Source organism: Amycolatopsis sp. NPDC043885 (assembly GCF_056435685.1).
Map to the genome: position 1 here is coordinate 55,774 of NZ_JBWKEA010000020.1, position 90,637 is coordinate 146,410.

A 90,637-nucleotide genomic window follows, 5' to 3' on the forward strand; every position below is an offset into this window, starting at 1 on the left:
TTCGTCCTGATCGGACTCCGTGGTCGCGCCGAGTGCGCGAAGGCGCTGTTCGAGGACACGCAGGTCGGCGGGAGCGGGCACCCGCACCGCGACCGACGTCCGCGAATTGCCCGCGATGAACTCGTCGACCGGCGCGTCGGCGAGCAACTTCCCCTTGCCGATGACGACCAGCCGGTCCGCGGTCAGCTGCATCTCGCTCATCAGATGGCTAGACACGAAAACCGTGCGGCCCTCCTCCGCGAGCGACCGCATCAGCTGCCGCACCCAGCGGACGCCGTCAGGGTCGAGGCCGTTCACCGGCTCGTCGAACATCAGCACGCCAGGGTCGCCCAGCAGGGCACCGGCGATCCCGAGGCGTTGCCCCATACCGAGGGAAAACGTCCCGGCGCGTTTGCCCGCGACGTCGGTGAGGCCCACCGTGGCGAGCACTTCGTCCACCCGGCTCGCCGGGATCCCGTTGCTGCGCGCCATCGCCAGGAGGTGCTTGCCCGCGCTCCGGCCGGGATGCAGCGCCTTGGCCTCCAGTAGCGCGCCGACCTCGCGCAGCGGGAATCGCAGGTCCTCGTACCTCTTGCCGCCGATGTGGACCTCACCCGCACTGGGCGCGTCGAGGCCGAGCGTCATCCGCATGGTCGTCGACTTGCCCGCGCCGTTGGGACCGAGGAAACCGGTCACCTTGCCCGGTTCGACGGCGAACGTCAGCCCGTCGACCACCGTCTTCTCGCCATAGCGCTTCGTGAGTCCTCGAAGCGTGATCATCCGCGTCCTCCTTCGTGTCCCTGAATCCTCCGATGCGGGGACACCTGCGGACATCGCCCCGAAGTCATCGGCCATCCCTTACTTTCGTCAGGTGCCGCTCGGCACGAGTCACCGCGGAAAGGCAGAATCGGCGCCATGACCACCCGCGAACAACGGCGCGTGAATCCGCTCGACCTGGTGATGCTCGTACTCGCCGTGTTCTCCGTCGGGCTGCTCGCCTACGTGATGTTCTTCCCGCATTCGGAGGAGACGGCGCACCGCGTCTTCGTCATCGACACGACGGTGTGCGGGATCTTCGCGCTGGAATTCCTCTGGCGCTGGCGGCGCACCGGCTGGGAGAAGCGGTTCCCGCTGCGCAACTGGTACGAGATCCTCGGCATGATCCCCATCGCGCATCCGGCGCTGCGCGGGTTCCGGCTGCTGCGGATCGTCGTGGTGCTGGTCCGGCTCGCCCGCACCGCCGACCGCGCGTTCGGGGAGCGGTTCACGCAGCGACTGGTCGAACGGCTTTCCCGGCCGATCGTGCTCGCGATCAAGAAACCGATCACGATCGCGGTGCTCGACGAGGTCGTCAAAGTGCTGGAAACCGGCAACTATCCGCAGAACCTCGCGCGCTCACTCGGCGAGAACCAGTCGTTGCTGCGGGGGATCATCGCGGAGAAGCTCAAGAACGATCCGCAGGCCGGACGGCTTTCGAAGCTGCCGTTCCACGACGAGGTGGTGCGTTCGGTGATCGACACCGCGATGCGCGTGATCCTCGAAGTGCTGACCGATCCGCGGATCGACGAGTTCTTCGCGCATGTGGTGCGGGAGAACCGGGAGCAGATCCGCAGCGCCGTACAGCTGGGGCTGAACGAGCGTGAGGATGACGAGGAGCTGGCGGCGCAGTTGCCGACCAGACCTCAACATCAACTGATGGACTGACCTCGTGAGGTGCGCCGGGTGGGGGCGGCGTTCAGGGGGTCCTCCGGCCAGGGATGCTTCGGGTAGCGCCCGCGGAGATCGGCGCGCACGGCCGCGTAACCGTTGCGCCAGAACGATTCCAGATCCGCGGTGACCGCCGCGGGCCGCCCGGCGGGGGAGAGCAGGTGCAGCACGACGGGGACGCCAGCCAGTTCCGGCGTCGCGAGCCAGCCGAAGGTCTCCTGCAGTTTGACGGCGAGCACGGGCTGTTCGCCCGAGTAATCGACCCTGATCCGCGAACCCGACGGTACCTCCAGCCGGTCCGGCGCCAGTTCGTCCAAACGCGACGCCTCCGGCCAGGGCAACAGTCCGCGTAGGGCCGCGCCGGCGTCCAGCGCGGCCAGATCGGACCGGCGACGGGCCGAGCCGAGATCGAGCCAGCTATCCAAAGTGGACAGAAGCTCCGTGTCGGAGACCGCGGGCCAAGGCGCTCCCCGCACGCGATGCAGAAAGGCCAGCCGCTCGCGCAGTCTCTTCCCGTCTTCCGGCCATCGCAGCAGGCCGAGCCCTTCGGTGCGCAGCCCGTCCAGCAGCGCGGTGCGGATCGCGTCCGGCGAGGGCGAGCGCAACGGTTTCTCCGACAGCGTGATCGCGCCGAGTCGCCGCACCGACCGCGCCACGACGTCACCCGAAGACCACCGCACTTCGTCCACTGTGGACACCAGGTTCGGCGCGGCGCGCACGGCGAGATCTTCGTCCGCGGGCGCGGCCAGCCGGATGATCCCTTGCGCGCGGCCGGGATCGCGGGTCGCTTCGGCCACCGCCAGCCACTCGACGTCGGCCAGTCCGCTACCCCGCGGCAGTTCGGCCGCCGTTCCACCGGCCATCAGATACACCGGCGCCCCCGCGGAACGCCGTCGCGCGAGCCGCTCGGGGTGCGCCAGCGCCACGACCAGCGCCGGATCGGAGGCGTTGCCGCCGTCGGGAACCAGCTGGGAAAGCCGTCGTACGTCACGCTTCCAGCGCTCGTCGCTGCGTACTCGCCGCAGTTCGGCTTCGAGGTCGGTCAGTGTGCCGCCGCTGTCCAGCAGCGCGACGACCTCGGCCGCCGAACGCGCGTTGGTCCGCGCCGCGCCGTCCAGCAACGCCCTCGCCAGCCGTGGATGCAGCCCCAGACCGGCCATTCTCCGGCCGCGTTCGGTCACCGTGCCGTCTTCCGCTGTTGCCCCGAGCGTGGTCAGCAACGCGCGCCCGGCGGCCAGCGCACCCTCACCGGGCGGATCCCACCAGGCGAGGCCGGAACCGTCCGGAGTGGACCAGCACGCGAGTTCCAGTGCGAACCGCGCCAGCTCGGCGGTCCTGATCTCCGGTTCGGGATACGCGGGCAGGGAGCCCTGTTCATGTGCCGCCCAGCACCGGTACGCGCGACCCGGCGCCTCGCGTCCGGCACGGCCGGCGCGTTGCTCGGCGACCGCGGCCGACACGCGGACCGTCGCCAGCCCTGGCAGGCCGCGCCGGTGATCGACGCGGGGCACGCGCGAAAGTCCGCAGTCCACCACCGCGCGCACCCCAGGCACGGTCAAACTGGACTCGGCGACCGACGTCGAGAGCACCACCCGGCGGCGGGCGCGGGGGCGCAGCGCGTCATCCTGGTGCGCCGCCGACAGCCGCCCGTGCAGGGGCAGCACGTCGGCGTCCAAGCCGCTGAGCAAGCCGCTCACCCTGGCGATCTCTCCCGCGCCGGGGAGGAAGGCGAGCACATCACCGTCCCCTTCGGACAGTGCTTTGTGGATCACACGGGCGACGGTCGCCTCGATCCGTTCGCCGCGCGTGGGCGGGGAGTACGAGACGTCGACCGGATAGGTCCTCGCGTGCGCGGTGATCACCGGCGCGTCACCGAGCAGCGCGGCCAGCCGTCCGGAGGCCACGGTGGCGGACGTCGCGAGCAGGCGCAGATCGTCCCGCAGTCCTGCGCGCACGTCCAGGAGTAGCGCGAGCAACAGGTCCGCGTCGAGATGGCGTTCGTGGCATTCGTCGAGCAGGACGGTCGACACCCCGCTCAGTTCGGGATCGCCCTGCACCCGCCGGACCAGCAAACCCGACGTCACCACTTCGATCCGCGTCGAAGAAGACACCTTCCGGTCACCGCGAACCGAATAGCCGACCGTCTCGCCGACCCGTTCGCCCAGCAGAGAAGCCATGCGCGCCGCCGCGGCCCGCGCCGCCAGCCGTCTCGGTTCGGCGACGATCACCCGGCCTTCGCCATTGTCCAGCGCGAGCGGCACCAACGTGGTCTTGCCGGTTCCCGGGGGCGCGACGAGTACGGCGGTGCCATGGGCGTCGAGTGCGGCTTCGAGTTCGGGCAGGACAGCGCGAACCGGCAGATCGGGAAGGGTCACTTCTCGGTGACCTGTGGCGGAGGCGGGATCCGGTAGCCGGACGGGCCGATGTTGCGGTTCAGCGATTCGAGCCATTCGCCGGACGAGATCATCTTCTGGATCGCCTTGGCCACCGCAGCCCGCCCCTCGGTGTCTTCCTTGCGCAGGCCGACACCGTACTTCTCCTTCGAGAACGGCTTGCCGACGACTCGCAGCAGCTCCGGGTTCTGCGCCACGTAACCGGCGAGGATGACGTCGTCGGTGGTCACCGCGTCCACCTGTCCGGCGAGGAGTGCCGTGACGCAGTCCTGGTAGCGCGGGTATTCGACGAGCTGGACGGCCTGCGCGAACTTGTCGCGCACCTGTTCGGCGGAGGTGGTGCCGCCCACGGCGCACAGCTTGCGGCCGTTGAGGTTCTCGGGGCCGGTGATGTCGGTCGACCGGAGGCGGACGAGCAGATCCTGGCCGGCGTCGAAATAGGGCCCGGCGAAGCCGACCACCTGTTTCCGTTTTTCGGTGATGGAGTAGGTCGCCACCATCAGATCCGTGATCCCCGAGGTGATGTCCGTCTCGCGGGACGACGGCCTGCTGTCGTGCCAGGTGATGTGATCCTCGTCGACACCCAGTTCGCTCGCGACGTACTTCGCCACGTCGACGTCGAAACCGACGTACCGGCCGTCCATCGTCCGTCGGGAGAGTCCCGGCTGGTCGAAGCGGATGCCGATGGTGAGCTTGTTGGACGCGACGGCGCGCGCGACGAGAGAATCCGACGGACCGGCCTCTTCGCCGCAAGCCGCCGCTGTGACCAGCATCAAGCAGGCCACCAGCAGGGCAGGTCCCCTCATCGGGTGCCTCCGTCCGCCGCCTCACGTTGTTCTCAGGGTCGGCGGTTAGCCTATGCCCGTGCGTAGACCGCCCCAAGTCGTACTCGACGCCGTGGGCACACTCGCCCGGCTCGGACTGGCCGCCGTCTGGTTGGTCTCCGGAGCGCTGAAGATCAGCGATCCGGGGCAGACCTACATCGCGGTCCAGGCCTTCGACGTCCTGCCGGACGGGCTCGTCCGCCCGGTCGCGATCGGGATGCCGCTCGTCGAACTGGCGCTCGGCCTGTTCCTGCTCGCCGGGTTCGTGACCCGGTGGGTGTCGGTGCTGTCTGTGCTGATGCTGGCGGTGCTCATCGCCGCGATCGCCCAATCCTGGGCGCGCGGACTGAGCATCGACTGTGGCTGCTTCGGTGGTGGCGGTCAGATCGCCGCGGATCAGACGAGGTATCCGCAGGAGATCGCCAGGGACCTCGGGTTCGCGCTACTGGGTGTCTGGCTGATCGTGCGGCCGCGGACGTGGCTGTCCGTGGACGGCTGGCTCGGGAACTCTCAAGCCCCCGCGGACGACGACTATGTGGGTATCGCTGAAGGGAACGAATAATCGTGGGTGGAGCTGAGCGCAACGCTCGGAAACGCAAGCAGCAGCAGACGGCGTCGCGCTCGGTGGCACAGGCCAGGGGCGTCGCGGGCGGCGACAAGAAGAAGGTCGTCGCGATCACCGTCGCGGTGGTCGTGCTCGCCGCGCTGGTGATCGGTGGCGTGATCTGGACGACGTCCAGCAAGGACAGCACCGCGGGCAAGGTGATCGGGGCGCAGCCGACCACGTCGGCGCCCGGTGTCGTCGAGAAGCGCGAGGGGGCGGCCGTGGTCGTCGGCAAGCCCGAGGCGAAGAAGACCATCGACATCTACGCCGACTTCCTCTGCCCGGTCTGCAAGCAGTTCGAAGAGTCGTTCAAGGGGCAGATCGAGGAGCAGGTGAACAACGGGACCCTGCAGGTCCGGTACCACATGCTGCCGATGCTCAACCAGCGCTCCGACCCGCCGGGCTACTCGCTGGACTCCGCCAACGCCTCGCTCGCCGCGGCAGACGCCGGCAAGTTCGTCGCCTTCCACGACGCGCTGTTCAAGGACCAGCCGGAGGAAGGCGGGCGCGGGTTCGACAAGGCGCAGCTGATCAAGCTCGGCCAGGACGTCGGCATCACCGACCCGAGCTTCATGCTCAAGGTCAACAGCGGCGCTTACGACCAGGAGATCCAGGACGCGTACAAGAAGATCTCCACGGATCCGTCGCTGCAGCAGGACTTCGGCAACGGCCCCGGTTTCGGCACGCCGACCGTCACGGCGAACGGGCAGGTCGTGAAGCTGGAGCAGGACTGGGTGCAGAAGGTCGTCAGCTAGCTTTCCCCGTGAAGGCCCCTTCCCCCGGCTGAGCCGAGGGAAGGGGCCTTCACGCTGTTCGGGGCCGGTGGGGGCGGCCGGGTGGTAGCAAAGGTCCCTTGCTCTCTTTCCGCAGGTGACCGTGTGGATTTCGGGACATCTGACGTCCCGAAATCCACACGGTCGGTCAGCATCGCTACGCCGAGTGCTGGGTGTGTGGAAACAGGGACACTCAACGTCTCTATTTCCACACACCCCCCTGGCGGTAGCAAAGGTCCCTTGCTCCCTTTTCCCTGGTCAGGGGCGCGAAGCGGACGCGACAGTCGCGAAGGCGTGTACGCGGGCCGTCTCCGCTGAGCACGGCCAGACGAGGCCCCACTCGACGTCGGGAGAGCCTGCGAAGGGAACGAAGCGGATTCGCGGGTGGCTGAAGTACTCCCGAGCGTGTGCGGCGAGCGGGCAGATGCCGGCGCCGGTGGCGATCGCGGCGAGTAGTTCCTGAAAGGTCGCGAGGGGCTTGCCCCGCGTCACAGGGTGTCCGGCCGGCGTCAGCCACTGGCGTGGTTCCTCGACCCAGTACGGCTCTGGCGGATGCGCCGCGCGAAGGACGGTGTCGCGGGCGAGGTCGTCCAGCGTCACGGACTTCCGTCGCGCGAAAGGGTGTTTCGACGACACCGCGAGCACCATCGGTTCGGTGTACACGACCGGTCCGGTCGTGAGATCGGGTTCGTCGGCCGGAAGCAAGGTCACCAGCACGTCGATCTCACCCGAGCGCAGCATCGCCATCGGATCGGCGAAATCGGCTTCGCGGATGAGGAGTTCCGTGTCCGGGTAGCGCTGCCGGAAACGGTCCAGGTGATCTTCGATCAGGTCGGCGACGCCGGGCGCTTCGAAACCCAGCCGTAGCACGCCGCCGATCCCGCGTCCGGCCGCGATCGCGCGGTCGATGCCTTCGTGCAGCGCGCGGTAGGCGGGGCCGAGGTCGTCCCGCAGCCGTTCGCCGATCGGCGTGAGCCGGACCCGCCTGCTGGTGCGGGCGAAGAGCGACGCGCCGATCCGGCGCTCCACCTGCTTGATCGTCTGGCTCACCCGTGCCTGCGAGACGTGCAGGCGTTCCGCGGTGCGGCCGAAATGCAGTTCGTCGGCCAGCGCCAGGAAGATCTCGATGTCCCGCAGTTCCATAATCCCCAGGTTATCGGTCTGGGCCGGTGTCGGTCAGCGGGAACCGGCTTTTCCGCAGGTCTAGCGCTTTGTCATGAATTAATTCAAGATGTGAACTTACACGCTCTCGGCATGGGTGGTGAGGTATGAGGAAATTCGCGGTCCAACTAGCTCTGCTGTTCGTTTCGTGTCTCGCACTGGCGTTGGCGCCGGTGAAGGCGCAGGCGGCACCCGCGTTCAACGTGCTGGCCTTCTACAACGGCACCTACGACGCGGCGCATATCAGCTTCGTCAAGGAAGCCAACCAGTGGCTCCCGAAAACCGCTTCACAGCACAACTTCGGCTACACCGCGACCAACGACTGGAACCGGCTGAACTCGCTACAACCTTCGCAGTACCAGGTCGTGCTGTTCCTCGACGATCTGCCGCAGACCTCGGCGCAGCGTGCGGGCTTCGAGCGTTACATGAACGCGGGTGGGGCGTTCTTCGGCTTCCACGTGGCGGCGTTCACCACGAATCCGTCCACTTGGGACTGGTACCACAACGGGTTCCTCGGCACGGGCGCGTTCAAGTCCAACACCTGGGGGCCGACGACGGCGACGCTGAAGGTGGAGAACCGGCCGCATCCGTCGACCGCACGGCTGCCCGCGACCTTCACCTCGTCGGTGAGCGAGTGGTACGCCTGGAACAGGGACTTGCGCAAGAATCCGGACATCCGGATCCTCGCGTCGGTGGATCCGGTGAGCTTTCCGCTCGGGACCGACCCGAACCAGTCCTGGTACAGCGGGTACTACCCGATCCTCTGGACCAACGCCAAGTACAAGATGCTGTACGCCAACTTCGGCCACGACAAGATGAACTACGAGACGAACCAGCCGCTTTCGTCGACCTTCGGCAGTGAGGTGCAGAACCGTTTCGTCATCGACGGTCTGCTGTGGCTGGGCGGCTCGAAGACGTCGTAAGCCAGGGGCCTGGCCGGCGTGTTTTCCCTGGTCAGGCCCTCCGGTGGTAGCAAAGGTCCCTTGCTCTCCCGCGGGTGTCGTGAAGGCCTCCTTGCCTACCCTGAAGGTAGTGAAGGGGCCCTTCACGGACGGCCTTCGCGGCGCGCCCGGAGTCAGGCGGTAGCAAAGGTCCCTTGCTACTCCTCGATGGCGCCGCCGACCGCCCGCAGGTGCTGCCGGAACGTCAGCGAAGGCGACTTCGCGCGCTCCGCGAGGAAGTCGGCGAAGCGCACTTGCTCGCGAAGGGACTCTCCGGCGCGGATCCGGTCGGCCTGGAGCCGCTCGGTGTCGCGGATTCCCTCGGCGCGGTCCAGGACCTCGTCCGCCCGGTCTGCCGGGACGAACAGGACGCCGTCTTCGTCGCCGAACACGAGATCGTCCCGTGTCACCGTCCACTCGCCGACGACGGCCGATTCGAGCGCGCCGTCCGGGCGGACGGCGACCGAGAGCGGACCGGTCGGGATCGAGCCGAGGCTGAACACCGGCAGCCCGATCTTCTTGATGTCGGCGGTGTCGCGATGCAGTCCCCAGATGACCACACCGCTCAGCCCGGCCGCCTCGGCTTCGAGCACCGCGAGATCCCCGACGCAGCTCTCGTCGAGCCTGCCGCCGTTGTCGACGACGAGGACGTCGCCGGGGTTCGCGATTTCGTACGCCTCCAGGAAGACGTCGACACTGCCGACGTGCCGGGCGGGGGTGACCCGCCCGGCCACGCGGCCGCCGGGCACGACCGCGTGCGTACCGGCGGGCGCGCACCGGACCGGGACGCCGGCGCGGACGCAGCCGTCGGTCAGATGCGCGGTGGTCAGCAGGGAGAACCGCTGCCGAAGCTCCTCGAGATCCATATCCCGACTTTAGCCACGGCGCCACACCACGGGCTTGACCTGATTCCAGTCGTCCCGCACGCCTCCCATGACCTCACCGTTCTCGCCCATGATGGCGCCGCAACCGTCTCCGAAGGGCGTCGGAAGCGTCTCGACCGGGCCGCCCGCGACCACACCGCGGGAATCGTGGCGGTACCCATGGTCCGCAAACAGCCCGTGAGGACGCCCGACCCGTTGAGCGCGGTCACCGTCACGGTCTCCGGCACCGGGTTGGAGGTGTCGTAGGCCGTCCAAAGCCGTTGGCCCCCTTGGACGTCGGCCAGCACCTTGCCGTCCCGGATCGCGATGGCCAGGTGCCGCCGTACTGCTTCTGCATCAGGATCGTGCCGTCGTGGTCGATGTCCACCGGACCGAGCAGTGGCGGGGAGTCCAGGAGCACCGGGTGCGCGCGGTCGCCGCCCACGTGCCGTACCGCGGATCGTTGTACACCTTGCCGACGATGTCACCGCGGTTGTTCATACCGGTGACGGCCGTCTGGGCGTATCCCGGAACCTTCTCCAAGAGCTGGAACCCGCCGTTCTCGAAGACGGAACGAGCGACCGGTCCTTGCCGAGATCGCGTAGCCGTTCGTGAGAACCGCCCCCGACGTGTTCTCGTCCACTGCTTCGATCGTGTCGTAGCCCGCCGGGAGGCCGTGGTTCTGACGGTCCCGCCGGCCCAGGTGAGCAAGCCGCCTTCGAAGTGCCCCGCGTAGTTTCCGGCCCCGTCGGTGGCCACCACCTGAACGGTGCCGAACGGCTGTGGCAGGTAGGTCGTCGTCCACCCGTCCGGGTCCGCGGAAGCCGGCCGGCAGCAGACCGGCGGCGACAGTGGCCGCCAGGACCGTACTCGTTCGTTTCATCGTTACCGCCTGTGTCGTGTTCTCCCTGGTTAGCGCGGGTGTGGCTCGTCCGTCTGCGTCACCTGACACGGAACGTGCCGTAAGTAACATCCGTGCAGACCTGTATGTAAGGGGTTGATAAATACAGTCCTGTCTGTATCTTCAGATCCAGCAGCGACCCGGCAACGACAAGGAGCGTCGTGGTGGCCAACAAGGTGTACGTCGTCGGCGTGGGCATGACGAAGTTCGAGAAGCCCGGACGTCGCGAAGACTGGGATTACCCGCAGATGGCCAAGGAGTCCGGGACCAAGGCGCTCGAAGACGCCGGGATCTCCTTCGACGAGGTGCGGCAGGCCTACGTCGGCTACGTCTACGGCGAGTCGACCTCGGGGCAGCGGGCGGTCTACGAACTGGGCATGACCGGGATCCCGGTCGTCAACGTCAACAACAACTGCTCGACCGGGTCGACCGCGCTGTACCTGGCCGCGGAGGCGATCCGGGGCGGCCGCGCGGACTGCGCGCTCGCACTGGGTTTCGAGAAGATGCAGCCTGGATCACTCGGCTCGACCTACGACGACCGCGAGCAGCCGATGGGCAGGCACATCCAGGCGCTCGCGGAGATCTCCGAGGTGCTCTTCCCGCCCGCACCGTGGATGTTCGGCGCGGCGGGCCGCGAGCATATGAAGACCTACGGCACCACCGCCGAGCACTTCGCCAAGATCGGCGAGAAGAACCACCGGCATTCGGTGAACAACCCGTACGCGCAGTTCCAGGAAAGCTATTCGCTGCAGGACATCCTGGACTCGCGGATGATCTATGACCCGCTCACCAAACTCCAGTGCTCGCCGACCTCGGATGGATCCGGCGCGGCGATCCTCGCCAGCGAGTCCTTTGTGGACTCGCACGGGCTGGCGGAGCAGGCCGTGGAGATCGTCGGGCAGGCGATGACCACCGACTTCGCCAGCACCTTCGACGGCACCGCGAAGAACATCATCGGCTACGACATGAACGTCCAGGCCGCGCGCCAGGTGTACGACCAGGCCGGGCTCGGCGCGGAGGACTTCCAGGTCATCGAACTGCACGACTGCTTCTCCGCCAACGAACTCCTGCTCTACGAGGCGCTCGGACTCTGCGCCGAAGGGGAAGCCGGGAAGCTCGTCGACTCCGGGGACACCACCTACGGCGGCAAGTGGGTCGTCAACCCGTCCGGCGGGCTGATCTCCAAGGGACACCCGCTCGGCGCCACCGGCCTCGCGCAATGCGCCGAACTCACCTGGCAGCTGCGCGGAACCGCGGACAAACGCCAGGTCGACGGCGTCCAGGCCGCGCTGCAGCACAACATCGGACTCGGCGGCGCCGCCGTCGTCACCGCCTACCAGCGCGCCGAGCGCTGATCCACCGAAAGGAACCATCATGGGCAAGATCAGTGCCTCCGTCGAACTCCCCGCCGCTCCCGAAAAGGTGTGGGCGGAGTTCTCCAACCCCAACAACTTCGAAAAGTGGCTGACCATCCACACCAAGTGGAAGGGCGAGGTCCCGGCCGAATTCTCCAAGGGGGCGCAGGCTTCCGAGGTCGTCACGATGCTCGGGATGCCGAACACGATCACCTGGACCGTGGACGAGTTCGAGGCGCCGTCGAAGCTGGCGATCTCCGGGACCGGGATGGCCGGGGTGAGGGTCAAGTTCGAGCTGTCTGTGGAGGCGTCCGGCGAAGGTTCGCTCGCCAGTATCGACGCGGAGTTCGCCGGCCAGATGATCGTCGGCGCGCTCGGCAAGGCCGTCGAGAAGGACGGTAAGAAGAACCTCGACGCCTCCCTCGAGAACTTCAAGGCGCTGGTCGCGTGACCGACGAGCGCTTCGACCCTGGTGGGCTCGGCAAGTGGACCGACGAGTCCCGGTTCGAGGTGACCCGCGAGCGGCTGATCGAGTACGCGAAGGCCACCAACGACCCGATCCCGGCGCATCTCGCGGGGGACGTCGCGAGCCCCGTGTTCGCGATCGTGCCGGTGTTCGAGTCGCTGATGGAGCCGGCGCTCGAGGTCGTCCCGGTCGGGTTGTTCGGTCGGATCGTGCACGGAGAACAGGAATTCCGGTTCCACCGGCCGATCCGCCCCGGCGACAAGCTCGTGTCACGAGCTCGGATGACCGGCTACGAAGGGCTGCCGAACGGCACGCGCGGCACCATTCATCTCGAATGCCGGACCGAGGGCGGCGACCTGGTCAACGAGCAGTACGTGACCTTGTTCGTGCGGGGGTTCGACACCGGCGAGACACGGGGCGAACTCGGGCCGGAGCACAAGTTCGACGAAGGCCTGCGTTCGCGGGCGCCGGTGGCGAAGGTCAGCCAGCACGTCGACGACGACCAGACGTACCGATACGCGCCCGCCGCCGGCGATCCCATGCCCATCCACCTCGACGAAGAGGTCGCGAAGGATTCGGGACTGCCGGGGATCATCGCGCACGGCCTGTGCACCATGGCGTTCACCTCGTGGGCGCTGCTGACCGAGGTCGCCGGGTCCGATGTGGACAGACTGAAGCGGTTCGCCGTGCGGTTCGCCAAGCCGGTGCTGCCCGGGCAGGACCTGACGACGTCCATCTGGAGCGCGGGTGCCGGGACCTACGCGTTCGAAACCACCGTTGGCGAAACCGTCGTGATCAAGGACGGCCTCGCGGAATTCGCGGAGTAGGAGCAAAAGCCATGGGAGCACTCGACGGGCGGGTCGCCGTCATCACCGGTGCCGGACGCGGGATCGGCCGCGAGCACGCACTGCTGTTCGCGCGGGAGGGCGCGAGCGTCGTCGTCAACGACCTCGGCGGCGCGAACGACGGCAGCGGCAGCGACACCGGGCCCGCACAGGAAGTCGTCGACGAGATCCGCGCGGCGGGCGGGAAGGCCGTGGCGAACACGGCCAACGTCGCCGACTGGGCGGGCGCCGAGGAACTGGTCGCGCAGGCGGTGAGCGAGTTCGGCAGGCTGGACGTCGTCGTGAACAACGCGGGCATTCTGCGCGACGCGTTCATCGCGGGACTGGAAGAGTCCCAATGGGATTCCGTGATCGCGGTGCATCTGAAGGGACACGCAGCGGTGCTGAAGCACGCTGCCGCGTACTGGAAGAGCGCGAGCAAGGCCGGCGAACCGGTGGCGGGTTCGGTGATCAACACCGCCTCGGCGTCCGGGACCACGTTGCCGAACGCGGGGCAGGCGAACTACGGCGCGGCGAAGGCGGGGATCGCCGCGCTGACGCTGGTCGCCGCCGAGGAACTGGAACGCTACGGCGTGCGGGTCAACGCGATCGCGCCGATCGCGCGCACGCGGCTCACCCTGGCGACGCCGGGCATGGGCGCGATCTTCGCCCAGGAGGTCGAGGAAGGCGAGTTCGACGCGTTCTCCCCGGCCAACATCTCGCCGCTGGTGGCCTACCTCGCGACCGAGAAATGCCCGATCACCGGCAAGGTGTTCGCGGTGCAGGGCGGCGCGATCTCCGAACTCGCGGGCTGGCACGACGTCAAGGTGATCGAAACCGAGGCCGCCTGGGAGATCGACGACATCGCCGCGAGGCTGCCGTGATCGAGTGGTCCGAGACCGAACTGCTGATCAGGGACGCCATCCGGGAGTTCGTCGACAAGGAGATCCGGCCGCACCTCGACGCGCTGGAAAGCGGGGAGCTGCCGCCGTACGACATCATCCGGAAGATGTTCGTGTCCTTCGGCATCGACGCGCTCGCGCGGGAATCGGTGTCGAAACTGCTGTCGAAGTCGCCTGGGTCCGGTTCGGGTGGCGGCGGGCTCGCGTTCGGCGGGCAGGAGGCGATGGCGCTCATCGCGGTGAGCGAACTGGCCGGGGTCAGCCTCGGCATCGTCGCCTCGCTCGGCGTGAGCATCGGGCTGACCGCGCAGACGATCCTCACCAAGGGCACGCAAGCGCAGAAGGAGCGCTGGCTGCCCGGACTGGCGACGTTCGAGAAGGTCGGCGCGTGGGCGATCACCGAACCCGACTCCGGTTCGGACGCTTTCGGCGGGATGAAGACGTCGGTGCGGCGCGACGGCGACGAGTATGTCCTCAATGGACAGAAGACGTTCATCACCAACGGTCCGTACGCCGACACGATCATCGTGTACGCGAAGCTCGACGACGGCTCGGACGTCCGCGACCGCAAGGTGCTGACGTTCGTGCTGGACAAGGGCATGCCCGGGCTCACGCAGGGCAAACCGTTCAAGAAGATGGGCATGATGTCCTCGCCGACCGGTGAGCTGTTCTTCAGCGACGTCCGGCTCGGGCGGGACAGGCTGCTCGGCGAATCCGAGACCGGTCGCGACGGCGACAGCAAGGCCGAGGTGAAGTCCGGATTCGCCGTCGAGCGGATCGGCGTCGCGGCGCTGGCGCTCGGGATCATCAACGAATGCCACCGGCTCTGCGTGGACTACGCGAAGAACCGGAAGCTGTGGGGGCAGGAGATCGGGCGGTTCCAGTTGATCCAGCTCAAGCTGGCGAAGATGGAGGTCGCGCGGATCAACGTGCAGAACATGGTGTTCCAGCTGATCGAGACCCTGCGCGCGGGCAAGATGCCGACGCTGGCCGAGGCTTCGGCGATGAAGCTGTACTCGTCTGAGGCGGCCACCGAGGTGGCGATGGAGGCCGTGCAGTTGTTCGGCGGGAACGGGTACATGGCGGAGTACCGGGTGGAGCAGCTCGCGCGGGACGCGAAGTCGCTGATGATCTACGCGGGCAGTAACGAAATCCAGGTGACACACATCGCGAAGGGCCTGCTGGGCCGCTGAGAGACCGCCCGCGAGGGAGCAAGGGACCTTTGCTACCACGCGGGAGGCGGTTGCCCCGCGGACGACACACGTGACCGACCGGACGGCACGCGTGCTTGGAGCCGGATCACGTGTGCGTGGGGCCGGAACTCGCGTGACTGAAGGCGGAACTCGCGTGCGTGGGGCCGGAACTCGCGGCGGTTACGGCCGCGGGTGTGTTCCGGCTCCACGCACGCGAGTCTCGTGTTCCAGCACGCGTGATCCGGGTTGGAGCACGTATCGAGCGGGTCAGTCGCGTTCGATCAGGTGGCCGACGACCTCGGGGCCAGGGTGTGCGTGGCCGGAGCCATCGCGCCGGACGTCGACCTCCGGCAACTCCACCGGGTCACCGGTGCGCGAGGCGCCGGCGGGACGCGAGCCGATCCAGCCGACGACCAGCCGCGTCTCGCCCTTGAGGAACCGCTGCGCCCGAACACCGCCGGTCGCCCGGCCCTTGGCCGGGTACTCGCTGAACGGGGTCACCTTCACGCTCGCGCCGGTCGCGGTGACGACCATCGGCTCGCCGTGTTCGGCGTCGTCGGTGCGGATCGCGCCGAAGAAGACCACTTCCGCTTCACCGCGCACGGTGATCCCGGCCATACCGCCGCCCTTGAGACCCTGCGGCCGCACCAGCGAAGCCGGGTAGCGGAGCAGTGACGCTTCGGACGACAGGAACGCCAGCGTCTCGTTGCCGTCGGTGAGCCAGGTGGCGCCGACGACCTCGTCGCCGTCCTTCAGGCTGATCACGTCGAACTCGTCAGAGCGGACCGGCCACTCCGGCGCGCACACCTTCACGACACCGTGCTTCGTGCCGAGCGCGAGCCCTGGGGAGCCGGCCGCCTGCTCGCCGAGCGGGGCCAGCCCGATGACGCGCTCGCCCTTCTCCAGCGGCACCAGTTCCTTCGCGGCCATCCCGCCGCGCAGGGAGACGGTGCCCGCCTGCTCGGGCAGCACCGGCAGCGGCAGCACGTCGGTCTTGAACGCGCGGCCGCGGTTGGTCACCAGCAGTACCTGACCGCGTGCGGTCGAATGGACCACCGCGGACACCGAGTCGTGTTTGACGCGGCCGTTGCGGCGCCGCACTTCCGACGCCTCCTCCGATTCCGCGGCCGTCCGCGCGACCAGTCCGGTGGCCGACAGGATCACCTGGCACGGATCGTCGGCGACCTCCAGCGGCCCCGACGGCTTCGACGCGGCGAGGACCTCCTTGAGGTCGCCGTCGATCAGCGCGGTGCGGCGTTCGGCGGGGTGGTCCTTGGCGATCTTGGCCAGCTCGGCCGAGACGACCTTCTTCAGCACCGACTCGTCGTCGAGGATCTTCGACAGCTCGGCGATCTCCTCGCGCAGTTTGTCCTGCTCGGCTTCGAGCTCGATCCGGTCGTACTTCGTGAGCCGCCGCAGCGGGGTGTCCAGGATGTAGGTCGCCTGGATCTCCGAGAGCTTGAACCGCTTCATCAGGCCGTCCTTCGCGGCCGCGGCGTTCTCGCTCTCGCGGATCAGCTTGATCACCTTGTCGATGTTGAGCAGGGCGATCAGCAGACCGTCGACCAGGTGCAGCCGCTCTTCGCGCTTGCGGCGCCGGTACCGCGTGCGGCGGGTGACGACCTCGTAGCGGTGGCTGAGGAAGACCTCCAGCAGCGCCTTGAGCCCCAGCGTCTGCGGCTGCCCGTCCACCAGCACGAGGTTGTTGATACCGAACGACTGCTCCAGCGGCGTGAGCCGGTACAGGTCCGCGAGCAACGCCTGCGGGTTCACGCCGACCTTGCATTCGATGACCAGCCGCGTGCCGTTCTCGCGGTCGGTGAGGTCCTTGACGTCGGCGATGCCGGTGAGCCGCTTGGACTTGTTGACCTCGTCGGTGATCTTCTCGATCACCTTCTCCGGGCCGACGCCGTACGGCAGCTCGGTGACGGTGATCGCCTGGCGGCCGCGGCTGCCCTCCAGCGGCCCGGTCTCGGCGCTGGCGCGCATCCGCACGACGCCTCGGCCGGTCTCGTACGCGCGGCGCACCTCGTCGAGGCCCAGCAGCGAACCGCCGGTCGGCAGGTCGGGGCCCGGGACGAACTCCATGAGCTTGTCGAGGGTGGCGTTCGGGTGGTTGATCAGCCATCGCGCCGCGCCGATGACCTCGGTCAGGTTGTGCGGGATCATGTTGGTCGCCATCCCGACCGCGATCCCGGACGTGCCGTTGACCAGCAGGTTCGGGAACGCCGCGGGCAGCACGGACGGCTCTTCGAGCGAGCCGTCGTAGTTCGGCCGGAAGTCGACGGTGTCCTCGCCGAGTTCGCCGACCAGCAGCATGGCCTCCGGGGAGAGCCGCGCTTCGGTGTACCGCGAGGCGGCCGGGCCGTCGTCGGGGGAGCCGAAGTTGCCGTGCCCGTCGACCAGCGGGACGTTGAGCGAGAAGTCCTGTGCGAGCCGGACCATGGCGTCGTAGATCGCGCTGTCGCCGTGCGGGTGGTACCGGCCCATCACGTCACCGATCACGCGAGCCGACTTCACGTACGCGTGTGTCGGCCGGTAACCGTTCTCGTTCATCGAGTACATGATCCGGCGGTGCACCGGCTTCAGCCCGTCCCGCGCGTCCGGGAGCGCTCGCGAGTGGATGACCGAGTAGGCGTACTCCAGGTACGAATCCTCGATCTCCGTCTTCAGCGAGTTGTCGAAGACGTTCGCGCCGGGGCGGTCGAACGCGGTGGGGTCGACCTTGGTGGTGGGGCCCTTACGGCGTGCCATTGCTCAAAGCTCCTTGAATAGCAGCGAAATCAGGCGTCGATGGCTTCGCGGTCGACCCGGTCGGAGGAGGCGACGAGCCAGTTGCGGCGCGGTTCGACCTTCTCGCCCATCAACAATTCGAGCGCGTCTTCCGCGGCTTCGGCGTCGTCGATGGTGATGCGGCGGACCGCGCGGGTGGCCGGGTTCATCGTGGTCTCCCACAGTTCCTCGGCGTCCATCTCGCCGAGACCCTTGAACCGCTGCACCGGAGTGACGATCTGCTTGCCGGCCCGCTCCAGCGCCGCGTACTTGGTCTCCATCTCCTTCTGGGTGAAGGTGAAGTGGGACTCCGGGTTGCGGCCCTTGGTGACCAGTTTGTGCAGCGGCGGCATCGCGGCGTAAAGCCTGCCGTCCTCGATGACCGGCCGCATGTACTTGGCGAACAGCGTGATCAGCAGCGTCCGGATATGCGAACCGTCGACGTCCGCGTCGGCCATCAGGATCACCCGGCCGTAGCGCATGGTCGACAGGTCGAACGTGCGCCCGCTGCCCGCGCCGAGCACCTGCACGATCGAGGCGATCTCGGCGTTCTTCAAGGTGTCGCCGAGCGACGCCTTCTGGACGTTGAGGATCTTGCCGCGCAGGGGAAGCAGAGCCTGGTACTCCGATACGCGCGCCATCCGCGCCGAACCGAGCGCGCTGTCACCCTCGACGAGGAACAGCTCGCTGCGGGAGACGCCGGTGGTGCGGCAGTCGACCAGCTTCGGCGGCATGGCCGCGCCTTCGAGCGCGGTCTTGCGCCGGGCGGCGTCCTTCTGCTGCTTCTGGGTGAGCCGGACGCGTGCCGCGTCGACCACCTTCTGCAGCACGATCTTCGCCTCGGACTTGGTCTTGCGCTCCTCGGTCCAGGACCGGATGTGCTTGTCGACGATGCCCTGGATGACGCGGGTGATGCCGGCGGTGGACAGCTCGTCCTTGGTCTGCGAGGTGAACTGCGGCTCGGGCAGCCGGACGTGGACGACCGCCGTCATCCCTTCGAGCACGTCTTCGACGGTCGGCATGTCCTCCTTGGGCTTGAGCAGCCCGCGGGTTTTGGAAATGGCGTCCTGCAAGGCTTTCAGTACCGCGCGGTCGAAACCACGGCGGTGCGTGCCGCCGTGCACATTGCGGATGGTGTTGGTGAAGCACTCCACCGTGCGCTCGTAGCCGGTGCCCCAGCGCAGCGCGACCTCGACCTCCGCGTGACGCACCACATTGGACTGCATGACACCGCTGGCGTCGGCCGCGTTCTCCTTGTACGTGCCCTCGCCGTTGATGATCAGCGTGCCGCAGACGGGTTTTTCGTCGGACGGGGCGAGGAAGTCGACCATGTCGGCGAGGCCGTTGGGGTAGTGGAAGGTCTCTTCGCTGATCGAGTCGTCGACGGCGGTGCGCAGCACATACGTGACGCCGGGGACGAGGAACGCGGTGTTGCGCATCTTCGCGCGGACACCCTCGACGTCGAGCGCGGCGCCACTCTCGAAGTAACGCGAGTCGTACCAGTACCGGATCGACGTGCCGGAACGTTCGCCGCGCTTCATCTTGCCGGTGATGTTCAGCCCGGACTTGCGGGTGAACTTCGCCTTCGGGCCGGGCCCGTCGAACACGCCGGGGACGCCGTGCGCGAACGACATCTGGTGGACCTTGCCGCTCTGTTTCACCGTGACGTCGAAGCGGTGCGACAGCGCGTTCACCGCCGAGGCGCCGACACCGTGGAGGCCACCGGAGGTCTTGTAGCCGGAGCCGCCGAACTTGCCGCCCGCGTGCAGCCTCGTCAGCACCAGCTCGACGCCCGACAAACCGGATTTGGCGTGCGTGCCGGTGGGGATGCCGCGGCCGTCGTCGTCGACCTGGACGCTGCCGTCGGCGTGCAGGGTGACCACGATCTTCGTGGCGTGACCCGCCACGCCCTCGTCGGTCGAGTTGTCCACGACCTCGGAGAACAGGTGGTTGATGCCGCGGCTGTCGGTGGAGCCGATGTACATGCCGGGGCGCTTGCGGACCGCTTCCAGACCCTCGAGATGCGTCAGGTCGTCGGCCCCGTACAGGGTCTCAGCAGTCACTGGGTACTTCTCCTGGAGTCATGGCTCGCGAACTAGCTCGTGGAGGTGGTGTTCAACGCGACACCGTACTGGAGGATATCCGTCCCCTCCGACAGCTTCGTCTTCCCGAGCCCCGGGTGTGGCGGATCACGCCGTCCCGATGGCCGGGTCCCGGCTGGGAAAGTGGCTTCCTCCGGGCTTGGATGAGGCGTTATCGTTCCCGGTGTCACAGGGTGACGGGGGGGAAGAAGGTGGCCGTCGGGTCGTTCGGCATGCTCGCGCTGTTACCGGTCGCGCACGCCGCGATCCGCCTGCGGCGGAAGGCGAGTCGGAGGCGATGCTCTCGTTCGCCTGGCTCTTCGGCACGATCCTCTTGGCCACCGTGGCCTGTGTCCACCTCGCGCTGTTGCGGAAGAAGATCCTTCACCCGCCGCCGACGGCGTGGGTCGAGTCCGGCACGCACTGCGGGCTGTTCTCGATCGACATCGCCGGATTCGGCCAGGTCGGGCGCAGCAGCGAGATCTTCGTCCAGGTCCGGCGGATGCTCTTCGGCCTGCTCGCCGACGCCTTCGAGGCCAGCGGGATCGCCTGGGACGCCTGCCTGAAACGCGACACCGGCGACGGCATGATCGTCGTGGTCCCGCCGCATTTCCCGAAGTTCCGCCTGGTGTATCCGCTGGTTTCCCGGCTGACCGCGGAACTCGCCAGGTACAACGTCGTCACCGAGCCCGGCCTGCGGATCCGCGTGCGGGTGGCGATCCACGCTGGCGAGATCGCGCTCGCCGAAGCGCCGGACGAGTCGCCCGTGGTGGTGCTCGTCTCCGACCGGTTCCACCAGGACCAGGGCGGCCCCGGTCTCGACACGATGAGCTACCGGCAGGTGCTCGTGCACGAGAAGGAGACCGAGGTCCGCGCCTGGCTGCACGTCCCGGATCCGGTGCTCAAAGAGCTGCCGTGAGGACCTCCAGCGCGCTGTGCTGACGGGCGGCGTCGATCTTGTCGACCGGCCCGGCCCAGCGCAGGCCGTGCTGATCGAGCGAGGTGCGGTTGTTCGCGATGGTCGAGTTCGCCTGTCGCGTCAGGTAAGCACGGTACGGCCTGCCGGCCAGCGCCCGGTCCAGCTCGCCGAGCCCTCTGGCGTACGCGCCCTTGAACGAGGGCCCGTCAGCGCCGCAGTCACCGGACTCGCACGGGTCTCGCAGGATCCCGTTCGAGTGAAGCAGCGCCGTCGTGGTGGAGGCGTCCGCGAGTCGCCGGGCCGTGGTGAGCAGGGCGGCGTCACCGGTCGCGCGGTTCAGTTCGACGAGTGCGCCGAGGACGATGCCCTGGTTGTAACTCCAGACGGCCTGCCCGTTGTTGGCGCAGGAGGAGTTCAGGCCGTCGTTGACCAGACCGCTCCCGTTGATCATGCCGCTCGCGCGGAACCAGTCCCAGACCTCGCGTGCCCGCGCGAGCTGGAGCGTGTCGCCGGGGAGCCGGTTGTGCAGTGACGCGGCCACCTTGACGTACAGCTCGTTGGTGACGGCGTTCTTGTACGTCTTCGCCGTCGACCACCAGAGTCCGCCGCCGCAGGTCCCGTCGCGGTAGGAGTACATGTAGTCCGCCGCGATGACGGCGGTGTCGAGGTAGCGGCGGTCCTTGGTCAGGTCGTAGGCGCGGATCCAGGCGAGCGCCCACCAGCCGGTGTCGTCGATGTATTCGTTCGTGAAGTTGTCGCCGCGGTTGCGGTCGAAGGTGTTGGCGATGGCGTAGCGGTAGTTCTGCGAACCGCTTCTGATGCTGTAGTCGAGGATCGCAGTGAGCGCGTTCGCCGAGTTCCACCAGCCCGTGGTCTGCCAGAGCCCGGTGCCGTTGTCGTAGAACTGCATGAGGGCGGTGGCGGCGGCTTCGGTGCGGTCGTTCGCGGCGACCGTGGTGCGGAACCACGGCGTGCAGGCGATTTCCGGCCGGTTGCTCGCCTTCCCGCAGGCGCGCAGGGCGCCGAAACGGTGGGTGGCGGGGTCGTCGACGTTGAACATCAGGGTCCGCCAGCCGCGTTGACCGGACGGGATCTTCGTGCCGCCGATCCGGCTGTCGCCCGCCCAGGTGCGGCCGCCGTCGAAGGAACGGTCGAGCCAGACCTCGTCGCCGGGGTCGCCGTTGGCGATGCTGCCCCAGCCCATGTCGTCGCCGTCGGAGAGATGCAACGTGATGCCGCGGCCCCAGACGGTCGCCATGCCGGGTCTTCTTTCGCCGGCGGCCAGCGCGGGGTCGCGGCTGTCGCAGTACTTGGCGCAGATCTCCGCCGCGACGGTGGGTTCGGGAGTGGTGGTGGCCGGCGCGAGGGTGAATGTCAACGTTGTCACAAGCAGGGAGGTGAGCCACATGGTTTCGAGTGTGGGGGCGGTCACTTTTCCGGCCGATCAAGTCACCCTTTCGGCTCGCGCCGATGGTCTGGAATACTTCTTGCGCGCGTGAGGTTGAACGCTCAAGCAACGTAACCCCGGCCCAGGGAGCAGGTCATGCAGTTCGGAATCTTCACGGTGGGCGATGTGACGACCGACCCGACCACCGGGGAGGCGCCCAGCGAGTACGAGCGGATCAAGGCGATGGTGCGGATCGCGCTCAAGGCCGAAGAAGTCGGCCTCGACGTCTTCGCGACCGGCGAGCACCACAACCCGCCCTTCGTGCCTTCTTCGCCTACGACGATGCTCGGCTACATCGCCGCGCAGACGTCGAAGATCATCCTCTCCACCTCGACCACGCTGATCACCACGAACGACCCGGTGAAGATCGCCGAGGACTTCGCGATGCTGCAGCATCTCGCCGACGGCCGCGTCGACCTGATGATGGGGCGCGGCAACACCGGCCCGGTGTACCCGTGGTTCGGACAGGACATCCGCCAGGGCATTCCGCTGGCCATCGAGAACTACCATCTGCTGCACCGGTTGTGGCGCGAGGACGTGGTCAGCTGGTCCGGCAAGTTCCGGACGCCGCTGCAGGAGTTCACCTCGACGCCGCGCCCGCTCGACGGTATCCCGCCGTTCGTGTGGCACGGTTCGATCCGCAGCCCGGAGATCGCGGAACAGGCCGCTTACTACGGCGACGGGTTCTTCGCGAACCACATCTTCTGGCCGAAGGAGCACTTCCAGGCGCTGATCAACCTGTACCGCGAGCGGTACGAGCACTACGGGCACGGCAAGGCGGACCAGGCCATCGTCGGACTCGGCGGCCAGGTGTTCCTGCGGCCGAAGTCGCAGGACGCGGTGCGGGAGTTCCGGCCGTACTTCGACAACGCGCCGGTGTACGGGCACGGCCCGTCGCTGGAGGAGTTCACCGAGCAGACGCCGCTGACCGTCGGGAGCCCGCAAGAGGTGATCGACAAGACGCTGACCTTCCGCGAGCACTTCGGCGACTACCAGCGTCAGCTGTTCCTGATGGACCACGCCGGACTGCCGCTGAAGACCGTGCTGGAACAGCTCGACCTGCTGGGCGAGCACGTGATTCCGGTGCTGCGCAAGGAACTCGACTCGCTTCGTCCGGCGCACGTGCCCGAGGCTCCTACTCACGCTTCGCTTCGTTCGGAGGTGACGGTATGACGACGATCGCTGTCGTGACCGCGGGTTTGAGCCAGCCGTCCTCGACGCGGCTGCTCGCGGACAAGCTCGCTTTGTCGACTCGGTCGGTGCTGCCGGACGTGAAGATCGAGGTGATCGAACTCCGCGACCTGGCTGTCGACGTCACGAAGAACATGCTGACCGGATTCCCTTCCCCGGCCCTGCGCGCGGCCATCGACAAGGTGACCGCCGCAGACGGTTTGATCGCCGTGACGCCCGTGTTCACCGCGTCGTACAGCGGGCTGTTCAAGTCGTTCTTCGATGTGCTGGACCAGAAGGCGCTCGACGGGAAACCGGTGCTGATCGGGGCCACCGGCGGAACCGAACGGCACTCGCTGGTGCTCGACTTCGCGCTGCGTCCGCTCTTCGCCTACCTTCGCGCCGAGCCTGTCGCGACGGCGGTGTACGCGGCTTCGTCGGACTGGGCGTCTCCGGGTGACCTCGACACGCGGGCTTCGCGGGCGGGGCGGGAGTTCGCCGCGCGGCTGTCGTCGGAGGGGACGGCCGCGGCTCCGGACAGCGGGTTCGTGCCGTTCGAGCAGCTGCTGCGCGCGGGGGAGTGAGCAAGGGACCTTTGCTACCACCTTGTGGCGAGGTCCGTGAACGTGAGAATCGCGGGCAGGTGGGGTGTCCATGAAGGATTTGGGACACTCGACGTCCCAAATCCTTCATCGACACGCCACTTACAGGCGCGTTCAGGGGGTCGGCCAGAGCGGCCGGATCTCGATGGTCGCGAACTTCGCGACCGGATGCTTCGACACGATTTCGATCGCCTCGTCGAGATCGGCGCACTCGATCAGGTCATAGCCGAGGATCTGTTCCTTCGTCTCCGCGAACGGTCCGTCCGAGACGAGCAGTTCGCCGTCGCGGTGGCGCACGGTGGTCGAGGTGGCCGCCGACCGGAGCCTGCTGCCAGACAGCCGGACCCCGCGAGCGGTCATCTCGTCGACCCACGCCTGCGTCTTTTCGTCCAGTGGGTCTTCACTGTCGTCCGCGCCGGGGTACGGGCTTCCGCAGATCAGCAACATGTAGCGCATCGGTCCTCCTGTCTGAGCCTGTTCACCATCCCCGACGAACGGGCTCGTCCGATACAGACAGGTCGCGGACGATTCGGACCAGCGCGTTCGCGGCGCGACCGGCACAATCGACGAAAGGGACGACGGCGAGGAGAAGACGGTGGGCATCGGAAAACCCGTGAAGCAGGTCTTGATCCTGATCGCGGGCGGCGTTCTCCTGCTGGTCGGCATCGCGCTCCTCGTGCTGCCCGGGCCGGGCCTGCTGCTCGTGCTCGCGGGTCTGCTCGTGCTGGCCTCGGAGTTCCCCGTGGTGGAGAAGTACGTCGATCCGATCCGCGACAGGGCGATGAAGGCGGCCGAGGACAGTGTTTCGTCGCCGCTGCGCATCGCGGGTTCGGTCCTGGCCGGGCTGGGCCTGCTGGCCGCGGGGATCGTGTGGGGGCTCGTGCCGGGGCTGCCGCTCGGGGGCTGGAGCACCGGGTCGAGCCTGATCCTGTCCGGGCTCATCCTGTTCGCGTTGCTGATCTGGAGTTACAAGCGGGTGCAGGCCAGGAGGGCCGCGAACGCCGAATAACAGCCGGGTGGTCTGGTACCGTGCGGCGCGTGGCCCCCGACTTCCAGCGCGCACGGCGGCCGGAACAGGTCGAGGCCCGGCGCGCGGCTATCCTCGGTGCGGCGCGCGACCTCCTGTCCGAGCGGCCCGTCTCCCGGATCAGCCTGCGAGAACTGAGCGACCGGGTGGGCTTGGCGAAATCGAACGTGCTGCGCTACTTCGACAGCCGCGAGGCGGTCTTCCTGGAAGTCCTCGACTCGGTCTGGGTCGCGTGGCTCGACGAACTCGAAGGCGAGCTAAGCGTCCCTGACGGCGCGAAGCCGGGGTACGAGCGTGTCGCGGCCGTCATCGCGACGTCGATCTCGCGGCAGCGCCTGCTGTGCGAGCTGATCAGCACGATGGCCGCCGTGCTCGAACGCAACATCTCCGTGGAGACCGCCCGGACGTTCAAGACCCGGGCGGGTGAACGGACCGAGCGGCTCGCCGGCCTCGTCCGCGCCCATGCCCCGCTGGACGCCGAAGCCGCCGGGCACTTCGCGAAGGCCGTCTTCATCCTCGTCGCGGGGCTGTGGCCCTACGCGAACCCAGGGGAGGCCGTGGCGACGGTCCTGGCCGAACGCGGAGAGCCCGCCGGCCACGCGATGTTCGTCGACGGGCTGACCGAAGGGCTGGCGAACCAGCTGGTGGGTCTGCTCGTTCGTGCAGGTCAGAGCCCCGAGTGGTAGCAAAGGTCCCTTGCTCCCTTCCCGCACGCGCCAGGACGGGCGGGCCTGCATAAGGTGAGCCGAACCCACTTGCACAAGGAGCGATCATGAGCCCAGGCGGCACCCTCACCCTCGGCGATCTCACCGTGAGCCGGATGGGCTACGGCGCCATGCGGCTGTCCGGCCCCGGCATCTGGGGGCCGCCGAGCGACCGCGAAACCGCGATCGCCGTCCTCCGCGAGGCTGTCGAGCTGGGGGTGACCCACATCGATACCAGCGACTTCTACGGTCCGCACACGGTCAACGAACTGATCCGCGAGGCGCTGCACCCGTACCCGGACAGCCTGCACATCGTCACGAAGGTCGGCGCGAAGCGGACTCCGGACAAGGGCTGGCCTTCGGCGCTCTCGCGCGAGGAGCTGACCTCCGCGGTCCACGACAACCTGCGCAACCTCGGCGTCGACGTGCTCGACGTCGTCAACCTGCGGCTCGCGGGGGAGCACGGCGTCTTCCCGATCCCGGTCTCGATCACGGAGCCGTTCGAGGTTCTCGCCGAACTTCAGCAGCAGGGTCTCATCCGGCACCTCGGACTGAGCCACGTCTCGGCGGAACAGGTCAAGGAAGCGCGTGCCATCGCGCCAGTCGTCTGCGTGCAGAACGAGTACAACGTCGCGAACCGCGCCAACGACGGGCTCCTCGACGCCCTCGCGGCCATCAACATCCCGTTCGTGCCGTACTTCCCGCTCGGCGGGTTCACGCCGCTCCAGTCCGGTGTCCTCGACGACTGCGCCCGCCGGGTCGACGCGACGCCGATGCAGGTCGCGCTCGCGTGGCTGCTCCAGCGGTCGCCGAACATCCTGCTGATCCCGGGCACGTCGTCGCTGCTGCACCTGCACGAGAACATCGCCGCCGCGAAACTCGAGCTGCCCGCGGACGTCGTCGCGGATCTCGACGCCCTGGCCCAGTGATCCGTGAAGGCCTCCTTCCCTACGCTCAAGGTAGGGAAGGAGGCCTTCACGGACCTTCAGAGGACATCCCGGCGCCGCAGCAGCCAGCCACCCAGACCGGCGAAGACCACCAGATAGCCTGCCACGATCAGCGTCGCCTGGGAGACATCGACGAGTTCCCCGATCCCCGGCGTCGCGCCCGAAGCTCCCAGCGACGCGGCCAGCGAACCGGCGTTGGCTCCCGGCAGCGCCAGCTGGAGCGTGCCGACCCAGTCCACCAGCGGGGCCGCGACCCCGAACAGCAAATTCTGGACCACCAGCAGCCACACCAGGCCGAGCCCGATCGGCAGCGCCACCCCGCGCATCGCGATGGCGAGAGCCGCGCCGAGTGCCGCCCAGGTCATCGCGATCAGCCAGCCGGCACCGATCCCCGTCAGCAGCGAGCCGAACGACGGCCAGTTCATCGGCTCGCCCTCCGAAGACGCGATGAGCGCGCTCGTGACCGCGCCGGTCGCGAAGCTCGTCAGCACGACGGTCAGTGACGCGACGGCCAGCGCGAACAACTTTCCACTGTAGACGGTCAGTCGCGAAGGTCCTTGTGTCAGCACGGTCTTCCACGTGCTCCAGCCGTACTCGGTGCCGACTGCCAGCACGCCGAGCACGAGCAGGATCGCCCCGAGGAACACCGGCAGCCCGCCGATCGAGTTGCCGACCAGATTCGCCGGAAGAGTCGCGACCAGCCCGCGATCCGTCCCGGGCGCCCCGCTCGACGAACCCGCCGCGCCCGCGAGCGGCAGCAGGTAGGTGAAGGTCAGGCCGAGCGCGACCGCGATCCCCAGCATGAACCAGTTCGCCGGACGCCGGACGAGTTTCGCCAGCTCGGCGGTACAGCTACCCCACATGATCCGCCACCTCTCCGGTGAGCTCGAAGAAGACCTGTTCCAGATCCTGTTCTCGGACGTGCAGTTCGCGGACCGGGATCCCTTCCGTGACGAGTTCGCGGTTCAGCCACGACGCGCGTTCCGGGGCGACCGTCAGGTCGAGACCGGTCCCGCTCGCGCGCACGTTCTCCGCACCGATCCAGTGCCGCACCAGGTCCGCGGCGCGCACGATGTCATCGGCCTCGATGTGCAGGACCGTGCCGCCGCGCAGCTCGGCCACCGTGTTCTCCGCGACCAGCCGCCCGTGCGAGACGACGCCGACCCGGTCGCAGATCTGCTGGACCTCGCCCAGCAGGTGGCTCGACAGCAGCACGGTGCAGCCCTCCGCGCCGAGCCTGCGGATCAGCACCCGCATGTCGGCCATGCCGGCCGGGTCGAGCCCGTTGGTCGGCTCGTCGAGGATCAGCAACCGCGGATCCTTCAGCAGCGCCGCGGCGACACCGAGCCGCTGCTTCATGCCGAGGGAGTAGGTCGAGTACCGGTCCTTGCCGCGATCGGCGAGGCCGACCATCGCGAGCACCTCGCCGACGCGGAGCGGATCCGTTCCGCTGTACCGGGCCAGCACCTTGAGATTGTCCGAACCGGACAGATACGGGTAGAACCCCGGTGATTCGATCAGCGCGCCGACGCCGTCGAGATCGCCGGGCGGCCTGCCGAACAGCCGGACGCTGCCGGAAGTCGGCCGGACGAGCCCCAGCAGCATCCGCAAAGTCGTCGTCTTGCCCGCGCCGTTCGGGCCGAGGAAGCCGTAGATCTCGCCGGGCAGCACGGTCAGCTTCATCCGGTCGACGGCGAGTTGCTCGCCGTACCGTTTCGTGAGTTCGTCTGTGTCCACGGGAAGGTTCATGATGACGAATGGTGTCCGGGTGAGGCCGTCGCCACATCCGTTCACAGGCGGCACTCCGCGTACGTCGCCGGACGTAGCCCGATGGCCGGAATCCTGCGACATCTGTCGAAAACACCGGTACCGGAGGCCCGGGTGACGATCATAGGCTGGGTGGCGTGTCGAAAGTCCTTTTGATTCTCCATGTGCTCGCCGCCGTCATCGCGGTCGGTCCGGTCACCGTCGCGGCGAGCATGTTCCCCGCCGCGGCGCGCAAGGCCTTCGCCGAGCCGGGTTCCGGACTGTCCGTGCTTCGCGCGCTCAACCGGATCTGCCGCGTCTACGCGATCTTCGGTATCGCGGTGCCGTTCTTCGGACTGGCGACGGCGGGCAGCATGCGGGTCTTCGGTGACCTGTGGGTGATCGTGTCGATCGTGCTCACCGCGGCCGCCGCCGGTGTGCTGGCGTTGCTGGTCCTGCCGGGGCAGAACGCGATCCTCGCCGCGCTGGGTGCGGAGCCGCCGTCGGAACCGGTCACGGCCGGGCGGGTGGCGATGTACACGGGGATGTTCAATCTGCTCTGGGCCGTGGTGACGGTGCTGATGATCGTGCGGCCCGGATCGACCACCGGTGCCTGATCCGCCTCGTGAGTGGTAAGGACGGTTCTAACCGTCCTTACCACTCACGAGGCTTTGCCTACGCGCTCAGCAACTGGTTGAAGAACGACCGGTAGCGGCGCAGCGCGATCCGGAGGTCTTCGGTCGCCGGTTCCCCCTGGCTCCACGCGGATTCCAGTTCCTTCTTGTGGTCCGCGAACGTCGTGGCCAGGTTCTGGATCACGACCGCGACGAGTTCGTCGGCCTCCTTGACCGCCCGCCGCGGATCGTCCACAAAGGCCGATTGGATGCCTTGCCAGCTTTCGCGGAACCTGTCGACATCGGCGTCGGCGAACAATGCCTGCGCTTCGTCTTCTTCGGTGCGCTCGGAATCGGCGGCCACCAAGTCCTCGGTGCTCAAGGCCTGTCCGTCAGCGGTCGGTTCCTCGCCGGGCCGATCCGTCGTCCCCACGACGCGTTCCGTTCCCTCGGTTTCCGGGGGCCTGCTTTCCATGGGCTTCCGCTCCTTCGCCGGCATCGGTCAACAGATCTTCGAACACTTCGCGGTAGTGCTTCATCGCTTCGCGCATGTCCTCTGTGGACATTTCGGATTCCCGATGGCGCAACAGTGTGTCGTGTCCGGCGCGGTAGTGCCGCAACGCGTTCGCGTGCCGGACGGACAGATCCGCGAGCTGCTGGTCGTATCCCTCGGTCGGGTAGCCGCGCTCGGCCATCAAGGAGACCAGCACCCGCTCCGCCTCGACGACGGCGCCGGACGGACGGTCGACGAACTGTTCCTGGATCAGCGCCCATTCCTGGGCGTACCGGTCCTTTGTGGTCTCCGGCAGCGGCCGGATGTCGAGATCCGAATGTCGTTTCACCCGCGACGAAAGCTCACGTTCGGCTTCCCTCGGGTTTTCGTGTTCCTCGACCGCCCGGTCGTATTCGGGACCGAATGTCTCTCGCAATCGCCGCCTGCGCTGCTCCACGACGATGAACCAAGCGGCCGCGCCCACCACCAGGATCGCGGCGATGACGATGATGATGACCAACCACGTGGGCATCGTTATCTCCTCCGGATATTTCGCCGGGTCAACCCCCGACAGGTCGTGAGTTCCCCGGCATCCCGGCCGGAAACCCTTGTGTCGCAAGAAGTTTTGGATATTAGGCCGGATGGCGCAGTGGAATGATCTCGATTCCCGTCTTCGCGTGGGGTGGCGCGGCCATTCGGCGGAGATCGTGAGGCTTGCTAACCAGGCGTCCCCCTTTTGGGTGCCGACGATGACTCAGTGTAGGTAATCGCTCCCGATCATTGCTCCGTTGTGGCACTATTGCCCCGTTCGCAGGAAGAGGGCCTGCGAACAGAGGGGGCCGTCGTAATCGAGGCTGCCTGGTACGACAAAGAAAGATCATCAGGGGAGGAGATCGTCAAATGTCGACGCCTGCGGACGTCAAGGACCTCATCGGCGAGGAGGAGCCGGTCGACCCGGCTCAGCCCAAGCCCGGCCTGCCGCAACACGAGCACAGTCCGGACTGTGAGCATTACCGCGACAAGCTGCTGGAATGCTCGGGCGGCTGCATCCAGACCCCGCCTCCGACGCCTTGACCGGATGAGCCGGAAGACTTCGGCCGCTCGTTGGGGTATTCCCTGACGGGCGGCGGTCTTTCGGCTACCGGCTGTGCTGTCATAGATCAGTGGTCGTAACAGAACTCGGGGTGGCCGAGGCCATCGACAAGGCACGTGCCCTGCAGCGGGCGGGGGTCGACGCGGTCTGCTCGGGGCGGCCGCGTGAGGGCTTGAAGCTCCTCCACCGGGGCATGTCGGTGCTCGACTCGGTCGATCCGGACGATGAACCCGCCCGGTGGGAATGGTCGTCCGCTCGTATCCGGCTCACGAATTCGCTCGTCGCGCTCGGCACGGAGACCGGGGGCGAGGTCGCCGCCGGTCTCGTCGAACTCGACGAGGTGCGGGCACTGCTCGACGGGATCGGCGACCCGAAACTGCGTGCGGAACTGAGCGGCGCCATCGATCACAATTACGGGCTCATGCTCATGGCGGTGGGCAGAGACGAAGAAGGTATCGCCTACTTCGACGCCTCGATCGAGCACAAGGAATTCGTGCTCGCTTCGACGCCCGACCCGGTCCCCCTGCTCGGCCCGTTCCTGGGCACGATGATCACCCGCGGGCTCGCGTATACGCGGTTGGGTGATGTGGGCCGGGCTCGCGAGGACCTTGCTCGGGCGATGGACATCGCGGAGACGTACGAACTGCGGCAGCAGGCGGCGGATGCGCGGCGACCTCTCGGTTCGCTCGAGCTGAGGATCGGGAACGTCCCCGTCGCACTTCGGCTCTACGAAGAAAGTGAAAGGATCTACCGGGCGCTCGACGTCGAGATCCATCCGCTCCTGCGTCTCGAGCAAGGAAAGGCGCTGCTCGCCGCGGGACTGGCCGAAGAGGCCGCGGGGCACCTCGACGACGTGCTGTTGGTGATGCACGAGCAGACCAGTATCACCCGTGATCTCGCCGACGTGGAGCTGTATCGCGCGTCGGCGGCGCTGATGAGCGATGATCTCGAACTCGCCCGTTCGTACGCCGCGTCCGCACGCCGCAGGATGCTGCGGTGGGGCTGCCAGACCTGCGTCGCCAACGCGACCATCGTCGGCCTCCGCGCCGACGTGCAGGAAGCCTTGCGCACCAACGTGATCCCGCCGTCCTTGACATCTCGCGCGCTGCGCGCGGCGAACGCGATGCCGATGCCGCGGCTCGCCGATCAGGCGGCGCTGGCACGGATGCTGGCCGTCCGGGTCGAGCTGCGCAAGGGAAAACGCAAGCGTGCGGCCGAGTTGCTCGAACGGATTCCGCGGCCGGGGCGGCTGACTTCCGTCGATTATCGGATGTTGCGCAGGCTTTGCCGTGCGGAACTCGCGGTGGCCGAGGGCGACAAGAGCAGGGCGCTGGCCGAGATCCGGGCCGGGCTCACCGAACTCGACCGCGTCCGTGATCGGATGGGCGGCATCGAGCTGGTGTCCGGGACGGCGCTGCACGGCAGGGAGCTGGCGGATCTGGCCGTCAAGATCGTGCTGGAGCGCGCCGACGCGGCCCGGTTGTTCGGCTGGACGGAGCGGACCCGCGCGCAAAGTTACCGGTACGAACCTGTTGTCGCGGCCGATCCGGAGCTCGCCGAGCGGGTCGGTGAGGTCCGGGGGCTCGATCAGGCGATCCACCAGGCACAGCACGACGGGCATCCGACGGCGGCGTTGCGTTCCAAGCACGCCGAGCGGTTGCGCGAGGCGCATCGGCTCGGGTGGCATACGGGCCGCTGGGGCAGGCCGCGGCCGGTCGCGCGGCTCGCCGAGGTGGCCGGCGAGCTGGGCGAACGCGCGCTGGTGAGTTTCGCGTCGTCGGGGGACGACCTGGTGGCGATGGTGGTCGTCGGCGGACGGTGCGAACTGGTGCGGCTCGGTTCGGCCGAGCGGGCGGCGGAGTCCGCGCGGATGCTGAACGTCGATCTCGACGCCCTCGCGCCGGATCGGTTGCCGGCGCCGCTGGTCCGGTCGGTGCTCGCTTCGGCGCGCAAACAGGCCGAACGGCTGGACAGCCAGCTGATCCGGCCGCTCGAAGCGCTGCTCGGGGACCGCGGTCTGGTCGTCGTGCCGACCGGCCCGTTGTTCGCCGTTCCTTGGGGAGTGCTGCCGGCGCTGCGGTCACGGCCGATCGTCGTGGCTCCCTCGGCGACGGCGTGGCTGGGCGCGGGGCGCTCGGCGATGCCCCGCGCGCGGAAGGTCGTCCTCGTCCGCGGGCCCGGCCTCGTCGGGACCAGGGGTGAGCTGGACAAACTCGCCACGCACTACCGGTCCGCGCATACGCTGGCCGGGGCCGACGCGACCGTGTCCTCCGTCTTGCGTGCGCTGGACGGCGCGAAGCTCGCGCACATCGCCGCGCACGGCGCGCACGAACCCGAGAACGCCTTGTTCTCCCGGCTGGAACTGGCCGACGGCGCGCTCTTCGCGCACGAGATGGCCGGGCTCGCGCAGCCTCCGGCGCAAGTCGTCTTCGCGGCCTGCGAACTGGCGCTGAACCGGATCCGGCCCGGCGACGAGGTTCTCGGTTTCGCCAGCGCGTTGCTCGCGAGTGGTTCGCGGACGGTGATCGCGCCGTTGAGCCGAGTCGGTGACGAGGCCGCGGCGGCCGCGATGGACGATTACCACCGCGGACTCGCCGAAGGGGCCGGACCGGCGACGGCCTTGGCGGACACCATCGCCGTTGATCCGTTCCGGCGACCGTTCGTCTGTTTGGGTGCGGGCTGAAGGTCCGGCTTGACACCCCCTGTTCGATCTTCACGACTCCAAGTGCCCGGTTGGTTACTCTTGACCGAGTCGTCTGAACCAATTATGGTCTAGACCACATTCGCCTGTTCGGCGCTTCGGCGGATGTGTCCCGACCTTCATTGGTATTTCGCTCGCTGTGACCCAGGAATCTCGAGTCCGCGGTGGGTGTAGAGATGGGAAAGGGGTAGGCATGAGCTTCAAACGACGGCTTTTGACCCTGGCGGCAGGTGCGGCGATGGTGCCGGCGGCTCTGGTCGCGATCCCGGCGGGCACCGCCAACGCGCACGGTTACGTTTCCTCGCCTGCGAGCAGGCAGGCGCAGTGCGCGCAGAACACCGTTTCCTGTGGCTCCATCAAATGGGAGCCGCAAAGTGTCGAGGGCCCCAAGGGTCTCATGAGCTGTAACGGCGGTGTCGGCCGTTTCGCGGACCTCAACGACGACAGCAAGGGCTGGAAGGTGCATTCCCTCGGCCGTACCACCACGTTCCGGTGGACGCTGACGGCTCGCCACCGCACCAGCACTTGGGAGTACTTCGTCGACGGCGCCAAGGTCGCCAGCTTCAACGACGGTGGCGCGCAGCCGGGTGCCACGGTCACCCACAGCGTGAACCTGCAGCAGAGCGGGCGGCACAAGATCCTCGCCCGCTGGAACGTCTACGACACGGCGAACGCCTTCTACGCCTGCATCGACGCCAACATCGGCTAGGTGCCGACTCTCGTGAGTGGTAGTGACGCCGTCACTACCACTCACGAGATTTTTTGTGCCACGCTCACCTCATGAGCGATGAGGAGCGTGACGGCGTCAAGCTGACCAACCTCGACCAGCCGTTGTTCGAGGGTGCGACCAAACGCGACCTGGTGGATTATCTGGACGCCGTCGCGGGCCGCATTCTCCCGGTTCTGGAGAACAGGCCGCTTTCGGTCATCCGCATCCTTCGCGGCCAGGACCCGTTCATGCAGAAGAACCTGCCCAAATACACGCCCGGCTGGGTCAAACGGCACGGAATGTGGGCCGAGAGGTCGAAACGGCAGGTGTCGTACGCGCTCTGCGACGACCGCCGGACGCTGCTGTGGTTCGCGAACCAGCGCGCCGTCGAATACCACCCGACCCTGATGACCGTGGACGCCGACGCGGGTCCGACCCATCTGGTGCTGGACCTCGACCCGCCCGCCGGAGACGATTTCGCCCACGTCGTGAAGGCCGCGATGCTGGTGCGGCAGGCCCTCGCCGACTCCGGGCTCGCCGGAGCGGTGAAGACCAGTGGTTCCAAGGGTGTGCACATCTTCGTCCCGCTGACGCCGGGACAAGGGTTCGAAGACGTCGCGGCCGCGACCCGCGCCCTCGCCGCCCGCGCGGAGCAGGTCGACCCGGCGGTCGCGACGACCGCGTACATCGTGGAAGACCGCGAAGGGAAGGTGTTCCTCGATTCGACCCGGGCGGGCGGGAACACGGTCGCGGCGGCGTACAGCCCCCGGTTGCGGCCGGGGCTGACGGTGTCGTTCCCGGTGGCCTGGGACGAGCTCGAAAACGTGGTCCCCGCCGATTTCACCGTCCACACGGCGCCGGGTCTCCTGGGGGACGAAGATCCGTGGGCCGAGGCGATGCCGGAGCCGCAGACACTGCCCGCCGACCTCGTCGAGCAAGGGCACACGATCCCGATCGCCCGCGTCGTGGCGATGCACGAAGGGAAACGCAGGGCGAGGGCGCGCGCCCAGGAGGACTGAACGCCCACGACGCCACGGCGTTTTGTGTACCTTGGACCGCACTGGGGGCGGGCGAAGGTACTGGGGGCTTTCGTGGGAAAGATCGATGCCGACGTGGTGATCGTGGGGGCCGGTCCGGCGGGGCTCGTGCTGGGAAACCTGTTACGCGCCGCCGGAATCGACTGCATGATCCTCGAGCGCCGTAGCCGTGACCATGTCGAAAACCGGGCCAGGGCGGGGTTTCTCGCCGCGAACAGCGTCCGTGTGCTCACCGAGAACGGGCTCGCCGAGGGGCTGCTCGAGAAAGGCCTGAGTCACGACACCTGCGCCTTTCGTCATGATCAGGCCGAATTCGAGCTCAAGTACGGCGAACTCGGGAACGGCGAGGTGCACACCGTCTATCCGCAGCAGTTCCTGGTCACCGATCTGATCGCGGAGTTCCTCGCCCGCGGCGGGGAGATCAGGTTCGACACCGAGGTCGCCTCGGTGTCGGGGATGGACGCGACGGTGATCGCCGACGATCTTCTCTTGCGTGCCAAGTACATCGCCGGTTGCGACGGCAGGCGCGGGATCTCGCTGAGATCAGTGCCCGCCCGGGTCTTCCGGCGTGACCACGACATCTCGTGGCTCGCGATCCTCGCCGAGGCGCCGCCGAGTATGTCCGCGATCGGCTACGCGATCCACGAACGCGGATTCGCCGGGCATATGGCCAGGACGTCGACGGTGACGCGCTATTACCTCGAAGTATCGCGTGGCGAGGATCCGGAGAACTGGGGAGACGACCGGATCTGGGACGAACTGCACCTGCGGATGCGGGCCGACCGCTACGGCGAGCTCAAACGCGGCGCCATCATCGAGCGCCGGATCGTGGACATGGCGTCGCGGGTGATGGACACGATCCAGCGGGGGAACCTGTTCCTCGCGGGGGACGCGGCGAGCCTGATCAGCCCCGCCGCGGCCAAGGGCGCGAATCTGGCCTTGATGGAGGCCGAGATCCTCGCGCACGCGTTGATCAAGGCCCACGCCGAGAGCGACATGGCGGCACTCGAGCGCTATTCCGCCGATTGCCTGCCGCGGATCTGGCGCGCGCAGGAGTTCTCCCTCTGGATGATCAACCTTCTGCACGGCCCAGCCGGATACGACGACGAGGCCGTCTTCCAGCGAGCTTTGCGGGACGCGCGGCTGGAAAGCCTGCGGGTTTCCCGCGCGCACCAAGACTTCTTCGCCGAGAACTACGTGGGGATCTGAACCGATCGCTCGTCGCGTCCGTATCCCGGTGCAGAGGGCTTCGCGGAGTGGAAAGGACGAACGACGATGCCGGTACGCATCCGCTGGACGCCGATGAACCCGCACCCGAACCGTCCCGTGCCCGCGGACGAACCCCGAGCCGGAACCGCTAGCCAGCGCGGACGGCGGGTGCCGCGGGCCGCTCGACGCGAAGGAGCCGGATGTCGCCTGAGTGGTCTCTCCCCGGCTCCTCCTCGGTGACGAAGCGCAGCGCCCCGGTGACCTCGCGGGTCACCATCCGCGCGCCGTGCCAGCCTGACGGCACCCAGCCGTCGCGTAGGGCACGGCGCACCTTCTCGGCCCTCTTGACGTGGCGGGCGAACGAGTGCCGCCGGATGACGCGCCCGCGCGCGACTTGGCCCGCGCGGGCGTCCTCCGGGGTGACGTCGAGCCACAGCAACCGGACCGGGCGGCGGCTCACCAGGCCGAGCAGGGCCAGCAGCCCGCGGGTCGTCGCGCGGGTCGACGGCTCGTGCACGATGAGCGGTCCCCCGTCGGCCAGTGCGAACCGGACGACCCGCGCGCGATGCCACAGGTGGACCACCGGCCGGTAGAACCGGTACGGCAGCGCGGGCGGCAGCCGTTCGCGCAGCCGCGCGCGGACCTGATCGGAGTCGAGCACCGGTAGGGCGCCGGTCGCCGCCCGGGACAGCAGGGTGGTCTTGCCGGCCCCGGGAATCCCCGCGACCACCAGCAGGTCGCGGCGGCCGAGGCGGAGTGCGATGCGATCGGTCATAAGGCCTCAACGACCCGGCCGATGGCAAAGGTTCCTTTACCTTCACCGGCGCAGGTCAGGCGGTCACCCGGGTCCCCGCTGCCACCGGCTTGTCCGGCAGCAGCGTCCCGCCCTTGGTGAGCCACGCGACACCGAACGCGAGGATCGCGACCGACTCCAGCCACAGCGCCGGGTAGAGATCCTTCGTCAGGTCGTCGAAGACCAGCCCGCTCAGCACGATCAACGCCAGGCACACCAGCATGATCACGCCGGACGCGACGTACAGCTGGTTCCGTGCGGGTTTGCGGGCACCCGGGATCTCCTTGTCCGACTTGGTGAACAGCACGATGCAGAAGAACGCCAAGGTGAGGAAGAAGACCGCGGCGAAGCCGAGGTGCAGCAAACCGACGATCTCGTCCGTACGGTCGCCGTTCGCCGGTGTCGTGGGGAAGAGCGCCACCCCGACGGCGGCCACGGCCGCGATGTTGCCGGCGATGTCGTCGACCCGGCCGTAACCCCGATAGGACAACAGGAAGACGCCGATGGCGCACATGACACCGACCCAGACGTCCCGCATTCCCGAGTAGTAGTACCCGCTGATCGAGTTGAGCAGGCCGCCGCCGTCGACGACCATTGTCCCGAAGACCAGCACGAAGGGCAGCCCGATCCCGAGGAAACCTATGGCACGCCGCAAGAACAGGTAGTTGTGGACGAGGTTGTCGGTCGCCGTTCGCGGGCTCATGGTCGCCTCCGTGCTCGGTGCGTTGTCGCTACTGGGAAGTATTGACCATCCGAGCACCGGAAATGACGGTTCGTGACGACGTTGAGACCGTGTGTTATCGAATTGCTCGCTAGGCGGTCTCCAGTACGACAGCCGCGACGTACCCGCCCATCCCGATCGACGTCTTGACGGTGAGACCGCTTTCCGGGCGGGACGGCCCGTCCATCAGCTGCGAATGCCCTGCCGCCACCGGTTTCGGCGCCGGGACCAGGTCCCGCTCCGCCGCGAGGCAGATCGCCGCGATCTCGGTCAGCGCGCTGCCCGACTGGCTGTGCCCGGTCAGCGGTTTGATCGAGTAGATCTCGGTCTCCTTGGGGAAGACCGCTTCGAGGATCTGGGATTCCGTGCGGTGGCAGAGTTTCGTGCCCGTCCCGTGCGCGTTCAGGTAACGGACGTCGGACGGCGCGGCGTTCGCGTTCTCCAGCGCCCCGGTCACCGCCGCGACCGCGTTCGTCGGATCGGGGTCGAGAGCCATCGCGTTGTGCGCCTCGTGGGTCATGGCGCCGCCTCGCAGCGTCGCGTACGACTCGGTCTTCCGCTGGGTCAGCACCACCGCGACCGCGGCCTCGGAGAAGGTGAAACCCCTTGTGCCCTCTTGGAAAGGACGGCACGCCTCGAGCGGGGGCACGTCGGTGATCGCCACCCCGCAGTGCACGAAGTTGCGCACCATCGGCCTGGTCGCGGACAGATCCGTGGTGACCACGACCACGTCGTCGGCCATGCCGGCGTCCAGCCACATCTTCGCGGTGAGCACCGCGGCGCTGCCGGTCGCGCACATCGCGGACGTGGCCATGGAAGGGCCGTGGAAACCGAACTCCGCCATGAGGGTGGCGATCGGGGTCGAGGGCATCATGCCGATGAATTCACGCCGGTACATGAGCTGCTCGCCCATCTCGGTGAGCCGGTCCCAGGTGCGCAGGTCCTCGCGGACGCCGCCGGAGATGACGCCGACCCGGCGCCCTGGCGTCCAGCCTCGCGCCCCGGCGTCTTCGATCGCTTCCCGCGCCGCGGCGAGCAGGGCCCGCGCGTGCAGGCTGCCGTCCCTGTCCCGTCCGCCCTGGGGGACGTGGGCGACCCAACCCGGCTGATCCGGGGTTTCCCCGAAGCCGTCGGCGAATTGGGCACAGGGGACGCCGCTCGCCAGGCCCTCCCACAGCGATTCGCGCCCCCAGCCGTAGGCGGTTACGGCGCCGATGCCGCAGATGTCTGTTTTGCTCCGCACGTGTTTCCCTTCAACTACATTCAGTCAACGCTGGGGTGGAATAGCCGCGCCGATCAGCTGTCCGGGGAGGACGGCTACGTCGATTTAGTGATCTAATCGGAAGCTACATCAGTCGAGTAGGGGGTTTGGATCAGATGGATCCTGACGATCTCGACGGTGGGACTCCCGACACCCACCGGCCCTCGGATCAGGATTCCTCGCCAGCGAACGGCACCGCGACCCGCACGGTGGGGAAACCCGACCGGCACGCGTCGCTCGTCCGTCTGCTGACCGAGTTGTCCGCCGAGAGGGATCAGCGTGGCGAACCCGCGCTCGCCTTTCTCGGTCAGGGGTACCGCCTTTTGGAGCAAAATTCCGATGGTGGCGCATTGGGAACGCAATATCTCACGATGGTGGAGGCGAGCCCTTACGGGATCTGTGTCCATCAGCGGGGCAAAGTCGTCTTCGTGAACTCGGCCACGATGCGGTTCGTGGGCGCGAAGGTGTCGACCGAGATCATCGGGATGCACATCACCGATCTGGTCGACGTCGGCTCGCAGGACGCGCTGCTGGCGCGGATCGGCTCGCTGGTCTCGCCCGGCTCGTTCAGCGAGCCGACGGAGATGACCCTGCGGACCCTGCAGGGCAGGCGTGTCACCGTCGAATCGCAGGCGGTGCTCACGACATGGGAGGGCAAGCCCGCGTACCAGGTGATCATGCGCGACCTGACCACGCAGAAGGCGGCCGAGGCCGGTCTGCGGTTTCAGGCCGCGCTGGTCGGCCACGCGAGCGATGCGATCATCGCGACCTCTCCCGACGGGCTGGTGACGAGCTGGAATCCGGCGGCCGAGGCCGTCTACGGCCATGATCTCGACCAGGTCATCGGGGTTCCGGTGGCCGAGGTCGTCGGCGCGCCGATGAGCCCGCGGCAGGTCGTCGCGTCGGGCGGTGTCGTGCAGGCCACGCATTACAGCGCCGACGGCACGGCGCTGGCGGTGCGGGTCTCCGCGGCCGAGATGTTCGACGGTTACGTGCTGCTGTGCGCCGACGAGACCGCGCAGCGCCGGGCCGAGGCCGAATTCGCCACCGTCGTCGAGACCCTCGACGAGGGAGTGCTGCTGGTCGGCCCCGGCGGCCGGATCGAACTGGCGAACTCCGCGGCGCACCGCATCGCCGGGGTGCCGCCGGGTTCCCTGGTCGGCCTGGAGAGCCGGACGTTGCGGCTGTACGACGAGCACGGCATCCCGGTACCCGTCGACGATCTGCCGTCCGCGCGGGTGCGGCGTTCCGGGAAGGTCGACACCGGGCGGGTCGTGCAGGTGCGGCGGCGGGACGGCGCGCACCGATGGCTTTCGCTGACCTCCGGTCCGCTGATGGCGCCGGGGCAGAGCGTGCCCTCCGTGCTGACGTCCTTCGCCGACATCACCGAGCGGCGGGCGATCAGCGAACGGCTGGCCTACGAGGCCACCCATGATCCGCTGACCAGGCTCGCGAACCGCACGCTCGCGCTGAACCACCTGCGCCGCACGAACGCCGATCCGGCGCATACGACCACCGTGATGTTCATCGACCTCGACAAGTTCAAGATCATCAACGATTCGCTCGGTCATACCGTCGGCGACCAGGTGCTGCGCATCATCGGCGACCGGCTGCGCGCCGCCGCCGGACCTTCGGACCTGGTCGGACGGCTCGGCGGGGACGAGTTCCTGGTCATCACCACCGGTTATACCGAAGCCGCCGAGGTGCGGGCACTGGCCGACCACCTCCAGCGGCGGCTCGCCGAATCGCTCACCGTGCACGGCCGCGAACTGCATATAAATACGAGTATTGGAATAGTGATCGCCAAACCTGGTGATCGGCGCAGTGCCGACGAATTGCTGGAAGACGCCGATTTGGCGATGTATCAGGCCAAGACATTCGGGCCGGGGCGATATGCGTTCTATGCGCCGATCATGCGGAAACGAGTCCAAGACCGTTTCGCGCTGGAACAGGATCTGCGCAACGCCGTCGCCGAAGGCCTGGTCGAGACCGTTTATCAGCCCGTCGTCGATTTGCGGACCGGTGACATGGTCGCGGTGAAGGCGAAGTCCTGTTGGGCTCACCCGGAGCGTGGACCGATCGATCCGGCGGAATTGGCCGAGATCGCCGACGACGGCGATCTTTTGACGGTCATCGGGGCGGAGGTCCTCGCCAAGGCCGCCCGCGAGATCTCTCGATGGCGTGCCGATCATGGTGTGCACTGTAATGTGAATGTGAGTCTTTCGGTCCGCCAACTGGGCGATCCCGCCTTGCTGCAAGTGGTCCAGACAACCCTGGAAGCAGCGGGGCTGGGGCCGCGGGACCTGAGTCTCGACGTCGACGAGACGGCGCTGAAGGACGCGGCCGACGCGGTCGACGCGCTGCGGAAGACCGGGGTGCGGGTGACCGCGGAACGGTTCGGCGCCGGGTATTCCTCGCTCGCCCAGCTGTGCCGGCTCGATCTGAACGTGATCGAGATCGACCGGTCGTTCGTGGCCGATCTCGGCAGGTCGAGCGACGCCGAGCCGATCGTCGCCGGGATCATGGCGATGGCGCACGCCGTCGACCTCGTGGTGGTCGCCGAAGGGGTCGAAACCGCGCGACAGTTGCAGGTCTTGCACGAACTCGGCTGCGATTGGGCGAAAGGGCCGCTGGTCGCGCCGCCGGGCCGGGTCGAGGACTTGAAGCGCGCGTACGAACACGTCGTGCGATGAACCGGGCGGCCGCCGCGTACGTGGTCCTGGGTGAGAGCCGCTGACGGGACCAAAGCCTCCTGGTGCTCCGGTTCTTTCCGGCGCAGTCTTGTCGGTGGGGACCGGTGAAGGAGGCCGTCGTGTGGCTCGTGTTCCTGTGGCGCCGGATCCATCTCGGCCGGAACCCGCTGGCGCGGATCCCCGACCGGATCGAGGCGGCGATCCTCGTCGGCGGCCTCGTGGCGGCGCTGCTCGGTGTACCGCTGGCCGCGGCGGCCGGTTCGGAGACCTACGCGACCATGACGGCGCGCTCGGCTCTTGAGACGGCTTCGCGTCACTCGACGACCGCTTTCCTGCTCGAGGACGCGCCGCCGGCGCGTATCGGCGTCGACGGGACGCCTTCCGCGGAGACGGCTTCGGTGGCGGCGCGGTGGGCGTTGCCGGATGGGGGCTTCCAGGAGGCGCCGGTCGCCGCCGACCTCGGCGCTTCGGCGGGGGACGCGGTGACGGTGTGGCTCGACGAGGCCGGCGCCGTGGTCGAGCCGCCGGTGCTGCCGATGGACGCGACCAGTACGGGGATCGGCGTCGGGGTGGGGGTGTGGCTGGCCGTGGTGGCGCTGCTTGCCGCGGGGTATCTGGTCGCGCGGCATCTGCTGAACCGGGCGCGGTGGGCGGCCTGGGACCGGGAGTGGGAACGGTTCGGGCAGGACTCGCGGTCCTGAGGGTGTGGCGCGTTCAGTCGACTGGTTGCGGCTTGGACTTGGGTGTAAAGGTCGAGTTTCCTCGGCTCAGCCGAGGGAAGGGGCCTTCGCGCGCTTTGGGTGTGAGGCTTGGGGTCACTGGGGTGCATGTGGTGATCTGGCGGTCCGTGAAGGCCTCCTTCCCTACTTTGAGGGTAGGGAAGGAGGCCTTCACGGACCGGCGGGTCTCTCGTGGGGCGCAGTTAGTCTGCTGACTGCGGAATGTGGGTGCTGACCTGCGGATAAGTGCGAAAGTGGTAGCAAAGGTCCCTTGCTCTCCCGCCTCCGGCTTGCTCACTGTACCTACTAGTATGTACGGTCTGGTCGTGGACAAGAGGGAAAGGCTCATCGAGAGCACTCGTGAGCTCCTGTGGGAGCGCGGCTACGTCGGCACCAGCCCGAAGGCGATCCAGGAACGCTCCGGCGCCGGCCAGGGCAGCATGTACCACCACTTCCAGGGCAAGTCCGAACTCGCGCTCGCCGCGATCGTCCGCAGCGCCGACGATCTGCGTGCCAGGGCGGAGGCCGAGTTCTCCGCGCCCGGCTCGGTCGTCGAGCGTGTCACCGTCTACCTGCGCCGCGAACGCGCCGTGCTCAAGGGTTGCCCGGTCGGCAGGCTCGCCCAGGATCCCGACGTGATGGCCGACGCGGATCTGCGCAAGCCGGTCGAAGAGTTCTTCGGCTGGCTCACCGGTCGCCTCGCCGAGTTGCTCGACGAGGGCCGCACGGCCGGTGAACTCGACGCCGGACTCGATCCGCTCGCCACGGCGACCGCGCTGGTCGCGGTGCTGCAGGGCGGCTACATCCTCGCCCGCGCCGCCGGCTCCCCGGAAGTGTTCGCGAAAGCCGTCGACGGCGCCCTCGGCCTGCTCGCCACCAAGGAGAACTGACATGCCCTTCGTCCGCATCGACGCCATCGGGACCGACAAGCTCGAAGCCCTCGGCAACGCCGTCCACGACGCGATGGTCGAGACGCTCGGCATCCCGGCCGACGACCGCTTCCAGGTCCTGAACGGCCAGAGCACCCTGAAATACGACGACTACCTGGGGATCCACCGCGACGAGGGGGTCGTGTTCATCACGATCACCATGCGGCAGGGGCGCACCGACGAGCAGAAGAAGTCGCTGTACCGGCGGATCGCGGAGCTCGCCGAGGAGTATTCGGGGACCGAGCCGCGGAACGTGCTCGTGATGATCACCGAGACCGATCCGGTCAACTGGTCGATCGGGAACGGCGAAGCACAGTACGCGTGATCAGGCCGGCGCGGCGGTGAAGGCGTGCTGCTCCAGCAGCCACCACGTGTCGCGCCCGAACGACCACGTCAGCAGCGCCAGCGCGCCCAGGGTGATCACGAAGCCCACCCAGAGCGGCAGGATCGCCGAGGCCACCACGACCAGCGCAATGCCCTGAACCGCCGCGACCGTCTTACGCGCCATGCTCGGCGGAAGCGGCGCGTTCAGCCACGGCCAAAGCCTGCTCGCGGCGACGAACACGTAGCGCATCGCGCCGATCGTGAGCACCCACGGGCCGACCGATTGCGCGACGACCACGCTCAGGATCAGGATCAGATAGGCGTCGACCTCCATGTCGAACCGCGCGCCGAGCGGGGACGCCGTCCCGGTGCGGCGCGCGACCTGGCCGTCGACGGCGTCCAGGACGAGCGCGACCGACGCGAGGACGACCATCGCGACGATCTCCCGGCCCGCGGTGTCGACGACGAGCGCGGTCACGCAGCCGACCAACCCGGACCGGCCGAGCGTGACGGCGTCGGCGGGGCCTAGGGAGCGCGCGGTGCTCCGGTTCAGGCCGTAGGTCAGGAATCCGCCCACGGCGAGGCCGTAGGCCGCGCCGGCGAGCCAGCCCAGCGGGCCCAGCCCGGCGACGGCGTCCAGCGTCCCCAGCAGCGCCAGCTGGACGAGGACCCCCAGGAAAACTCCGGGGTTGATCACGAGGCCTCCTCGTTATGGTGGCGGTGACCCCGGCTTCCAGGGTCCGACATGAGAGGACACGATGGAACGCGCCTTCTGGTTCAGTGGTTCCGGCGACGGTGAGATCAGGCCGGTCTCGCTCCCTCCGGTCGGCGACGGGGAAGTACTCGTCCGCACCCTGTACTCGGGCGTGAGCCGGGGCACCGAGACGCTCGTCTTCCGCGGCGAGGTCCCGCCGAGTCAACGTGAGGCAATGCGCGCACCGTTCCAGGAGGGCGACTTCCCGGGGCCCGTGAAGTACGGATACCTCAATGTCGGCGTGGTCGAACGTGGTCCGGAAGACCTGGTCGGGCAAGTCGTTTTCTGCCTCTACCCGCACCAGACGCGCTACGTCGTCCCGGCGTCGGCCGTGACCCCGGTGCCGCGCGGGGTCCCGCCGGAGCGCGCGATCCTCGCGGGGACGATCGAGACCGCGGTCAACGCCGTCTGGGACGCGTCGCCGAAACTCGGCGACCGGATCGCCGTGGTCGGCGCCGGGATGGTGGGAAGCAGTGTCGCGAAACTGCTGGCCGGTTTCCCGGCGACGAGGGTCCAGCTGATCGACGTCGACCCGGAGCGCGCGAAGGTCGCGAAGGCGCTCGGTGTCGACTTCTCGACACCGGAGGACGCGCTGGATGACTGCGACCTCGTCGTGCACGCCAGCGCGAGCGAGGCGGGGCTCGCGCGATCACTGGAGCTGCTCGCGCCGGAGGGCGAGGTCATCGAGCTGAGCTGGTACGGCGACCGCCGCGTCAGTGTCCCGCTCGGCGAGAACTTCCATTCCCGGCGGCTGACGATCCGCTCCAGCCAGGTCGGCATGGTCTCGCCGTCCCGCCGCCTGAACCGGGGCTACGCCGACCGCTTGGCGCTCGCCTTGCGCCTTCTGGCCGATCCAGGATTCGAAGTGCTGGTCAGCGGGCACTGTCTGTTCCATGAACTACCGGACGTCTTGCCGCGTCTGGCCGCGAATGAACCAGGAACGCTCTGCCTCCGTGTGACCTATCAGATGGAGGACACGCGTTAAGGGATCGATCCGGGAGGTCCGTTGTTCAGTATCACCGTCCGCGACCACGTCATGGTCGCCCACAGCTTCCGAGGCGAGGTCTTCGGCCCCGCGCAGCGGCTGCACGGGGCGACCTTCCTGGTGGACGCGACGTTCCGCCGGTCCGAACTGGACGCCGACAACATCGTCGTCGACATCGGCAAGGCGACCGAAGAGCTCAAAGCGGTGCTCGCCGACCTGAACTACCGCAACCTCGACGACGTGCCCGAGTTCGCCGGGATCAACACCTCGACCGAGTTCCTCGCCAAAGTCATCGCGGACAGGCTCGCCGACCGCGTCCAGACCGGAGCGCTCGGCGAGGGGGCACACGGACTCGAGGGGCTCACCGTCTCGCTGCACGAATCCCACGTCGCCTGGGCGAGTTACGAGCGTGCGCTGTGACCGGCCTCCACGTCGTCCTGCCCAACGACATCGACGACGTAGGCGCGCCCAGCGGCGGCAACGTCTACGACCGGCGGCTGTGCGACGGCCTCGCCGCGATGGGGGTGGAGGTCCACGAGATCGCCGTGCGCGGGAACTGGCCGCGGCCCGGCACCGAGGCGCGCACGGTGCTGGCGCGCGAACTCGCCGCACTGCCCGACGGTTCGGCCGTCCTGCTCGACGGGCTGGTCGCTTGCGGGGTGCCGGAGGTGATCGGGCCGTCCGCGCGGCGGCTGTCGATCGCGGTGCTGGTGCATCTCCCGCTGGCCGACGAGACGGGACTGTCGCCTTCGCTCGCCGCCGAGCTGGACCGGCTGGAGCGGGAGACGCTCACCGCGGTCGAGGCCGTGGTCGTGACCAGCGCTTGGGCCGCGCGACGGCTGATCGAGCACCACGACCTCGCCCCGCATCGCGTGCACGTGGTGCCGCCCGGGGTGGACAAGGCCGAAGTCGCTTCTGGGAGTCTTGACGGGACGCGGCTGGTCTGCGTCGCCAACGTGACCCCGCGCAAGGGGCAGGGCACGCTCGCGGAAGCGTTGAAGTCGCTCAAAGATCTACCGTGGACCTGTGAATGCGTCGGTGCCATTCCCCGCGAGACCCGCTACGTCGAACGCCTGCGGCGACACACACTCGGCGATCGGTTCACCCTCGCCGGCCCGCGATCCGGCGAAGCACTCGAAGCGACGTACGCGGCCGCAGACCTTCTCGTGCTGCCGTCGCGCTCGGAGACCTACGGGATGGTCGTCACCGAAGCGCTCGCACACGGCGTTCCCGTGCTGACGACCGCCGTCGACGCGCTGCCGGGCACCCTCGGCCAGGCATCCGACGGCAGCGTGCCCGGCATGCTCGTCCCCGGTGAGGACGTCAACGCGCTGGCCACGGCCCTTCGCCGCTGGCTCACCGAACCTGAACTGCGTGATCGTCTTCGCGCCTCCGCCCGCCTTCGCCGCGAGACGCTGACGGAGTGGGACGAGACGGCCCGCGGTGTCGCCGCCGTTCTGCTGAGCGAAAGGACGGCGGCATGACCAAGTACGCCCCCAGCTGGCTCCAGTTGCGTGAGGACGCCGACGCCGCCGCCCGCGCGACCGAGCTGATCGAACCGGTGCGCGCGTTTCTGCGCGGGCGGGACGAGGTCGTCATCCGGGATCTGGGGTGTGGCACCGGTTCGCTCGGCCGCTGGCTGGCGGTGCGGCTGCCCGGCCGCCAGCGCTGGATCCTGCACGACCGCGACGCCGACCTGCTCACCCACGCGCTGTCGCGTACCAGCCGTCCGGAACACGCTTTGGACGGAAGCGAGGTCACTGTCGTCACCGAACAGCGTGACATCACCGAGTTACGTGCGGAGGACCTCGCCGGGACCTCGCTCGTGGCGGCGTCGGCGCTGCTCGACCTGCTCACCGCCGATGAGATGTCCCGGCTGGCGGAGGCCTGCGTCGAAGCGGGCTGCGCGGTCCTGTTCACGTTGAGCGTTTCGGGCCGGGTGGTGCTGTCGCCCAAGGACAAGTTCGACATCGAGATCTCCGACGCCTTCAACGCGCACCAACGCCGGGTGACCGACGGCCGGTGGCTGCTCGGACCGGACGCGGTGGACGTCGCGTTCGGCGTCTTCGAACGGCTTGGCGCCACCGTGCGGCGCGCTCCCAGCCCGTGGCGGCTCGGGGCCGACCAGGCCGCGCTGACCGCGGAATGGCTCACCGGCTGGGTCGGCGCCGCCTGCGAGCAGCGGCCGGAGCTGGCGCCGGACGGGGACGCCTACCTGCGGTGGCGGCTCGAGCAGTGCGCGGCGGGCGAGCTGGACGCGGTGATCCAGCACGAAGACCTCCTGGTGGTGCCTGCGTGAACCGGTGCTGGCCGTGGCTTCGGATGCTCGGCGCGCTCGGCATCCTCGGGACGCTCGTCTGGCAACTGGGCACGGGTGCGTTCCTGGCCGGGCTGCGCGAGGTCGACGCCGTCGGGATCGCCGCCGCGCTCGGGATCGGTTTCGCCACCACGGTTTTCAGTGCCTGGCGCTGGTGCCTGGTCGCGCGGCGGCTCAGTCTGCGGTTGTCGCTGCCGAGCGCGGTCGGCGAGTACTACCGCGCGTTGTTCCTCAACGGTGTCCTGCCCGCGGGCGTCCTCGGTGACGTCAACCGGGCCGTGCACCACGGCCGCGAAGCCGGTGACGTCCCGCGCGGCGTCCGCGCGGTGGTGCTGGAGCGCACCGCCGGGCAGATCGCGGTCATCGGAGCTTCGGTCGCCGTCGTGCTGAGCGCGCCTTCCATGGTGCCTTCGCCCATCGGCGGAGTAGTCACGGGCGCCGGGATCGTGGTCGTCGCCCTCGCCCTCGCGCTGATCGTCACCGGGATGACGGCCGGAAAGCGGTGGATCCACAGTGGATCGAAATGGCGCCGCGGGTTCGCCGTCACCCTCGCCGACGTCCGGCTCGGTCTGCTGACCAAGGAGACCTGGCCCGGCGTGAGCCTGCTTTCGGCCGCCACCCTGGCCGGGCATCTCGCGCTGTTCGTCGTCGCCGCGCGCGTGGCCGGGATCACCGCGCCGGTCGGCGACCTGCTGCCGTTGATGATCCTCGCCCTGCTCGCGATGGGCCTGCCGCTGAACATCGGCGGCTGGGGCCCGCGCGAAGGGGTTTGCGCGCTGCTGTTCGGCGCGGCGGGGCTCGGTTCGGCGCAGGGCGTCACCGTGGCCGTCGTCTACGGCGTGCTCGCGCTCTTCTCCAGCCTTCCCGGTGCGGGCGTCCTGCTCGTGCGTTCCGTCAGGAGTCACCGAACAGACAGGAGAAACCCGATGACCGTCGAGAGGGTCGTGGAGACCAGACTGCCCACCCGATACGGCGTCTTCCGCGCGTATGGGTACCTGGACGCAGACGGCACCGAACAGATGGCGCTGGTGCACGGCGACGTCGCGACCTTCGGCACGCTGGCGCGGGTCCATTCGGAATGTCTCACCGGAGACGTCTTCAGCTCGATGCACTGCGAGTGCGGCGACCAGCTGGCCGCCGCGCTGCAAGCGATCGTCGACGAGGGGGCCGGAATCCTCGTGTACGCCCAAGGCCACGAAGGACGCGGAATCGGCCTGCTCGCGAAGCTGAAGGCGATGCGGCTGCAGGACGAAGGTCTCGACACCGTCGAGGCGAACATCGCGCTGGGGCTGCCGGTGGACGCGCGCGACTACCGTGCCGCGGCGGAGATCCTGAACGACCTCGGGGTGCGGTCGGTGCGGCTGCTGTCCAACAACCCGGAGAAGGTCGACCAGCTGAAACAGCACGGGGTGCGGATCAGCGAGCGGGTGCCGCTGCTGGTCACGCCGAACGACGAGAACCTGCGGTACCTGCGGACGAAACAGGAGCGGATGCACCACTTCCTGCCGCATCTGGACATGATCGAGTCAGCCGAGCGCGGCCAGAGTGTCCCCGAAGTTCTCCACCAGTGACTCCAGCACCAGCCGTCCCTTCTCCGCCGTCGCCAGCGAAGGCCGCCCGACCACCCCGGAATCCGAATACGGGCGCAGGCCCACCGTCAGCAGGTGCCGCCTGTCGTCGGCGAGGTGATCCGCCTCGGTGAAACCGGGCCGGACCAGCGATGGGTGCGCGTGCAGCAGAAGGGAGGTCTCCAGCTCCCCGGCGTGCATGTCGCTGTCCAGCGACGTCTCCAGCCCGGCCGCGTCGTGCGCAGCCTGCCAGCCCTCGACGCCGGGGAAGAGCGCCATCGGCGACGTCGACTCCTGGACCACGTTGGACAGGACGTAGTTGCCGCCGTGCGCGTTCACCAGCACCAGTTTCGGTACACCGGAACGGCGCAGGGAGGCCGCGACGTCGTTCACCACGGCGTACAGGGTCGCGGCCGAAATACTGACCGTGCCCGTCCAGTCCGCGTGTTCGTGTGAGCAACCGATCGTGATCGGCGGGAGCCGCAGCACCGGGTACGCCGCGGCGAGGGCGCCGGCGATCGTCGTCGCGATCAGGGCGTCGGTGGCGAGCGGGAGGTGCGCTCCGTGCTGTTCGAAACTGCCGACGGGCAGCACCGCGACCTCGGCGCCGCGGATGCGCTCGTCGGCCGTCGTGGTCGTCGGGAACAGGTCCATTCCGGCTACGGTACCCATATGACCGACCACGCCGCATTGTTGTCCGTGGCCCGCGAGGCCGTCGCCAAGGCGACCGGGATCATCCGCTCGATGACGTCGTTCTCCGTTGCCGCCAAAGGTGATCGCGATATGGTGACCGACGTCGACCTCGCCGTCGAGGACGCCGTCCGCGAATTCCTCGCCCGCGAGACGCCGGAGATCGGCATCCTCGGCGAGGAACGCGGGCATCAGGGCGACAAGGACCTCTGGTGGGCGCTCGACCCGGTCGACGGCACGGCGAACTTCGCGCGCGGCATCCCGCTGTGCGGCGTTTCGCTCGGGCTCGTCGACGGTCTCAAGAGCACGGTCGCGGCGATCTCCCTGCCGTTCCTCGACGTCACCTACACCGCTGTCGAGGGACAAGGCGCGTACGCGGACGAAGAGCGTCTTGAGGCGTCGAAAGCGACGGAGCTGTCCGACGCGATCGTGAGTATCGGCGACTTCGCGGTCGGCGAGGGGGCGGAGGCCAAGAACCGCGTCCGGATGGCGCTGCTCGCCGAACTCGGCGGCCGCGTGCAGCGGGTCCGCTTCCTCGGCTCCGCGGCGATCGACCTGGCCTGGGTCGCGGACGGCAAACTCGACGCGAGCGTCATCCTCTCCAACCAGCCGTGGGACACGATGGCAGGTGTCCTGCTGGTACGGGAGGCCGGGGGAGTGGTCGTCGACACCGACGGCGGCGACCACACGGTGCGTTCGGCGGCCACCATCGCGGTCGGTGCCGGGCTGCGTGACGAGATCGTCGCCGCGATCGCCCGAGTGCACGGGTGAAACTTTCTTCCTCCGGAGGTGAACCGGCCGGGCTCCGTATCCGTGTCTCCAGATAAGGCGCCCGCATCTGGAGGTAACCGTGTTCACCTCGAATGACCGCGTGACCGAACCGGTCGTCTTCGTCCTGCCGGGGGACACCGAGGACATCAGCGGTGAATACGACCGCCGGATGTGCCAGAACCTCCCGGCCACCGGCCTCCCGCTGCTGGAACTGCCGATCGCCGGCGAATGGCCGATGCCGGGGCCGCTGTCCCGGTCGAGGCTGGCCCGTTCGCTCGCCGCGCTGCCCGACGACACCGTCGTCCTGATCGACGGCACGGTCGCCTGCGGGGTGCCGGAGATCGTGGTCCCGCACGCGCGGCGGCTGCGGCTGGCCGTCCTGGTCCACCGGCCGCTCGCCGACGATCCCGCGCTCGATCCGGCGCAGGCCGCCGAACTCGACGCGAGCGAACGGGAGACCCTGCGGCTGACGGGGATGATCGTTGCCACCGGGCCGTGGCTCGCGCGCCAACTGATCGACCGGCATGACCTCGACCCGACGCGGGTCTACGTCGCGACACCCGGCACGGACGCGGCCCCGCTCGCCGCCGGGGCAGACGGCGTCTCCCGGCTGCTGTGTCTCGCGCCCATGACCGCGCGGCACGGCCAGGACGTGCTCATCCGCGCGCTTTCGACGATCGACGAACTGGCGTTCAAATGCGTGTTCGCCGGCGCGACCCATCACGATCCCGCCTACGTCGACGAACTGCGCTGGACGGTCGAACGGCTCGGGCTCGGTTCCCGGATCAGCCTCATCCAGCCGCCGGACGACCTCGACCTGGTCTACGACGGCGCGGATCTGCTCGTCCTGCCCGCTCGCGGCGGCACGTCCGGGCTGGTCGTCGCCGAGGCGCTCGCGCGCGGAATCCCTGTGGTGGCCACCGAAACCACCGGCGCGCGCGACGCGCTCGGCACGGCGCCCGGCGGCGGCGTCCCCGGCCTGCTGGTGCCGCCGAACAACCCTTCGGCGCTCGCGGCGGCCTTGCTGCGCTGGTCGCTCGACGCCGAACTCCGCCATTCCCTGCGAACGTCGGCGCTCGAGCGGAGCAGCGTCCTCGAGGAGTGGGACGTCGCCGCGGGCAGGCTCACCGACGTCCTTTCCCGGTTGTAGGCCGCGCCGCGTCAGCCGGTTTGATCATCGCCCGGAAGCAGCTATCGGGCCGATCACCGGCTCGGTTGACTGGGCGGCATGCGAATCGTCGATCTTGCGTCCCGTCCCGATCTCCTCGATCCCGCGCTGAATCTCGGCGATGTCGGCGGTGAGTTCATCTACGCCGGGTTCAGCGGCAAGATGATCACCCCGGAGCGGTTCCTGCGCCACTGGTCCCGGTACTTCCTGATCGCGCTGGACGACGACGGCGAACCGATCGCGCGGGCGCTGTCGGTCCCGCTGACCTATCCGGCCGCGGACCGCCGCGAACTACCGGCGCACGGCTGGGACGAGGCGATCCAGTGGGCCGCGCAGGATCTCATGGACGGCCGCGCGCCGGACACCCTATGCGCCCTCGAAGTCGTCGTGGCGCCACGGATGCGCGGGACGGGCCTGTCCACGCCGATGCTGAAGGCACTGAAGGCGCGCGCGGCCGAGACGGGGCTGAAGCGGCTGATCGTCTCCGTACGCCCGATCGGCAAGGAGGACGAACCCGATGTGCCCATGGAGGAGTACGCCGTCCGGCGGCGCGAGGACGGGCTGTTCGCCGATCGCTGGCTGCGCACCCACGAACGGCTCGGCGCGCGGATGATCAAGGTGTGCCCGTTCGCGGTGACGATCTCGGGCTCGATCGCGGACTGGCACGAGTGGAGCGGGGTCAAACTCGCCGACGGCGACAACGTGATCCCGGGCGGGATCGCGCCGGTGCACGCGAACGTCGAGCGGGACTGCGGGGTCTACGTGGAGGCGAACGTGTGGATGGAGCACCCGTTCTGAGCCGCGGTGCCGGGCGGGGCGGGCCGCGAGGACGTTGCGAAAGAGGCTTTCGCGACCTGTCCGTGGGGTGCCTGGGCGCGGTGGGTGGCTCGTTCACGACTGTGCGGCGACGGTGTCACGACGCCATGTTCCTCGCGACTTCCGGCAGGATCGTCTCAGCGGCCGCGCCGGGACAAGGCCGTGCCGCAAAGTGGGCTCATGGGTATCTCGCGAGTCGGTTTCGCCGGGCTGGGCAGTATGGGCGAGCCGATGGCACTGAACCTGGCGCGCGCCGGAATCCCGTTGCTCGTGTGGAATCGCACCCCGGGCAAAGCGGGCCGGGTGGCCGAGGCGGTCGAGGACGTGGCAGAGCTCTTCGCGCGGTGTGACGTCGTGATCCTGATGCTCAAGGACGCGGACGCCGTCGACGCCGTGCTCGACCGCGGCGGGCCCGCGTTCGGCGGCCGGGTGGCCGGCCGCACGATCGTCCACATGGGAACGACGGCGCCGGGCCACTCCCGCGAACTCGAGGCCGAGCTCCTCGCGGCCGGGGCGAAGTACGTGGAAGCGCCGGTCTCCGGCTCGCGGATCCCGGCGGAGGCGGGTGAGCTGGTCGCCATGCTCGCGGGGGACCCCGGCACGATCGAGGAGGTCCGGGAGCTGTTCGCGCCGATGTGCCGGGAAACGGTGCGCTGCGGGCCGGTGCCCAACGGGCTCCTGATGAAACTGGCGGTCAACGTGCATTTGACCGCGGTCGTGACGAGCCTGGCCGAGACCGTGCGCTTCGCCCGGGCCCACGAACTCGATCTCCGTCTGCTCGCCGACGTCCTCGGCGCGGGGCAGCTGGCCAGTCCGATCCTGCGGGTCAAGGCGCCCAAACTCGTCGAGGAGGATTTCGCGCCGCAGGCCTCGATCGCGAACGTCCTGGCCAATGTCGAGCTGATCGCGGCCGCGGCGAGGGAGACGGGACTCGAGTTGCCGCTGATCGAGGCGTCCCGCGCCCTCTACGCCGAAACCGCGCGGCTCGGTTACGGCGCGGAGGACATGGTCGCCGTGATCAGGGCGCTCGACGCCCGGCCGCATTCAGAGGACGAAACGCGGTAGTTGCGTGTGCAATCGTACGGCCGTGAAGGCCTCCTTCCCTGCTCTGAGGGTAGGGACCCGGCGAAGTCGTCTATCCGCTGGTCAAGTGGCTGGTGGAGGGGCTCGTCACAGTGGCCTGGCACGTCTTGACTGTCCACAGGGGACGCTCTCGGGGAGCGGTGCCTGATTCGGGCGTTTTGCGAAGGTGTCGTGAGTGATAAAGACGGTTCTAACCGTCCTTATCACTCACGACCTCGGTAAAAACCGTACCAAGAGCGACACCGGCCGGCGTTTCGCCGCATTGGCTGTGGGGAAAGTCCCTTCACCAGGCGCCGCTGGTTCGCCCCCGTCCGCGTTCAGAGGACGAAACGCGGTGAGGTCAGCCGCGCAGAGCCGACGCGATCCGGCCCGCCGCGGCGAAGGACTCCTCCTCCGGCTCGCCGAGCAAGGGGAGCAGGATGACGGATTCGGTCCCGGCCGCGTACAGCGCGCGGATCTGCTCGACACAGCGGTCGAGCGGCCCGCTGATGCTCAGCCGGTCGATCCACTCGGGCCGCAGCCGCCGCGCCAGCTCCGCCCGGTCGTCCTTCGCGGCGGCGACCTCGGCCAGCAGTTCGGCGCCGAAGTCCAGCGGTTCCAGCGCCGGGCCCGAGTTCGGCCCGATCGCGGAAGCGACGTCGGCCCGTGCGCGCTCGCGGGCCCGTTCGGGATCGGCGTCGAGGGCCAGCCAGTTGTAGGTGGCGATCGTATGGCCTTCGACGCCGATGAGATCGCGTGTCGCGCGGACGTATTCCGGGGTCGCCGGTTCGGCGAGCAGCGTCCCGTCCGCGACCCGGCCCGCCGCCGCGAGCGACTTCGGCCCGCGGACGCCGGCGACGAGCTTCGGCGGCAGCGCGGGCGGGAACTCCAGCTCGACCTCGTCGAGCCGGACGTGCTTGCCCTCGAAGGAAACGCGCTCGCCCGCCAGCAGCCGCCGGATGACCGTCAGCGTCTCCTCGAACGCCGCCAGCGCCGACTTCGGCCACGCGTCGATCTGGCGCATCCAGCTCGGCACCCCGTGCCCGAACCCGACGATCAGCCGTCCCGGGTACAGCTCCGCCAGCGCCGCGATCTCCATGGCCGCGATGGCCGGGTTCCTCGCCACGGCGGGCATGATGCCGATGCCGAGGGTGATCTTCTCGGTCGCCGCCAGCACCGCCGACGCCGTCGCGATCCCGCCCGCGTAGAAGCAGTCCTCGACGATCCAGACCTCGTCCAGGCCCTCCTGTTCCGCGCGCCGGGCGAGGCCGGTCAGCCGGGCGGCGGGCAGCTCGCGCGGGATCCTGACCCCGAGCCGTGAAACCATGACGTTCTCCGATCCTCAGACGCGCCGCAGCACGCGTAGCAGGTATTCCTTGCGGTTCAACGGGTTGTGATCGGTCCTCGACCGTGACGGCGCGGCACCCCGGACAGGCCGGTAGCCGTGGAAGGCGGTCTCCATCGTGCCTTCGCCCCGGGCCGCCGAAGGCAGGAACTGATGCACCTCATGGGTTTTCGCCGCCGGGATCTCGCCTTCCAGCTCCGCTGTCCCGGCTTTCGTGACCGTCGTACGCGGGACGGCACGAGCCTGCGCCAGCAGGGCGGTGACCGGGCCGAGGGTGTCGGCCGGGGTCTGAAGGAAGAACCGGTGCATCGGTTCGTGCACGGTCGTCCCGGCCTCGCGCAGCGCCGCCATCAGCACCAACGGCGTCAGGTCGCGGAAATCGCCCGCGGTGCTGGACATGCTCTTGTCGAAGGTGCCGTGCGCATGGCTTTGCCGGGCGTAATAACCCGAATGCGTCATCGTCACCACGCAATCGAGCACCTCCCAGCCGTGGAGGCCTTCGCGCAGTGTCTTCTTCACCGTTTCCTCCACGGCTTTGACGAAGGAATACGGCATGGAGCCGAGTTCGACCTCAAGCTGGAACGAGATCCCGCTTCCTGTGGACCCCGGTCCGACACGGAGCCCGACCGTCGCCAGAAAGGGATTCGGCGCCTTGCCGATGAGTTCGGCGGCCGACCCGGTGCCGGAGACGTGCTCGACGCAGATCGTGGTCGTCTCACTGAACGTGACGTCGAGGCCGTACTCGTCCGCGAGCGTCGCCTGTATGACCTCTTTCTGCACTTCTCCGTACAGCGAAACGGAAGTCTCCTGGCGTACCTCGTCGTGCCGCAGGCCGATCAGGGGGTCCTGCTCGGTCAGCCGGGTGAGCGCCTGGTGCAGCGGCCCGCGATCGGACGGGCGCACCGGCGAGACGACGGTTTCCAGTGTGGGTGGCGAGAACAGCGCTTCCCGCACTCGCGCCCGGGCCCCGAGCATGTCTCCGATCCGGACATCGAGCCCCGAGAGCTTCGCGATCCGCCCGGCGTCGAACGAGCCCGACGGCACGGCCGAGCCGTTGTCGAAGACGCTGATCGCGGTGACCTTGCCTTCGCCGTCCCCGAGCGGGACCTTGTCGCGCACGGCGACGCTGCCGGAGAACAGCCGCACGTAGGCGATCTTCTCGCCGCCCGGCGCGCGCTCGACTTTGAACACCGTGCCGGACAGCGGCCCGTCGACGTCGCTTTCCTCGGCGGGCAACAGGTTCTCGATACCGTCGCGGAGCGCGTCGATCCCGGCGCCGGTGATCGCGGACCCGAAGTAGACCGGATGAGCGAGACCTTCGGCGACTTTCGCAGTCAGTTCGGCGCGGAGCCGCGACGGCGTGAACGCGTCCGGGGCGGTGAGGTACTCGGTGAGGAAGTCCTCGTCGAGGGTCGCCAGGAGGTCGATCACCCGATCGGGTTCCATCGGGTCCATCGCGATCGCCGACGGCGTGAGTTTCGTGGTGATTTCCTGGAACACCCTGCCGGGATCGGCTCCTCGGCGGTCCAGTTTGTTCACGAACAGCAGCACCGGGATGCCCAGCCGTCGCAGCGTCCGCATCAGGACACGGGTCTGCGCCTGGACGCCTTCGACCGCCGAAAGCACCAGGACGGCGCCGTCGAGCACGCCGAGCGCGCGTTCGACCTCGGCGATGAAATCGGGGTGGCCGGGGGTGTCGATCAGGTTGACGGTGACGTCGCCGAGGGCGAACGAGACCACGGCCGCCTTGATGGTGATGCCGCGGGCGCGTTCGAGCGCCAGTGTGTCGGTCTGCGTGCTGCCGTCGTCGACGCTGCCCAGCTCGCCGATGATCCCGGCGGTGTGCAACAGCCGCTCGGTCAGGCTCGTCTTCCCGGCGTCAACATGCGCCAGAATCCCCAGATTGAGGGTCTTCACGAGTGGTCTTGTCCTCGAGGTAGGCGGGAATTACCTGATGGAAGGACGTGGACACTCGCAAGACGATCATCTCCTAGGCCGGGAACCGATCCCCAGGACTACAACACCCCTGATCCGGTACCGCAACCGAATTACCCTCGAACGCATTTCGTCCTCTGAACGCGGTACTTGCGTGTGCATGTACCGCATCCAGAGGACGAAATGCGAGAGAGGGGGTCAGGCCAAGTACTCGGCCGCGGCCCGGAGGCTGACGTAGGACCCGCTGAACGTGTCGATCCGCGGGCCGTCGGTCTCCGGCCCCGGCACGCCGGTCTCGACCCGGATGTAGTCCACAGTGGACTCACGCAGCCAGCCGAGGAATTCGCGCACCTCGGGGTGCCGGTGCGCCTCGCGCGTCACGATCACGAGGTCACGGGCGCCGTGGACGGCCTCGATCGCGGTCGCGATCCCGTCCGCGCCGACCTTGAGTGTCCGCGTGCCGGGGACGAGTTCGGTCAGATGCGAGCCGAGCCCCCACGGCATCGGGCCCGCCGCGACGATCGGTTCGGTCTCGATGTCGATCACCAGCGGTGGCCCGGCCAGCTTCGGCGACCCCTGGATCCGCAACGCCTTGCGCGCCGCCTCCAGGCCGAGCCGATGATCCACCGGCGAGATCGGCGTCGACACCGGGGGAGTGCCGAGCGCCGCGACCCGCTCCGATGCCTCGGCCAGCCGCTCCAGCGGCAGTTCACCGGACTCGACGGCGGCCGCGATGACCGCCGCGATCCGGTTCAGCTCGTCCTCTTCGAACGACACACCGCCGAGGCAGAGCGCGTCGGCACCGGCGATCAGCGCCCGCACCGACGCCCGGCCGACCCCCTCGGTCTTGCCGAGTTCGCCGGCGACGGCACCCATGTCGAGCGCGTCGGTGACCACCGCGCCGGTGAAGCCGAGTTCGCCGCGCAGGACGTCGGTGAGCGCCTTCGGGTTGAGCGTCGCGGGCAGATCACCCCACGCGGGCACGACGAGGTGCCCGGTCATCACCGCGCGCACCCCCGCCGCGATCGCCGCCTTGAACGGGACGAGTTCGAGTTCGTGCAGTTCCGCCTCGGTCCTGGGCAAGACCGGGAGCGCGTGGTGCGAATCGTCGGTCGCGGCACCGTGCCCGGGGAAGTGCTTGGCCGACGCGGCCACGCCGTACTTCTGCAGGCCGGTGATGTACGCCGCGACATGCGGCGACGCCTTCACCGGATCCGAACCGAACGCGCGGACCCCGATCGAGGGATCCTCCGCCGCGAGCGTCAGATCCGCGCACGGGGCGAAGTTGATCGTGACCCCGCACGCGGCCAGCCGTTCGCCGAGCGCCGCCGCGACCGAGGTCGTCAGCTCGACGTCGTCCGCGGCGCCGAGTGCGAGCGGTCCCGGCACGAACGAGCCGGTGGCGACGTCGAGCCGGGTGACGTCACCGCCCTCCTCGTCGATGCCGACGAGCACGTCGGGCCGTTCCGCCCGCAGCTGCGCGCTCAGCGCGGCCACCTGCTCGTCGTCGACCACGTTGCGGCCGAACAGGATCGCGCCGCCGAGACCGTCGGCCACCTTGCGCCGCAGCCAATCCGGCGCGGTCGTGCCGTCGAAGCCCGGGACGAGAACGGATGCGGCGAGCTTTTCCGGTGAAGACAAGGATTACCCCTTCACTGCGCCAGCGGTCAGGTTGGACACGAGCTTGCGCTGAACGATGATGAAGAACACCAGTGCGGGCACGGCGTAGATGACCGACGCAGCCATGATGCCGCCCCAGTCCACGGAGAACGCCGTGCGGAACGAGGACAGCCACACCGGCAGCGTCTGCTTGTTCTGGTCGCGCATGAACACGAACGCGAACAGGAACTCGTTCCACGCGGTGATGAAACTGAACACCGAGGTGGTCACCAGTCCCGGCGCGAGCAACGGCAGCGTCACCCGGCGGAAGGCGCCCGCCCGGCTGCATCCGTCGATCATCGCGGCCTCTTCGAGGTCGTACGGGATGCCGTTGACGAAGCCGTAGAGCATCCAGCACGTGAAAGGCAGCGTCGCCGCGAAGTACACCAGCAGCAGCGAAGGCAGCTGGTTGAGCAGCCCGGCGTCGCGCATCAGCAGGTACATCGGGATCAGCAGCGCTTCGAACGGCGCCAGCTGAGCGACGAGCACCAGCAGCAGGAAACCCTTGCGCCCGCGGAATCGCATGCGGGACAAAGTGACCGCGGCCAGTACGCCCGCGACGAGCGAGCACAGCACGGCGCCGATCGTGACGATCAGGCTGTTGGTGAGGTAGGTGGTGAAACCGGGCTTCGTCAGCGCCGTGACGAAGTTTTCGAACGTCACCGAGAGCGGGACCAGGTCGTAGTCCGGTGACAGGACCTGGCCCGGCGTCTTCAGCGAGGACGTGACCATCCAGTACGTCGGGAAGACGAACAGGAGGGCCACGATCACCCCGAACGTGCCGAGGCCGATCCGCTGGATCAGGGACTTCTTCATGACAGGTCGGCCTCCTTCGTGCGCACCAGCAGCTGGACGTACCGGGCGGTGAGCAGGATCAGCACGAGCATCATCAGCAGGGCGGCGGTCGCCGCCAGGCCGAAGTGGTTGCCCGCGAGGCCCTTGAGGTACATGTAGACCGGCAGTGTCGTGCTGGCGCCGTCCGGCCCGCCCTGGCGGATCGCCCACACCTGGGCGAACAGCTTGAAGTCCCACAGAACCGACAGGAACGTCACCATGGTGAGGATCGGCCGGATGGCGGGCCAGCTGACCGCCCAGAACGCCTGCCAGGCGTTCGCGCCGTCGATGCCCGCGGCCTCGTACTGCTCCTTCGGGACGCCGAGAAGCCCGGCGTACAGGGTGAACGCCACGAACGGCACGGCCTGCCAGACGACCAGCAGGCCGATGACGGTCAGGGTGCTCGGCCCGGTGGAGAACCAGGAATGCCCGATGAACCCGTCGAAGCCGAGTTTCGCGAGTGTCTTGTTCAGGATCCCGTACTGCTGATCGAAGATCCACTGGAAGACCGTGGTCGTCGCGAGCACCGGGGTCGCCCACGCGAGGATCAGCGCGACCTGCAGGATCACCCGGACGACCGGGTTGAGATGCCGCATCAGCAGCGCCATGAAGAGCGCGAGCAGTAGGGTGGTGAGCACGACCGCGGCGGTGAACACCAGCGTGCGGACGGTGATCTCCCAGAATTCGGGGTCGGACAGGATCTCGGAGAAGTTTTCGAACCCGATCCAGACCATTTCTCCGGAGACCAGCTCACGGAGGTCGAGCTTGCGGAAACTGATCCCGATCAGCTGCAACGTCGGCCAGCCAAGCAGGACCAGGATCGCGACCAGCGCGGGAAGGATCAGCAGATACGGCGCCGTCCGTTCGCCGAGACGGAGGCGCCGATTCGACTTCGGCGGCTTGATGCGCGGCGAAGCCGGCGGGGAAGACCCCGCCGGCGTCGTCACATCTTTTGTCGTGGTCATCCGCCGATGAGCTTGTCGAGCGCGGCGTTGGCGTCGGCGGCCGCCTGGTCGAGCGATTTCGTTCCGGTCAGGTAAGCGGTCATCATGTCCTTGATCGGGTTCTGGCCGGACTCGACGTCACCCCACTTGGGGCTGGTCGGCACGGCGCGGCCGTTCTTGGCCGCCTCGGCCATGACCTTGCCGAACTCGCTGCCGGCGAGGGCGGAGACGTCGGTCGAGGTACCGGGGACGTAGCCGGCCTTGGCGAACTCGGTCTGGTACTTCGGGGTGCTGATCAGCTTGACGTAGTCCTTGGCCGCGGCCGCGTTCTTGCTGTTGGCCGGGATGACCAGGTTGGAGCCACCGAGGAAAACCGGGGCAGGCTTGCCGGCGGTCTTGCCGGGGATCGGGAAGGCGCCCGACTTCCCCTTGATCGACGGGTCGGTCTTGGCGGCGGTCTCGATACCACCCGACACGGCGATCATCATCGCGACCTTGCCCGCGCCGTAGATACCTTCCTGCTGCGGCGTCGCTTCGTCGGCGTCCTTCGGCGCCTTGGTGCCGGAAGCCTCGGTGAGCTGCTTGTAGAACTCGAGCCCGGCCTTCGCCTGCGGGGTATCCAGGGTCGACTTGAAGGACTTCCCGTTGGCCTGCGCGATGTCGCCGCCCTCGTCCCAGATGTAGGACAGCAGCTCGTACCAGTTCTGGCCGGGGTGGTAGAGGGCCTGGAACTCGGGGTCGCTGCCGAACTTGGTCTTGAGCTTGGTGATCGCGTCGAGCCATTCCGTCCGCGACTTCGGCGTCGCGGTGATACCGGCCTGCTCGAACATGTCCTTGCGGTAGATGACCTCACGGTTGGCCGCGTAGAACGGGACGCCGTAGGTCTTGCCGTCGAACTCGCCCGAAGCCTTGAGGCCCTGCAGCCACTGCGCGCCGTTGAAGTCGTTCACGCTCGACGTGAGGTCGGCGAGCACGCCCTGGTTCGCGAACGCGGGGGTCTGGGTGTTGCCCAGCTCGATCACGTCCGGCGGGTTGTCACTGGCCAGCGCGGTGGTCAGCTTCTGCTGGATGCCGTTCCACTGCTGGATCTCGTACTTGACCTTGACGCCGGGGTGCGCGTCTTCGAATTCCTTGTGGAGCGAGTTCGTCAGGGCTTCCGGGGCGGTCCCCGTCATGAGCCAGACCGTGAGCGTGCCGTTCGAGGCCGGAGCGCTCGAATCCGTGCTGTCGCCACTGCCGGAACCGGCGCAGCCCGCCGTCGCGAGGGTGATGGCGGCGGCGCCCGCAGCCATCTTGAGCCAGCGCTTCACTCGTGCCGTCCTTTCGATGCCCGGCCACCATGCCGGGCTCCCACAAAATGGTGTAGACCAATGCGGGCAGCGTGGTACGTACCACTCCGGCTGTCAAGCAGGTGGCCGGTTCGTTGTAAACGAGCCGCAATCTTTCACCTTGAGTGAGCGCATGATCACGCTGATGATCGGATTTCGGCACTGTCGTCAGTGCCTCGCGAGGCGCGCTGACATGCGGTTTTTCTTTGCCTGTTCCGGTGATCGGGGCATTCGGCGGGAGTCCTTTGCGCCGTTCGGTGCAAAGATGGCGCGCGTTCGCCTAACCCGGGCGCGGCACGGTGATCACGGTCGAGGCCGGGGCCGCCGACGCGTTGCGAAAGCCACAGTGCAACGCCTTTCGCGGGCTAGCGCAGGTCCTCGTCGTCGGCGGGCGGCTTGATGCCGAGCAGCGCCCGCGTCTGATCCTGGAGGAACCACGCCAGCGTCGCGCAGGCGATCAACAGGATGAGCGGCAGAACCGGGCCGCCGTTGGGGAGGATGAACAGCTCCGTGATGCTCGCGCCGACCATGACCCCGGCCAGCAGGAGCGCCGACGGGCCGCCGAAACGGGGGATGAGCAGCCCGATCGCGCCGCCGATCTCGAGCACGCCGGTCACGTACCGGAGCCACTGCCCGAGCCCGATCTCGGCGAAGGTCTGTTCGGTGTGGCCGCCCGCGAACAGCAGGTAGCCGCTGTAGAGGAACTCGGCGGCGAGCGCGACGCGCACGACCCACACCACGATCGAGCCGATCGACAGGCTTCGGGTACCGCTGGCTCCGTCGGACATGCCAGGCATCTTTCTCCTGGTGAGCGCGGCTGGGCAAGTGCCGAGTGGGTACAGGTGGTCGTGAGTGGCGATTCGGGTTCTAACCCGAATCGCCACTCACGACCCCGGTGAGCCGAACGCGGGTCAGGACGCACGTCACTGCTCACCGAGGAGTATCTGTTCGAGCAACAGGTCCACGTCCCGGGCGGACTCGGCTTCGCCTATCCGGTGGAACGTTTCGGCGGCACGGAGCGCGCGGCGGGCGGCTTCCCGCACCCGGCCCGCGGCGCTGAGCACGTGGGCGGCGACGTGGTCGAGCTGGGCGGCGAGATGCTCCCTGACGGGCGCGGTTTCGGTTTCCACGGCGTGCACGGCGGTTTCCGCGGCGTCGAGCGCGGTCAGCGCCGCGTCGAGGTCACCGGACCGCAGCCGGGAGAGCGTGGCGGCGTTGCGGCAGGTGGCGGCCACGTAACCGCCGCCGATCGCCGAGGCCGCGTCGGCGGCCCGCGCGTAGAAGTCGGCGGCGTTCGCGCCGTAGCCGAGCAGGTCGAGTTGCTCGGCGGCGGCCATGCTCACCGAGATGTAGGAATGCCCGGTGTCGCCCGAGTCCTGGAGTATTTCGGCGAGGACGGCGTATTCGTCGAAGGCGCGTGAGGATTCGCCGAGGGCGCGGTAGCTGTCGGCGAACATCCACCGGCAGCGGTGCGCCCAGTCCGGTGACGCGGTGAGCAGGGCGATGGTGCGGGGCGCGACGTCGAGCACGTCGTCGTAGCGGCCGGCGCCGTGCAGCGCGGTGACGAGGACGTACCAATGTTCCGCGGTGTCCTTGCCTTTCGACGCGGCGACACCGAGGGACGCGTAGGCGTCGTCGACGGCTTCGGAGAACCGGCCGGTGCCGATCAGCGAGAGCGCCCGGAGGTGGCGGAGATGTCCGCGCAACCGTTCCGGGCCGCCCACGGGCAGCGTCGACAGCAGGTGCTCGACGAAGATGTCCAGTTCGTCGAGCGCACCTGTGCGTTCATACGCGATCCGGACCTGTTCGACGGCCTCGACGGCCTTCTCTCCGACGTTTCCGACGATGAAGGCGTCCGTCGCCGCCCGCGCGAGGTCCAGTGTGGTCACCGGATCCTCGCCGTCGCCGTTGCGCAGCGACGCTTCCAGGCACAGAAGGGTGCCGTGGAGCAAGGGATCGCCCGCTTCGCGAGCCCGCCCCGCTCCCCGTCGCAAGGCCTCGTACGCCTCGGAGGCCCGGCCCTGTCCGGAAAGCACGTGCGCCAGCCAGTATTCGCCCCAGCAGGCGGCGCGATCGTCCGTCCCGGCGCGCAACCGCGCCGCGGCCACCGTCGTCAGCGCGACCCCGGTCTCGGCCTGATCGTCGAAGACGAGCCAGAGGCCGAGCCAGCATTGGTTGAGCAGGAAACGGATTTCGTCGTTCTGACCCCGGAATCCGGCCGCGGCGTCGCGTAGCCGTTCCTCGGTGTCGTCGCCCTGGAAGAAGATCGCGCGCAGTTCGGTCAGCCGAGGGGCGATTTCGTCCGGGACGGTTTCGATCGCCGCGAGACAGGCTCGTGCCTCCTCCGGCTCGCATCGGTGATTGTGGATCTCCGCGCGGATGACGAGTTCCTCCGCGGACAATCCCGGCGGGGGCACGATCGGGGCACGGGGGAGCGCGGCAGGCAGGAGCGGCACGAATTCCGCGACCGGGTTCGCGGCCATCTTCCGTTCGGCGTACGCGGTGAAGTAGCCGGTGTGATCGCGTTCGTCGAGTTCTTCGGCTTCGACGAACGCCGCCGCCCGCATTCGCCGGTGGAGCCTGTTCAGGGGAACACCGTCGTACGGTCCGTTGAGAACGAACGGGATCTCGCCGTATCCGGTTTCCGTCAACCGGCGGGTGAGCAGCGCGGCCGAGGCGAAGAACTCCAGCCTGTCCACGGCGTCCGCGTGGTCGCCCACACCGTCCAAAAGCGACAGAAGATCGACACCGGTGTGCTCGTTGCCGGTGAGGGCGCAGAACTCCAGGCGCAGCGCGTGATCGCCGTAGCGGAGCGGATCCCCGGCGGACGCCCTCGTCACCCATCGGTAGGTCGACGCGGCCTCGGCGTACTTGCCGGCGGCCGCCAGTGGCACCAAGGTCCGGCAGAGCCGGGTGATCTCGGCTCCGCCGGAGCCGTCCGCGCGGCGCGGTTCCGCTTCCATGGTCCTGCCCCCAGAACAATGACGTCGACGCCGGATCTTAACTCCCGGCGCCGCGTCATGGTCCTGCTTTCGGGTGGTTCAGGGGACGCGTACGGCGGCGATTTGCGTCGCTTGCCCGATCAACCTGTTCTTCTCGTCCCAGAGTTCGGCGACCTCGTCCATCCGGTCGCCGCCGAGCTCGCCCGCGCGCATCCGCACCCGCACCGGGCCTGGCGCCGGGATCCCGCGCAGGTACGCGGTGAACTGGACGGTCGGCGCCCAGCCCGCGATGCCGAGGTCGTAGGAGATCGGCGGCACCGGGTCGAGTGCCACGAGCAGGCTCACCGGATCCCAGTCGGTGCCGTCGGCGAGCCGCAGCCAGGACGAGATGACGCCTTTCCGGGACGGCTGTCCCACCGCGAACCCCGCCGAGGCCGGGTCGATCCGCTGCTCTACGACGTCCATCAAGCCGATCCGGAAGCCGCCCCCGCCGTCGGCCGGTATGGGCAGGCAATTCTGCTCCGGCGGGATCTCGACCGGGTCCACTCCGGACCACCATGCGTCACCGTCGGTCAGCACGCCCTGCGTGATCAGGGCTTCGGTGCAGGGCTCGCCGTGCTGGCTCAGCCGCGTGCGCAACTGGGTGAGGCCGCGGCCTTCGCGCAGCACCTCGACCTCGACGACCGCCGGGCCGGGCTCCGGGGCCACGGAGAACGAGCCGCTGATCGCGGTCAGATGCGGATGGGAGGAGATCTCGGCGGCGGCCCTGGCGAGTACGGCGAGCAGATAGCCGCCGTGCAGCTTCGTTCCGATCGTCCACTGTGGATCGAGTTCGGTGTCGAACACCGGGTGCTCGCCCCGGCGGACGAGGGCGGTCGCGGTCTGGAAAGGCGCCATGGCTCAAGCTGACATCGTCAAGTTGACGGTGTCAAGTCAATGCTGGCAGCATCACGGCATGGGCGCGAAGCGGACGAAGGCGCGGCCGGGTGAAGGGGAGAAGCTGCGGGGCGAGATCCTGTGCGCCGCCGAAGCCCTGCTCGGCGAGGCGGGGACCGACGAGGCGCTGACGCTGCGCGCCGTGGCGCGCCGGACCGGCGTCTCCACACCGTCGGTCTACGCGCATTTCCCGAGCCGCGACGCCTTGCTGGAGGCGGTCTGCCTGCGGGTGTGGGACGAACTCGCGCACCGGATGCGCGAACACGCCGTTGAGGTCGCCGATCCGATGCGCGCGCTGAGCCGGTGCGCGCGGGTGTACGCGCGGTTCGCGCTCGACCATCCGGTGCAGTACCGGGTGCTCCTGATGCGTCCCTCCGCCGGCTCGTCTCCCGGTGCGGTCGCCTGTTTCCGGTATCTCGCCGACGCGACGACCACTTGTGTGCGGGCCGGCATCCTGCGCGGCGAACCGGAAGTGCTCGCGATGGGCCTCTGGTCGGCGATGCACGGCTGCGTGAGCCTGCTGATCGCCCAGCCGGGGTTCGGCTGGCCGGAGGAACCCGAGGCGCTGATCGACACCGTCATCCGGATGGCCGGTCTCGGCACGGCACTCGCCTGCCGCGTCCCGCGGGACGCCATTCCGTCGAGTGCCGTACTGACGGAGGACCTCGACGGACTGGCGGCGGGCTGGGCGGTGCGGGCCGGGCGGACTGGATAGGCTCTGCGCATGTCCGAGACCCCGACCGCCGACGAGCGGCTCAAGGTGCTCGAGGCCATCACCGACACGTCCTTGGGGAAACTCGGTCAGGACAAGGTGATGGCCACGATCCTGGCGCGCGTGCGCGAAGTCCTCGGGGTGGACACGGCCACGGTGCTCCGGCTCGACCCCACAGTGCAGCAGCTGCAGGCCATCGCCGCCTCCGGGATCGAGGAGGAGGTCTACCAGGACGTCCGGATCCCGGTGGGAGCCGGTTTCGCGGGACGGGTGGCCGAGCAGCGGCGGCCGGTCATCATCGATCGCGTGGACGAGACCACGGTGGTGAACGCGCTCCTGTGGGAACGGGGGCTGCGCAGGCTGCTCGGGGTGCCGATGCTGGCCGAAGACGAGCTGGTCGGCGTCCTGCACGTCGGGTCGGTGACGGCGCGGGAGTTCTCCGAGACCGACGTCGAGCTGCTGCGGCTGGTGGCCGCGCGGCTCGCGCTGGAGGTGCAGATCGACGTCGCCGCCAGCGATCGCGCGGCCGCGGCGGCGCTCCAGCGGAGCCTGGTGCCCGCGCGGCTGCCCGCCGTCCCCGGGATGAAGTTCGCCGCCCGGTACGTGCCGGGGACCGAGCCCGGCGTCGGCGGTGACTGGTACGACCTGTTCCCGTTGCCGGACGGCGGTCTCGGCATCGTGATGGGTGATGTCGCCGGGCACGGCCTCAACGCCGCGGTGATCATGGGACGGCTGCGGAGCGCCCTTCGCGCCTACGCGCTCGAATCGGACGACCCGGCGGAAGTGCTGTCCAAACTGGACCGGAAGGTCCAGCATTTCGAGCCGGGAGCGCTGGCCACCGTCGTTTACGGGTCGGTGTCGGCTTCGCGGGACCGGTCGGTGATCTCGCTGGCCGGGCACCTGCCTCCGGTGCTCGCCGCGCCCGACAGCCCTTCGGTGTTCGTCGAGGCCCCGGTCGACCCGCCCATCGGTGTCACCGGACCGCGGCGACGAAGAACCGAGATCGAACTGCCGCCCGGCGGCGTGCTCGCCTTCTACACCGACGGTCTCGTGGAGCGCCGGGACCAGCTGATCGACGTCGGTTTGCAACGGCTCGCCGGCGTGGTCACCACCGATCCGCCTTCGGTGGTGTGCGCGCGGGTGATGGCCGCGCTCGTCGGCGCCACGCCGGCGCAGGACGACATCGCCCTCCTCGTGGCCCGCCGCGAACGGAACTGAGTCACCGGACCGGGTGGTTGGCGCGGAGGTTCACGGCCGCGAGCTCGACAGTCCTGGCGATCCGCCGCTCCCGGGTCTCCGGCTTCTTCGCCGTCAGGATCCATTCCAGGATCAGCCTTTTCGACGATGGCGGGAACTTCTCGAAATGGGTGCGGGCGGCCTCGTCGGCGTCGAGCCGGGCGCGCAGGTCCTCGGGGACGCCGTCGCCGTCCGGCACGACCTGCCAGCGGCCCTTCTCCTTGGCGAGATCGATCATCGCCTGCCCGCGTTCGGTCATCAGTCCCTCGGCGATCAGGCGAGTGGCCCGCTCGCGGTTGACCCGGCTCCACGAACTCCTGGGGTTGCGCGGAGTGAACCGCAGCCGGGAGCTCGTGGCGTCGTTCTTGCGGTGCAGCCCGTCGATCCAGCCGAAACACAGGGCCTGCTCCATCGCCTCTTCGATGCGGACGCTGGGAACGCCGCTGTCCTTGTGCCGGATGACCAGCCAGACCTCCTTCGCGGTCCCGGCGTGCTCGGCCAGCCAAGCGCGCCACTCGGCGGGAGAGGCGGCGGTGAAGGTGGTCTCGTCCATGGCCGGGTTCCTTCCGTCGTAACGTCTGTGACCATCATCGGAAGCAAAGTGCTCACCGAGTGAGCGCTTTTCGAAGGGAGGTGGCACCGGATGGAGATCTGGGTGAACCCGGCGTGTTCCAAATGCCGGTCCGCGGTGTCGATGCTGGACGAGGCGGGAGCCGAGTACACCGTGCGGAAGTACCTCGAAGAGCCGCCGACGGCGAAGGAACTGAAGGCCGTCCTCAAGCGGCTCGGCCTCGAGCCGTGGGACATCACCCGCACCGCCGAGCCGATCGCGAAGGAACTTGAGCTGAAGACGTGGGGGCGCACACCCGCCGACCGCGATCGATGGATCGAGGCGCTGGTCACCCATCCGAAGCTGATCCAGCGGCCGATCATCACCGCCGACGACGGCACGACCGTCGTCGCTCGGACCCCGGAGGCCGTGCAGTCGGTGCTGCCAGGCTGACCGCCTCGTGAGTGGTGAGGACGGTTCTAACCGTCCTCACCACTCACGAGGGGTGAGCAGCACCAGCGTCAGGATCACGGCGGCCGCGCCCGCGAACACCGGTCGCAGCCCGAAGGTCTCCGCGAACAGCCCGGCCGCCGCGGCGCCCAGTGGTTTGGTGCCCCACGCGACGAGCCGGTGGCCGCTGGTGGCCCGCCCGAGCAGATGGTCCGGGATGATCCGCTGCCGCAGTGAAACGACGACGACGTTCCACACCATGACCCCGGCCCCGCCGAGGAAGAAGACCGCGCCGATCACGTACGGATTCGCGGTCACCGCCGGGATTCCCGCGAACGCGGCGCCGGTGAGCAGGCTGAGTACCAAGGCGCGGGAACGGCCGAGCGCGAGTTCGATCCGCTCGGCCGCGAACGACCCCGTGAAACTGCCGAGGGCGATGGTGGCCAGCAGGAAACCGTAGGCCTGTTCGGACAGTCCCATCGCCGACGACGGTCCCACCGCGTGGAGCACGAAGAGCGTGATCACCGCGCTCGTGGCGAGGTTGAACCCGCCGACCATGATCGCCAGGATCCGGAGAATCCGGTTTTCCCAAAGGAAACGCAGACCTTCGACGAGATCTTCGTGCACGCTCGTGTCCCGCGTCCGTTCGGCGCGGAACGAGCCCGGGACGACGAAGAGTGCGACGATCGCGACGATCCAGAGCGCCGATGGTGCGGCGAACGCGGCGAAAGCCCCTGCGGCGACAAGGAAACCGCCCAGCGGCGGGCCGGCGAACTCGTTCGCCGTGAGTTCGGCGGCGTAGAGGCGGCTGTTGGCCCGCGTCAGCCGTTCGCGGCCGACGACCTGGGGGAGGATCGCCTGCGCGGCCGTGTCGTGGACCGTCTCGGCGAGCCCGAGACCCAGCGCGACGACGTAAAGCAGCCAGATCGACCCGTGTCCCAGCGCGATCGCCGCCGCGAGCGCGGCGAGCAGGCTCGCGCGGACCACGTTGGCGGCGAGCATCGCGCGGCGGCGGTCGACGCGGTCGGCGAGCACGCCGGCGTGCAGGGCGAACACCAGCCACGGCAAGGACGACACGGTCGCCAGCCCCGCGATGAGCGCCGGCGACCGGGTGAACTGGACGGCCACCAGTCCGAGCGCGATCTTGACGATCCCGTCGGCCAGGTTCGACAGCCCCGACGAACTCCACAGCCGCCAGTAGGGGGTCCCGAGCGAGGTCACCGATGGAGGATCGCACATCGATTGAGAAAACTCCATCGATGTTTCTCTTCTCCATCGGTCGGCTACGCTGCGGTGTCATGGACGATCAGGTCGCCGCGAGGGTCGCGGACCGGCGGCGCGAGGCGACGGCGCGTGAGGCCAAGGCGCTCGGTCATCCCTTGCGGCTGCGCATCCTCCGGCTCTGCGGCGAGCGGGAACTGACCAACAAGGAACTCGCCGTCAGGCTGGACAAGGATCCCGGAACCGTGCTCTACCACGTGCGGCAGCTCACCGAGGCCGGTCTGCTGGAGCAGGCCCCGGTGCGCACCGGGGCGAGCGGCGCGCTGGAGAAGCCCTACCGCAGCGCCGGCAAGTCCTGGTGGCTGGACGGGCCGTTGAACGGCGAGGACGAAGACACCCGGTTCGGGCCGATCGAGGCCTTCCAGGACGAACTCCGCGAGGCCGGGCCGGGTTCGGTGCGGGTGGTCGAGCGGTTCGCGCTGCACCTCTCGCCGGAAGAGGCCACCGAACTCGACAACCGCATCCTCGACATCCTCGACGAGTATGTGGCGACCGACCGGCAGCGGCTCGACAGGCCGCTGCTGAACGGGATCTTCCTGCTGCACCGCATGGCCGAGTGACCTCGTGAGTGGTGAGGACGGTTAGAACCGTCCTCGCCACTCACGAGGGTCACGCCAGCTTGCGGAAGAACTGCCGAATGTCGCCCAGCAGCAGATCCGGCGCGTCCTGCGTCGCCCAGTGGCTGCCGCGGTCGAATTCCTGCCACGAAACGATGTTCGCGTGGTCCCGCTCGGCGAAGCGCCGCAGCGGCCGGAAGTCGTAGGCGAAACTCGCCAGCCCGGTCGGCGCGGTCGTCGGCTCGGCCGGGTGCTCGCTGTGCTTGTCCTCGTAATAGAACCGCGCCGCCGAGGCAGCGGTGTTGGTGAGCCAGTACAGCGTGGCGTTGGTGAGCACGTGGTCGTCACTCGTGGCCGAGAGCAGCTGCGCGCTCCATGCCAGCTGCCCGGTCGGCGAGTCGGCCAGCGCGTGCGCGAGGTTCTGCGGCGCGCTCTCCTGGAGTTTGGCGTAGCCGGACATGTCGTCGTTGAAGGTCTGGAGGAACTGCATGTACTCCAGTTCCTTCTCGGTCATGCCCTCGAACTCCGCCGGGTCGCCGCTGGGGAAGGAGAACAGCTGCGTGACGTGCACGCCGATCACGTGGTCCTTGTCGACGCGGCCGACCTCGGGGGCGACGAACGAACCGGCGTCGTTCCCGTGCGTGCCGTAGCGCTCGTAACCCAGGCGGCGCATCAGCTCGGCCCAAGCCTGAGCGGTGCGGTACCGGTTCCAGCCCTTCTCGCGTGTCGGGCCGGAGAAGCCGAACCCGGGCAGCGACGGGATGACCACATGGAACGCTTCGGCCGCATCGCCCCCGTGGGAACGCGGGTCGGTCAGCTGGTCGATCAGGTCGAGGTATTCGAAGACCGAGTTCGGCCAGCCGTGGGTGAGGATCAGCGGCTTCGCGTCCGGCTCCGGCGAGCGGACGTGCAGGAAGTGGATGTTCTGCCCGTCGATCTCCGTGGTGAACTGCGGGTACTCGTTGAGCTTCGCCTCCCACTTGCGCCAGTCGTAGCCCTCGCGCCAGTACGACACGAGCCGCTGCACGTATTCCAGGGGCACGCCGTACTCCCAGCCCGGCGTGACCGGTCCGCGCTGCACCCCGTCGGTCACCTGGTCGGCGGGCAGTTCGTTCGCCCAGCGGACGCGGGCCAGGCGGTCGGCCAGGTCGTCCAGCTCGGCCTGCGGGATCTCGACGCGGAAGGGCTTGATCTCGGTGTTTTCGTTCATGAGACCAAGGTAGGGTTTCATTAGGAACGTTCCGTTCCTAAAGGAGGAGCATCCTGAAAAAATGTTGGAAACTTCGGCACGACTACTCCGTTTGCTCTCCCTCCTGCAGACTCCCCGTGACTGGACCGGTACTGAACTGGCGGAACGCCTCAAGGTCAGCCCCCGGACGATCCGCAACGACGTCGAGCGGCTGCGCGCGCTCGGCTATCCGGTGGACGCGACCCGCGGTTCGGTCGGCGGATACCGCCTGGGCGCGGGCGCCGATCTGCCACCGTTGCTGCTGGACGACGAGGAGGCCGTCGCCGTCGCGATCGGCCTGCGCACCGCGGCGGGCGGCACCATCGCGGGTGTCGAGGAGACGTCGTTGCGCGCGCTCGCCAAGCTGGAGCGGGTACTCCCGTCCCGGTTGCGCCGCCGGGTGAACGCCTTGCAGGCGTACACGGTCCCGGTGCCGAGGGACGAGCCCGGCCCGCGTGTCGCTGCCGAGACGCTCACCGTGCTGACGGCGTGCTGCCGCGATCGTGAGGTGCTGCGGTTCGGCTACCTGACCCACGACGGTTCGGAAAGCGTCCGCAAGGTCGAGCCGTATCGCCTGGTGAACTGGGGGCGCCGCTGGTACCTCGTCGCCTGGGACCTCGACCGCGGCGACTGGCGCACGTTCCGCGTCGACAGGCTGACGCCGCGCGTCCCCACCGGTCCGCGGTTCACCGCGCGCGAACTGCCCGAGGACGTCACGGACCGGGTGCGGCGCGGCGTCTCGTCCGCCGCATGGCGCTACCGGGCCGAGGTCACCGTGCACGCGTCCGCGGAGGAGGTGACCGCGCGGATCAACCCGGCCGTCGGGACCGTGGAGGCCGTCGACGCGAACACGTGCGTCCTGCGCACCGGCGCGGACAGCATCGAGACAATGGCTGTCCACTTAGGACTGCTCAACTGCCCTTTCCGCGTCACCGAACCCCCGCAATTAGTCGACTACTTGCGCGAGTTGGCCGACCGGTATCGCGACGCCACCCGCATTTAGTCCTCTGAATGCGGGGTTTCAGCGAGCGAAGGTGGTCAGGAACCGGTCCCGGAACGCGTCCATCTTCCACACCGGCGCGTTCCGGTCCGGGTTCAGGCCGTCCTGCCAGTTCCAGCCGGCGATCTTGCCGAGTACCGCCTTGTCCCGCGTGACGACCGTGATCGGGACGTCGTGATCCGCGCCCGGGCCGGCGACGATCGGGTTCGGCTGGTGATCGCCCAGGAACACGAGCACGAGATCGTCGTCCCCGTACGTCTCCACGTACGAGATGAGCGAGTTCAGCGAATAGGCGATCGAGTCGCCGTACGCGCCGCGCACCTTGGCGGGGTCGGTGAACACCTCTTCGGGCGTTTTCCCTTGCGAGGGCATGGGTTTGTAGATCGACCCGTCCCCGACGGCGGCCCAGTCGACCATACGGGGGAGCGGCGTCCACGGCCAGTGACTGGTGACGAGGTCGATCTCCGCCATCAGCGGCGGACGGTCCACCTTCGCGCGTTCGGCGCGCTGGAAAGCCGAAAGCGTGAACTGGTCCGGCATCGTGGCGTAGGAGAACGGCGGGCCGCGATAGCCGATGCCGCGTGAGTCGTAGTAGCGGTCGTAGCCGTAGACCTTGCCTTCGGGCCAGTCCTCGGTATGCGCCGGGACGACGCCGACCGTCTCCCAGCCCGCCCGTTTGAACGCGCCGCCGAGGGTGAACCGGTCGGTCTTCACGAAGTCGTCGTAACGGTGCTGGCTGTCGACCCAGACCCCGGATTGGAACGTCGAGTGCGCCAGCCAGCTCCCCGCGCTCGTCGTCGGCGAGGTCAGGAACGCGCTGCGCGAGCCGTATCCGGCGTTCTTCAGCCGCGCCGTCCCGGCGTCGAGAACCGCGTCGACCTTCGGCGCGATGTCCGAGTCCTGGACGGCCACCCGCCCGTAGCTCTCGACGAAGGTGAACAGCACGTCCTTGCCCCGCAACGCGTTCAGCAGCCCGGAAGCCGGAGTGTCACGGAAAGCGTCGACGGCGATCTCCTCGGCGAAGGCCTCTCTGTCCCGGATACCGGCTCGCACCTGGCGGAGGTCGTCGTAGGCGAAGGCGACCGCGCTGCGTGACGCGAACGGCTGTCCCGGAGCGAGTTGCGCGCCGGTGACCGCGCAGACCATCCAGAGCACGCTGAGCACGGCCGTCACCCGGGTCGACGCGGTGCGCCGTCCGGCCACCACCCGGCTCAACCGCAGGACGGCGAGCGCCATCAGCACGATCACGACCACGGCCAGCAGCGTCAGCCCGGCGAACGACGCGAGCGCGCCCGCCCGGCCGATCGACGTGCCGAGCAGGTCGACACCGTTGCCGAGCACACCCCAGTCGAACACCGGGTTGAACCGCCGGTTCAGCGCGAGCCCGAAACCGATGTCGATGGCCTTGAGCACGGTCAGGAACCCGAGGAGCGCGCCGGCCGACACCGCGACGACGCGTCGCGCGCCGTCGCGCAGCATGAGTACGACCGCCACCCCGAGCAGCGCCTCCACCGGCAGCCGCACGAACGCCTCCGGCGTCAGCCCGTCGAGGTCGTCCGGCGCGAGCAGGGCGAACAGCACGAGCACCGTGGACGCGGTCGTCGCCGCGCTGGACGCGATCTCGCGGGCTGTCGTCCGGTCGCCGGGCAGGCCGGCCAGTGCGGGACGCGGGAAAACCGACAAGGCGGGTTCCTTCCGGGGTGGACTGCCTTCATCGGGTTACACGGACGAGGGGCTCCGGCGGTTCAGCCCGATCGCCACGTGCGCAGCGCCCACCACCAGCTGACGGTGTGCCTCACATGCGCTCCGCCGTCTTCCTCCGGCGGGTCGAGCGACGTTCCGGTGATCTCGCCCAGCCGGGAAAGCCGATATCGGACGGTGTTCGCGTGGACGTGCAGCGCGGCGGCCGTCTGGTCGAGCCGCCGCCCGTGGTCGAGGTAGGCCAGCGCGGTCGAGACGAGTTGCTCATGGAAGGGGTCGCCTGGCGTCAGCGCGTTCAGCAGGGTGCCTTCGAGCAGCGCGGCGAGCCCCGGCTGGGCGGCGAGCGCGGTCTCCACGGCCAGATCCGCCACCGCGTGCAGGCCGCGGGATCGCGCGGCTGTCGGCAGGGCCATCACGCACAGGGCGTACGTGCCGCGGACCTCGGCGAGCGGGACGGCGGGGGAGGCCACCATGAGCACGTCGTCCCCGAGCGCCGACGGGGTGGGGAGCCGCGGCGCCAGCCCGGCCAGCCGCCCTTCGACCAGGCCGAAGACGCCACCCGTCGCGCCGAGCCGTCGCTCGACGACGCGTGCCTGGTACGGATCGCCGACGTCGGAGAGCAGGCAGTGGTGGCGCCCGCCCGGGTTCAGCCCGGCGTTCGCGACCTCCTCGGCCGAAGGCGCCGTCGTGTCGCCGCCCAGCAGCCGCCGCAGCAACCGGGCGCGGCTGTCGTGCACCGTGCGGGAGAGTTCGAGTTCGGCTTCGTGATATCCGGCGATGACCTGGCGTTCGAGCGCGCGGGTGTTCCGGTCGAAATCGACCAGCGCCGCCAGCATGACGTCGTCCGGCACCCCGGCCGCCTTGCCGCGTTCGACGGCGATCTCCACCGCGCGGCTGCGGCCCGCCTGCACCCCGCGCAGCAGCGCGGCGAGCGGCACGCCCTGCGCGGCCCTGTCCGCGCCGAGCACGGCGGCCGCGGCGTAGTCCTGCTCCCCGGCTCCGCCCGGCCGGTCGAACGAGGCGAGCCCGGCGGCGAGCACGATCGCGACATGCCGCCGGTTCTCGTCCACCGGCAATCGTGCCACTTCGGGCGACTCCGTGCGGGCGGCCCGGACCACTTCGTCGACGACGCCGGCGTCGGCCGCCATCTCCCGCAGCACGTCGTGGAGCGACCGGTGCGCCATCGCCACCGCCTTCCCGCGCGGATTGTGCCCGGTGCACAACGAAGCCGGCGGTCCTTGGCGACCGTCCCCTACCGAGGGTGTCCGGCCGGTTGGTTTCCTGTGAGCTACCGAAAGGTAACAGGCCCTCGCCGAAAGGTGCGCCCGATGCGGAAACGCCGGTTGCTGAACACCGTCCTCGTGACCTGCCTCGCCGCGGCAGTGGGCTCGGCGCCCGCCGCCGCGGCGGACGAACTGCGACAGGTCCTGTTCGTGGGCAACAACTGGGAGGGGACCGCGGACGTCATCGCGCCCTCCGGGGACTACGCCAAGATCGCGCGCGTGAACATGGTGCCGGACAAGGACGAACGGCTCACCGAGATCTACCTGAACCCGATCAAACTCGCGTTCTTCCTCGGCATCCGCAACGGCGTCGGCGAGGGACACGACCAGCTCGTCGACGACCTCTACACGACCCCGGACGGCCGCGCGGTCGTCGCGTCCCGCCCGAGCTTCGCCGACGTCGTGTCGATCGACCTCGCCACCGGCAGGGTCAACTGGCGGTTCCCGGTGTCGGGTTTCCGGTCCGACCACATGGCGGTGTCGCCGGACGGCCGCAGCATCGCGGTCTCCGCTTCGACGTCGAACACCGTTCACGTGCTCGACATCGAGACCGGGCGGCAGCTCGGTTCGTTCAAGACCGGCGACAAACCGCACGAGAACACCTACACCGACGGCGGCCGCTACCTCTGGAACAGCTCGATCGGCGAGGTGAACACCGCGCTCGACGCGCCGTGGCAGGACTTCACCAAGGGCGACCGGAAGCTCACCGTGGTCGACGCCAACACCTTTCAGCAGGTCAAGGTGATCGACATGCGCGAACGCCTGGACGCCTTCGGGCGCAAGGACCTCTCCGACGCGGTCCGGCCGGTGGCGTTCACCCCCGACGAGTCGAAGCTGTACTTCCAGGTGTCGTTCTTCAACGGGCTCCTCGAATACGACGTCGCCACCGACCGGATCACGCGGTCGAAGACGCTGCCGAAGAACCCGAACACCAGTGAGGACCGCACGACCTGGGTCAACGATTCGCGCCACCACGGGCTCTCGATGAGTCCCGCGGGCGACAAGCTCTGCGTCGCCGGGACGATGGACGACTACGCGACCATTGTGGACCGTGCGAGCCTGCGAGAAGGACAGCTCGTGACCGCCGCGAAGCCCTACTGGGCGACCGTGAGCGGCGACGGAAAGCATTGCGTCATCTCGGAAAGCGGCTCGGATCAGGTGACCGCGATCGACTTCGCGACCGGCGCGAAGGTCAAGTCCGTGCCAGTCGGCGACCACCCGCAGCGCATTCGGATCGGCCACGTGCGCACCGGTAGTCTGCGCGGGTGAGCGAAGAGATCTGGGCGGCCCTCGGTGCGACATCCCTCGACGAGGTGCGGCGGCGTGCCGCGGTGATCGACGCGGTCACCGAGATCGAGCCGATCGAGGTGGACGGCGCGGTGCGCTACGCCTGGAACGACGGCGGCGGCCAGTCGGCCGTCTGGTATTTCACTCCGGACGGGCGCGCGCTGCTGCTGACCTTCGACCACGAATCGGCGTTGAACCTGTACGCCGAAGGCACCTACTCGGTGCAGGAGGCGCTCTACGGCGGTGTCCCCGAAGACCTCGTCGCGCTGGTGCGGAACCGGCCGGAGAACTACGAATCCCTGAACATCGTCGATGCGGAGACGGGGGCGACGATCCTCTACGCCGGTGGCGTGTTCTGGTTCGACGGAACGAGGTGGGCCCAGGCCGAAGGTTTCCTCGCCCACTGCCGCCGGGAGGGGCTGGACCCGCTGAGCGAGTCGGGGTTCACCTACTGCCTCGGTGACTACCGGTTCGGCGAGGAATTCACCCCCGAGGCGATCGTCGAGGACCGGGCCGCCGACGGCTGGTACGAGGACGACGCCGAACGGGAGAAGTCGCTGGCCGAGATCCGCGAAATCTTCTCGCGGCTCGGCTGAGGCTCCGCTCAGCGCACGATCTTGGCTTCGTTGTGGCACCGTTTCGGGAATGAGTCTGCGCCTGGGGCCGTTGCTGCGGCATGTCGACGAGACGTCGGCGACGGTGTGGGTCGAGACCGGCACGGCCAGTGAGGTCGAAGTACTCGGCACGACCGCGAGGACGTTCGAGATCAAGGGCCACCACTATGCCCTGCTCGTGCTGACCGGTCTCGAACCCGGCACCAGCACCGAATACGAAGTGCGCGTCGACGGCGAAAAGGCCTGGCCTCTGCCTGATTCCGGGTTCCCGCCGAGCCGGATCAGGACCTTGCCCGAGGAAGAGTCGCGGGTCCGGCTCGTGTTCGGCTCGTGCCGCAAACCGCACGACGCTGCCTCCTTCGGCCCGGACGCACTGGTCGCGTATGCCCGCCGGATGGCGGTGGGCGAGGAATCCGAGTGGCCGCAGGCGTTGCTGATGCTGGGCGATCAGGTCTACGCCGACGAGACCACCGACGAGACGCAGGAATGGCTCTCCCGGCGTCGTGACATCTCGAAGCCGCCCGGGACCGAGGTGAAGGATTTCGAGGAGTACACCCACCTCTACCTCGAAGCCTGGGGTGAGCCGTCGATCCGGTGGCTGCTGTCCACCGTGCCGACGTCGATGATCTTCGACGACCACGACGTCCGCGACGACTGGAACACCTCGCACCCTTGGCGGGAGCGGATGCGCGCCCAGCCGTGGTGGCAGGAGCGCCTGCGCGGGGCGATCATGTCGTACTGGGTCTACCAGCATCTCGGGAACCTCGGCCCCGCCGAACTCGCCGAGGACGCGACCTTCCAGAAGGCCCTCACCTCGGGAGGGGACAACGCCGGCCTGCTCACCGCGTTCGCCGACGAGGCAGACGACGACCGCGACGGCACCAAAGGCGCGCGCTGGAGCTATCGCCGCGACTTCGGTGGAGTACGGCTGCTGGTCATCGACAGCCGGGCGGGGCGGATCCTGACGGGCGGTGCCCGGTGCATGGTCGACGACGACGAATTCGACTGGATCGAGAACAACGCCGCCGCGCCGTGCGACCACCTGCTGATCGGCTCCTCGCTGCCGTGGCTGCTGCCTCCGGTCGTCTCCCATCTGCAGGCTCTGAACGAGCGTGCCTGCGACCGTCCCGGGTGGCGCGGACGGCTCGCGGAGCGGATCCGCCAGGCCGCGGACCTCGAGCACTGGGCGTCTTTCCGGGCGTCGTTCGACCGGCTCGCCGCCATGATCGCGCGTGAGGGACGCCGGGACGAACCGCCCGCCACCATCGCGGTGCTCTCCGGCGACGTCCATCACGCCTACATCGCCGAGGCGCGCTATCCCGAGCCGGTGACCTCGACCGTCTTCCAGCTCACCTGCTCCCCGATCCACAACGCCATGCCGCGCCCGCTCCGGCTGGCCTTCGCCGCCACGTGGTCGTCGCCGGTGGCGTCGATCGCGCGGCGCTGGGCCCGCCGGGGCGGCGTCGCACCCGACCCGCTGACCTGGTCCAAGGTGTCCGGCCCGCATTTCGGCAACGTCATCGCCACGGTCGAGACCGAGGGCCGGGCGTGCGTCACGACGATCGAACGGGCCATCGGCGACGGACTGGTCGAAGTGGCCAGGCGGAGGCTGGCCTGAGCCCGTTCCACGCTGGGTAATATCGGCGCGTGACAACCTCTGCCGAAACACTCGAGTTCCAGTCGGAGGCACGTCAGCTGCTCCAGCTGATGATCCACTCGATCTACTCGAACAAGGACACCTTCCTGCGGGAACTGGTGTCCAACGCCTCCGACGCACTGGACAAACTCCGCCTCGAAGCGTTCCGCGACAAGGACCTCCAGGCGGACACCGACGATCTCCACATCGAGATCGCGACCGACCCCGAAAACCGCACCCTGACCGTGCGGGACAACGGAATCGGGATGAGCCGGGACGACGTCGTGGCGCTGATCGGCACGATCGCGAAATCCGGCACCGCCGAATTCCTGAAGAAACTGAAAGAGACCAAGGATTCCGCGGCTTCGCAGGATCTGATCGGCCAATTCGGCATCGGCTTCTACGCCAGCTTCATGGTGGCCGACAAGGTCACGCTGCTGACCCGCCGCGCCGGATCGGACGAGGGCGTCCGCTGGGAGTCCGAGGGTGAGGGCACGTACACCATCGAGACGGTGCCGGACCTGCCGCAGGGCACGTCGGTCGTCCTGCACCTCAAGCCCGAGGACGCCGAAGACCAGCTCTTCGACTACACCTCGGCCACGAAGATCAAGCAGATCGTCAAGAAGTACTCGGACTTCATCACCTGGCCGATCCGCATGACCGAGGGCGACGAGGTCGTCACGGTCAACTCGATGAAGGCGCTGTGGGCTCGCCCCTCCAGCGACGTCACCGAAGACGAGTACAACGAGTTCTACAAGCACGTCGCGCACGACTGGAACAACCCGCTGGAGACGATCCGGCTCCAGGCCGAGGGCACCTTCGAGTACCAGGCGCTGCTGTTCCTGCCGGGCCACGCGCCGCTCGACCTGTTCATGCGGGAGCGCAAACGCGGCGTCCAGCTGTATGTGAAGCGCGTCTTCATCATGGACGACTGCGAAGCACTGATGCCGGAGTACCTGCGTTTCGTGAAGGGCGTCGTCGACGCTCAGGACCTCTCGCTCAACGTCTCGCGCGAGATCCTGCAGCAGGACCGGCAGATCCAGTTGATCCGCCGACGGCTGGTCAAGAAGGTCCTTTCGACGGTCAAGACCCTGATGGCCGACGAGAACCCCTACAAGTACGAGACGTTCTGGAAGGAGTTCGGCCGCGCCGTCAAGGAAGGCCTGCTGGACGACCACGAGAACCGCACCGCGATCCTCGACATCTGCTCGTTCGCCTCGACGAACGATCCGGAGAAGCTCACGTCGTTGCGTGAGTACGTCGAGCGGATGAAGGACGGCCAGGAGCACATCTACTACCTGACCGGCGAGTCGCGGCAGAGCATCGAGAACTCCCCGCATCTGGAAGCCTTCCAGGCCAAGGGGTACGAGGTGCTCGTGCTCACCGATCCGATCGACGAGATGTGGGTCGACGCCGTCCCCGGCTACGAGGAGAAGCAGTTCCAGTCGGTCGCGAAGGGCGAGGTCGAACTCGACTCCGACACCACCGACGAGCAGAAGGAAGAGTTCTCCGGGCTGCTGACCTGGCTCACGAAGACCCTTTCCGACCAGGTCAAGGAGGTGCGGCTCTCGTCGCGGCTGACGACGTCGCCCGCCTGCATCGTCGGCGACACGAACGACGTCACCCCGACGCTGGAGAAGATGTACCGCGCGATGGGCCAGGAACTGCCGCAGATCAAGCGGATCCTGGAACTCAACCCGGGCCACCCGCTGGTGTCCGGGCTGCGGGACGCCTTCGCCTCGCAGGGCGAGAACGACGGACTCGCCGAGACCGCGGAACTGTTGTACGGCATGGCTTTGCTCGCCGAAGGCGGTGAACTGGGCGACCCCGCCCGCTTCACGAAGCTGCTGGCCACCCACCTGCAGAAGGCCCTGTAGTTCCGTGAAGGCCTCCTTCCCTACCTTGAGGGTAGGGAAGGAGGCCTTCACGGACTTCTACGGCCGGGTCTTCCAGAGCACCAGCACGAAATACGGTGTCCCGACCATCGCGATGACCAGGCCCGCCGGGATCTGGGCCGGCGCGATGACCGTCCGCCCGAGGGTGTCCGCGACGCTCACCAGCAGCGCCCCGAGCGCCGCGGCCACCGGGATCACCCGGCCGTGCCGTCCGCCGACGAGCGAACGCGCCAGATGCGGCGCGACCAGCCCGACGAACGCGACCACGCCGATCGCGGACACGGCGGTGGCCGCCAGGATCCCGGAGGCGGCCAGCATGACCAGCCGCGACCGTTCGATGCGCATCCCGAGCACGCGCGGGGTGTCCTCGTCGAGGGCGTGCAGGTCGAGTTCCCGGTGCTTGATCCACAGCAACGGCGTCAGCGCGAGGAGCGCCAGTGCCACGGGTGCGACCTGTTCCAGCGTGCGGCCGTAGGTCGACCCCGAAAGCCAGGTCAGCGCCTTGGCCGAGTTCCACGGGTCGGAGACCACGATCAGCAGCGTGATCAGCGCCATCCCGGCCGACCAGACCGCGATGCCGATGATCACCAGCCGGTCCGAATCCAGCCCCGACCGCCAAGCCAATCCGTAGACCAGCAAGAACACCACGGTCGCGCCGACGCCGGCGGCACCGGCGATCGACCAGGCACCGACCGCGGGGACGATGGTGATCAACGTGATCGCGCCGAGCCCGGCGCCCGCGGTGATGCCGAGCAGACCGGGTTCGGCGAGTGGGTTGCGGCTGACCGACTGGATCCCGCAGCCCGAGACCGCCAGCGCGGCACCGGCGAGCAGCGCGGCCAGCACCCGCGGAAGTCGTTGGTCCAGCACGAAAGTCAGCGCGGTCCCGGTGTTGCCGGTGACCCAGTTCGCGAGGTCGCCGAGCAGCACCATCCGGTCGCCCAGCATCAGGCCTGCCACCGGGACGGCGGCGAGCAGCGCCACCAGCACGACGGAAATGGCCACGAGCCGCCGGGTCGATCCGGCGACCCCGACCCGTCCTGCCGGAGCGGGACGGCGTGAGCCGCTGCCCCGCCCCCGCCGCGCCAGCCACACCATCACGACGGCGCCGACGATCGTGGTCACCACACCGGTCGGCACCCGCACGGCGGCGGCCGAACCCATGATCGCCCGCAGGACGACGTCGGCGCCGAGCACCGTCACCACACCGACCAGCCCGGACACCGGCAGCAGCGCGCGGTGTTTGGCGATCGGCAGCAGCAGCCGCGTGATCACCGGCGCGCTCAGCCCGACGAACCCGACCGGTCCGGCCACGGTCACCGCCGCCGCGGTCAGCGCGACGGTCAGCACGACCGCGCCGATCCGGGTCCGGCGCACCCGCAGGCCGAGCACGGTCGCGTTGTCGTCGCCGAGGGCGAGGACGTCGAGTTTGCGGCCCATCGCGATGAGCGCCGCCACGGCGATCACCACGATCGGTGTCATCTGGGCGGTCGCCCGCAGATCGGAAACGGTAAGCGAACCACTGCCCCAGGCGAACAGCCCGGACGTCTCCTGCTCGAACAGGAGCAGCAGCAGGATGGTCACCGACTGGAGCGCCAGCAACACCGCCGAGCCGACGAGCACCAGCCGCGGACTCGCCGAACCGCCTCCCGCCAGGCCCAGCACGATGACGGCCGCGGCGAGCCCGCCCGCGAACGCCGCCCCGCCCACCGGCACGAGCGGCAGCGAAAGCCCGAACGCGGAAATGGCCACCACGGCGAAATGCGCGCCCGCGTTGACCGCGAGCGTGTCGGGCGAGGCGAGCGGGTTCCGTGCCACGGACTGCATTCCCGCGCCCGCGACGCCGAGCGCGACCCCGAGCAGCAACGCGGCGAGCAGCCGGGGGACGCGCGAACCCTCCAGTACCGCGAGGGTCTGCGCGTCGCCCTGGCCGAAGATCGCCTTCACCACGTCCAGCGGACCGGACGTCGAGGTGCCCTGGGTCAGGTGGACGCCGGCGAGGACGACGATGAGCACCACCAGCGCCGCCGACACCACCGCGGTGCGCACGGCTTGCGGCGCGCGCAGTTCCTTGATCATCAGGCGGTGATGGCCTTCACGATCTGGTCGGCGGTCATGATGACCGACTTCGGCCCGCCGAAGGTCCACGTGCCGGCCTCCAGCTTGTGGATCTTCTTCGAGATCACGAACGGCAGCCGCTGGTAGACGGCGTTCTGCGCGAGCCCGGTGGTGAAGACGTCTTCCTCCGACGCGCTGTAGAACAGCACGGTCTTCGGGTCGGTGATCGCGGTCAGGCCCTCGACGTCGGTCTGGCCGAGACCCCACTGCGGGTCGACCTTGCCGGTCCAGGCGTTCTTCAGGCCGACGGCCTCGGCGGTGTCGGAGACCAGCGAGCCCTTGCCGAACGGGCGGATGCTGACGGTGCTGCCTTCCAGGTAGCCGTCGGCCATCAGGAATGGGGTGCCCGCGGCGCCCTTGGCCTCGACGGCCTTCTTGCCCTCGGCGAGTTTGGCGTCCATTTCGGACAGTTGCTTGTCCGCTTCGGACTCCTTGCCGACCGTCTTCGCGATCAGCTTGAAGTCCTCGCGCAGGCGGTCGAAGTTGCGGCTCGCGTCGCTGGACTTGGTGACCACGACCGGCACGTACTTCTCGATCTGCGGCACCAGCGTCGAGTCGCGCTCGTCGGCGATGATGACGACGTCGGGGTTCAGCCCGACGATGGCGTCGACACTGGGCTCGTTGCGTTTGCCGACGTCCTTGACCTCGGCGGTCAGCGGGGCGGCCTTGTCCCAGACGTTGTAGCCCGCGACGTCCGCGGCGCCGACCGGCATGACCCCGAGCGACGCGACCATCTCGGCCTCGCCCCACTCGAGCGCGACGACGCGCTTGGCCGGGGCCTTGAGGTTGACGGCCTTTCCGCGCGCGTCGGTCACCGTGACCGGTCCGCTCGCGGCGGCGGTGTCGCTCGGCGCGGCCGCGGTGTTCTCGGTGGTGCCGCAGGCGGACAGCAGCAGGGCTGCCGCCGCGACGAGGGCGGCAGGGGTCAGCAAACGCATGGTTCTTCCTGGATTTCTCAGGCAGGCCTGGGCGAATGCCGCCCGAGTGGCCTGCAGTGGATCGCGCCCGTCACCGGGTCGTTCGCGACGTGGACGGTGACGCCGTAGGCCTGGGAGAGGTGCTCGGTGGTGAGCACCTGCCCGATGTCACCCGTGGCCACGATGGTTCCCTCGCTCAGCAGCACGACCTCGTCGGCGATGATCGCCGCGTGGTCGAGGTCGTGCAGCACCACGCCGACCGCGACGCCTTCGTTGGCCAGATCGCGGACGACGTCGAGGATCTCGACCTGATAGCGCAGGTCGAGATGGTTGGTGGGCTCGTCGAGCAGCAGCACGGAGGTCTGCTGGGCGAGACAGGAAGCGAGCCAGACACGCTGGAGTTCGCCGCCGGAGAGCTCGTCGACGCCGCGTTCGGCCATCGGCGTCACCCCGGTCAGCTCCATCGCGCGGCGGATCGCGGCGGCGCCGTCGACGTCGACCCCGCGCCAGCCCGAGCGGTACGGGTACCGGCCGTAGGAGACGACGTCGCGCACCGAAACGCCGCTCGGCGTGGGCCGGTGCTGGGTCAGCAACGTGACCCGCCGGGCGAACTCCTTGCCGGACAACGCGTTCCCGCCCCAGACGGCGCGTTCCCCGAGGCGGACGCCGCCCTCGCGGGGTTTGTGCAGCCGCGCCAGCGAACGCAGGAGCGTCGACTTGCCGGAGCCGTTCGGACCGACCAGCGCGGTCACCACGCCGGCGCGCAGCGACAAGGACACGCCGTCCACCACGGCCCGCTCTTGGTGCGCGAGCACCAGGTCATGGCCGGTGAGCAGCGCGTCTTCCGTAGACATGAGGGGAGCCTAACCTAAGGGAAGGCGTCAACCCATGTCACGAGAGACACAGAGCGCGGAGTGATTGTCCGGTTACGCCACCCGGGCGGCTTCCCGTCGCCGCTTGGCCAGCCGCTTCCCGACGATCCCGTGCCGCGGCCCGAACAGGTACACCAGCGTGAACCCCGCGCCCTGGACCAGCACGATCATCCCACCGGACGCGGTGTCGAGGTGATAGCTCAGGTACAGCCCGGTCACCGCCGCGAGCACCGAGAACGAAGGCGCGATCACGAGCATCCGGCCGAACCGGTCGGTCAGCAGGTACGCGGTCGCGCCGGGGATGATCAGCATCGCCACCACGAGGATCACGCCGACCACCTGCAATGCCACCACCGCGGTCAGCGCGAGCAGGCCGAGCAGTGCGGCGCCGAGCACCCGCGGGTTCAGTCCGATGGCGTGCGCGTGCGTGGGATCGAAGGCGTACAAGGTGAAATCGCGGCGTTTGAGCACCAGCAGGGTGAGCGTGATCGCGCCGAGGACGCCGATCTGGATCAGGTCCGAGGTGTCGACGCCGAGCAGGTTGCCGAAGATGATGTGGTTCAGATCGGTCTGGCTCGGCGTCACCGAGATCAGCACGAGCCCGAGCGCGAACAGCGTGGTGAACACGATGCCGATCGCGGCGTCCTCCTTGACGCGGCTGGTGTCGCGGACGACGCCGATCAGCGCCACGGCGAGGAATCCGAAGACGACGGCGCCCAGCGCGAAGGGCGCGCCGAGGACGTACGCGAGCACGACGCCGGGCAGCACCGCGTGCGAGACGGCGTCGCCCATCAGCGACCAGCCGATCAGCACCAGCCAGCAGGAGAGCACCGCGCAGACCGCCGACGCGATGACCGTGGACGCCAGCGCCCGCACCATGAAGTCGTAGCTCAGCGGTTCGAGGAACAGGTCGTAGAGACTCACGCGGGTTCTTCTTCCCGTTGCAGGACATCGAGTCCGAAGGCCAGCGCGAGGTTCTCCGGCCGGAGGACCTCGCCGGGGGAGCCGTGCGCGAGCACCTTGCGCATCAGCAGGATCGCCTCGTCGGCCAGGCCGGGCAGCGCGTGGAGGTCGTGCGTGGAGATCAGGACCGCGGCGCCGTCGGCCGCGAGTTCCTTGAGCAGGCGGGTGATCGTGGCTTCGGACCGCTTGTCCACGCCGGCGAACGGCTCGTCCAGCAGAAGGACACGGGCGCCTTGCGCGATGCCGCGCGCGACGAAGGCGCGTTTGCGCTGCCCGCCGGACAATTGGCCGATCTGGCGTCCGGCGAGTTCGGTCAGTTCGACCCGCTCCAGCGCGTGGTCGACGGCTTCGTGGTCGGCGCGGCGCGGCCGCCGCGTGAAGCCGAGCCGCCCGTAGCGGCCGGTCATCACGACGTCCCGCACCGACAGCGGGAACGACCAGTCGACGTCCTCGCTCTGCGGCACGTACCCGATCACGCCGGTCTTGCGGGCGCGGGCGGGGGTGCCGCCGTCGATCGACACCGTGCCGGTGTCCGGCCGGACCATGCCCATGATGGTCTTGAACAGCGTCGACTTGCCGGAGCCGTTCATCCCGACCAGTCCGCAGACGTGCCCGTGTTCGAGAGTGACGTCGACACCGTCGAGCGCGAGGACGTCGCCGTAGTGCACGGTGACGCCTTCGACGCGGATCGCGGCTGTCACGGCTTCGCTCCGGTGAGGGCGGCGACGATCGTCTTCGAGTCGTGGCGGATGAGGTCGAGGTAGGTCGGCACCGGGCCTTCCGGACCGGACAGGGAATCCACGTAGAGGACGCCGCCGAACGCGGCACCGGTCGCGGAGACGACCTGTTGCATCGGGGCGTCGGAGACGGTCGACTCGCAGAACACCGCGGGGACCTTGTTCTGCTTGACGAATTCGATGGCGCGGGTGATCTGCTGCGGCGTGGCCTGCTGTTCGGCGTTGACCGCCCAGATGTACCGCTCGGTGAGGCCGGTGTCGCGCGCGAGATACGAGAAGGCGCCTTCGCAGGTGACCAGCGCTCGTTCGTTCCGCGGCAGACCGCTCAGCGCACCCGTCATCTCGTCCCGCACCTCCTTCAGTTTCGCCTTGTAGGCGTCGCCGTTGGCCTTGAACGCGGCGGCGTCGCCGGAGGAGAGTTCGCTGAACGCCTTCACCATGTTGTCCACGTAGATACCCACATTCGTCGGGGACATCCACGCGTGCGGGTTCGGTTTTCCCTGATAGGCGTCTTCGCCGATGGCGATGGGCTGGACACCCTCGCTGACCACCTTGTGCGGCGCGTCGCTCTCCTTGACGAACCGGGCGAACCACGCCTCCAGGTTCAGCCCGTTGTCGAGGATCAGGTCGGCCTTCGCGGCCTTCTTGATGTCGTCCGGGGTGGGTTCGTAGCCGTGGATTTCGGCGCCGGGTTTGGTGATCGACTCGACCCGGAGCTTGTCGCCCGCGACGTTCGAGGCGATATCCGCCAGGACCGTGAACGTGGTCAGTACGACGGGCCGCTTGTCGTCCCCGCCGCCGATCGTCGCGTCGCCCGTGCCGCCGCACGCGGACAGGACGAGTGCCGTCGACGCCGCCAGCGCGCACACGGTCTTGCGCAGATTCGCCATACCGCGAGTTTAGAGTTCGGTGTGCCGAACTTCCAACTCTCGTGTGCCTTAAATCTCTGGGTGAACCCGCGTCCGCGATCGACGTCGGCAGGACGCGGCCTGGCCGGACCGGTCAGGCCGAGGAGGAAGGGTGCCCTGCCACCGCGATAGCGGGGCCTTCGGCCGGGCGGGTTCACGCGTTGTGTCCGTTCCCGGCATACATCTCAGCTCCGCCACCCGGTGCCTTAAATCTCCGTGGTGGTCCGGTCCCGCTCCCGCACGGTCTCCAGCAGGAGCTGGGAGACGTCGCGCACGGTGACGTTCTCGCCACGCTGCTCGCTCTGCCGCTGCACGAGGCCGTCGTTCAGCATCACGCGACAGAACGGGCAGCCGGTGACGATGGTCTCCGCGTCCGTGCCGAGGGCTTCGTCGACGCGTTCGAGGTTGATGCGTTTGCCGATCTGCTCCTCCATCCACATCCGCGCGCCGCCGGCGCCGCAGCAGAGCGAGCGGTCGGCGTGGCGGGGCATCTCGCTGAGCGTCGCGCCGGTCGCGCCGACGAGTTCGCGCGGCGGTTCGTAGACCTTGTTGTGGCGGCCGAGGTAACACGGGTCGTGGTAGGTCACCGGGCCGGCGTCGACCGGCTTGACCGGCGTCAGCTTGCCCGCGCGGACGAGGCGGTTCAGCAGTTGCGTGTGGTGCAGGACCTCGTAGTGCCCGTCCAGTTGCGGGTACTCGCGGCCGAGGGTGTTGAGACAGTGCGGGCAGGTGGTGACGATCTTGCGGGTGCCCGGTTCACGGCCCTCGAACACCGCGTTCAGCGTCTCGACGGTCTGCTGCGCGAGCATCTGGAAGAGGAACTCGTTGCCGGAGCGGCGCGCCGGGTCGCCGGTGCACGACTCGTCGGTGCCGAGGATCGTGTACTTCACCCCGGCTAGATGCAGCAGCTCGGCGGTGGCGCGGACGGTCTTGCGGGCGTTGTCGTCGAAAGCGCCCGCGCAGCCGACCCAGTAGACGTACTCGACGTCGTCGGCGAGTTCGCCGTCGAAGATCGGCACCTCGAAGCCGAGGTCCTTCGTCCACGCGAGGCGGTCGGAGTTGTTCTGGCCCCAGGGGTTTCCCTTGGTTTCGAGGTTCTTGAACAGCACGCCGAGTTCGCTCGGGAAGGCCGACTCGATCATCACCTGGTAGCGGCGCATGTCCACGACGTGGTCGACGTGCTCGATGTCGACCGGGCACTGTTCGACGCAGGCGCCGCACGTGGTGCAGGACCAGAGGACGTCCGGATCGATCACGCCGCCGTCGTCCTGGGGACCGACGAGGGGACGCCCTTCAGGCGCCTCCTTTCCGTCCAGGATGTACGGCGCCTTCTCGAAGAGGTGGTCGCGCAGATCCATGATCAACAGCTTGGGGGACAAGGGTTTCCCGGTGTTCCACGCCGGGCACTGCGACTGGCAGCGCCCGCATTCGGTGCAGGTGGCGAAGTCGAGCATGCCCTTCCAGGTGAAGTCCTCGATCTTGCCGCGGCCGAACGTGTCGTCCTCGCCCGGATCCTCGAAGTCGATCGGCTTGCCGCCGGATTCCATCGGCAGCAGCGGGCCGAGCGCGTCCGGGAGCCGCTTCGCCGTGACGTTGACCGGCGCCAGGAAGATGTGGAGGTGCTTGGAGTAGAGCACGATCGACAGGAACGCCAGCATCACGCCGATGTGCAGCAGCAACCCGACGGTCTCCAGCGGCTCGGTGACCGACGGACCCAGCGGCTCCAGGAGTTCGCCCACGCCAAGGGAAACCCAGGCGCCCGACTCGTACGGGAAGACGCCGACCGCGGCCGACGCGCCCCGGAAGAGGAACATCGTCCAGATCACGTTGAAGATCATGAACAGGATCAGCCAGGCGCCGCCGGTGTGCGAGCCGAAGAACCGCGACGCGCGGTCTTTCCGTTCGGGCGCTTGGCGGATCCGGATGACCGCGAAGACCGCGAGCGAGACGAGCACCGCGACCGCGATGAAGTCCTGGAGGAAACCCAGAACCGCCCAGTGCCCGATGAGCGGGATGTGGAAGTCGTGGTCGAACAGGGCGCCGTACGCCTCGACGTAGACCGATCCGAGGATCACGAAACCCCAGAACGTGAAGAGATGCGCGAGCCCGGGGACCGACCACTTGAGCAGTTTGCGCTGCCCGAAGACTTCGGCCAGATGCGTTTTCGCGCGGACGGCCATGACGTCCGAGCGTTTTTCGTCCGGCTGGCCGGAGCGGATCAGTTTGTAGAGCCAGGCGGCGCGGCGGGCGGCGAAAGCGAGACCGGCGACTGTGATGAGCAGACCGAGGATGAGACGAACGAGCACGAGTCCTCCGGGGGAGAATCGGCTCAGTGAGAGCCGGTGTAGTACCGGCACGCCTTGCAGGCGTACCGCATTCTGGCCACTCGCCACCGTTTTCGGTAGGCCTCGAGATGTCCCGGCCGTGGCGGATGCACGCCGAGCCTGTGGTGACGGCGGATCCGCCGCCCCGTTTCGAAGAGTTCGGTCGCCAGGCCGAGATAGGCACGCCTGAGCGCGATCCCCGGTTCCGCGGCGAGAGTGTCCCGGCAGAATCGGTGCAGCAGAGCCAGATCCGGGAGGCCCGGGGTGGTCACACCAGGTAGGTGCTCGACGACGCCGAGGCCGGGATGTCCTGGGGGAACGGAGAATCGCGCGGGAAGTCCACAATGGACGCAGGTGAGCGTGCAGCTCAGACATCGGGTGACATGGCGGATTCGCCGTTCGCGTCGATCCTCGTCGATCGTTTCGCGAACGTGCCACCCCATGGAGCCTCCCAAGACCGTGGTGTGTCCTGTGTCACTCTCAATACTGGAGAGTAGGGCTCGCTCCGGTGGTGCGACAGGTCCAACCGGATGGCTTCGGAGCGGCCGGTCGGCGTAACGCCGGCGGTAAGGCGTCGGTACGGGTGGTCGTGAGTGGGGTTTTGGGGTTTCCCCCCCAAAACCCCCCCCCACCCCCCCCCACCCCCCCCCCCCACCCCCCCAACAGCCCCAAGAACTTTTCGCCCTTCCTCTGGGGTTTTCCGACCCTCCGGAAATG

84 protein-coding genes (1 of these 84 cut by a window edge) are annotated in these 90,637 nt (G+C 68.5%); 43 read left to right on the top strand and 41 right to left on the bottom strand.

Annotation, left to right across the window (positions count from 1 at the left end; all coding sequences use genetic code 11):
* Window positions 1-759 carry the 5' portion of an ABC transporter ATP-binding protein gene (locus AC069I_RS37260; RefSeq protein WP_478267449.1) on the bottom strand. It extends 159 nt beyond the left edge of the window, so 759 of the gene's 918 nt are visible here — the first part of the coding sequence; the start codon lies at window positions 757-759; its stop codon lies beyond the left edge, outside the window.
* A gap of 135 nt (window positions 760-894) precedes the next feature.
* On the opposite strand from AC069I_RS37260, the gene AC069I_RS37265 reads away from it, so the two are divergent.
* Window positions 895-1,683: an ion transporter gene (locus tag AC069I_RS37265; RefSeq protein ID WP_478235011.1), complete on the top strand. Its 789-nt coding sequence runs from the start codon at window positions 895-897 to the stop codon at window positions 1,681-1,683.
* On the opposite strand, the gene hrpB is transcribed toward AC069I_RS37265, so the two are convergent.
* Both hrpB and AC069I_RS37275 read right to left on the bottom strand, forming a co-directional pair.
* Entirely contained in the window at window positions 1,668-4,061 is a 2,394-nt protein-coding gene (gene hrpB / locus AC069I_RS37270) for an ATP-dependent helicase HrpB (RefSeq protein ID WP_478267450.1), read from the bottom strand. The genes AC069I_RS37265 and hrpB overlap by 16 nt on opposite strands.
* Complete coding sequence (locus tag AC069I_RS37275; RefSeq protein ID WP_478226774.1) at window positions 4,058-4,885, bottom strand: glutamate ABC transporter substrate-binding protein; 828 nt, start codon at window positions 4,883-4,885, stop codon at window positions 4,058-4,060. Before AC069I_RS37275 ends, hrpB begins: the two co-directional genes overlap by 4 nt.
* 91 nt (window positions 4,886-4,976) lie before the next feature.
* On the opposite strand from AC069I_RS37275, the gene AC069I_RS37280 reads away from it, so the two are divergent.
* Together AC069I_RS37280 and AC069I_RS37285 are read left to right on the top strand one after the other, a co-directional pair.
* Window positions 4,977-5,465 carry a MauE/DoxX family redox-associated membrane protein gene (locus AC069I_RS37280; RefSeq protein WP_396559263.1) on the top strand — a complete coding sequence of 163 codons (489 nt, stop codon included), beginning with the start codon at window positions 4,977-4,979 and terminating at the stop codon, window positions 5,463-5,465.
* 2 nt (window positions 5,466-5,467) lie between these two features.
* Window positions 5,468-6,262 (top strand): DsbA family protein, encoded by a 795-nt coding sequence (locus AC069I_RS37285; RefSeq protein WP_478226775.1) that lies wholly within the window; start codon window positions 5,468-5,470, stop codon window positions 6,260-6,262.
* Window positions 6,263-6,538: 276 nt separating this feature from the next.
* Here the strand turns inward: AC069I_RS37285 and AC069I_RS37290 are convergent, their stop codons facing one another.
* Window positions 6,539-7,423 (bottom strand): LysR family transcriptional regulator, encoded by an 885-nt coding sequence (locus AC069I_RS37290; RefSeq protein ID WP_478226776.1) that lies wholly within the window; start codon window positions 7,421-7,423, stop codon window positions 6,539-6,541.
* A 125-nt stretch (window positions 7,424-7,548) separates the two neighbouring features.
* Between AC069I_RS37290 and AC069I_RS37295 the strand changes: the two genes are divergently transcribed.
* A complete protein-coding gene (locus tag AC069I_RS37295; RefSeq protein WP_478267451.1) occupies window positions 7,549-8,364 on the top strand; it encodes a ThuA domain-containing protein in 816 nt (271 codons plus the stop codon).
* Between the two features lie 176 nt (window positions 8,365-8,540).
* Here the strand turns inward: AC069I_RS37295 and AC069I_RS37300 are convergent, their stop codons facing one another.
* Together AC069I_RS37300 and AC069I_RS37305 are read right to left on the bottom strand one after the other, a co-directional pair.
* The gene (locus tag AC069I_RS37300; protein ID WP_478267452.1) at window positions 8,541-9,248 is read right to left on the bottom strand and encodes an RraA family protein; all 708 of its coding nucleotides are present in this window, start codon (window positions 9,246-9,248) and stop codon (window positions 8,541-8,543) included.
* A gap of 354 nt (window positions 9,249-9,602) precedes the next feature.
* On the bottom strand, window positions 9,603-9,788 hold the full coding sequence (locus AC069I_RS37305) for a hypothetical protein (RefSeq protein WP_478226779.1): 186 nt from the start codon (window positions 9,786-9,788) through the stop codon (window positions 9,603-9,605).
* Window positions 9,789-10,307: 519 nt separating this feature from the next.
* Here AC069I_RS37305 and AC069I_RS37310 point away from each other — a divergent pair.
* From AC069I_RS37310 to AC069I_RS37330, 5 genes are read left to right on the top strand one after another with little or no spacing between them, the layout of a single operon-like run.
* A complete protein-coding gene (locus tag AC069I_RS37310; RefSeq protein WP_478226780.1) occupies window positions 10,308-11,501 on the top strand; it encodes a lipid-transfer protein in 1,194 nt (397 codons plus the stop codon).
* Between the two features lie 19 nt (window positions 11,502-11,520).
* Window positions 11,521-11,952: a type II toxin-antitoxin system Rv0910 family toxin gene (locus tag AC069I_RS37315; protein ID WP_478226781.1), complete on the top strand. Its 432-nt coding sequence runs from the start codon at window positions 11,521-11,523 to the stop codon at window positions 11,950-11,952.
* Window positions 11,949-12,794, top strand: coding sequence for a MaoC/PaaZ C-terminal domain-containing protein (locus tag AC069I_RS37320; protein ID WP_478226782.1), 846 nt, complete (start codon window positions 11,949-11,951; stop codon window positions 12,792-12,794). The genes AC069I_RS37315 and AC069I_RS37320 overlap by 4 nt, the downstream gene beginning before the upstream one ends.
* An 11-nt stretch (window positions 12,795-12,805) precedes the next feature.
* Window positions 12,806-13,675 (top strand): SDR family oxidoreductase, encoded by an 870-nt coding sequence (locus AC069I_RS37325; RefSeq protein WP_478226783.1) that lies wholly within the window; start codon window positions 12,806-12,808, stop codon window positions 13,673-13,675.
* Entirely contained in the window at window positions 13,672-14,886 is a 1,215-nt protein-coding gene (locus AC069I_RS37330; RefSeq protein ID WP_478267453.1) for an acyl-CoA dehydrogenase family protein, read from the top strand. Before AC069I_RS37325 ends, AC069I_RS37330 begins: the two co-directional genes overlap by 4 nt.
* A 267-nt stretch (window positions 14,887-15,153) precedes the next feature.
* On the opposite strand, the gene AC069I_RS37335 is transcribed toward AC069I_RS37330, so the two are convergent.
* Window positions 15,154-17,640, bottom strand: coding sequence for a DNA gyrase/topoisomerase IV subunit A (locus tag AC069I_RS37335; RefSeq protein WP_478267454.1), 2,487 nt, complete (start codon window positions 17,638-17,640; stop codon window positions 15,154-15,156).
* Between the two features lie 29 nt (window positions 17,641-17,669).
* Window positions 17,670-19,721 carry a DNA gyrase/topoisomerase IV subunit B gene (locus tag AC069I_RS37340; protein WP_478267455.1) on the bottom strand — a complete coding sequence of 684 codons (2,052 nt, stop codon included), beginning with the start codon at window positions 19,719-19,721 and terminating at the stop codon, window positions 17,670-17,672.
* 316 nt (window positions 19,722-20,037) lie between these two features.
* Between AC069I_RS37340 and AC069I_RS37345 the strand changes: the two genes are divergently transcribed.
* Window positions 20,038-20,658, top strand: coding sequence for a hypothetical protein (locus tag AC069I_RS37345; protein ID WP_478267456.1), 621 nt, complete (start codon window positions 20,038-20,040; stop codon window positions 20,656-20,658).
* On the opposite strand, the gene AC069I_RS37350 is transcribed toward AC069I_RS37345, so the two are convergent.
* Complete coding sequence (locus AC069I_RS37350) at window positions 20,642-22,066, bottom strand: glycoside hydrolase family 76 protein (protein WP_478267457.1); 1,425 nt, start codon at window positions 22,064-22,066, stop codon at window positions 20,642-20,644. The genes AC069I_RS37345 and AC069I_RS37350 overlap by 17 nt on opposite strands.
* A gap of 135 nt (window positions 22,067-22,201) precedes the next feature.
* Here AC069I_RS37350 and AC069I_RS37355 point away from each other — a divergent pair, with 135 nt between their 5' ends.
* A complete protein-coding gene (locus AC069I_RS37355) occupies window positions 22,202-23,278 on the top strand; it encodes an LLM class flavin-dependent oxidoreductase (RefSeq protein WP_478267458.1) in 1,077 nt (358 codons plus the stop codon).
* A complete protein-coding gene (locus tag AC069I_RS37360) occupies window positions 23,275-23,859 on the top strand; it encodes an FMN reductase (RefSeq protein WP_478235001.1) in 585 nt (194 codons plus the stop codon). The genes AC069I_RS37355 and AC069I_RS37360 overlap by 4 nt, the downstream gene beginning before the upstream one ends.
* A gap of 132 nt (window positions 23,860-23,991) precedes the next feature.
* Here AC069I_RS37360 and AC069I_RS37365 read toward each other — a convergent pair whose 3' ends face one another.
* On the bottom strand, window positions 23,992-24,333 hold the full coding sequence (locus AC069I_RS37365) for a YciI family protein (protein WP_478226790.1): 342 nt from the start codon (window positions 24,331-24,333) through the stop codon (window positions 23,992-23,994).
* 139 nt (window positions 24,334-24,472) lie between these two features.
* Between AC069I_RS37365 and AC069I_RS37370 the strand changes: the two genes are divergently transcribed.
* The 3 genes from AC069I_RS37370 to AC069I_RS37380 all read left to right on the top strand — a co-directional run bounded on the left by AC069I_RS37370 (window position 24,473) and on the right by AC069I_RS37380 (window position 26,537).
* Entirely contained in the window at window positions 24,473-24,886 is a 414-nt protein-coding gene (locus AC069I_RS37370; RefSeq protein ID WP_340684245.1) for a PGPGW domain-containing protein, read from the top strand.
* Window positions 24,887-24,915: 29 nt separating this feature from the next.
* Window positions 24,916-25,590, top strand: a complete 675-nt coding sequence (locus tag AC069I_RS37375; protein ID WP_478226791.1) for a TetR/AcrR family transcriptional regulator — start codon at window positions 24,916-24,918, stop codon at window positions 25,588-25,590.
* A gap of 86 nt (window positions 25,591-25,676) precedes the next feature.
* On the top strand, window positions 25,677-26,537 hold the full coding sequence (locus AC069I_RS37380) for an oxidoreductase (protein ID WP_478226792.1): 861 nt from the start codon (window positions 25,677-25,679) through the stop codon (window positions 26,535-26,537).
* Between the two features lie 56 nt (window positions 26,538-26,593).
* Here the strand turns inward: AC069I_RS37380 and AC069I_RS37385 are convergent, their stop codons facing one another.
* Window positions 26,594-27,418 carry an ABC transporter permease gene (locus AC069I_RS37385; protein WP_478226793.1) on the bottom strand — a complete coding sequence of 275 codons (825 nt, stop codon included), beginning with the start codon at window positions 27,416-27,418 and terminating at the stop codon, window positions 26,594-26,596.
* The gene (locus tag AC069I_RS37390) at window positions 27,408-28,304 is read right to left on the bottom strand and encodes an ABC transporter ATP-binding protein (RefSeq protein ID WP_478267459.1); all 897 of its coding nucleotides are present in this window, start codon (window positions 28,302-28,304) and stop codon (window positions 27,408-27,410) included. The genes AC069I_RS37385 and AC069I_RS37390 overlap by 11 nt, the downstream gene beginning before the upstream one ends.
* Before the next feature lie 155 nt (window positions 28,305-28,459).
* Here AC069I_RS37390 and AC069I_RS37395 point away from each other — a divergent pair, with 155 nt between their 5' ends.
* Window positions 28,460-28,918, top strand: a complete 459-nt coding sequence (locus tag AC069I_RS37395; protein ID WP_478226795.1) for a hypothetical protein — start codon at window positions 28,460-28,462, stop codon at window positions 28,916-28,918.
* A gap of 58 nt (window positions 28,919-28,976) precedes the next feature.
* On the opposite strand, the gene AC069I_RS37400 is transcribed toward AC069I_RS37395, so the two are convergent.
* Window positions 28,977-29,297 carry a hypothetical protein gene (locus AC069I_RS37400; RefSeq protein ID WP_478234994.1) on the bottom strand — a complete coding sequence of 107 codons (321 nt, stop codon included), beginning with the start codon at window positions 29,295-29,297 and terminating at the stop codon, window positions 28,977-28,979.
* Between the two features lie 10 nt (window positions 29,298-29,307).
* On the bottom strand, window positions 29,308-29,940 hold the full coding sequence (locus AC069I_RS37405; RefSeq protein WP_478234993.1) for a hypothetical protein: 633 nt from the start codon (window positions 29,938-29,940) through the stop codon (window positions 29,308-29,310).
* A 368-nt stretch (window positions 29,941-30,308) separates the two neighbouring features.
* On the opposite strand from AC069I_RS37405, the gene AC069I_RS37410 reads away from it, so the two are divergent.
* The 5 genes from AC069I_RS37410 to AC069I_RS37430 all read left to right on the top strand — a co-directional run bounded on the left by AC069I_RS37410 (window position 30,309) and on the right by AC069I_RS37430 (window position 36,157).
* On the top strand, window positions 30,309-30,482 hold the full coding sequence (locus tag AC069I_RS37410) for a hypothetical protein (RefSeq protein ID WP_478234992.1): 174 nt from the start codon (window positions 30,309-30,311) through the stop codon (window positions 30,480-30,482).
* Between the two features lie 89 nt (window positions 30,483-30,571).
* Window positions 30,572-33,184 (top strand): CHAT domain-containing protein, encoded by a 2,613-nt coding sequence (locus tag AC069I_RS37415; RefSeq protein WP_478267460.1) that lies wholly within the window; start codon window positions 30,572-30,574, stop codon window positions 33,182-33,184.
* A gap of 211 nt (window positions 33,185-33,395) precedes the next feature.
* Window positions 33,396-33,911, top strand: a complete 516-nt coding sequence (locus tag AC069I_RS37420; protein WP_340684235.1) for a lytic polysaccharide monooxygenase auxiliary activity family 9 protein — start codon at window positions 33,396-33,398, stop codon at window positions 33,909-33,911.
* 71 nt (window positions 33,912-33,982) lie between these two features.
* Window positions 33,983-34,930 (top strand): DNA polymerase domain-containing protein, encoded by a 948-nt coding sequence (locus AC069I_RS37425; RefSeq protein ID WP_340684234.1) that lies wholly within the window; start codon window positions 33,983-33,985, stop codon window positions 34,928-34,930.
* A 72-nt stretch (window positions 34,931-35,002) separates the two neighbouring features.
* Window positions 35,003-36,157: a 4-hydroxybenzoate 3-monooxygenase gene (locus tag AC069I_RS37430; protein ID WP_478267461.1), complete on the top strand. Its 1,155-nt coding sequence runs from the start codon at window positions 35,003-35,005 to the stop codon at window positions 36,155-36,157.
* 148 nt (window positions 36,158-36,305) lie between these two features.
* On the opposite strand, the gene AC069I_RS37435 is transcribed toward AC069I_RS37430, so the two are convergent.
* From AC069I_RS37435 to AC069I_RS37445, 3 genes are all read right to left on the bottom strand, one after another.
* Window positions 36,306-36,932 (bottom strand): AAA family ATPase, encoded by a 627-nt coding sequence (locus AC069I_RS37435; protein WP_478267462.1) that lies wholly within the window; start codon window positions 36,930-36,932, stop codon window positions 36,306-36,308.
* A 55-nt stretch (window positions 36,933-36,987) separates the two neighbouring features.
* A complete protein-coding gene (locus tag AC069I_RS37440) occupies window positions 36,988-37,653 on the bottom strand; it encodes a DUF998 domain-containing protein (RefSeq protein ID WP_478226801.1) in 666 nt (221 codons plus the stop codon).
* Between the two features lie 109 nt (window positions 37,654-37,762).
* A complete protein-coding gene (locus AC069I_RS37445) occupies window positions 37,763-38,914 on the bottom strand; it encodes a beta-ketoacyl synthase N-terminal-like domain-containing protein (protein WP_478234987.1) in 1,152 nt (383 codons plus the stop codon).
* A gap of 134 nt (window positions 38,915-39,048) precedes the next feature.
* On the opposite strand from AC069I_RS37445, the gene AC069I_RS37450 reads away from it, so the two are divergent.
* From AC069I_RS37450 to AC069I_RS37465, 4 genes are all read left to right on the top strand, one after another.
* Window positions 39,049-41,625, top strand: a complete 2,577-nt coding sequence (locus tag AC069I_RS37450) for a sensor domain-containing protein (protein WP_478267463.1) — start codon at window positions 39,049-39,051, stop codon at window positions 41,623-41,625.
* A gap of 119 nt (window positions 41,626-41,744) precedes the next feature.
* Window positions 41,745-42,326: an Rv1733c family protein gene (locus tag AC069I_RS37455; protein WP_478267464.1), complete on the top strand. Its 582-nt coding sequence runs from the start codon at window positions 41,745-41,747 to the stop codon at window positions 42,324-42,326.
* A 344-nt stretch (window positions 42,327-42,670) separates the two neighbouring features.
* A complete protein-coding gene (locus tag AC069I_RS37460; RefSeq protein ID WP_478226805.1) occupies window positions 42,671-43,234 on the top strand; it encodes a TetR/AcrR family transcriptional regulator in 564 nt (187 codons plus the stop codon).
* 1 nt (window position 43,235) lies between these two features.
* Window positions 43,236-43,598, top strand: a complete 363-nt coding sequence (locus tag AC069I_RS37465) for a tautomerase family protein (protein WP_340684226.1) — start codon at window positions 43,236-43,238, stop codon at window positions 43,596-43,598.
* On the opposite strand, the gene AC069I_RS37470 is transcribed toward AC069I_RS37465, so the two are convergent.
* The gene (locus AC069I_RS37470) at window positions 43,599-44,294 is read right to left on the bottom strand and encodes a CDP-alcohol phosphatidyltransferase family protein (RefSeq protein WP_478226807.1); all 696 of its coding nucleotides are present in this window, start codon (window positions 44,292-44,294) and stop codon (window positions 43,599-43,601) included.
* Window positions 44,295-44,355: 61 nt separating this feature from the next.
* On the opposite strand from AC069I_RS37470, the gene AC069I_RS37475 reads away from it, so the two are divergent.
* From AC069I_RS37475 to ribA, 5 genes are read left to right on the top strand one after another with little or no spacing between them, the layout of a single operon-like run.
* Window positions 44,356-45,336, top strand: coding sequence for a zinc-dependent alcohol dehydrogenase (locus tag AC069I_RS37475; protein WP_478267465.1), 981 nt, complete (start codon window positions 44,356-44,358; stop codon window positions 45,334-45,336).
* Between the two features lie 21 nt (window positions 45,337-45,357).
* Window positions 45,358-45,756 carry a 6-pyruvoyl trahydropterin synthase family protein gene (locus AC069I_RS37480; RefSeq protein WP_478267466.1) on the top strand — a complete coding sequence of 133 codons (399 nt, stop codon included), beginning with the start codon at window positions 45,358-45,360 and terminating at the stop codon, window positions 45,754-45,756.
* Window positions 45,753-46,820 (top strand): glycosyltransferase family 4 protein, encoded by a 1,068-nt coding sequence (locus tag AC069I_RS37485; RefSeq protein WP_478267467.1) that lies wholly within the window; start codon window positions 45,753-45,755, stop codon window positions 46,818-46,820. The genes AC069I_RS37480 and AC069I_RS37485 overlap by 4 nt, the downstream gene beginning before the upstream one ends.
* Window positions 46,817-47,635 (top strand): class I SAM-dependent methyltransferase, encoded by an 819-nt coding sequence (locus tag AC069I_RS37490; RefSeq protein WP_478267468.1) that lies wholly within the window; start codon window positions 46,817-46,819, stop codon window positions 47,633-47,635. The genes AC069I_RS37485 and AC069I_RS37490 overlap by 4 nt, the downstream gene beginning before the upstream one ends.
* A complete protein-coding gene (gene ribA / locus AC069I_RS37495) occupies window positions 47,632-49,224 on the top strand; it encodes a GTP cyclohydrolase II (protein WP_478226811.1) in 1,593 nt (530 codons plus the stop codon). The genes AC069I_RS37490 and ribA overlap by 4 nt, the downstream gene beginning before the upstream one ends.
* Here the strand turns inward: ribA and AC069I_RS37500 are convergent.
* Window positions 49,180-49,875 (bottom strand): creatininase family protein, encoded by a 696-nt coding sequence (locus tag AC069I_RS37500; RefSeq protein WP_478226812.1) that lies wholly within the window; start codon window positions 49,873-49,875, stop codon window positions 49,180-49,182. The genes ribA and AC069I_RS37500 overlap by 45 nt on opposite strands.
* A gap of 18 nt (window positions 49,876-49,893) precedes the next feature.
* Between AC069I_RS37500 and AC069I_RS37505 the strand changes: the two genes are divergently transcribed.
* The 4 genes from AC069I_RS37505 (at window position 49,894) to AC069I_RS37520 (ending at window position 53,731) form a co-directional block, all read left to right on the top strand.
* Complete coding sequence (locus AC069I_RS37505) at window positions 49,894-50,682, top strand: inositol monophosphatase family protein (protein ID WP_478226813.1); 789 nt, start codon at window positions 49,894-49,896, stop codon at window positions 50,680-50,682.
* 79 nt (window positions 50,683-50,761) lie between these two features.
* Window positions 50,762-51,832 (top strand): glycosyltransferase family 4 protein, encoded by a 1,071-nt coding sequence (locus AC069I_RS37510; RefSeq protein WP_478226814.1) that lies wholly within the window; start codon window positions 50,762-50,764, stop codon window positions 51,830-51,832.
* 78 nt (window positions 51,833-51,910) lie between these two features.
* Window positions 51,911-52,648, top strand: coding sequence for a GNAT family N-acetyltransferase (locus tag AC069I_RS37515; RefSeq protein WP_478226815.1), 738 nt, complete (start codon window positions 51,911-51,913; stop codon window positions 52,646-52,648).
* Between the two features lie 198 nt (window positions 52,649-52,846).
* A complete protein-coding gene (locus AC069I_RS37520; RefSeq protein ID WP_478267469.1) occupies window positions 52,847-53,731 on the top strand; it encodes an NAD(P)-dependent oxidoreductase in 885 nt (294 codons plus the stop codon).
* A gap of 358 nt (window positions 53,732-54,089) precedes the next feature.
* Here AC069I_RS37520 and AC069I_RS37525 read toward each other — a convergent pair whose 3' ends face one another.
* From AC069I_RS37525 to AC069I_RS37565, 9 genes are all read right to left on the bottom strand, one after another.
* Complete coding sequence (locus AC069I_RS37525) at window positions 54,090-55,055, bottom strand: LLM class flavin-dependent oxidoreductase (RefSeq protein WP_478226817.1); 966 nt, start codon at window positions 55,053-55,055, stop codon at window positions 54,090-54,092.
* Between the two features lie 15 nt (window positions 55,056-55,070).
* Window positions 55,071-56,990, bottom strand: a complete 1,920-nt coding sequence (locus AC069I_RS37530) for a GTP-binding protein (protein ID WP_478267470.1) — start codon at window positions 56,988-56,990, stop codon at window positions 55,071-55,073.
* Window positions 56,991-57,206: 216 nt separating this feature from the next.
* Entirely contained in the window at window positions 57,207-58,649 is a 1,443-nt protein-coding gene (locus AC069I_RS37535; RefSeq protein ID WP_478267471.1) for a glycoside hydrolase family 3 protein, read from the bottom strand.
* Between the two features lie 3 nt (window positions 58,650-58,652).
* Window positions 58,653-59,483: a carbohydrate ABC transporter permease gene (locus AC069I_RS37540; protein ID WP_478267472.1), complete on the bottom strand. Its 831-nt coding sequence runs from the start codon at window positions 59,481-59,483 to the stop codon at window positions 58,653-58,655.
* On the bottom strand, window positions 59,480-60,466 hold the full coding sequence (locus AC069I_RS37545) for a carbohydrate ABC transporter permease (RefSeq protein ID WP_126733995.1): 987 nt from the start codon (window positions 60,464-60,466) through the stop codon (window positions 59,480-59,482). The genes AC069I_RS37540 and AC069I_RS37545 overlap by 4 nt, the downstream gene beginning before the upstream one ends.
* Complete coding sequence (locus tag AC069I_RS37550) at window positions 60,463-61,755, bottom strand: extracellular solute-binding protein (protein ID WP_478226821.1); 1,293 nt, start codon at window positions 61,753-61,755, stop codon at window positions 60,463-60,465. The genes AC069I_RS37545 and AC069I_RS37550 overlap by 4 nt, the downstream gene beginning before the upstream one ends.
* Window positions 61,756-62,138: 383 nt before the next feature.
* Complete coding sequence (locus AC069I_RS37555; protein WP_478267473.1) at window positions 62,139-62,561, bottom strand: DoxX family protein; 423 nt, start codon at window positions 62,559-62,561, stop codon at window positions 62,139-62,141.
* A gap of 135 nt (window positions 62,562-62,696) precedes the next feature.
* The gene (locus tag AC069I_RS37560) at window positions 62,697-64,736 is read right to left on the bottom strand and encodes a hypothetical protein (RefSeq protein WP_478226823.1); all 2,040 of its coding nucleotides are present in this window, start codon (window positions 64,734-64,736) and stop codon (window positions 62,697-62,699) included.
* Between the two features lie 78 nt (window positions 64,737-64,814).
* On the bottom strand, window positions 64,815-65,612 hold the full coding sequence (locus tag AC069I_RS37565; RefSeq protein WP_478267474.1) for a thioesterase family protein: 798 nt from the start codon (window positions 65,610-65,612) through the stop codon (window positions 64,815-64,817).
* Window positions 65,613-65,670: 58 nt separating this feature from the next.
* Between AC069I_RS37565 and AC069I_RS37570 the strand changes: the two genes are divergently transcribed.
* A complete protein-coding gene (locus tag AC069I_RS37570; RefSeq protein WP_478226825.1) occupies window positions 65,671-66,366 on the top strand; it encodes a TetR/AcrR family transcriptional regulator in 696 nt (231 codons plus the stop codon).
* A 9-nt stretch (window positions 66,367-66,375) separates the two neighbouring features.
* Window positions 66,376-67,581 (top strand): PP2C family protein-serine/threonine phosphatase, encoded by a 1,206-nt coding sequence (locus tag AC069I_RS37575; protein ID WP_478226826.1) that lies wholly within the window; start codon window positions 66,376-66,378, stop codon window positions 67,579-67,581.
* 1 nt (window position 67,582) lies between these two features.
* Here the strand turns inward: AC069I_RS37575 and AC069I_RS37580 are convergent, their stop codons facing one another.
* On the bottom strand, window positions 67,583-68,152 hold the full coding sequence (locus AC069I_RS37580) for a YdeI/OmpD-associated family protein (RefSeq protein WP_478226827.1): 570 nt from the start codon (window positions 68,150-68,152) through the stop codon (window positions 67,583-67,585).
* A 90-nt stretch (window positions 68,153-68,242) separates the two neighbouring features.
* Here AC069I_RS37580 and AC069I_RS37585 point away from each other — a divergent pair, with 90 nt between their 5' ends.
* Window positions 68,243-68,602 (top strand): arsenate reductase family protein, encoded by a 360-nt coding sequence (locus tag AC069I_RS37585; protein WP_478267475.1) that lies wholly within the window; start codon window positions 68,243-68,245, stop codon window positions 68,600-68,602.
* A gap of 36 nt (window positions 68,603-68,638) precedes the next feature.
* On the opposite strand, the gene AC069I_RS37590 is transcribed toward AC069I_RS37585, so the two are convergent.
* On the bottom strand, window positions 68,639-69,820 hold the full coding sequence (locus tag AC069I_RS37590) for an MFS transporter (protein WP_478226829.1): 1,182 nt from the start codon (window positions 69,818-69,820) through the stop codon (window positions 68,639-68,641).
* Between the two features lie 77 nt (window positions 69,821-69,897).
* On the opposite strand from AC069I_RS37590, the gene AC069I_RS37595 reads away from it, so the two are divergent.
* A complete protein-coding gene (locus tag AC069I_RS37595) occupies window positions 69,898-70,440 on the top strand; it encodes an ArsR/SmtB family transcription factor (protein ID WP_478226830.1) in 543 nt (180 codons plus the stop codon).
* 49 nt (window positions 70,441-70,489) lie between these two features.
* Here AC069I_RS37595 and AC069I_RS37600 read toward each other — a convergent pair whose 3' ends face one another.
* Window positions 70,490-71,647, bottom strand: a complete 1,158-nt coding sequence (locus AC069I_RS37600; protein WP_478226831.1) for an epoxide hydrolase family protein — start codon at window positions 71,645-71,647, stop codon at window positions 70,490-70,492.
* A gap of 61 nt (window positions 71,648-71,708) precedes the next feature.
* Here AC069I_RS37600 and AC069I_RS37605 point away from each other — a divergent pair, with 61 nt between their 5' ends.
* Window positions 71,709-72,668, top strand: coding sequence for a helix-turn-helix transcriptional regulator (locus tag AC069I_RS37605; protein WP_478226832.1), 960 nt, complete (start codon window positions 71,709-71,711; stop codon window positions 72,666-72,668).
* Window positions 72,669-72,686: 18 nt separating this feature from the next.
* Here AC069I_RS37605 and AC069I_RS37610 read toward each other — a convergent pair whose 3' ends face one another.
* Both AC069I_RS37610 and AC069I_RS37615 read right to left on the bottom strand, forming a co-directional pair.
* Window positions 72,687-74,348 (bottom strand): LTA synthase family protein, encoded by a 1,662-nt coding sequence (locus AC069I_RS37610; RefSeq protein ID WP_478267476.1) that lies wholly within the window; start codon window positions 74,346-74,348, stop codon window positions 72,687-72,689.
* 62 nt (window positions 74,349-74,410) lie between these two features.
* Complete coding sequence (locus AC069I_RS37615; protein WP_478226834.1) at window positions 74,411-75,550, bottom strand: RsbRD N-terminal domain-containing protein; 1,140 nt, start codon at window positions 75,548-75,550, stop codon at window positions 74,411-74,413.
* Window positions 75,551-75,694: 144 nt separating this feature from the next.
* Between AC069I_RS37615 and AC069I_RS37620 the strand changes: the two genes are divergently transcribed.
* From AC069I_RS37620 to htpG, 4 genes are read left to right on the top strand one after another with little or no spacing between them, the layout of a single operon-like run.
* Window positions 75,695-76,918, top strand: a complete 1,224-nt coding sequence (locus tag AC069I_RS37620) for a YncE family protein (RefSeq protein ID WP_478226835.1) — start codon at window positions 75,695-75,697, stop codon at window positions 76,916-76,918.
* Window positions 76,915-77,532 carry a hypothetical protein gene (locus tag AC069I_RS37625; RefSeq protein WP_478226836.1) on the top strand — a complete coding sequence of 206 codons (618 nt, stop codon included), beginning with the start codon at window positions 76,915-76,917 and terminating at the stop codon, window positions 77,530-77,532. Before AC069I_RS37620 ends, AC069I_RS37625 begins: the two co-directional genes overlap by 4 nt.
* A gap of 49 nt (window positions 77,533-77,581) precedes the next feature.
* A complete protein-coding gene (locus AC069I_RS37630) occupies window positions 77,582-79,168 on the top strand; it encodes an alkaline phosphatase D family protein (RefSeq protein WP_478267477.1) in 1,587 nt (528 codons plus the stop codon).
* A gap of 29 nt (window positions 79,169-79,197) precedes the next feature.
* Window positions 79,198-81,063, top strand: a complete 1,866-nt coding sequence (htpG, locus tag AC069I_RS37635; RefSeq protein ID WP_478226838.1) for a molecular chaperone HtpG — start codon at window positions 79,198-79,200, stop codon at window positions 81,061-81,063.
* 57 nt (window positions 81,064-81,120) lie between these two features.
* On the opposite strand, the gene AC069I_RS37640 is transcribed toward htpG, so the two are convergent.
* The 8 genes from AC069I_RS37640 to AC069I_RS37675 all read right to left on the bottom strand — a co-directional run bounded on the left by AC069I_RS37640 (window position 81,121) and on the right by AC069I_RS37675 (window position 90,192).
* Window positions 81,121-83,160, bottom strand: coding sequence for an iron ABC transporter permease (locus AC069I_RS37640; protein WP_478226839.1), 2,040 nt, complete (start codon window positions 83,158-83,160; stop codon window positions 81,121-81,123).
* Window positions 83,160-84,137 carry an ABC transporter substrate-binding protein gene (locus tag AC069I_RS37645; RefSeq protein ID WP_478267478.1) on the bottom strand — a complete coding sequence of 326 codons (978 nt, stop codon included), beginning with the start codon at window positions 84,135-84,137 and terminating at the stop codon, window positions 83,160-83,162. The genes AC069I_RS37640 and AC069I_RS37645 overlap by 1 nt, the downstream gene beginning before the upstream one ends.
* Before the next feature lie 17 nt (window positions 84,138-84,154).
* On the bottom strand, window positions 84,155-84,970 hold the full coding sequence (locus tag AC069I_RS37650) for an ABC transporter ATP-binding protein (RefSeq protein ID WP_034317853.1): 816 nt from the start codon (window positions 84,968-84,970) through the stop codon (window positions 84,155-84,157).
* 72 nt (window positions 84,971-85,042) lie between these two features.
* Window positions 85,043-85,912 carry a metal ABC transporter permease gene (locus tag AC069I_RS37655; protein WP_478226841.1) on the bottom strand — a complete coding sequence of 290 codons (870 nt, stop codon included), beginning with the start codon at window positions 85,910-85,912 and terminating at the stop codon, window positions 85,043-85,045.
* Entirely contained in the window at window positions 85,909-86,652 is a 744-nt protein-coding gene (locus tag AC069I_RS37660) for a metal ABC transporter ATP-binding protein (protein WP_125796300.1), read from the bottom strand. Before AC069I_RS37660 ends, AC069I_RS37655 begins: the two co-directional genes overlap by 4 nt.
* Window positions 86,649-87,578: a metal ABC transporter substrate-binding protein gene (locus AC069I_RS37665; protein WP_478226842.1), complete on the bottom strand. Its 930-nt coding sequence runs from the start codon at window positions 87,576-87,578 to the stop codon at window positions 86,649-86,651. Before AC069I_RS37665 ends, AC069I_RS37660 begins: the two co-directional genes overlap by 4 nt.
* 224 nt (window positions 87,579-87,802) lie before the next feature.
* Complete coding sequence (locus AC069I_RS37670; protein WP_478234953.1) at window positions 87,803-89,902, bottom strand: heterodisulfide reductase-related iron-sulfur binding cluster; 2,100 nt, start codon at window positions 89,900-89,902, stop codon at window positions 87,803-87,805.
* A gap of 23 nt (window positions 89,903-89,925) precedes the next feature.
* Entirely contained in the window at window positions 89,926-90,192 is a 267-nt protein-coding gene (locus AC069I_RS37675; protein WP_478267479.1) for a hypothetical protein, read from the bottom strand.
* Between the last annotated feature and the right edge of the window lie 445 nt (window positions 90,193-90,637).

Excerpts from the sequence above, each read along its gene's own strand:
- AC069I_RS37265 (WP_478235011.1), top strand. The coding sequence starts at position 895 with ATGACCACCCGCGAACAACGGCGCGTGAATCCGCTCGACCTGGTGATG.
- AC069I_RS37275 (WP_478226774.1), bottom strand. The coding sequence starts at position 4,885 with ATGAGGGGACCTGCCCTGCTGGTGGCCTGCTTGATGCTGGTCACAGCG.
- AC069I_RS37290 (WP_478226776.1), bottom strand. The coding sequence starts at position 7,423 with ATGGAACTGCGGGACATCGAGATCTTCCTGGCGCTGGCCGACGAACTG.
- AC069I_RS37295 (WP_478267451.1), top strand. The coding sequence starts at position 7,549 with ATGAGGAAATTCGCGGTCCAACTAGCTCTGCTGTTCGTTTCGTGTCTC.
- AC069I_RS37300 (WP_478267452.1), bottom strand. The coding sequence starts at position 9,248 with ATGGATCTCGAGGAGCTTCGGCAGCGGTTCTCCCTGCTGACCACCGCG.
- AC069I_RS37315 (WP_478226781.1), top strand. The coding sequence starts at position 11,521 with ATGGGCAAGATCAGTGCCTCCGTCGAACTCCCCGCCGCTCCCGAAAAG.
- AC069I_RS37325 (WP_478226783.1), top strand. The coding sequence starts at position 12,806 with ATGGGAGCACTCGACGGGCGGGTCGCCGTCATCACCGGTGCCGGACGC.
- AC069I_RS37335 (WP_478267454.1), bottom strand. The coding sequence starts at position 17,640 with ATGGCACGCCGTAAGGGCCCCACCACCAAGGTCGACCCCACCGCGTTC.
- AC069I_RS37345 (WP_478267456.1), top strand. The coding sequence starts at position 20,038 with ATGCTCTCGTTCGCCTGGCTCTTCGGCACGATCCTCTTGGCCACCGTG.
- AC069I_RS37350 (WP_478267457.1), bottom strand. The coding sequence starts at position 22,066 with ATGTGGCTCACCTCCCTGCTTGTGACAACGTTGACATTCACCCTCGCG.
- AC069I_RS37355 (WP_478267458.1), top strand. The coding sequence starts at position 22,202 with ATGCAGTTCGGAATCTTCACGGTGGGCGATGTGACGACCGACCCGACC.
- AC069I_RS37360 (WP_478235001.1), top strand. The coding sequence starts at position 23,275 with ATGACGACGATCGCTGTCGTGACCGCGGGTTTGAGCCAGCCGTCCTCG.
- AC069I_RS37365 (WP_478226790.1), bottom strand. The coding sequence starts at position 24,333 with ATGCGCTACATGTTGCTGATCTGCGGAAGCCCGTACCCCGGCGCGGAC.
- AC069I_RS37380 (WP_478226792.1), top strand. The coding sequence starts at position 25,677 with ATGAGCCCAGGCGGCACCCTCACCCTCGGCGATCTCACCGTGAGCCGG.
- AC069I_RS37385 (WP_478226793.1), bottom strand. The coding sequence starts at position 27,418 with ATGTGGGGTAGCTGTACCGCCGAGCTGGCGAAACTCGTCCGGCGTCCG.
- AC069I_RS37390 (WP_478267459.1), bottom strand. The coding sequence starts at position 28,304 with ATGAACCTTCCCGTGGACACAGACGAACTCACGAAACGGTACGGCGAG.
- AC069I_RS37405 (WP_478234993.1), bottom strand. The coding sequence starts at position 29,940 with ATGCCCACGTGGTTGGTCATCATCATCGTCATCGCCGCGATCCTGGTG.
- AC069I_RS37410 (WP_478234992.1), top strand. The coding sequence starts at position 30,309 with ATGTCGACGCCTGCGGACGTCAAGGACCTCATCGGCGAGGAGGAGCCG.
- AC069I_RS37420 (WP_340684235.1), top strand. The coding sequence starts at position 33,396 with ATGAGCTTCAAACGACGGCTTTTGACCCTGGCGGCAGGTGCGGCGATG.
- AC069I_RS37425 (WP_340684234.1), top strand. The coding sequence starts at position 33,983 with ATGAGCGATGAGGAGCGTGACGGCGTCAAGCTGACCAACCTCGACCAG.
- AC069I_RS37435 (WP_478267462.1), bottom strand. The coding sequence starts at position 36,932 with ATGACCGATCGCATCGCACTCCGCCTCGGCCGCCGCGACCTGCTGGTG.
- AC069I_RS37440 (WP_478226801.1), bottom strand. The coding sequence starts at position 37,653 with ATGAGCCCGCGAACGGCGACCGACAACCTCGTCCACAACTACCTGTTC.
- AC069I_RS37450 (WP_478267463.1), top strand. The coding sequence starts at position 39,049 with ATGGATCCTGACGATCTCGACGGTGGGACTCCCGACACCCACCGGCCC.
- AC069I_RS37465 (WP_340684226.1), top strand. The coding sequence starts at position 43,236 with ATGCCCTTCGTCCGCATCGACGCCATCGGGACCGACAAGCTCGAAGCC.
- AC069I_RS37475 (WP_478267465.1), top strand. The coding sequence starts at position 44,356 with ATGGAACGCGCCTTCTGGTTCAGTGGTTCCGGCGACGGTGAGATCAGG.
- AC069I_RS37490 (WP_478267468.1), top strand. The coding sequence starts at position 46,817 with ATGACCAAGTACGCCCCCAGCTGGCTCCAGTTGCGTGAGGACGCCGAC.
- AC069I_RS37500 (WP_478226812.1), bottom strand. The coding sequence starts at position 49,875 with ATGGACCTGTTCCCGACGACCACGACGGCCGACGAGCGCATCCGCGGC.
- AC069I_RS37505 (WP_478226813.1), top strand. The coding sequence starts at position 49,894 with ATGACCGACCACGCCGCATTGTTGTCCGTGGCCCGCGAGGCCGTCGCC.
- AC069I_RS37515 (WP_478226815.1), top strand. The coding sequence starts at position 51,911 with ATGCGAATCGTCGATCTTGCGTCCCGTCCCGATCTCCTCGATCCCGCG.
- AC069I_RS37520 (WP_478267469.1), top strand. The coding sequence starts at position 52,847 with ATGGGTATCTCGCGAGTCGGTTTCGCCGGGCTGGGCAGTATGGGCGAG.
- AC069I_RS37525 (WP_478226817.1), bottom strand. The coding sequence starts at position 55,055 with ATGGTTTCACGGCTCGGGGTCAGGATCCCGCGCGAGCTGCCCGCCGCC.
- AC069I_RS37540 (WP_478267472.1), bottom strand. The coding sequence starts at position 59,483 with ATGAAGAAGTCCCTGATCCAGCGGATCGGCCTCGGCACGTTCGGGGTG.
- AC069I_RS37545 (WP_126733995.1), bottom strand. The coding sequence starts at position 60,466 with ATGACCACGACAAAAGATGTGACGACGCCGGCGGGGTCTTCCCCGCCG.
- AC069I_RS37555 (WP_478267473.1), bottom strand. The coding sequence starts at position 62,561 with ATGTCCGACGGAGCCAGCGGTACCCGAAGCCTGTCGATCGGCTCGATC.
- AC069I_RS37560 (WP_478226823.1), bottom strand. The coding sequence starts at position 64,736 with ATGGAAGCGGAACCGCGCCGCGCGGACGGCTCCGGCGGAGCCGAGATC.
- AC069I_RS37565 (WP_478267474.1), bottom strand. The coding sequence starts at position 65,612 with ATGGCGCCTTTCCAGACCGCGACCGCCCTCGTCCGCCGGGGCGAGCAC.
- AC069I_RS37570 (WP_478226825.1), top strand. The coding sequence starts at position 65,671 with ATGGGCGCGAAGCGGACGAAGGCGCGGCCGGGTGAAGGGGAGAAGCTG.
- AC069I_RS37575 (WP_478226826.1), top strand. The coding sequence starts at position 66,376 with ATGTCCGAGACCCCGACCGCCGACGAGCGGCTCAAGGTGCTCGAGGCC.
- AC069I_RS37580 (WP_478226827.1), bottom strand. The coding sequence starts at position 68,152 with ATGGACGAGACCACCTTCACCGCCGCCTCTCCCGCCGAGTGGCGCGCT.
- AC069I_RS37585 (WP_478267475.1), top strand. The coding sequence starts at position 68,243 with ATGGAGATCTGGGTGAACCCGGCGTGTTCCAAATGCCGGTCCGCGGTG.
- AC069I_RS37595 (WP_478226830.1), top strand. The coding sequence starts at position 69,898 with ATGGACGATCAGGTCGCCGCGAGGGTCGCGGACCGGCGGCGCGAGGCG.
- AC069I_RS37600 (WP_478226831.1), bottom strand. The coding sequence starts at position 71,647 with ATGAACGAAAACACCGAGATCAAGCCCTTCCGCGTCGAGATCCCGCAG.
- AC069I_RS37605 (WP_478226832.1), top strand. The coding sequence starts at position 71,709 with ATGTTGGAAACTTCGGCACGACTACTCCGTTTGCTCTCCCTCCTGCAG.
- AC069I_RS37615 (WP_478226834.1), bottom strand. The coding sequence starts at position 75,550 with ATGGCGCACCGGTCGCTCCACGACGTGCTGCGGGAGATGGCGGCCGAC.
- AC069I_RS37620 (WP_478226835.1), top strand. The coding sequence starts at position 75,695 with ATGCGGAAACGCCGGTTGCTGAACACCGTCCTCGTGACCTGCCTCGCC.
- AC069I_RS37630 (WP_478267477.1), top strand. The coding sequence starts at position 77,582 with ATGAGTCTGCGCCTGGGGCCGTTGCTGCGGCATGTCGACGAGACGTCG.
- AC069I_RS37640 (WP_478226839.1), bottom strand. The coding sequence starts at position 83,160 with ATGATCAAGGAACTGCGCGCGCCGCAAGCCGTGCGCACCGCGGTGGTG.
- AC069I_RS37645 (WP_478267478.1), bottom strand. The coding sequence starts at position 84,137 with ATGCGTTTGCTGACCCCTGCCGCCCTCGTCGCGGCGGCAGCCCTGCTG.
- AC069I_RS37650 (WP_034317853.1), bottom strand. The coding sequence starts at position 84,970 with ATGTCTACGGAAGACGCGCTGCTCACCGGCCATGACCTGGTGCTCGCG.
- AC069I_RS37665 (WP_478226842.1), bottom strand. The coding sequence starts at position 87,578 with ATGGCGAATCTGCGCAAGACCGTGTGCGCGCTGGCGGCGTCGACGGCA.